Origin of the sequence: Amycolatopsis sp. NPDC026612, assembly GCF_040638285.1 — a bacterium.
Taxonomy (GTDB): domain Bacteria; phylum Actinomycetota; class Actinomycetes; order Mycobacteriales; family Pseudonocardiaceae; genus Amycolatopsis.
In genome coordinates this window covers 57,672-166,722 of the sequence record NZ_JBEZYB010000011.1, presented here as the reverse complement: position 1 = coordinate 166,722, position 109,051 = coordinate 57,672, and the positions used below count along the sequence as shown (strand labels likewise).

Here is a 109,051-nt window from a genome sequence, read left to right as displayed (position 1 = left end):
ACGCAAAGCCGAACACTTCCTCGCCTTCCTCATCCTCGGAGCCAGCCTTACCTGCTACAAGAAACTCCGCAAACTCACCACATGAGACATGCTCTAACCACTCGGTTATCGCCTCGTGAAACGCGTCGTGACCGGCCCCCACCCAGAGAGATGCCAGATCGGCGACGATTTTTCCCAGTTCGTCGAGGCTCTGGTCCGTGCTGTCGATGTGGGCACCGAGATCACCCACCAACGTCCGCAAAACGGAAAATCGACCGTCAGCTGAGCCATACACCCCTCCGTAAGCATTCGCCTACAGCCCGGATGCGAGAGTAGCCGAAGACGACGTGAGCTGCAGCTAGGCCCCCGTCGGCTTGGGGATGTCGAAGTAGCTCGAGAACCGCACCGCCGGCGCGTACTCGCCCTTCACCTTCACCCGGCCCGTCACGAACATCGCCGCTACCGCCGCATTGCCCGTGGCTATCCTGATGAAGTCGTCCACCGACAGCGTGATCGTGGTGTCCGGGGTCCTGGACAGGTCGGTCGAAGAAACGCACACGCCGTCCTCGATCACCGTCTGGAAACGGTCGTAGCCGTCCTCTCCCGATCCCTCCGAAAAGCGCCATGACACCACGAAATCCACGTGGCGGGCGCGGGTCGGCGAGAAATGCTCCGACATCCGGCGGAATATCTCGTCCAAGAACACCGAACGCAGCTCCGGGTGGTCCGCGATCGCCTTCAGCTGGTCGCGGGATGCTCGGCGGACCACGCCCACCAGGACGTCCGTCGACAACGAGCTCAGCTCGATGCCCGCGCCGGCTTCGCCCAGCATGTGCAAGGTTTCCAGCACCTGGGTGAACTGGGACGGCGTCAGGTTGCCGAGGACCAGATTCTCCGCGAACGCGTTCACCACGTGGCCACCGCGAGGGGTGCGGGGGCGGCGCCATTTTGCGTTTCGGGGCACGGGCGGACTATACGGGGTGGGGTAAGTCGAAGAAACCGATCAACCCCGCCGCGAAGGCCAGGTCACCGTTGACCTTTATCCTCCCCGTGACGAACAACACCGCCGGTGTCGCCTGGTGGGTGATGAGCCGGAAGAAGTCGGCTGGGGCGATGGTGATGGTCACTCGCGCAGGCGAGTGCCTCTCGCGGCTCACCGTGCACGCTCCATGCGCGATCGCCGTCTCGTAGTGGTCGAAGCCGCCTTCGCCCGTTCCACCCGACAAGCGCCAGTGGACCACCGCCTCCAGGTCGCGGGCACGATCAGGCCTGATGTGCGCGCCCATGCGGGCGAAGATCTCGTCCAGCACGCGCTCGCGCAGCGGCCGATCCGCGACGACGCACTCCAGCTGCGCGCGCGATGCCGAAGCCACCAGGGACGCGAAGCGGGCCGGCTCGACCTTGCTCAGGTCGAACGCCGGGGCGCGCTCGGCCAGCCTCAGCAGTGCGTTGAGGAGCCGCCGGAAGTCGTCCTTGCGGAGGTCGCCGGGGTCGAGAGTGAGCTCGTTGACGTCGAGGGCGTGCGCCTCGGGGCTCAGCGGGTCGAGCTGCTCCAGCGCGTCGAGCAGCGCCGTCCCGCGGAGCTCCGCGATCCGATCAGCGCTGGTCATCCCGGCGTTTTCGGTCACGATGCCCCCTCTCCGGCTACTCACGCGTAAGGCTACCCGCCAGTAGGTAGGCGGGCAAGCGTGCCGAAATCACCCGGGCGTGGCCACGACCGGTACCGTCTCCGGGCAGCAACGAGGAGGTCGAGCGTGTCAGAGGAAGATCAGCGTCCGCCCGAACGGGCCAGACGGCTGCCGCGAGCGGTGCGCGAGCGGCAGATCCTGGACGCGGCCGTCCAGGTCTTCTCGCGCCACGGCTACCACGCCGCGTCGATGGACGAGATCTCCGACGTCGCCGGCGTCTCGAAGCCGATGATCTACACCTACCTCGGCTCGAAGGAAGACCTCTTCGGCGCGTGCATCCGCCGGGAGGCGACGCGCCTGCTCGAGGCCATCCAGGCCGGCGTGCAGCCCGACCTGTCGCCGGACATGCAGCTCTGGCACGGCCTGCGGTCCTTCTACCGCTTCGTCGCCGAGTACCGCGAGTCGTGGACGGTCCTGCATCGCCAGGCCCTGACCGTCGGCGGTGCGTTCGCCGCGGAGGTCACCGACATGCGAGTGCGCGCGATCCAGCTGGTCGCCGCGCTCGTGGTGTCCGCCGGCACGCGCAAGGGCGTCGGCGAGCAGGCGGAGTTCTCCGGCGAAGGTCTCTCCGCGGCGTTGGTCGGGGCGGCCGAGTCGCTGGCCGACTGGGCCCTCGACCACCCCGACATCTCCGACGGCGTCCTGGCTTCCTGGCTGATGAACCTCGTCTGGCTGGGCTTCAACGACCTCATCGAGGGCGCGGTCTGGAAGCCGTCAGAGTGAGCTGATCGTCCCCTCCAGGTGCGGCTTCGACTTGCTCCACAGCTCGAAGGCCCAGCCGTCCTCCACGGACCAGGACGTGAAGCCCGCCTTGGCCGGCAGCAGCACCGGCTGTTTGAAGCGGACGTCGACCGTGAACGCCTCCGGCAGGCGCCCTTCGAACGCGGCCAGCGCGTGGGCCTTCGTCCACATCCCGTGCGCGATGGCGCGAGGGAAGCCGAACAGGCGGGCCGTCAGCGGGTGCAGGTGGATCGGGTTGCGGTCGCCCGAGACCTCGGCGTAGCGCCGTCCGATGTCGCCCGGAACGCGCCAGATCGCGTCCGGCGTCGGCGGCACCAGCTGGTCCCGCCGCGAAGAGCCCGAGCCCGAGCCGCGACGCAGGTAGGTGCTGACGTCGGCCCAAGCGAGGTGATCGCCGGCCCAGGCTTCGCTGATGACGTCGAACTGACGCCCCTTCTCGTGCGGGCGCAGGTTCTCCGCCCGCACGCGTACGGTCAGCGGCTCGCCCACCCGGAGCGCGCGGTGCTGGGTGATCCGGTTCGCCACGTGCACCATGCCGAGCAGGGGGAACGGGAACCCCGGCTCGGTCATCAGCGCCATCTGCAGCGGGAACGCCAGCATGTGCGGGTACGTCGCCGGCAGCTCGTCGCTCAGCCGGAAGCCGCACACCGTGGTGTACGCGGCGAGGTGCGCCGGGTCGACGACGACACCCGTGCGCACCAGCTCCGTGTCCGGCAGCTCGCCACCGGACGGCTTGCGCAGCACGCCACCGAGCAGCGCCTTCGGGTACAGCGTGGCCAGGCTCGGTGTGCTGTCGAGTTCGCGGATCGCCATCTCACGCCCCCAGCAGGGCCTGGCCGCAGACGCGGACCACGTTGCCGTTCACCGCGGCCGACGCCGGGTTCGCGTACCAGGCGATTGTCTCGGCGACGTCGACCGGCAGGCCGCCCTGGCCGAGGCTGGACAGCCGCCGCCCGGCTTCGCGGATGAACAGCGGGACCGCGGCCGTCATCTTGGTCTCGATGAACCCGGGCGCGACGGCGTTGATCGTGCCGCCGTACGCCGCCAGCTGCGGCGCGCCGACGTTGACCATGCCGATCACGCCCGCCTTCGACGTCGCGTAGTTCGTCTGGCCGACGTTGCCGGCGATGCCCGCGATCGACGAGACGCCGATGACGCGGCCGTTTTCGTTCAGCACGCGCTCGGCGAGCAGCTTGTCGTTCACCGCGAGCTGCGACGCCAGGTTCACCGCGATCACCGAGTCCCACGCGCTTTCGCTCATGTTGCCCAGCGTCTTGTCGCGCGTGATGCCCGCGTTGTGCACGACGATGTCCACGCCGCCGTGACGCTCCTTCAGGTACTCCGCGAGCTTCGCGGGCGCGCTCGGCGAAGTGATGTCGAGCTGCAGCGACGACCCGCCGACCTTGTTGGCGACCTTCGACAGGTCGCCACCTTGGGCGGGGATGTCGAGCGCGACGACGTGCGCGCCGTCGCGGGCCAGCACCTCGGCGATCGCCGCACCGATGCCGCGGGACGCGCCGGTGACCAGCGCGACCTTGCCGTCGAGGGGCTTTTCCCAGTTCGCGGGCGGAGAAGCCGTCTTGCCCTCGGTGCCGATCCGGATCACCTGCGCGTCGACGAACGCCGACTTCGCGGAGAGCAGGAAGCGCAACGTCGAGTCCGTCGCCTCTTCGGCGCCGTCGGCGACGTACACGAGCTGGGCGGTCGCGCCGCGCTTCAGCTCCTTGCCCACCGAACGGATGAAGCCTTCGAGGGCGCGCTGCGCGATCCGCTCGCGGCCCTCGACCTGTTCCGGCGGGGTGCCGAGGACGACGACCCGGCCGGACGGGCCGACACTGCGGATCACCGGGTGGAAGAAGTCGTAGACCTCGCGCAGGCGGCCGGGGTCGGTGATGCCGGTGGCGTCGAAGACCAGCGCCGCGTGCCGATCGGCCGCCGTGGTGAGCACTTCGATGCCCGCGTCGGCCAGCTGATCCCGGACCGCCTTCTGCAGCCGTCCGCCGGGCGCGGCGCCGAGAAGTGCGGGACCCTCCAGCGCGGGTTGCCCGGGACGGTACCGGCGCAGTGTTGCGGGATTGGGCAGGCCGAGCTTCGGCACCACGAACTTCCCCACCGGGGTTTTCGTGAACTGCTGGTACCTGTCAGCCATCGGATGCCTCCCGTGCAGTCTGCGTCACGTCGCAGTCTAACCTACTCACTAGTAGGTTAAAGTGTGAAGTGACACGACCAGAGAGGTGCAGTCATGCCGCCGAAGCCGAGGTCCTCCAAGCAAGCGCCAGCGGTCCGCAAAGTCGCGATCATCGGCGGCAACCGGATCCCGTTCGCGCGGTCCAACGGTCCGTACGCGAAGGCGTCGAACCAGGACATGTTCACCGCCGCGCTCGACGGTCTGGTCAGCCGCTTTTCGCTCCAGGGCGAGGTGATCGGCGAGGTCGCGGCCGGCGCGGTGCTCAAGCACTCGAAGGACTTCAACCTGGCCCGGGAGAGCGTGCTGGGCAGCAAGCTTTCGCCCGCGACACCCGCGTCCGACGTCCAGATGGCGTGCGGCACCGGCCTGCAGGCGATCATCAACGTCGCCAACAAGATCGCGCTCGGCCAGCTCGACTCGGCGATCGCCGGCGGCGTCGACACCACCAGCGACGCCCCGCTCGCCGTCAACGAGGACCTGCGCCAGATCCTCATCCGGTTCAACGCCGCCAAGACGCTCGGCGACCGGCTCAAGCTCGTCGCGAAGATCCGCCCCGGGCACATCGTCCCGGCGATCCCGCGCAACGAGGAGCCGCGCACCGGCCTTTCGATGGGCGAGCACGCGGCGCTGACCGCGAAGATCTGGGAGATCACCCGCGAGGCGCAGGACGAGCTGGCCGCGAGCAGCCACCAGAAGCTCGCCGCCGCCTACGACCGCGGGTTTTTCGACGACCTCGTGACGCCGTTCCTCAAGCTCGCGCGCGACCAGAACCTGCGGCCGGACTCGACCGCGGAGAAGCTCGCCAAGCTCAAGCCGGCCTTCGGCGGCCCCGGCGGCACCATGACCGCGGGCAACTCGACGCCGCTGACCGACGGCGCGTCGACGGTCCTGCTGGCCACCGACGAGTGGGCGCAGGCGCACAAGCTGCCGGTGCTGGCCTACCTGACGTTCTCGCAGACCGCGGCCGTCGACTACGTGCACGGCGACGAGGGCCTGCTGATGGCGCCCGCCTACGCCGTGCCGCGGATGCTCGCGCGCGCCGGGCTTTCGCTGCAGGACTTCGACTTCTACGAAATCCACGAGGCCTTCGCGTCGCAGGTGCTGGCCACGCTGAAGGCGTGGGAGGACCCGGCGTTCGCCAAGGAGAAGCTGGACCTGGACGCGCCGCTCGGCGCGATCGACCGGGCGAAGCTGAACGTCAACGGCTCGTCGCTGGCGGCCGGGCACCCGTTCGCCGCGACCGGCGGCCGGATCGTCGCGACGCTGGCGAAGCTGCTGCACGAGAAGGGGTCCGGCCGCGGCCTGATCTCGATCTGCGCGGCCGGCGGCCAGGGCGTCACCGCGATCCTGGAGAAGTAACCGCACGCAAAAGGGCCGCCCTCAGCTGAGGGCGGTCCTTTTCGCGACTTCAGTTCGGGAGCGCCTTCTGCGCCCGCTTCGCGAGCTTGTTCGCGCGCTTCTCGGCCTTGCGGCTGAGCTTCCCGGCCGCGGCGCCGACGTCCTTCGCGGCGTGCCGCGCCCGCCAGGCCGCCGACGGCTTCCCGTGCGTGTCGCTGACCGCGAGCAGCAGCCCGCCGGCCAGGCTCGCGTTCTTGAAGAACTGGATCTGCTGCTGCTGGCGCTCGCCCGGGTCCTTGATGGTCCAGAAGCTGTGGGTCGAGAGCGTCGTGGGCACCAGGCTGCCGAGCAGCAGCCCCGCCGCGAGCCGCGGTGCCTTGCCGGACGCGAGCGCGAGACCGGCGCCGATCTTCACCGCGGCGTCGATCCGGACGAGCGTCACCGGATCCCGCGGGACCTGCGCCGGCACGACGTCGCCGAACTTGTCGAACGCGTTGTTGAGGAACGGTTCCGCCACCTTGGCGTGCCCCTCGGCCTGCCTCAGCGCATTGATCCCGCCCGTCACGAAGATCGTGGCGAGCAGGGGACGTGCCACTCGACGGAGTATCACGGTCATAGCCTTCCTCGTACGGGCCGCTGCCTGGTCGAACCTACTCCGTGGATGCCCGCTCGGCCCGCGCTCGAATCCTCATCGGGGTTTCTGCGGGAATATCGTCTTGCGGCTAGAGACAGCTATAAAGACTTAGCGGTTGACCTTGACGCTGCGTCAACTTCTATCGTCGACGCCATGGAGTGGTCGATCCAGGACATCGCCCGCTCGGCGGGGACCACGAGCCGGACGCTGCGCCACTACGGCGAGGTCGGCCTGCTCGAGCCCAGCCGGATCGGCGGCAACGGCTACCGCTACTACGACGAGCAGGCGCTCGTCCGGCTGCAGCGGATCCTGCTGCTGCGCGAGCTCGGCCTCGGGCTGCCGGCCATCGCCGAGGTGCTCGACGGGCAGCGCGACCGCGTCGCGGCGCTCGAAACCCACCTGGAGCTGCTCGAACGGGAGCAGCGGCGGATCGGCAGGCAGATCGAGTCGGTCCGCACGACCCTCCGGAAACTGAAGGGAGGTGAACAACTGATGGCAGCAGAAGTCTTCGACGGCTTCGACCACACGAAGTACGAGAAGGAGGTCACCCAGCGCTGGGGCGCCGAGGCCCACCGGCACGGTGCCCGGTGGTGGACGTCCCTGACGGCGGACGAGAAGAAGGCCCACCAGCAGGAGCAGGCCGACATCGCGGCCGCGTTCGGCGCGGCGCGCGCTTCGGGTTCGACGCCGGAATCCGACGAGGTCCAGGCGATCACGCGGCGGCTGCACGAGTGGCTGCGGGGCCCGGTCTCGACCGTGTCGAAGGGCTACTTCGCGGGCCTCGGACAGCTGTACGTCGACGACTCGCGCTACGGGTTCGAAGGCACGACGGCGGAATTCGTCCGGGACGCGATGAAGATCTACGCGGAACGGAACCTCGGTGACTAGTGGCGCGTCGTAAGGGGCGCACTGGGGGTAGGGACGAGCAGGGCTGCAGACCTGTTCGTCTCTATGTACCCGGCCGCAGCAGCGTGCGCCGAGTCGTGTCGAGGTGGCGGACCACCTCGTAGGCGGCACGAGTGCCCACTTCAGGTGGCTCGCCGTCACCTTCGAGCGCCGCCCAGCCTCCCTCGTACCGGACGAAGTACGAGCCGTCCGAGACGAAGGCACGGGTCACCTCCGCCGTGAGGGCCGTGCCCACCGGGTAGCGCGCCTTGCGCGCTCGCCACTCGGCCTCCGACACCCCGTTTTCGAACGGCCCATCCCGGAACGCCGGGTCGAGCGGCCACAAGCGGACCTGCCCAGGCCGGCGGGTGAGCACCTCGAGCCTCGTGGTCGTGCCGACCGGCGGCCACGCCGCCACGTCCCGAGGCAGGCTCAGCACGTCGACGAAGCCCTCACCCGGCACGCCGCCCAAGTCCAGGAAGATCCCGATGGCGCCGGGGCGGGGGATCAGCGAGACCGTGCCCGTCACCACCTCGCCGATCCCGAAGCGGCGCCAGGCGTTTTCCGTCACCTCGCCACCCTGGCACGGCCTGGGCCGACCGGCCGAACCTCGGCGACACGCCCTAGCTGTCTATGGCGGAATATCGGGCTGGCGCTAGATACGGCGATAGCTTGGCAGAGTGGACCCCATCCGCAACCCCTTCGCGCCGGGCGCCGGGCAACGGCCGCCCGAGCTGGCCGGGCGGGAGCGTGAGCTCCACGCCTTCGAGGTGGTGCTGGAACGGGTGGCGCGGGGGAGACCCGAACGCAGTCTCGTGCTCACCGGGCTGCGTGGTGTCGGCAAGACCGTGCTGCTCGGGGAGCTGCGGGCGATGGCCGTGCGGCACAAGTGGGGGGCAGGCAAGATCGAGGCGCGGCCGGACGCCGAACTGCGGCGGCCACTGTCGGCCGCGCTGCACCGGGCCATCCGGGACCTCGCCGTGCGGCACCGCGCGCCGGACCGGGTCGAAGAGGTGCTCGGCGTCCTGAAGGCGTTTGCCCTGCGGGCCAACAAGCCCGACGCCAAGCTGCGCGACCGCTGGCAGCCGGGCATCGACGTGCCCGCCGCGCAGGGGCGGGCCGACTCCGGGGACATCGAGATCGACCTCGTCGAGCTGTTCACCGACGTCGCCGAGCTGGCCGCGGACGTCGGGACCGGCGTCGCGCTGCTCATCGACGAGATCCAGGACCTGCAGCCGGACGACGTCTCGGCGTTGTGCGCGGCCTGCCACGAGCTGTCCCAGTCCGGCGCGCCGCTCGTGGTCGTCGGCGCCGGGCTGCCGCACGTGCCCGCGGTGCTCTCGGCGTCGAAGTCCTACTCCGAGCGGCTCTTCCGGTACGCGCGCATCGACCGCCTCAACCGCGAGGACGCCGACTTCGCCGTGCTGGCGCCGATCGAGCGGGAGGACGCCGGCATCGAGCCGGAAGCCCTCGACGCGCTCTTCGACGCGTCCGGCGGCTACCCCTACTTCATCCAGGCCTACGGCAAGGCGGCCTGGGACGCGGCGCCGTCCGACCCGATCACGGTCAAGGACGTCCAGGTCGCGGCGCCCGAGGCGGAGTCGGAGCTGGCGGTCGGCTTCTTCGGTTCGCGCTACGAACGCGCGACGCCGGCCGAGCGGGAGTACCTGCAGGCGATGGCCGAGCTGACCCAGGGCCGTGACGAGCCCGCCGGCACCGCCGACGTCGCCGTGTTCCTCGGGCGGAAGCCCTCGTCGCTCTCGCCGGCGCGCGACAGCCTGATGAAGAAGGGCCTCGTGTACTCCGCCGAGCGGGGGCAGATCGCCTTCACCGTCCCGCACTTCGGCCACTACCTGCTCGGCCGCGACTGACCTGGGCTTTTGCCGCTGTCTCGCGGTCTATCCCAGCAACTACGTCTTTATTGCAGTACAGCTAGATAGCCATAGACAGCTCTAGCGGGTTGCTCCGTCGTGACCGCCGCCACCCCACATCTCTCCGGGCCATACCCAGTTTTGCCGATGATTCATCGGCCAGTGCGCCAGATCACCGGATATTCGTTGGCTTCCTTGTGAAAAAAGGTGCATACTAGAGCTACAAGACACCGAGACCCTCGAAGGGGATGCAGAAACCGATGAACAACATCGCCGCCAAGCTCCGTGCCCGCCGCGCTGAGGTCCGCACTCGCCGGGCACTGAACCGGGCGATCGACACCGCCGCCACCGCGACGGTCCGTCAGGAACTCATCGCGATCGCGCAGGCTCGCTCCGGCTACATGCGCTGATATCTCACCCCGTGGTGGTCGCCCATTCGAGTGACCTAGGCCACATCGTGCTCATGGTGTAACGCCGTTCAATGCGGCGTCGATACCCCATACGACCCCGTGATGCTGGCGGACCCCCGACCTGGCAGCATCGCGGGGTTTCCCATTTCCCCTTGTCGCCGCCGGCTTCTCGAGTAATCTTTGACTTCGTCAACGAACTTGTTGAGGTGGTCAATGAATGACACCCAGCTGGCCCACCGGGTCGCCGCGGTCCGCGCCTTCAACCGGCTCTACACCGGAGTCATCGGTGTGCTCGACGAAGGCCCCGCGGACGCCGAGTACTCGCTGCCGGAAGCCCGCGTGCTCTTCGAAGTCGCCCACCAGGACCCGCTGCCGGTCACGGACCTGCGGAAACGCCTCGACCTCGACGCCGGCTACGCCAGCAGGCTGCTCGCGCGCCTCGAGTCCCGCGGGCTGATCGTGCGCGAACGGTCCGACGAAGACGCCCGCCGCCAGCTCGTGCGGCCGACCGCGGCGGGCCGGGAGGCCTTCGCGGTCCTGAACCGCCGGTCGACGGACCAGATCGGCGGGCTGCTGCACCGCTTCGCCGACGAGGACCAGCAGCGCCTGCTGGCCGCGATGCGCACGATCGGCGACCTGGTCGGCGGCCGCCGTCGCGACCCCGCCCTTGTGCTCCGTCCGCCACGACCGGGTGACCTCGGTTGGGTGATGGAACGGCACGGCGCGCTCTACGCCCGCGAGTACGGCTTCGACGCCCGATTCGAGGCGCTCGTCGCCCGCGTGGCCGCGGACTTCATGGACAACCGCGACGATCCGCGGCAGGCGTTCTGGATCGCCGAACTCGACGGCGAGCGGGTGGGCAGCATCGGCTGCAGCCGCGGACCGGACGCGCACACCGCGAAGCTCCGGTTGCTGCTGCTCGAGCCGTCGGCGCGGGGCCACGGCGTGGGCAAGCGGCTGGTGGCCGAGTGCGTTTCGTTCGCCAGGGCCCACGGCTACGGCGCGATGGAGCTGTCGACGGTCTCCATCCTCGAAGCCGCGCGTTCGATCTACCGCGCGGCCGGGTTCGAGCTCGTCGCCGAGGCGGACTTCGACGACTGGGGCCCGAAGCTGACCGACGAGACCTGGCGCCTGGAGTTCTAGCGGGGCACCCGGCCGAGCAGGAAGAACTCCGGGTTCGGGCGGAGGGCGGTGAGGTGGGCGAGCCGGTTCGACATCGCGAACAACGCCGTGATCGCGCCGATGTCCCAGATCTCGTCTTCGGTCAGACCGGCGTTGCGCGCGGCTTCGAGGTCGCCTTCCCCGAACAGGTGCGAGTCCTGGGCGAGCGCCAGGGCCAGGTCGACGATCGCGCGGCCGCGCTCGTCCAGTTCGACCTGCCACGGATTGCTCGAGACACGGTCGGCCAGCTCCGGGTCCTTGGCGCGGATGCGCAGGATCGCGCCGTGGGCGACGACGCAGTACGTGCAGTGGTTGGCGCCGGACGTCGCGACGACGACCAGCTCTCGCTCCGCCTTGCTGAGTCCGTCGGCGCGTTCCATCAGCGCGTCGTGGTAGTCGAGGAACGCGCGCAGCTCGGCGGGGCGGTGGCCGAGCGCGCGGAAGATGTTCGGCACGAAGCCGGACTTCTGCGCGATCGCGCCGACGCGCTCGCGCAGGTCGTCGGGCAGGTCTTCGAGTTCCGTGAGGGGGAACCGGCTCACCGCGTCGCTCATTCTCCTCACGCTAGCCGTGGTTGGCTGGTCGCGTGACGGACTACGTCGACGGGTACTGCGAACGCGTCGGGCCCGGGCTCTGGGGCGAGCCGCTCAACAGTCTCAGCAACCTCGCCTTCCTCGTCGCCGCCGTGCTCGTGTGGCGGCTGGCCAACGGGGACCGGACCGGGCGGGTGCTCGCCGGGCTGATCGGGCTCGTCTTCGTCGCGAGCACCGTCTTCCACCTCCTCGCGACGAGGTGGGCGGCCGTCGCGGACTCCGTGGCCATCCTCGTGTTCATGCTGGTGTGCGCCGTGGCGTTCGCGCGCCGGTACGGGAGCCCGCGGTGGGCGTGGGCAGGCGCGCCGGTGTTCCTCGCGCTGACTGTGGGCACGGCGTTGCTGGGCGGCGGGCTCTACCTGGGCGCCTTGATCGGCCTGGCCGCCTTCGCCGCCGTACTCGCCTTCTCACGCGACACCCGCTGGACGCACTTCGCCGTGGCGGGCGCGATCTTCGCGCTCTCGTTGAGCCTGCGCGCGCTCGACCGGGACGTGTGCGACTACGTCCCGGTCGGCACGCACTTCCTCTGGCACCTGCTCAACGGCGTGGTGCTCTACCTCGTTTCACGGACGCTCGTCCTGCACGACCGTCCTTAGTGGACACCGATCGGGCGCAGGTTCTTGTCGTGCTCGTCGGTGTGGTAGTCCTCGGGCTCGGTGTCGTCGGTGCCGTTGAACACCTTCAGCTGCCGCGCGATCACCGTGCCGATCGCCGCGACCACCAGGTTGCCGATCAGGGCCACGAAACCGACGTAGATCTGGACCGCCGAACCCGCGAACGGATGCCAGCCGAGCAGCGAGAGGTTGCCCAGCGACAGCGCCGAACCGCCGAAGTGCTGCTTGCCGTTGGCCGGGTTGGGGATGCCGTACAGCATGATCAGGCCCCAGCCGATGCCGACGACCCAGCCCGCGATCAGGCCCCAGCGGTGGAACCAGCGCGTGTACAGCGCGAGCGCGACGGCCGGCAGCGTCTGCAGGATCAGCACGCCGCCGATGAGCTGCAGGTCGATGGAGAACTGCGGGTCGATCAGGATGATCACGGCGACCGCGCCGAGCTTCACGACCAGCGAAGCGAGCTTCGCCTGCTTCGCTTCTTCCTGCGGCGTCGCGTTCTTGCGGATGTACTCCTTGTAGATGTTGCGCGTCCACAGGTTCGCCGCGGCGATCGACATGATCGCCGCCGGCACCAGCGCGCCGATACCGATCGCGGCGAACGCGATGCCCGCGAACCACGACGAGAACTGGGTGTCGAACAGCACCGGGACGATCGTGTTGCCGTCGGCCTTGCCGGTCGCCGCGTTCGTCAGCGGCTTGACGCCCGCCGTGATCGCCACGTACCCCAGCAGGGCCAGCAGGCCGAGCACCAGCGAGTACGCCGGCAGCGCGACCATGTTGCGCTTGATGACGCTGCGGCCGCGCGAGGCCAGCACGCTGGTCAGCGAGTGCGGGTAGAGGAACAGCGCGAGCGCCGAGCCCAGTGCCAGCGTCGCGTACTGCAGCTGGTTGTTGGCCGTGAGCAGGATCGACCCGGCCGGCTTGCCGGTGGCCGGGTTCGGCGTGCCGAGCTTCTTCGCCGCGGCGTCGAAGATGTGCGACCAGCCGCCGAGCTTCGAGGGCAGGTAGATGATCGCCACGAGGATGACGATGTAGATCAGGATGTCCTTGACGAACGCGATCAGCGCGGGCGCCCGCAGGCCGGACTGGTAGGTGTAGAAGGCCAGGATGACGAAGGCGACCAGCAGCGGCAGGTGGCCGACGATGCCGGAGCCGTTGATCCCCATCGTCCGCAGCACGGCTTCGAGGCCGACGAGCTGCAGCGCGATGTACGGCATGGTCGCGACGATGCCGGTGATCGCGACCAGCAGCGCCAGGATCGGCGAGCCGAAGCGGCCGCGCACGAAGTCGGCCGGGGTGACGTAGCCGCGCACCCGCGAGACCGACCACATCCGCAGCGCCGGGAGCAGCACGATCGGGTAGACGACGATCGTGTACGGCAGCGCGTAGAGGCCGAGCGCGCCGGCGCTGAACACCAGCGCGGGCACCGCGACGAACGTGTACGCCGTGTAGAGGTCACCGCCGAGCAGGAACCAGGTGACCCACGAGCCGAACTTGCGGCCGCCGAGCCCCCACTCGTCCAAGTGGTCGAGCGTGCTGCCCCGCTGCCACCGCGACGCCATGAAGCCGAGCACGGTGACCAGCGCGAACAAGATCGTGAAGATGATCAGTTCGGGCCACTGCAGGTTGCTCATCGAGCGTCCCCCTCGTCGAGGTCGTCGACGCTCAGCTTGTCCGCGGCGTCAACGGTCGGCTTTTTCCGCGTCATCAGGTAGACGATCCAGGTGCTGAGCACCCCGATCCCGACGAACAGGAACTGGAACCAGTAGAAGAACGGCATCCCGAACAACCGCGGACCGTCCATGTTGAACAGCGGCGTCACCAGGACGAGCAGCGGGACGATCAGGAGCAGGTTCCACGGGCTGAACTGCATCCCGCGGACCTTTCCGTCGTGCTTCACAGTCGACATCGGACCTCACCTAACACTCCCGTAACCGACCGCCTGACCTTAGAACCTCGGTGACGACGCGTCACGTCTGTCCGATATCGATTTGATCGCCCCGCGGAAAGCTGTCCGACGAACGTGGGTTGCCCCGCCGGTACGCGGCCTATATCAATAACCCGACTCCGCACGCGATTACCCGATAGGGGCAACCGAATGACTCGACTCCGCTACGCGGTGGTGATCCCGGCGATCGCCGGCACCCTGCTGGCCGGGTTCACGCCTGCGTTCGCAGGTCAGGAGGTCGCGGCCGGTAAGCAGCCGCTGAACTCCACGAACATCCCGCCGCAGTACGCGAACCAGAAGCTCGACTGGCACAAGTGCGCAGTCCCCGCCGAACTGCCGACGGCCCCGCCCGCGGGCGCCGAGGACATGGAGTGCGCGACGTACAAGACGCCGCGCAACTGGTACCAGGCGAACGCCCAGATCGACCTGACCATCGCGGTCAGCCGCCTGAAGGCGACCAAGGACGCGACCGCCAGCGTCGTCACCAACCCCGGCGGCCCGGGCGCGCCCGGCCGCAACTTCCCGGCCCGGCTGCGCAACCAGCCGAAGCTGCGCGAGCACCAGGAGATCGTCGGGTTCGACCCGCGCGGTACCGGCAAGAGCACCAACATCACCTGCGGTGGCGCCATCGGCACCGGCTCGGACCTCGACCCGCGTGACCGCAGCAAGCAGAACCTGAACCTGATCCTGCAGGCGACGAAGTACGCGGCCCTGTCCTGCCAGGCGAAGTCCGGCGAGCTGGGCCCGCTGATCAACACCGACCAGACGGTCAAGGACATCGACCTGCTGCGCGTGCTGCTCGGCCGCGACAAGATCAACTGGGTCGGCTACTCGGCGGGCACCTGGATGGGCGCGCACTACGCGCAGGCCTACCCCACGCACACCGGCCGGTTCGTGCTCGACTCGTCGACGGAGTTCACCACGACCTGGCAGAAGTCGTTCGACTGGCAGCCGCTCGGCTTCGAGCGCCGCTTCCGCCAGGACTTCCTCCCGTGGGTGGCGAAGTACGACAAGCTCTACCACTTCGGCACCACCGGCGAGGCGGCCCGCCAGACCTACGAGCAGGTCCGTTACGTCCTGACCCAGGGCGCGGTCACCCTGCCCGACGGCTCGACCGTGTCGGCCAACGGCCTGGACTCCTTCATCGCGTCGAACATCTACTCGAAGCGTGCCTTCCCCGGCCTGGCCGACTACCTGGTCAGCGTCCGCACGCTGACCCAGGGCACCGCCTCGGCACAGGCCAAGTCCTCGGCCGCGCAGAAGGTCAAGGCCGCCGACAAGAGCACCGAGACCTCCGGCGCGCAGCCGCTGATGGTCCCGACCGACGGCGACTCCTACGACGCCAGCTTCTGGACCATCCCGTGCAACGAGGGTCCGTGGACCGGCTCGACCAGCAGCGCCATCAAGCAGTCGCAGAAGCTGATCGACCAGCAGCTGCCCCTGCTCGGCGCGGGCTGGTTCATCCAGCCGTGCCTGTTCTGGAAGAAGACGCCGTCGCCGCTGCCCGTGCTGGACGGCAAGGGTGTCCCGCCGGTGCTGATCGTCGAGTCGGAGCACGACCCGGCGACGCCGATCGAGGGTGCGCGGCGCGCGCACAAGGCGTTCGCGGGTTCGCGGATGCTGACGATCACCGGCGAGGGTGACCACGGCATCTACGCCGGCGGCAACGCGGGTGTGGACAAGGTTGTGGAGTCCTACCTGGTCGACGGTGTGGTGCCGAACGACCAGAGCCTGCCCGGAATGCCACTTCCGGTGCCCGCGGGCGCCTGACACCACAAGGGCTGGTGGGGCCCCGCCGGACTGCGGTCCGGCGGGGCCTTTTCCACACCTGTGCACAGAGTTGTCCACAGGCAGTGGACAACTCCGGCGGGCTAGAATCGGCGCCATGGTGCGGGTACCGCTGACGGATGAAGAGCGCGAACGGGGCGAACGCCTCGGCCAGGCGCTGCGGGCGGCGCGAGCCGGCCGGAGCATGGTGGACGTCGCCGCCGAGGCGGGGATCTCGGTCGAGACGCTCCGGAAGATCGAGACCGGCCGCATCCCGACGCCGGCGTTCTTCACGGTCGCGGCCATCGCCGACGCCGTCGGCCTGCCGCTGGAGGACCTGCGCGCGGCCGTCACGCCCGCCGCGTCACCCCCGCTTTCCCAGGCCAGTTAGAGCGGGCGCAGCTGCTTGAGGATGTGCTCGCGGTCGTTGAGGAACGCGCAGCCCGGCACCGGCAGGTCGTAGCTGTTGAGCAGCTTCTCGAAGTCGGAGAACTCGTCGGCGGAAAAGCCGAAGCCGACCCGGACCGCGTGCGCGGCCAGCACGTCGGCCAGCTCCTCCCACTCACCGGCCCACAGCAGTGTGCGGTAGTGCGTGTAGTCCTCCGGGGAAAGCCGGTTGCCGAGCGTGGTCAGCACGCTGTCGGCGAAGAAGCTGATCCGGTTCCCCTTGAGGTCGGCGACCGTCGGGTTCGCCGGGTCCCGCGCCGTGTCGGCGTTGCGGATCACGCCCGGCCCGGCCACCGGGTAGGCCGTGTGCACGTGCCCGTTGTCCTCGACCAGCACGATCAGGTGCACGTTGAACCGCTCGCCGGCGCAACGCCACCGGCCGTTCCGCTGCTGTCGCCGGGCCTCGCTGGGATCGTTCGCGACGTCCTTGACCACCGAGATGATCTGCTCGTCGCTCCAGCCGGCCGGGAACTCGCTGGTCGCCCTGCGCCCGACGCCCGGTGCGTGCCCGCCGCCCACTGACTGCTCCCTTCGTCGCACCGAGGGTAGGTCAAACGGCGACGGCGAGCACCACGATGCCGACGAGCTGAAGATCGAGACCGCGGAAGAGCTGGCGCACGAGGTTGGCGGGCATCGGGCCGACGGGGGTGTCGACGAACGCGGGATTCGCGTAGTCAACGGCGGTCCGGGTGACCGTGCGCAGGATCGAGAGCACCGACAGCGGCACGGCGAGCCAGGCGGCCGGAGCGAACGACGTCCCACCCGCGAGGGTGACCACGACGAGCACCGCCGCCCAGAGCAGCCCCACGCCGGCCAGGACCACGCCGTGGGTCAGCACCAGCTCGCGGTTCGCCGTCCCCAGCCACCGCCGCCGTCCCGGATTGCGCCAGAGCTCCCCGAGCCCGCCGGCGAACGGCGTCAGCGCGACGTACGCGCCGATGCCGATCAAGACCGGCGCCGGCACCGTCGGGAGCGCGATGTGCGCGACGACGACCGCGAGGCCGACCAGCAGCGCCGCGCCCGCGTACCGCGACCGGCCGAGCGTGCCCGCCCAGGCCAGCCGCAGCGGTGCCGGGCGGCCCAGCGAAAGCCCGCCGATCGGGGAGGACGGCGGCAGCAGCATCATCGGGTCGAGGAAGGTGACGGCGACCGAGCGCAGCACGCGGCCGTCCCACCCGGCGAGCAGCGCGGCCCGGCCCGCGCGCGAGACCGGTTCGCCGCCGAACGCCAGGGGCAGCGCCGCGACCAGCAGCCCGGCCGCCACGAACTGGACGGTCACCGGGCCGAGGCCGAGCGCGGCGATCCCCAGGCCGAGGACCGCGAGCACCAGCGGGCCGAGCGCGTCAAGGCGCAGCGACGTCCGCCTCGCGGTCGCGAAGGCGGCCACCCCGGTCGCGACGACGACGGCCGCCGCCGCGCGCCACTGGTCGAGCCCCGCCCCGCCGACGGCGAGCAGCAGCGCGGCCAGGTAGCCGGTCACCGCGACCACGCCGGTCCACGCGCCGAGCAGGCGCAGCGTGACGACGCGGCCGCGGTCCACCGGCGCGAAGTCGAGCCAGGTCAGCTCCGCCGGTTCGACCCAGGCGAAGCCGCGGCGCAGCAGGCCGCGCCAGCCCACCGCGCAGCAGAGGGTCAGCAGCCCGAGCACGGCCGGAAAATCCACAGTGGACGATCCGTAGAGCGCGGGCCGCCAGCCGTCGACGTGGAAGAACGCGGTGAACAGGAACCCGAAGCCGAACAGGAAGACGAAGCTCGCCGTGTCACCGCTGAAGATCCCGCCGAACCGCTTCCGGCCGGGAATCCGCATCCGGCGCGGGGCGAACTCCACCCTTGCCCCCACCACCGCCCTCAACCGAGGCGCCTTGCGCCGCTGTCTCATCAAAACAGCTCGAGAACGCTGTCCGCGGCTTCGAGCAGCGGCGGGTGGTGGGTGGCCACCACGACCGCCGCGCCGGCCGCCGTCGACCGGGCGATCAGCTCGACCAGCCACTCCTTGCCCGCCGTGTCCAGCGCGCGTTCCGGCTCGTCGAGCAGCAGCACCCGGTGCGGCCGGGCGGTGACGCCGAGCAGCAGCAGCCGGCGGCGCTGGCCCGCGGAGAAGTGCCCGGAAGTCACGCGCATGCGCTCCCCGAGGCCCGCGTCGCGCAGCAGCTCTTTGTGGTCGCCGAGGTCGGCGCCGAACGAGCCGGACAAGAGCTGGAGGTGCTGCACCGGCGTCAACTCGGCGAAGAAGTCGGAGTCGTCGAACAGCACCGACACCTTGCGCCGGAACTCGACGTCCCGTTCGTCCGGCGTCTTGCCGTCGACCAGCACGCGGCCCCGCTGCGGCTGCTGCATGCCGTAGAAGCAGCGCATCAGGGTCGACTTGCCGACCCCGTTCGGCCCGACGATCGCGGCGCACTCGCCGGGGTCGACGGTGAAGTCCAGGTCGTCGAACAGCCAGTGCTCGCCGGCCCGGACGCCGATGCCCTTCGCGTCGATCATCGGAGTTCTTCGAGCACCGGGGCGAACTCGTCCAGGGACATCTCGAACACCGTGAAGTAGGTGAACCCGAACCGCTCCCGGTGGCCCCGGATCTGATCGGCGATCTGCGCGGGCGTGCCGACGAAGACCGTCGGGACCTCGCCGAGCTGCTCGGGCGTCAGCCGGGCGCCCATGAGCCGGTGGAGCTCGGCCAGCCCGGCCGCGCGGTCGTTCGTCAGCTTCACGACCTGGCAGGCCAGGTTGAACTCCACGGCGGACGCCCGCGCGCCGAGCTTCGCGCGGACGAACGCCACGCGCTCGTCGATCTCCTCGACGGCCGCCACGGCCAGTGGCGCGCCGTCCGGGGTCTTCGCCGTGCCGGTGAAGCCGATGATGTCGGCGTGCTCGGCGGCGAGGGTCAGCACGCGGTCGCCGCGACCGGCCAGCAGCAGCGGAGGCCCGCCGGGGCGCACCGGCGCCGGCCGGTGGTCCGGATCGGCGTAGCGCCGCTTCAACGCGAGGACCGTCCGCTCGAGGTGGTCGACGCGCTCGCGCGCCGACGGGAACGGCATCCCGGCGGCCTCGAACTCTTCCTTGACGTATCCCGCGCCGAGCCCCAGCTCCAGGCGGCCGTCGGTGAACTGGTCGGTGCCCGTGACGTCCCGGGCCAGCAGCACCGGGTTGTAGAAGGGCGTGTTCAGCACGAAGGTGTTCAGCTTGACGCGTGAAGTGACCTCGCCGGCGAGCACGAGCGCCGGGAACGGCGGCGCCAGGCCGAGGTGGTCGGCGGCCGAGAGCACGTCGTAGCCGAGGTCCTCGACCTTGCGGCACTTCTCGACCCAGGCGGCGCGGCTGCCCGGCACGACCATGTTGACGCCGAAGCGGAAATCCCCAGTCATGCCGACCAAGGTACTCAGCGAAGCCTGGCGATCACGGGAGCGAGCCGCTCGAGGTCGTCTTCGAGGACGGTGAAGTAGCTCGCGCCGAGGGTCTCGCGGGTGCGCAGCAGTTGCGCGGCCACTGCTTCCGCCGAGCCGACCAGGACCGTGGCCAACGCGCCGAGTTCCTCGAGGTCGAGGTGCGGCACGAGCTGGTGTGCCGTTCCCAGGGCCGCCCGCCGGTCGTCGGTGATCCGGACGAAGTGGACCATCAGGTTCAGCTCGGCGTCCCGGCTGCCGAGCACCCGCTTCACGAAGCCGGCGCGCTCGGCCAGTGCGGCGGAACCGGCCAGGGCCAGCCGCCCCTCGGCCGCGCCGGGTGCCGTGCCGGTGAGGGCGATGGTGTCGGCGTGCGCGGCGGCGAAGGTCAGCATCCGGTCGCCGCGGCCGCCGAGCAGCAGCGGTGGTCGCGGGCGGTCGGTGAACGCGCGCTCGACCTCGGTGACCACGTCGACGAGCCGGCTGAACCGGTGACCGGGCGTGCCCCAGTCGACCCCGGCGGCTTCGAACTCCGCGCGGACGTACCCGGCGCCGATCCCGATCTCCACCCGGCCGCCGGTGAACTCGTCGAGCGCGGCGAGGTCGCGGGTCAGGACCACCGGGTTGTGGAAGCTCGCATTGAGGACGTAGGTGTTGAGCCGGATCCGCTCGGTGGCCTCGGCGGCGAGGAGCAGCGCCGGCACCGGCGCGACCCGGCCGAGGTGGTCGACCACTCCGACGACGTCGTAGCCGAGGTCCTCGGCCTTGCGGCACTTCGCCACCCACTCGGCCCGTGAGCCGGGCACGTACAACGCCACCCCGAAGCGGAACGGTCTCATGGCCGCGAAACTACCTTGACACGGAAGAAGGGGACGTCCCGCGGGACGTCCCCTTCTTCGGATCAGGAAGCTCAGCCGAGGCGCTGGGCCAGCGCGTCGAGCTCGTCACGCAGCGAGGTCGGGACCTCGCCGATCTTCGCGAACCACTCCTCGATCAGCGGCAGCTCTTCGCGCCACTCCTCGGGCTTGACGTCCAGGGCGGCCTGGATGTCCTCGAGCGGCTCGGTGAGGCCCTCGGTGTCGAGGTCCTCGGCGCGCGGCACGAACCCGACCGGCGTCTCGACGGCGTTGCCACGGCCCTCGACGCGCTCGACGACCCACTTGAGGATCCGCGAGTTCTCGCCGAAGCCCGGCCACAGGAACCGGCCGTCGTCGCCGCGGCGGAACCAGTTGACGTAGAAGATCTTCGGCAGCTTGTTCGCGTCGGCGTTCTTGCCGAGGTTCAGCCAGTGCTTGAAGTAGTCACCGGCGTGGTAGCCGAGGAACGGCAGCATCGCCATCGGGTCGCGGCGAACGTTGCCGACCGCGCCGGCCGCCGCCGCCGTGGTCTCGGACGACATGGTGGCGCCCATGAACACGCCGTGCTGCCAGTCACGGGCCTCGTTCACCAGCGGCACGGTGGTCTTGCGGCGGCCGCCGAACAGGATCGCCGAGATCGGCACGCCCTTCGGGTCGTCCCACTCCGGCGCCAGGATCGGGCACTGCGACATCGGCGTGCAGTAGCGCGAGTTGGGGTGTGCGGCCTTCTCGTCGGAGTCCGGCGTCCAGTCCTGGTGCTTCCACGAGGTGGCGTGGGCGGGCTTGTTCTCCATGCCCTCCCACCAGATGTCACCGTCGTCGGTCAGGGCGACGTTCGTGAAGACCGTGTTGCCCTTCTCGATCGTGCGCATCGCGTTCGGGTTGGTGTGCCAGTCGGTGCCCGGCGCGACGCCGAAGAAGCCGAACTCGGGGTTGACCGCGTACAGACGGCCGTCTTCCCCGAAGCGCATCCAGGCGATGTCGTCGCCCAGGGTCTCGGCGCGCCAGCCCGGGATGGTCGGCTGCAGCATGGCGAGGTTGGTCTTCCCGCAGGCGCTCGGGAACGCCGCCGCGACGTAGTGGACCTTGTCCTCGGGCGAGATCAGCTTGAGGATCAGCATGTGCTCGGCGAGCCAGCCCTCGTCACGCGCCATCACCGACGCGATGCGCAACGAGTAGCACTTCTTGCCCAGCAGGGAGTTGCCGCCGTACCCCGAGCCGTAGCTCCAGATCGCGCGTTCCTCGGGGAAGTGCGAAATGTACTTCGTTTCGTTGCAGGGCCAGGAAACGTCCTTCTCACCCTGCTCGAGCGGCTTGCCGACCGAGTGCAGCGCGGGCACGAATTCGCGCTCCGAACCGTCCGGGGCGACGAACTTCTCGAGTGCGGCCTTGCCGGCGCGGGTCATCACGCGCATCGAGGCGACGACGTACGCGAAATCCGTGATTTCGATACCCAGCTTGGGATTGTCGTCGCCGAGCGGGCCCATGCAGAACGGGATGACGTACATGGTGCGGCCACGCATCGAGCCGCGGAACAGCTCGGTCATGGTGGCCTTCATCTCGGCCGGGTCCATCCAGTTGTTGGTGGGACCGGCGTCCTCGGGACGCTCCGAACAGATGAAGGTGCGGTCTTCGACGCGGGCGACGTCGTTGGGGTCGGAAGTAGCCCAGAAGGAGTTCGGCTTCGACTTGAGCTGCACGAACGTGCCCGCTTCGACCAGCTCCTGGTTGATTCGGGCGGCTTCCTCGTCAGACCCGTCGACCCACACCACGCGGTCCGGGTTGGTCAGTTCGGCGACCTCCCGGACGAAGGACAGCACGCCGGTGTGCGTCGTCGGCGCGGTGTCCAGTCCGGGGATGGCGACTGCGGTCATCTCTGCTCCTGACTTCCGACGACAAATGCGCCCGCACCGGAACGACGTTGTCCCGGTGCGGGCGTCATTGCCGGCGACCGAATGGCTTCGCACACCGGCTGCAAAACCGGTGTGCGGATTTTGGGATTCTTCGAGAGTAACCGCATGACCGGCAGGTGACAGAGAGCTGACGTGTACGTTCTCTCACAGGACCGATAAGGGAATCGATTCAGAAGGCAGCTTGCTTTCATTGACGACATGAAGAAAGCCCGGAGCCGAAGCTCCGGGCTTTCAAACTATGACCTGGGTCACTTTCAGTTCGGCGAAATCCACTGCCCTGTGCCGGAGTCGATGCGCGCGACGCCCGCCAGCGTCTGCGTGCCGGCCTCGCCCCAAGCGGCGTCGGCGGCCGGGTCGCTTTCGGTCCCGGCGTTCATCAGTCCACTGGAGACTTCGGTCCACTGGCCGGGGCCGGCGTGCTCGAACGTCGTGGTCGTGCCGTCGGCTCCGGTCTGCACCGCGATGTCCGCTTCGCCGTCGCCGTCCTTGTCGGTGAAGGCGATGGTGCCGCCGCTCTTCGTCTCGACGATGGCGGTGTCGTTGTGCCCGTCGTGGTCGGTGTCGATGGTCGCGACCCCCGCGTCCACCTCGCCGTCCGGCAGGTCGGCGTGGATGTGGCCGCCGGAGCTGTCGTCCCGGCCGCCGGTGTCCGAGTCGTCGTGGCCGCCCGAGCCGTCCTGGACCCACTGACCGCTGGCCTCGTCGTAGACGGCCTGCTCGACGACGTGCCCGGTCTCGTCCAGCACGGCGTAGTGGTCGGCCTCGCCGTCGTGGTTCGCGTCGATGAAGGCCTGGGCCGTGCCGTCGTCGTGCTCGATGATCGCGGTGTCGTCGACCCCGTCTTCGTTCACGTCGTAGTTGACCTCGGCCTGGTACTCCTGGCCGTCGACGTGGACGGTCATCGCGTCCGGGCTGCTCGCGTCGGTGTCGCTGCCGCCACTCTCGTCGACCCACATGGCACTTCCCCCTTGAACCGGGTAACCGTCTCGACCTGCTGTCTGAGGGTATGACTCACCGTAGGCCCGTTCGGTTCCGCTCCACAACCGGACGGATGGTCAGGCGGTTTTGTCCCGGAGTGCCCGGATGCGGGTCAGGAAGGCTTCGGCGCGCTCGCGGCCGTCGCTGACCTCTTTGAGCCGCTTCGACACGACGGCGATCTTCTTGGCGCGCTCCTGCGCACCCATCTTGATCGTCTTGTCGACTTCCTTCAGCTCGGCCTCGATCGCGTCGATCCGGCGGCTCAGCGCTTCGTCGAGCGCCATCGACAGCTGCTGCTCGGCCTCGATGAGCTGCTCGGCGACGAGCTGGTCGAGCGTCGAGCGGGCGTCCGCGATGGCCTCGACCAGCCACTGCTTCATGTGCTGCTTGTCGGCCGCGTGCTTGCGGGTGCGCGCCATCCACCAGCCGGCGCCGAGGCCGATGATGATCGTCGCGGGCAGGACGACCGGGTTGAGGATCGCGACGCCGGCCAGCGGCAGCGCGGCGATCTTGCCGGCCCCGACGCCGCCGGAGATCCCCATGAAGACGAGCAGCTTGTCCTCGGCCGTCGGCGGCTTCTTGTCCGGCGGGCGCAGCACCACCGGCGGGCCGCCCGCCCGGGCGAACTGCGCGCGGATGACGTCGAGCTCTTCGGGGGAGAACAGCTCCGACAGCGAGACGTTGGTGACCTGGTTCAGCCGCTGCGAAAGCAGCATCGAGATCCGCTGCGACGTCGTCTGCAGCGCGATGTCGACCTGCTGCGGCAGCGCGGCCAGCTCGTCGCGCTTGGCCGCGTCGATCAGCTGGCGGAAGTGGGTCTGCGCGTCCCGCATCTGCCTGCTGCTCTCGTGCCCGATCTCGACGCGGGTGCGCTGCACCTCGCCGCGCAGCTTCAGCTGCCAGCCGCGGGTCGAGCTCCGGCGTTCGGCCTGCAGCTGGTCACGGCGTTCGCGCAGCTGCTCGGCCTCGGCCTCGCCCGCGGACAGCGCCCGGCTCTCGGCCTGCAGCTTCGCCTTGAGCTCGCCCAGCGCGGTGGACAGCGCGCGCAGGGTGTTCGCCTCGCCGAGCATCGCCGAGCGGCCGACGAGCAGCTCCTGCAGCGCCGTCTGGATGGCCGCGACCCCGGACTTATCCCGCAGCATCGCCGCCAGCTGCTCGTTGGGGGCCTTCGCCGCGGTCTCGAACATCCGCGCCGACACGGGGTGGAACACGGCGTCGGCGAACCGGGGCGCGTACTGGCGCAGCAGCTGCCGGTCGGCCTCCATGACCTCGCGCCAGCCGCGGAACATGTCCACCTTGGTCAGCGCGAACACGACGGTTTCGACGCGCTCGCCGACGTCTCGCAGGAACTGCAGCTCGGTCGAGGTGAACGGCGCCGAGGCGTCGACGACGAACAGCAGTGCGGTCGCGCTCGCGGCGGCTTCCTTGGCGAGCTCGCCGTGCATCGAATCGAGCCCGCCGACCCCGGGGGTGTCGACCAGCGAAAGGCGTTCCAGCAGCGGCACCGGCCCGGTGACCTCGACGTACCGCGGCGGGATCTGCCCCGGCGGCAGCTCGTGGGCCGCGGACACCCAGTGGATCAGCTGGCCGAGGTCGATCGGCACCGGCGCGAGCTGGCCGGGGTAGCAGGCCTGCGCGCCCCAGTCGTCCGCGTGGTCGAACACCAGGTAGGTCGCGGTGGCGACGTCGGCGTCCACAGGGGACAGCCCTGGCCGCGCGAGCAGCGCGTTGACCAGCGAGCTCTTCCCGCGGTTCGTCTCGCCGACGACCACGACGGCCGGCTTCTTCGGACGAGCCTTCCGGATGTCGTCGACCCACGCGGCGGCGGCCGGATCGGCGTCGCGGACGACGGTCAGCAGCTGGTCCCGGGTCGCGGCGACCTGTGCGGGCAGGCTCGGCGCGGTCGGCGCGCTCACGGGTTCCTCTTCGCGTAGACGGTGACGATCGGGGCCCGCAGCAACCGGTCGTGGTCGGCGAAGCCGGTGACTTCGGTTTCCGCCACGATGCCGTCGAGTGCCGGGTCGTCGGTGGGGATCGCGCCGCCGGCCTCGTGCCGGGCCGGGTCGAACCGCTCGCCGTCGGGCCGCAGGGCCTGGACGCCGATCGCGGCGAGCCCCCCTTCGAGGCGCTCGACGACGCCGCCGCTGCGGGCGCGATCCAGCGCGTAGAGGCACATCTGGATCAACGCCTGGCGGTCGGCGAGGGCGCGTTCGAGATCGTTCCGGGACTCGGTGACCGGCTGCAGGGGGTGCACATCGGTGTCCGACGTGGCCGCGCCGCCGCCGGTTCCGTCCTTGCGAAACCACGCCACCCGCACCACCCCGTCCCGGTCCGGCCTGATCTCACCAGTTTGGCGGACCCCACCGCCATCCGGGGGCGAAACGGAACCGAGGAACCCGGGTCAGACCAGCTCGCCGATCACGTCGCGCAGGACCGCCTCCAGGCCGGGGCCGTCCTCGGCGAGGCGGGACGAAACGAGCAGCTGGTCCTCGGCCGTGCGCAGCCAGATCGAGCCGGCGACCGAGATCTCGATGACGTTCAGCCGGAAGGGGTACGCGCGCCGGCCCTGCCGGACCTCCGCCTCCCGCACCAGCTGGCCGAGCCGCTCGCCTGCCACGATCTGGCGGCGGTAGAACCCGGGCGCCCACGGGGTGCCGCCCGCCGGCTCGCCGGCGCCACGCAGGGCGGGGCCGCGGGCGTTGGCGAAGTGGCGGGCCGCGGCCGGGGCGAAGAAGTCGACCGCCTGGCGCATCGCCGAGCCCGGGGCGAGCGCCGTCCTGCCGTAGCGGGTGCGGGTGCTGCGCGGGTCCGGGTCCTCGCGGTTGCGCAGGAAGGCCAGCAGGTCGACCCACCAGTCGGCCCACTGCTCCTGGATGGCCGCACGGTCGACGGCGGCCGGGACGTGCACCGGCACCTGCGGCTCCACCGGCGGCAGCACCTGTCCTTCGGAAACGGACAGGGCCAGGGCGTCACGGATGTACAACGCGACGTCGATCTCCGTCTCGCTGCTCCAGCTGGCTCGCCAGGATGTCGTGTTTTCTAGGCGCACGTTCTCACAGTACGCGGGAAAGCCGGATGACCAGGGAAAGTGGGCAATCGGAAACAACTCAACCCGGTGGTTCGCGGACCTGTTGCCAGATCAGGAAGTACGCCCGGTGGACGACGTGCGCGACGCGGCTCTGCGCCGGTGTCGCACCGAAGGACGCGAAGGACCGCCACCAGCCCGCGCGTTCGAGCGCGTGTGCGGCCAGCTCCGGGCGCGGGGCGCCGGGCTTGCCGAGCTGGGCGCCGATGTCGGCGTTGCTGCCGACCCGCAGCACCTCTTCGGACAGGTCCTCCGGCATGTCGACCGCGCCGGAAGCGACCAGCGTCAGCGCTTCGAGCAGCCGCAGCTGGTGGGCCTCGGGCTTGGCGAGCAGCACCTCGATGGCGTCGTGGACGCGCTGCCGCTCGGCCGGATCGGCGGAGGCGTGCGCGAGCGCGGTGACCGAGGCCAGCGCCGCGGCCGCCTTGATGCCGTCGGCACGGGCCGCGAAGACCACCGCCAGCCGGTGCCGCACCGCGTCCAGGCCGGACGCGTCGAGCAGGGCCCGCCGCAACGCGCCCGCCGTGATCTCCGGTTCCTTGCGGATGGCCTCGACCGCGTGCGCAATGCCGAACAGGTCGAGCTTCTCCAGCAGCCGCACCCGGGTGCCCGCCGGGACGTCGCACTCCCAGCTGGTGAAGATGTCGGCCGAGATCAGCATGGTCTGCAGGACGTCGTCGTCGAGCTCGGCGAGCTGCCGCAGGGACTCGGCGTCGGCGGAGGTGAAGCCGCCGGATTCGGCGGATTCGGCGATCAGCCCGATCACCGGCAGCACGTCGGCGACGCGCGGCTTCAGCGTCGACGCCTGCTTCTCGGCGAGCAGCGTCGCGGCCTTCCAGACGTCACCGCCGGAGCCTTCGACGGACTCGGGCGCGATGGTGTCGGCCTTGTTGAGGACGGCGATCGCGTTGACCGGGCCCGCTTCGCGGCTCGCCGTGGCCGCGGTGAAGGCGGCGAGGGCCTGCTGGTCATCCGCGCGGACGCCCTGCGTGACGACGTACAGCACGGCTTCCGCGCCGGCGACGGCGTTGCGCGAGGTGTCGTCGAGCTCGTCCGAGCCTTCGTCGTCCTCTTCTTTGCGGTGCTTCGCCGCGCCAAGGAGCTGCTCGGTGCGCGACACCGAAGCGGCGTCGAGCGAGCCGAGGCCCGGGGTGTCGATCACCGTCATGCCCTGGAGCACGGCGTTGGTCAGGTACGCCTCGATGTGCGACACCTGCTCGATGTCGACGCCCAGCTCGGCCGGGATCATGCCGTCGGACGCGAAGGGGAGCACCTGCTTGCGGCCGTCGGCGAAGACGATCTCGACGCGGTCCACCGTGCCGTACTGGAACCGGGTCACCAGCCGCGTGCACTCCCCGATGTCGGTCGGCGCGACCCGGCGCCCGATCAGCGCGTTGACCAGCGTGGACTTGCCCGACTTGATCCGCCCGGCAACGGCCACCTGGAGGGGCGCGCCGAGCCGGCGCAGCACCTCGGCGAACCCGGCGGCGGTGCGCGCGGAGACCTGCGACTGCAGGCGGTGACACAGGTTGGCCACCGACATCGACAGCGGACCCGCGAGCCGGCCCTGCTCCGGTGACGTCACGGCCCCCAGTCCTCCCCGGTCGTACGGACAACCCTGGTGAATCGTGCCATGCACCTCATCCCGAGGTCGCACCGAAGGTGCTACCGGCGACCGACGCGTGATCGCCGCCGCGCGACCTAGTGTTGTGTGGTGCGACGGCTGAGTCTCTGGATGCGTGCCCACCCCATGGCGGGCGACACGGTGCTCGCTGTCCTGCTCGGCCTGTTCGACATGCTGCTGTTCGCCGCCGACGGCTTCGACGAGATCGCCGAGCTGCCGCCCTGGTACATCACCGTGCCCCTGAACATCGCCATGGTGACGCCGCTGGTGTTCCGGCGGAAGTCGCCACTGTGGTCGGCGTACGTCGTGCTGGTGATCGGCGTCGTGCACGGGACACTCCAGCTCGGCATCTCCAGCGTCGCCGCACTGGCGATGAGCATCTACTCGGTCGTCGTCTACGCGGGGCGGCGGCAGGGACTGGTGTACGTCGGCGCCGTCGTCGCCGGGTCGGCCCTGCAGCTGGCGCTGGGTCCGGCGGACGAGCTCGTCATCTCGGCGCTGTTCCTCGCGTTCGGGATCGCCCTGTGCTGGACCCTCGGCGAGTTCGTCGGGGCCCGGCGCGCCTACGACGTCGAAGTGGAGGCCAGGTTGCACCTGCTCGAGACCGAACGGGACCAGGCCACCCGGATCGCGGTGGCCGAGGAGCGCGGCCGGATCGCGCGCGAGCTGCACGACGTCGTCGCGCACGCGGTGAGCGTGATGGTCGTGCAGGCCGACGGCGCGTCGTACGCGATCGAGAGCAACCCCCAGCTCGCGCACCGGGCTCTGCAAACGATTTCCGAGACCGGCCGCGGCGCGCTGGGCGAACTGCGGCGGCTGCTCGACGTGCTTCGCAGCGACGACGCCGACGGCGAACCCCGCGTGCCGCAGCCGGACGCGCACGCCCTCGCCGAGCTGGCCGACCGGATGCGGGCCGCCGGGGTACCGGTGGACCTGGAGCTCGGCGAGCTCGGCGACCTGCCGGCCGGCGTCTCGCTGGGCGTCTACCGGATCGTGCAGGAGTCGCTGACCAACACGCTGAAGCACGCCGGGCGCGGCGCGACCGCGTCGGTGCGGGTGCAGCGCACCGGCGACCTGGTGGACGTGCTGGTGTCCGACGACGGCGCCGGCCGCCTCCCGCAGCTGGTCCCGGCCGGGCGCCGCGACCCCCGGCTGCCGGGCGGGAACGGCTTGATCGGCATGCGCGAACGCGCGCACCTGTACGGCGGGACATTGGACGTGGGCCCGGCTCCGGGCGGAGGGTGGCAGGTCCGCGCGGCCCTGCCGGTTAGGTTGGACAAGTGATCCGGGTGGTGGTCGTCGACGACCAGGAACTGATGCGCGTCGGGTTCCGGATGGTGCTGGGTGCGCAGGCCGACATCGACGTCGTCGGCGAGGCGGGCGACGGCGCGCAGGCGATCGAGCTGGCCGAGCAGCTGCGGCCCGACGTCGTGCTGATGGACGTCCGGATGCCGGTGCTCGACGGCGTCGAGGCGACGAAGCAGATCGTCGCCGCCGGCACCGCGCGCGTGCTCGTGATGACGACGTTCGACCTCGACGAGTACGTCTACGCGGCGCTGCAGGGCGGGGCGAGCGGGTTCCTGCTCAAGGACACCCAGCCCGATCACCTGGTGTCGGCGCTGCGCGCGGTCGCTTCGGGTGACGCGGTGGTGTCGCCTTCGGTGACCCGCCGGCTCCTGGACCGCTTCGTCGGCACCGGTGGCTCGCCGATGCGGGACACCGCCGAGCTGGACGTGCTCACCGACCGCGAGCGCGAAGTGCTCGTGCTGATCGCCAAGGGCATGTCGAACCTGGAAATCGCCGAAGCGCTGTTCCTGTCCGAAGCGACGGTGAAGACGCACGTCGGGCGGATCCTGGCCAAGCTGGACCTGCGGGACCGGGTGCAGGCGGTGGTGCTCGCCTACGAAACCGGCCTCGCGCGCCCCGGCATCTCCTAAGCGGCACTTTCACGTGAAAGTGCCGCCCGGATCGAGGCGACAACGGCCTTCGGTGCTCCGTAGAGATCAGTCTTGGTGACGATCACGAAGCTCCAGCCCAACGCGCGGATGGCACGCCGGCGTGCCTCGTCGCGCTGCGGCTGGTCACCCTCCCGATGCCAGTCACCGTCGTATTCCACCGCGAGCTTCCGCTCGGGAAAGGCCAGGTCCAGTCGGCCCACGAACGCACCCTGCTCGTCGACGACCGGAACCTGGAGTTCTGGTTCGAGGCCGGCAACCGTCAGCCAAACCCGCAGCTCGGACTCGGGGATGCTCTCCGAGCGGGGATCAGCGAGCCGGAGTGCTCTTTTCGCGCGGACAATCCCGTTGTCGCGGCGGCCCTTCAGGTAGTCCGCCAGTACCGGGACGTCCACCTCCCCAGCCCTGAGCAAAGCGTCGAGGTAGCCGACGACCCTCGGGAGAGAGCGATGCAGCTTCGTGTTGGTGAGGATGTCGAGGGCGAGACGCGGTGCAGAGGCCAGCTGGATCCCTTGCCACGGCTCGCTGTCGGCACATCCCCGGCTGGTCCGCCGGATGTGCACGCCGTTCTGCAGGGCGAACAGCACGCTTTCGGGCAGGACCAGCTCGACCGGATCGTAGGCACCGACCAGGTCCACGCCACGGACGGCCGCAGCCGAGCACCCGGTGAGGACGGCACGCGGCGGCGCGAGCAGCGCGGCCGCCCGGCACCGGAGCACGTGCGTGACCAGGACCGCCGAGGCCACGTAGACGTTGCGAAACAGCCTGGTGAAGAGCGGCGACCGCAGGGCGCGTTCGGTGACCGCGCCTTCGGCGATGGCGTGGCTGCCCAGGAACGGTTCGGCGAACGCGAAGTCCGCAGAGGTGAACGACACGGCTCGAGCCTGCCGCACACCCGGCCGCCGCCCACCCTCCCAAGCCCACTTGTCCACACCTCCCCGAAGTTGTGGACAACCGCCGCTTTCACGTGAAAGCGGCGACCAGGGGGCGTAGCTTTCACGTGAAAGTGACGGGTTAGCGGTAGTCGTCCGGTGGGGTGGCCGCCGGGTCCTTGCCCGCGTGGCGGACTTCGGTGAGCCAGCGGCCGAAGTCCGGGCGGTCGCCGTCGACGTCGGTGTAGCCGTACTCCTTCATCAGCGTCCACGACGCCAGCGTCTGCCCGGCGAAGCGCGCGACGTCGGGGTCCTGCGCCAGGGCCGCGACGCCGCGGGCCAGCAGGTACGGCGTCTCGGAGATCTTGAAGTCGACCGGCGCGAGCTTGCCGACCGCATGGCGCCAGTTCTCCTCGGTCACTTCGAAGTGGTCGAGCATCGACTCCGAGCGCAGGAACCCCGGGGTCACCGCGAGGCCGACGCAGTCGTTCTTCTTCAGCTCCACGCCCAGCGCCCGGCCGAGCGCGCGGATACCGCACTTGGCCAGGTAGTAGGGAAGACCCGCGCCGACGTAGTCGTCGTTGTCGCCGTCGGTCACCTCCAAGACGAGCCCGCGGCGGGCGACCACCAGCGGCAGGAGCTTGTGCAGCGCGATGAGGTGGGTGTCCAGGGCGTTGTGCGTCAGGGCGAGCGCGTCCGCCAGGGGCGTCTCCCAGAACGGCGCGTCGAAGTGGAAGTACATGTCGCCACCCCAGACGTCGTCGACCAGGACGTCGATACCGCCTGCTTCAGACTCGACACGGGCCTTCAACGCGTCCACATCGGACACGGAGGTGAAGTCGCAGCGGACGACGACGGCCCGGCCGCCCGCCGCCTCCACCAGCTCGCCCGTCTCTTCGATCGTTTCCGGGCGCTTCATCGGCGACACCGTTTCGCGGGTCGTCCGGCCGGTGACGTACACCGTCGCGCCCGCGCGGCCCAGCTCCACCGCGATCGCCCGGCCACAGCCCCGCGTCGCCCCGGTCACGACCGCGACCTTGCCCGCCAAACTCATCCGCGCTCCCGTCCCCGCCACGCGGCCAGCACCGCGTCGACGTCCTCCGCCAGCCGGTCGGCCAGCCGCCCGTGCGGCCGGATCGACCAGTCGATCGACACCCCGTTGATGACGCCGAGCAGCGCACGGGCCGCCCGCGGCACGCTCGGGGCGTGCGGCAGCGAACCCGCCGCCGCGCGCACGAGCCGCCGCAGTTCTTCCTCGACCGCCGTGAAGTGCTCACCCAGCAGCGACCGCAGCACCGGGTCGCCGATGTCCACGCCGAGCTGCCCCAGGTGGTTCGCCGCCTCTTCGGCGTCCCCGAGCACCGCGTAGACCGACACCGCCGCGGCGCGCAGGCCGTCGACCGGGTCGCCGGCCCGCTCGGCGCTTTCCCGCATCAGCTCGACCGCCCGCTGCGTGGCCCGCCGGCTCATCGCCTGCAGCAGACCGCTTTTCGAGCCGAACCGCTGCGCGACCGTGCCGACCGAGACGCCCGCTTCCGCGGCCACCTGCGCGAGCGTGAAACCGGGGCCGCAGCGGCCGATCACCGTCTCCGCCGCGCCCAGCAGCCGTTCGTCGGTGATGCTCCTCGGCCGGGCCACGCAATTATTGAACCACAGTTCATTAACGGGGGCGAATCAGGGTTGACTCAGGGTCATCACCCATCGCGCATCGGCCGAAGAGCCAGCAAGGTACTACTCAGGTAGGGGGAGGGGTTCGACCTCCAGGGTGACGCGCGAACCATCCCCGACCCGCGACGATGAACGCGTCGTAAGCGAGGGGCGGAAGAGGAGCAGTCATGATCGAGGCAACGGGCCTCACCAAACGGTACGGAAAGACGCTGGCGGTGAACAACCTGTCGTTCTCCGTGGCCGCGGGTCAGGTCACCGGCTTCCTCGGTCCGAACGGGGCGGGCAAGTCCACCACCATGCGGATGATCCTGGGCCTGGACAACCCGACCGGGGGCCAGGTCACCATCGGGGGCAAGAAGTACCACGACCTCAAGGAGCCGCTGCGCACCGTCGGCGCGCTGCTCGACGCGAAGTGGGTGCACCCCAACCGCTCGGCGCGCGCCCACCTGCAGTGGATGGCGAAGTCCAACCGCATCCCCGGCGCCCGCGTCGACGAAGTCCTCGAGATGGTCGGTCTCACCAGCGTCGCGACCAAGCGCGCCGGCGGGTTCTCGCTCGGCATGTCGCAGCGGCTCGGCATCGCGGCCGCCCTGCTCGGCGACCCCGAGGTGCTGCTGTTCGACGAGCCGGTGAACGGCCTCGACCCCGAGGGCATCCTCTGGATCCGGAAGTTCATGCACCGGCTGGCCGACGAAGGCCGCACCGTGTTCGTCTCCAGCCACCTGCTTTCGGAGATGGCGCTGACCGCGAGCAACCTCGTGGTGATCGGCCGGGGGCAGCTGATCTCGCAGTCGACCACCGAGGAGTTCGTATCCCGCGCGGCGGAGAACACGGTCAAGGTCCGCTCGCCGCAGCTGGCCGAACTGCGGGACGCCCTGCAGCGCGCCAGCGCCGGCGTCACCGGGGACGACAAGGCGCTCGTGGTGTCCGGAATGGACAGCGAAAAGATCGGTGAACTCGCCGCCGCCAACCGGATCGTGCTGCACGAGCTGAGCCCGCAGACCGGCTCGCTCGAGCAGGCCTTCATGCAGATCACCGGCGACTCCGTCGAGTACCACACCGGGCTCGACGCCGAGGCCCAGCACGTGCTCGAGTCCGCCAAGTAACCGGGGAACCCAGATCATGAACCTGCTCGCGGTCGAACGCATCAAACTGTTCAGCACCCGCTCGCCGTGGTGGTGCGCGCTCATCACCCTGGCCCTGACCATCGGCTTCGCCGCCATCATCGCCAGCGCGACGTCAGCCGACTCCCCGATCACGATCTCCGCCACGCTCTACGGCGGCACCCAGTTCGGCATCGCCGTCGTCATGGTGCTCGCCGCGCTGGCGGTGACCACCGAATACCGCTTCAACACCATCCGCACCACGTTCCAGGCGGTACCGCACCGCTCGCCGGCGCTGATCGCCAAGGCGCTCCTCGTCGCGCTCGTGGCGCTGGTCATCGGCGAGCTCGCCGCCTTCGGCGCACTGGGCCTCGGCATGCTCATGCGGCCGAACGACGGCCTGGGCCTGCACACCGCGCAGGACTGGATGAACGTCGCCGGGCTCGGGCCGGTCTTCGCGATCAGCGCCGTGCTGGCGGTCGCGCTCGGCATCCTGATCCGGCACAGCGCCGGGGCCATCGCCCTGCTGCTCATCTACTACTTGGCCGTGGAAGAGCTGGTGCAGATCATCCCGAAGGTCGGGCACCACATCCACGAGTGGCTGCCGTTCAACGTGGCGAACAAGTTCCTGCGCGGCTCGGCGATGGTCGACGGCCCGCCGCCGTCGGACTCGCCGCTGAGCCCCGGCTGGGCGCTGGCGTACTTCGCCGGCATCGCCATCGTGTTCCTGCTCGTCGCGCTCGGGGTCGCGAAGAAGCGGGACGCCTGAGGGGAAACAGGGGAAATAGGGGAAACACCGAATCCGGGTCGCACTGTCGGGGGGCGACCCGGATTCGGTGTATCGCAGTAGGCTCCCGTGGACGGACGGACGGGGGAGCCCATGATCGAAGCGACCGCACTGACCAAGCGGTACGGCGCCACGACCGCGGTGAACGAACTGACGTTCACCGCGCGCTCGGGGCGCGTCACCGGGTTCCTCGGCCCGAACGGCGCCGGCAAGTCCACGACGATGCGGCTGATCCTCGGCCTCGACCGCCCCGACGCGGGCCGGGTGCTCGTCGACGGCGTCCCGTACCGGCAGCTGAAAGATCCACTGAGGACGGTCGGCGCGATGCTGGACGCCACCTGGCGCCACCCCGGCCGCAGCGGGCGCGACCACCTGCGCTGGCTGGCCGCGACCAACGGCATCCCGGACAAGCGCGTCGAAGAGGTGCTGACACTGGTCGGGCTGACGAGCGTCGGCAAGACCCGCGTCCTGCAGTACTCGCTCGGCATGCAGCAGCGCCTCGGGATCGCCGCCGCGCTGCTCGGCAACCCGCGCGTGCTGGTGTTCGACGAGCCGGTGAACGGCCTCGACCCCGAGGGCATGGCCTGGATCCGGCAGCTGCTGCACTCGCTGGCGGCCGAGGGCCGGACCGTGTTCGTGTCCAGCCACCTGCTGCCCGAGATGGCGCAGACCGCGCAGGACCTCGTCGTGATCGGCCGCGGCAGGCTGATCTACCAGGGCACCATGGACAGCTTCATCGCGCAGACGAAGGACCACGGCGTCCGCGTGCGCACCCCGCACGCCGACGAGCTGCGGGCGGCGCTGACCGGGCAGGCCGAGTTCACCGAAGCCGACGGCGCCTTCGTGGTATCCGGACTGGACAGTGACCGGATCGGGCAGCTCGCCTTCGACGCCGGCGCGACGCTGCACGAGCTGAACCCGCTCACCGGTTCGCTCGAGCAGGCCTACCTCGACCTCACCCGCGACGCCGTCGAGTTCGCGGTGCCGTCTTCGGAGGCTTCCCGATGATCGTCAACCTCCTGCGCGCCGAGCGCATCAAGCTCTTCAGCACCCGGGCGCCGTGGTGGTGCCTGGCCATCGCGCTCGTCGCGCCGCTCGGCTTCACCGCGCTGTTCTTCGCGCTGGCCGGGCCGGAGATCCCGCCGACCGTCGGCAACACCCAGCTCGCGAGCGGCAACGGCCGGACCGTGCTGCTCGTCCTCGCGGTGCTCGCGACCGCGTCGGAGTTCAACTGGGGCACCATGCGGCTGACCTTCCAGGCGGTGCCCGGCCGGGTGCCCGCGCTGCTGGCCAAGGTGGTGATCGTCGGGGCGCTCGGCGCCGTGCTCGGGCTGGTCGTCGGCTTCGGTTCCTGGGGGCTGGCGTCGCTGGTGCAGCCGGACGCCGACCTCGCGCTGCATTCGGCAACGGCGTGGCGTTCGGTGCTCGGCCAGAGCCTGGTCTTCCTGTTCACCGCGGTCGCCGGCGTCGGCGTCGCGCTCCTGCTGCGCAGCGTCGCCTTCGCACTGACGGTGGTGCTCGTCTGGACGCAGGTGCTGGAAGGCGTGCTCGTCTTCATCCCGGGCGTCGGCAAGCACATCTACCAGTGGATGCCGTTCCACGCCGCCGACGAGTTCGTGGGGGCGGCCGGCTTGACCACGGGCCCGCTCCAGCTGCCGTCCGCGCCGCTCGGCCCGTGGGGCTACCTCGGTTACTTCGCGGCGATCACCGTTGCCCTGTTCGTGGCCGGCGTACTCGTCACGGCACGGCGCGATGCCTGAGCGTGACGGCGGTCTCAATACCGCAGAAAACCTTGTTAACAAAAGGTGAAACAGCTGTGGCTTCTCTCACACGCACCGGACATACTGCTACGACCAGGCAAGATTCATAAGGGAACGCGCCGGACCCGTCTGAACTCCCCCTGGAGGTGATCCTTGACGGTGGACACCGGTCAAGAATTGGGCAGCACGATTCCGCGAGCCCGCGTCGAAGGCGACGCTACCCGGCTCGAACCGATGTTGGACCTCGAATGGTCGCGGGCCATCGAACTCCCGCAGGCCGCCATGACGGCGGCGACACCCGCCGAACTCCGCCGGGCGTGGGTGCACCGCGCACCCCAGGACAGCGTCCTCGCGCTGTTCCGCGCCTCGGCCGGGATGTCGGGACAGATCCCCGCGCCGTGGTGGCTGCGCGCGATGGCGGACGGCAAGCTCGATTCGCGGGAACAGGGTTTCCGCGTCGAGGACCGGATCGCGCAACTGCTCGGCAGGCGCCCGGGATGGGAATTCGTCCCGTGGGCCGCGGACGGCGAATCCGGCTACTGGGAGTTCATGCCGTCCGAGCGCGGGAAATCGGGGCACGGGATTCCCACGACGGTGATGAACACCGACCGGCACCCGGGCTGGATCGACGTCCTGCCCGCGCACAGCGGCCGGACGCCGGACCCGATCCCGGTCGCCGGGCTGGCCGGCCTGCGGTCTCGGCTCGGCGAGTTCGAAGCCGTTCGTTAGCCCCGGCCGCCGCCCCACCACCCTCAACGGAGGTGCTTCACCCCCAGCTACATTCCCTGGGTGGAGAACGAAGACCAGCCCCGCCTGCGCAGTGTCGTCAGCTACGTCAAGCGCGGCGGCCGGATGACCGTCGGGCAGCAGCGGGCGTGGGAGCAGCACTGGCCGCAGCTGGGCCGCACGGTGGGTGAGCTGCCCGAGGGGCCGCTGGACTTCACCGCGTGGTTCGGCCGCGAGGCGCCGGTCATGGTCGAGATCGGCTCCGGCATGGGTGAAACGACTTCGCAGCTGGCCGCCGCGGCGCCGGAGCTGAACTACGTCGCGGTCGAGGTCTACGACCCGGGCCTCGGCCAGCTGATGCTGCGCGCCGAAAAGCTCGGCGTCGAGAACCTGCGGCTCCTGCACGGCGACGCCGTCGTGCTGCTGACCGAGCACGTCGAGCCGGCGTCGCTGCACGGCGTGCGGCTGTTCTTCCCGGACCCGTGGCCGAAGAAGAAGCACCACAAGCGGCGGATCGTGTCGCCGTCGTTCGCCGCGCTCGTGGCGTCGCGGCTCGCGCCGGGCGGCACCTTCCACCTGGCGACCGACTGGGAGAACTACGCGGAGCAGATGCTCGAGGTCTGCTCCGGCGAACCCGCGCTGCGCAACCGGTACGCCGACGAGCCGGGTGGCTGGGCACCGCGACCGGAGTGGCGGCCCGTGACCAAGTTCGAGCAGCGCGCGGACGTCGAAGGCCGCGTCTCGCACGACCTCATCTTCGAACGCCGATAGCGGCACTTTCACGTGAAAGCTACGCCCCCTGGTCGTCGCTTTCACGTGAAAGTGCCGGTGTTCGCCCCTCCCCCGACAGAGGGGCGAACGCCTCATTCCTCGGCCAGCGGTTCGACCTGGACCCGCTTGAGGGCGGGTGTGCAGACCGACGCGCCGAGCAGGGCCACCCCGACCCCGAGCACGACCGGCGCCAGCAGCCACGGGCTGAGCACGATGCCCCGCGCGTCGACCATGCTGTACAGCCCAACACCGACCAGTACCCCGACGATTCCCGCGCCGATGGTGGCGACCAGTGCCGGCAGCGCGGCTTCCATCCGCAACGCCCTCGACAGCACCCGCACCGGGGTGCCCGCGGCCATCAGCGCCCCGAAGGTGCGACGGCGGTCCATCACCGAGCCCGCGGTCGCGACGGCGGCACTGCAGCCGGCCAGGATCCCGGCGGCGAGCAGCCCGATCACCGTGACGCGGCGCAGATCGCCCAGCTGGGTCTGCTGGTTGAACAGGTACTGGTCGCGGCTGCCGACCTCCTCGCCCGCGGCCGGCGCGGCCAGCGCCGTGCGGACGATCTCGCGGTTCGCGTCGGTGGCCGGCGCGACCACGGTGACGTCCTTCGGCGTGGTGCCCTCCGGCAGCGCGGCCGGGTCGATGACGAACGAGCCGTGCAGGTCGGCGTCCGGGTACTTGACGGTTTCCACCCGGGTTCCCGACTTCGCGGCCACCGCCGTCCCGTCCCAGGCCGGGGCGATCTTGTACTGCGCCAGGTCGACCGCCGAGTCGCCGAAGACACCCGGACCCCCCGTGCAGTTCTCCGGGGTGAGCCCGAAGCGGGTCAGCTTCACGGCGTCGGCGCACGTCATCACCAGCGCGCGGTGGCCGTACCGGTTGGGAGCGGTGCCCCGCACCAGGTAGACCTCGCCGACGGCGACCGCCTTCTCGGACTGGCCGTACTTCTGCAGCGAGGCGTTGGCCTGCTCGACGATCTTGCCCGCGTGCTGCGCGTCGGTGTCGACGTAGAGGACGGAGTCCTGAAAGGACCGACCACCGCCTGCCATCGATTCGAACGTCGGCAGCAGCGTCAGCGCCATCGACCCGGCGAACACCGCCAGCACGATTCCGGCGGACGCGCGGTAAGCGCCCTTCGGGTCGTCACGCAGGCGGCGGCCGGCGAGCAGCGCCGACGGGCGCCGCCAGATCCGGACGAACGTGCCGCCGACTGCCGACGTCACCCACGGCCCCACGATCGCGGCCGAGCCGACCAGCAGGAACAGACCGGCCATGACCATCCCGATGCCGCCCGACTCCTTCGACGTCGTCACCGCGACGAGGAAGAACGTGCCGGCGGCGGGCAACGCCAGCAGACGCCACCAGTGCAGCGGCTTCTTCGTGTGGCCGCCGGTGGCGAACAGCGGGGTCTTGAGCACGCGGCGCAGGCCGAGGACGCCGGCGAGCACCACGAGCACCGGGATGGCCACGACGATGAACACCGTGAGGCCGGTCGGCAGCGCGAAGTCGGCCGCCAGCCAGGTGCCACCCGCCCACGGCACGAACGACGCGAGGCCGTGCAGCGCCGGGCTGATCAGGAGGCCGAGCAGCGCACCGATGCCCGCCGACAACGTCGTCTCGGCGGCCACCATGTTGGTGACCTGTCCCGGCGTCGCTCCGGCCAGCCGGATGGCGGCGAGCCGCCGTTCCCGCCGGGCCGCGGTCAGCCGCGCCGACGACGCGACCAGCACCAGGCTCGGCACCAGCAGCACGATGATCCCGACCCAGGACAGCAGCATGAGCAGCGGGTCCGGGCTCGCCTTCCCGCCGGGGAACGCCGCCACCTGGGAGGAGTTCTCCGGCATCGCGTCCGCGGTGTGCCCGGTGAGCGCGACGAGCTGCTCCGGGAAGCGGAGGCCGTCTTCGCCGAGCGCGCCGACGGGCTTGCCGAACCGATCGCCGAGCTGCGCGGCCGGGTGGGCCTGGAGGAGCCGGCCGAGCGCGGGCGAAACGACGGTCTCACCCGGTCCCGGCAGCTGCGGCACCCCCGGCGGCAAGGCGACGCTCGCCGCGGTCGCACCGGGCGCCAGTGCGATGTCGACGCGGATGATCTGCTGCCCGTCGAAGTAGTCCTTCGAGGCCGAGTACAGCAGCTTCGCCGGGCCGTCGGAGCCGCGGCTGTAGAAGTTGTCGCCCTGCCAGAGGGCGCGCTGCTCGCGGTTCTGCGTGGCGAACGGCAGCGTCGCCAGCAGCAGCACCAGCCCGGTCGCGACGGCCACCCCGATCGCGGTGAGGATCGCCGACGTCCGGGTCCGCCGGTCGACCCGCAGCACCCGCAGGGCGATCTGGAGCGAGTTCACGCCGCCAACCTCGTCGCGATCAGGCCGTCGCGGATGGCGACGGTCTTCGGCATCGACTCGGCGAGCTCGCGGTCGTGGGTCACCACGATCACCGCGGCGCCGGTTTCGTGGGCGGCGCCGAGGAGGGCGTCCATCGTTTCGCGGCCGGTGCGCGTGTCGAGCGCGCCGGTCGGCTCGTCGGCGAAGATCACCTTCGGGCGGTGGGTCAGCGCCCGCGCGATCGCGACGCGCTGGGCCTCACCGCCGGACAGCTCACCGGGGCGACGCCGTTCCTTGCCGGCCAGGCCGAGCCGCGCGAGCCACTGGCGGCCGGCGTCGATGGCCTCCTTGCGGCCGAGCCCGGCCAGCAGCGACGGCAGCGCGACGTTCTCTTCGGCCGACAGCTCGGCCACCAGCATCCCCGACTGGAAGACGAACCCGAACTCGGTGCGGCGCAGCTCGCTGCGCTTCTTCTCGCCGAGGTGGTCGATCCGCTGGCCGGCCAGGAAGATCTGCCCGTCGTCGGCCCGGAGGATGCCGGCCAGGACGTGCAGCAGCGACGTCTTGCCCGAGCCGGAGGGCCCGACGATGGCGACGGCGTCCCGGGGCTGGATGTCGATGTCGATGCCGGCCAGGGCGTACTGCGTGCCGTAGCGCTTCACCAGCCCGCGGCCGGACAGCACGGCGCCGTTCGTCGCATGTGGAGTGTTCGGGTCCACGAGGTTCTCCCTGTCGGTTCGGATCTTGGTGCCGATGAGCTTCGCCGAGATCCGGGGATGTCCACTTCGGGCAGACGGCCAGTCACGCCCCGGCCGGTATCGGCCGATCGGCCGAGGGGGCGCGGGCCACTCGGCCAAGGTGCGGGCACCGGGGAATCACGTAACTTCACGGTGTGCCCGCCGCGTCTCCACCGAAAACGCTCTCCACCCGCGCCACCGCACTGGTGCGGCGCATCGGCGTGCCCTCGGCCGTCCTCTTCGCCGCGCTCCTGTTCGACCTCCTCTACACGACGCAGGCGGCGCTGGACGACCAAGGTCCGCACTTCGTCGACTTCGGCCTGCTGCCCGGCATCTTCGCGATGGCGGCCTGCGGGGTCTGGGCCCAGAAGCGGGCCGCCGTCGCCGCGGTGGCCGGCGGCGGGGTGCTGGTGCTCTCCACCCTTTTCATCCACGTGCTGCGCATCCCGCCGTACTCCAGCGTGCTGCCGAAGGTGACCATCACCGAGGTCGTGGCCGGGGTGCTGATGGTCTACTACCTGGCCCGCCGGGCGCGGGCGGGCGTGGCGTTCTGCGTGATCGGCTTCCTGGTCGTCGCCGGCCTCGTCGCCGTCTTCGGCCGGTACGCGGGCGTCGGCGAGATCGACGGCGGCACGGGCACCCAGGCGCTGCTGTTCGGTCTGCTGCTGCTCGTCGGGCCGCTGGTGCCCGCCATCACGGCCCGCGACCGCGGCCCCCGCGCCACTCCGCGGACCCGGCTGCTGCGCCGGGTGAACGAGCTGGCGATGGGGCAGTGGCCGCTGATGGGGCTGCTCGCCTTCGCGCTGCTGTTCGAGTTCGGTTACACGTACTCGAACACCGCCCGCGGGTTCCCGATCCTGTTCTGTTCGATCGTCGCGGCCGTGATCGCGGTGCTGTCCCCGCGGCGGCCCGCGGACGCGCTCCTCGGCCTCGCCGGGATCATGCTGCTGTCCGCGGTCATCACGCCGTTCCTGCAGCTGCGCTCCTACGACTACCCGGTACCGGGCGGCGTGCCGGCCACGCAGATCATCGCCGGCATGGGCGTCGTGGTGAACCTGACCAGGGCCCGCGGGCTGAGCCAGTCCTGGGCGCGGGTCGCCGTGCTGTCGAGCGTCGTCGCGCTCGGGGCGATCCTCAACTCCGACTCGCGCCGGGGCCTGCAGACCGATCCCCAGACCCTGTCCGTCCTGGCTTTCGCCGCCACGCTGATGCTGGGCATCTCGATCGCCGTCGGCCTGATGCTGCGGTCGCGGGACTCCGAGCGCACCCAGATCGTGCAGTCCGCGGTGAGCGACGCGCAGACCGCCGAGCGGATGGCGCTGGCCCGTGAGCTCCACGACATCGTCGCCCACCACGTCACCGGGATCGTGGTGCAGGCGCAGGCCGCGCGGCTGATGGCCGAGAAGAACCCGCAGATCGCGGTGGACGCGATGGGCCGGATCGAGAACGCCGGCGTCGAAGCGCTCGCGGCGATGCGGCGGCTGGTCCGGTCGATGCGCGGCGACGCGCCGGCGGGCTCGAGCGAGTTCAGCGAACAGGCGACCACCGACCTCGGCGCCGACCTGCGGAAACTGGTCGACGGCGCCAACCACGGCGTGCCGACGTCGATGCACCTCGACCTGCCGCCGGACCTGCCGCACGAGGTCGGCCGCTCGGCGCTGCGGCTGGTGCAGGAGTCGCTGACGAACGTCGGCAAGCACGCCGCCGACGCGACCGAGGCGTTCGTCGTGGCGGAAGTGATCGTGTCCGATGCCGCCTCCGCGGGAGGGAGTGCGTCGGGGGGCGCCGAACTGCACCTGCGGGTGACCGACAACGGGCGCGCGACGGCACACCGGCCGGCCGGCGGATCGGGCGGCTACGGTCTGGTCGGCATGCGCGAACGCGTGGCGCTGCTCAAGGGCCGGTTGTCGGCCGGGCGGGGCCCGGACGGCGGCTGGCGCGTCGAAGCTTGGCTGCCGCTGGCGGCCGGAGAAGACACGGAAGGGGACGAGTGATCCGGGTACTGATCGCCGACGACCAGGAGATGGTGCGGATGGGCTTCCGCATGATCCTGGAGACGCAGGACGACATCGAGGTCGTCGCCGACGTCGCCGACGGCATCTCGGCGGTCTCGAAGGCCCGCGAACTGCGCCCGGACGTCTGCCTGCTCGACATCCGCATGCCGGGCCTCGACGGCCTGGAGGTGGCCCGGCAGCTGGCCGGGCCGGACGTGACCGACCCGCTGAAGGTGGTCGTCGTCACCACGTTCGACCTCGACGAATACGTCCACACGGCGCTGCGCAACGGCGCGTCCGGGTTCCTGCTGAAGGACGCGGGGCCGGCCCTGCTGATCGAGGCGGTCCGCGCGGCCGACCGCGGCGACGCGCTGGTTTCGCCGCAGATCACCGTGCGGCTGCTCAAGCACTTCGACGGGTCCGGCTCGGCGAAGTCGCGGGCCACCCCGCCGTCCGAGCCGCTGACCGCCCGGGAACTGGACGTCGTCAAGGCGGCCGCGCGGGGGCTGACGAACACCGAAATCGGCGCGGAGCTGTTCATGTCGCTGTCGACGGTGAAGACGCACCTGGCGTCGGTGCAGAGCAAGATCGGCGCGCGGAACCGCGTGGAAACCGCGGCCTGGGCGTGGCGGAGCGGAGTGGTTTCGTAATTCCGGGTGCGTAGTATCCAGAGATGCAACGCCGTTTCCACGCCCCTGTCGTTCTCCCGGCCGACCCGTCCTGTTCGCTTCTCCGTGACGCGGTCGTCGATGTCGACGCCGATGGGCGCATTTCGTACTGCGGACCGGCGGCCACCGCCCCCGAATCCGCCGCACCGGTCACCACCCTGACCGGCATCCTGCTCCCCGGCCTGGTCAACACGCACGCGCACAGCCCGATGACGCTGCTGCGCGGCATGGGCGGCGACCTGCCGCTGCTGCCCTGGCTGAACGAGATCATCTGGCCCGCCGAGTCGAAACTGCGCCCGGAGGACGTCCGCACCGGCATGCTGCTCGGCTCGGTCGAGATGCTCCGCCACGGCGTGACGACCAGCGCCGAGATGTACTTCGAAGGCGAGCAGCTGGTTGACGCGGTGCTCACGACGGGTGGCCGCGTGCTGGTCGCGCCGCCGGTGATGGAGCTGCCCGGGCTGGACTGGCGAGCGCAGCTGGCGGCGATCGACCGCTGGATCGACACGGACGGCCTGCGCTTCGGCCACGGCGACCGCATCGAGCTGGGTTACGGCCCGCACTCGGCGTACATGCTGTCCGCGGAAGGGCTGCGGGCGACGGCGGAGTCGGCGCTGGCTCGAGGCGCGCTGGTGCAGATCCACGTCGCCGAGGCGGCCGCGGAGGACACCGCGGTTCGCGCTTCGCACGGTTCGGTGCCGGCGCTGCTTCGTGAGCTGGGCATGCTGGACGGCCGGGTGCTGGCGGCGCACGCGATCCACCTCTCGGACGAGGACATCGCCCTGTTCGCCGCGCACGGCGTCGGCATGGCGCACTGCCCGGGCTCGAACGCGAAGCTGGCTTCGGGCATCGCGCGGATCGCGGACCTGCGGGCGGCCGGGGTTTCGGTGGGCCTCGGCACCGACGGCCCGGCGTCGAACGACGACCTCGACCTGTGGGAGGAACTGCAGCTCGCGGCCATGTTCGCCCGGCTGGCCACGGGCGACTCGACGGTACTGACGGCGGCGGACGTGCTCCTGCTGGCCACCCGCGGCGGGGCGGCGGCGCTGGGCCGCGACGACATCGGGGCCTTGGAGCCGGGCCGGTGGGCCGACCTGGTGCACATCGACCTGGACGACCCGGCGTTCGCGTGCGGCTTGGACGTGCCGGACGTGCAGCTGCTGTCGAACCTCGTCTGGGCCGCCGGCTCGCGCCGGGTCCGCGACGTGTGGGTCGCGGGTGAGCAGGTCGTGGCCGAGGGCGAGTCGGCGAAGGTGGACCGGGCGAAGGTCCAGGCCGGCGTGGCCGAGACGGCCGCACGACTGCGGGCTTGAAGCTCCGGAAGCGGCACTTTCACGTGAAAGTGCCGCTTTAGGGGTCTAGCGCGGGCGGAGGATGATCTCCGTCGGGTGGGCGTCCGGGGTGGCTGACACCGCCGTCACCACCGCGGTGGCCACCGAGTCCGCCTTCAGCAAGTGCGCCGTGTCGTACTGCCGGCCTTCGCCCGCGAAGATCTGCTGCTGCATCTCCGTGTCCGTACGGCCGGGGTAGACCGACGTCACGCGGATCGCCGGTTCCTCCTCGCGCAAGGCGTCGGCGAAGGCGCGGACGGCGAACTTGCTCGCCGCGTACGGGGACCAGCCGGGGCGGGCGTTCAGGCCCGCGCCCGAGTTGATCACCACTACGTGGCCGTGGGCCGCGCGCAAGGCCGGGAGCAGCAGGCGGGTCAGCTCGACCACCGCCAGGGTGTTGAGCTCGAAGTTGTCGCGCCACGCCGACGCGGGAACGTCCTCGATGCGGCCCAGTCGCGCGACGCCCGCCGAGTGCACCAGCACGTCCAGCGAGTCGATGTCCGCGACGGCCTCGGCGAGCGAAGCGGGGTTCGTCAGCTCCACCGGCCACGGCGTCGCGCCCGGAAGCTCCTTTGCCAGTGCGTCCAGCGCGTCGGTGTCGCGGCCGCCGAGCAGCAGCCGGTGCGTCGGGGCGAGCTGGTGGGCGACCGCCGCGCCGATTCCGCGGGAAGCGCCGGTCACCAGGGCGAGGGGGAGATCCGTCATACCTCCACCGTAGCTAGGCGAAGCCGACGTCCACCGTGCGGTCATCGCGCTTGCCCGCCCCGAGGGTTCGCGGGTCCGCGCAGCCGGACGCCGGGTCCGCGTCGGAATCGCGGGCGTCGTCGCCGCCGTCTTCGGCCGTCGGGTGGCGGCCGTCCGCGGTGAAGCACACCTGGTACGTGCCGTCCTCCAGGCCGTCGAAGCCGTAGGACCCGTCGGGGCCCGTGACCACGCTCGCCACTTCCTTGCCGTCGGCGTCCTTCAGCACGGCCTTGACGTCGGCGAGGCCCGGTTCGCCCGCGTCCTGCAGGCCGTTCCCGTCCGTGTCGGCCCAGGCGAAGTCGCCGATCCGGTTCGCCGGGGAGACCAGCCCGAGGTCCACCGCGAAGTCCTCGTGGGACGGACGGCCCACGGTGCGCGGCGCGGTGCAGCCGTCCGGGCCGGCGTCGGAGTCCTTGTCGTCGCTGCCGAGGTCCCTGCCGGTCACGGTGAAGTCCGCCGGGACGGCGAAGCAGACCTGGTAGATGCCGTCCTTCAGCTTCTCGAAGCCGTACTTGCCCTTGTCGTCGGTCGTCGCGGTGCCGACCGTGCCGCCCGCGCCGTCCTTAAGGGTCACCTTGACGCCCGCGATGCCGGGTTCGTCCGGATCCTGCAGGCCGTCGCGGTTGCGGTCCGCCCAGACGAAGTCACCGATCTTCGCGATCGACGGCGGCGGGAGGACGGTGATCGTCGCCGACGCCGTCTTGTCGCCGAGCGCGCCGCCCGGGTGGTGCACGCCGGTGACCTTCGCCGTGTTGACGTGCCCGGTGTCGGCCACCGTGAGGTCCGGGTGGTCGCAGGTCAGCTGCCGGTTCGCCCCCGCGGCCAGCGCGAACGGGGCGAACGGCTCGGCGCACCACGGGTCCTGCACCGTGATCCCGGTGAGGTCCTGCGTGCCCTCGTTGGTCACGGTGACGCGGTAGTGCGCGGTTTCGCCCGCGGTCACCGTCGCGAACGAGCCCCAGGCGCCGGTCGCCGGGTTCTGCACTTCCTTCTTCACCGAGTACGCCGCGAGCTGGAGGTCGACGCAGTCCCAGTACAGCCGGTCGAGGGTGGTCGTGGCGAAGAACTTCACCGCGGCCGCCTTGGCCGGCGCCGCGGCCGCCGGGAAGTCCTGCCGGACGAGGGCGCCGTCGCCGACGTAGTGGCCGGCGACCTGTTTGTTCTCCTGCACCTGGGTGCCGGTGGCGTCGAAGAACCGCAGGCCGGTGCCCGGTTCGTACCTCGGCGCGCGCGAGCCGGTCCAGACGCTGAGCGTGTAGACGCCGCCGGGCACGAACCGCTCGGTCTGGTAGGCGGTGCTGGTCTTGCCGTCCGGGGTCTGGATGACCGCCGACCGCTGCCCGTCCACGGCGTACTCCTGCTCGGTCAGCAGCTTCGGCGCCTTCGCGGCCGGTGTTCCGGGCGGGACCGGGGCGGCCGGGGCGAACACGTAGCCATCCGGGGCGCCGTTGCGCGCCGCGAGCTCGACGCTCGGGTTCGCCGCGAGCCCGCCGCAGGCCGGCGGCGCGTCCGCAGCCGTGGACGTGGACGCGGGCACCACCGCCGCGGCGATCGCCACCACCGCCACCGCCACCGCGCGTCCCGAGAAGATCACCTCTCGACTATGGCGCGCGGTGCGGGCCCGCACCGGCCGAGATCCGTCCACTTAAGAGTGAACCTCGGCCGGGGCGGGCTGTTCGCGCCGGCCACGGCCCCCTCGCGTCAGCGTTCGCCGATGCGGCCGGGGCGCCCGAAGCGGCCCTTCTTCCACACCGAAACGATGGCCGGGCGCGGCTGCGCGGTGCCGCCGTCCGGCCAGTGTGACGACGGGTTCGCCGAGCTCGCCGCGTTCTCACCCGGGTGCTGGACCGCGACGAGCACCAGGTTGTCGGTCACGACCGGGCCGCACGTCTCGGCGCCGACCGGCACCGAGAGGAACTGCTTCACGTGCCCGCGCTCCGGACCGGTGACCGGCACCGAGAACAGGCCGTCGTTCGCGCCGAGGGTGTTGCCGTCGGTGGAGATCCACAGGTTTCCGTGCCGGTCGAACGCGACGTTGTCCGGGCAGGAAATCGGGCTCACCTGGTCCTTCGGGAAGCCGCCGAAGTAGGTGTCCGCCGCCTGGGGGTCGCCGCAGACCAGCAGCAGCCGCCAGGAGAACCGGGTCGACGCCGCGTCGCCGCAGTCCTCCTCCCACTCCAGGATGTGGCCGTTCTTGTTGCCCACCCGCGGGTTGGCCTCGTCGACGCCGGCCTTGCCCGCCGCGCCGCGGTCGCTGTTGTTGGTCAGCGCCGCGTAGACCCGGCCGTTGACCGGGTTCGGCTCGATGTCCTCCGGCCGGTCCATCTTGGTGGCGGCGACCTTGTCCGCGGCCTGGCGCGTGAAGACGTAGACCTCTTCGGCGGTGAAGCCGTCCACAAAGGACTTTTCGCCACTGGCGAGCGGGAGCCACTCGCCGGTGCCGTCGAACTCGCCGTCGGCGGGCAGCGTGCCCTTGCCGTCGATCTCCGCGGCCGGGCTGTCGCCGGTGAAGCGGCCGACGTAGAGCGTGCCCTCGTCGAGCAACGCCGAGTTGTGCCGCCGCGCGTGCGCGCTGTTGCCCGGCTTGTACTTGCCCTTCGAGACGAACTTGTAGATGTACTCGAACCGGCTGTCGTCCCCGGAGTAGACGGCGACCCGGCCGTCGGCGGTGATCTTGATGTTCGCGGCCTCGTGCTTGAACCGGCCGAGCGCGGTGTGCTTGACCGGCGTCGAGGTGGGGTCGTTCGGGTCGATCTCGACGACCCAGCCGAACCGGTTCGGCTCGTTGGGCTCCTGCGCGACGTCCCAGCGCTTGTCGAACCGCTCCCACTTGCGGGTGCTCGGGCCGGCGCCGACGGAGTAGCGCTTGAGCCGCGCAGCCGCGACCGGGTCGGTGACCTTCTCGGAGTTGGCGAAGTACTGGTCGAAGTTCTCCTCGCCGGAGAGCACCGTGCCCCACGGCGTCACGCCGCCGGAGCAGTTGTTCTGCGTGCCGCGGACCCGGCGCCCACTCGGGTCGGCCGAGGTCTGGAGGTGCTTCGAGCCGGCGGCCGGGCCGCGGACCTCGAAGATCGTGTCGAGGGTGATCCGGCGGCCGTACCGGCTCGGGACGACCTCGAGCCCGCCGTGGACCGGGTCGCGGCGGGCCTGCAGCACCGAGAGGCCGTGCGCCGCCCAGGCGATCTTCGCCTGCTCCTCGGTCGGGTTGGCCGGGTCGTACTGGTCGGCCGGGAACATGTGGACCTCGGTGGTGTACTCGTGGTTGACCACGAGCAGGTTGGCCAGCCCCAGCGGGTCCTGCGGGATCAGGCCGACGAAGTCGTTGTTGTAGCCGAACTGCTTGGCCTGCGCGGCCGCGGTCTGCTTGGCGAAGTCGAACTCCGGCGCACCCGCGACGACCGGGTCACCCCAGCGGACGACGACGCGCTGGGCGTAGCCGTCCGGGATGCTGACCGCGTCGAGCTTGTTCGGCGGCACCGGCGTGAAGTCGGTGCCGGGCACCGGGCGTGGCTTCCGCGACGGCTCGGCGGCCGCGGTGCCGGACAACGCGGCGAACCCACCCGCGGCGGCCGCCATCACGGCTCCCGCCTGGAAGACCCGGCGGCGGGAGATGTCCTTGACGACGTCACCGAAGTACGTGTTGCCGGACTCGTTGGCCTCGGGGTGGGCACACGCGTTGCCGCAGCGGTATTCGCAGGTCACCGGCGAGCGGCCGCCCGGGTGGGCGGGGAACAGCGGGAGCAGACGGTCGGGCACGAGGCCTCCATGGTGGGAGTTCGGGAACGACCCGACCGTAAGCTCCCAAAACCAGCCTTTCCGGACATCCAGGTGAACGTCCGGTGTACTGGCCCGTTCAGAACTCTTCGCCGACGAGCACCGCTTCCTTCGGCAGCTCGTGCGGATCGGCCTGCCGCTCCCGCAGCGAGAGCAACACGCCCGCGACGACGCACAGCACGGCCGAGGCGACGAACGGCGCCTGCGGCGAGCCGAACCACTCGGCGACGTGCCCGACGAGCGTCGCGGCGACCGCGCCACCGAGCCAGCGGCAGAAGTTGTAGCCCGCGCTGGCGACCGGGCGCGGTGCGTCGCTGATCGACATCGCGGTCCCGGTGAACAGCGTGTTCAGCAGCCCGGACACCAGGCCCGAGACGACGATGCCCACCACCAGCACCGGCTTGCTCGGCACGGCGAGGACCAGCATCAGCACGGCGTACCCGAAGACGGCGGCCGCGGCCGCGTGCCGCTCGCCGAGCCGGGCGGCCAGCCGCGGGGCCAGCGCCACGCCCGCCACCGCAACGCACAGGCCCCAGCCGCAGAAGACCAGGCCGACGGCGATCGCGCTCCAGCCGAGGACGAACGGCGACCAGGCGAGCACCGCGAAGAACGCGGCGGTGTACAGCGCCGAAGCGACGGAGGTGCGCAGCAGGCCGGGGTGCTTCAGCGCGCGCAGGGGGTCGAGCAGCTTGATCGGGGCCCGCTGCTCGTGCTTGTCGCTCTTGAGGAACACCGCGCACAGCACGAGCGCGCCCGCCATCAGGATCGCGGTGCCGAGGAACGGGCCCCGCCACGAGACGCTTCCGAGCAGCGCACCCAGCAGCGGACCGACCGACAGGCCGACGCCGAGGGCGGCCTCGTACAGCAGGATCGCGCCGGACTGGCCGCCGGTCGCGGCACCGACGATCACCGAAAGCGCCGTCGCGATGAAGAAGGCGTTGCCGAGGCCCCAGACCGCGCGCAGCCCGACGAGCTGTTCGATCGACCCGGCGGCCGCGCAGAGGGCGGTGGCCGCGACGATCAACGTCAGCCCCACCAGCACGGTGCGCTTCGCGCCGAAGCGGGCGCTCGCCGCACCGGTGACCAGCATCGCGACGACCTGGACGCCGAGGTAGGACGAGAAGAGCAGGGTGACCTGCGACGGCGTCGCGTCCAGGCCCTTGGCGATGGACAGCAGGATCGGGTCGACCAGGCCGATCCCCATGAAGGCGATGACCGCGGCGAACGCGGTGATCCACACCTGCTTGGGCTGGCCCTTGACGGCGTCCAGCAGGCTCGAGTGGTGTTCAGCGCTCATCGCTGATCAGTTCCTCCTTCTTGGAATCAACGAGCAATACCTTCTGGGGCCGAGCCCCAGACCCCAGCCGGGGAGCAAGCCCCCCTGGACCCCCCTCAAGCAATTTGGCGAGAGCGGGCAGGGCGGCTTCGATCGCGGCGCGGTCGATTTCGTCCATGGCGATGAGCCGCTCGCGGAGGAACTCCTCGCGAGCAGTCACCAGATCGGCGTAAAAACGCAGGCCCTCGTCGGTGACTTCGACCAGCACCGCACGGCCGTCGGCCGGATCCGGCCGGCGTGTCGCGAGGCCGAGGCGTTCGAGGCGGCCGACGACATCGGTCATCGACGGCAGCTTGACCCGCTCGAACTCGGCCAGCGCGCTCATCCGCCGCGGACCGCCGTTGACCAGCTCGCTCAGCACCGAGCCCTGCGTGAGGGTCAGCGTCAGCTGCGGGGTCTGGCGGCGCACCTGCTGGTACAGCCGGAAGACCAGCGGCCGCAGCCGGTGGGCGAGATCGGTGATCGGGGAAGTCACTTAGCCAGGCTAACAAAAACTAGTAAGGGTGGCTAAGTAAGTCGGCTCACAGGCTAGGCTCGGGCCATGGAAGCGGTGATCTTCGACCTCGACGGCGTACTGGTGGACTCCGAGCGGATCTGGGACGAAGTGCGACGCGCGGTCGTCGCCGAACACGGCGGCACCTGGCGCGAGGAGGCGACCCGGGCGCAGCAGGGGATGAGCACGCCGGAGTGGGCCCGCTACCTGGTGGAGGAGCTCGGGGCGCAGCTCTCGCCACCGGAGATCGCGACGCTCGTCGTCAAGCGCATGGCCGCGCGGTACGCCGAAGAGCCGCCGCTGATCCCGGGTGCGGTGGACGTCGTGCGGCAGGTGTCGAAGCGGTGGCCGGTGGCGATCGCCAGCTCGTCGCCGGTGATCCTGATCAAGGGCTTCCTGGACGTCACGGGTCTGCCGGTGGGGGCGGCGGTGTCGTCCGAGCAGGTCGGAGCGGGGAAACCGGCGCCGGATGTGTACCTGCGGGCGGCCGAGCTGCTGGGGGTGGCGCCGGCGGAGTGTGCGGCGGTGGAGGACACGACGAACGGGCTGCGGTCCGCGCTGGCGGCGGGGATGGCGGTCTATGCGGTGCCGAACCCGCACTTCCCGCCGGATCCCGAGGTACTGAAGCAGGCCACGGCGGTGGTGACGGAGATCACCGGCTTACCGGGGGCGCTAGGTCTCAGCTGACCTCGGCGCGCACCGGGGGCGAACCGGGCACGACGTCGGCCAGGAACACCTGGTACGAGGAAGCCACCCGGTCGACCAGCTTGCCTTGGCTCAGGTCACCCTGCGCGTTGTAGAGCCGCAGCTGCTCCGGCGTCGAGGAGACCAGGTAGACCGCCTTGCCGGGCGGCAACGGCCCCCCGATCTCGCCGACGTATCCGGCCAGGACGGTCTTCCCGGTATCCGGCCGGAGCTCGGTGCACTGCGGGGATTTCGTCCCGTACTGCGGCGTGCCCTCGGTGAGGTCCGCGCCGACGGGGATGGCCGCGAGACAGAACAGCTTCCGGTCGGGGGCAGTCACCTGCGAGCCGGTGTAGGCCCACACTCGCCACCGATCGGTCTGCCCCGCGAACTCCGTGATGATCGCCATGTCACCGTCGGTGAGCATGCGGTGGTCGAACGGCTGGTACTCCGGCTTGGCGAGCTGCAACTCCTGGCCGCGGTTCGCCGGTGGAGCCGATGCCGTGTTCACCTGCGTGGCCAGCAGCACGCTCGTCAGCACCACCAGCACCGCGGCCATCGGCGCGGCCCACACCGCGCCCCGGCGGCGGCGTGACCGCCGGTGCCTGCGCTGCTGTTCCGCCCACGCCGCGTCGAGGTTGAGCGTGACCTCCCCGGCCTGTCCGCGCAGTGCTTCGGCCAGCTTGCGTTCGAGGTCGGTCATCGCTCACCTCCAAGGTCGTCCCCCAGGTGTTTGCGCAGATTCTCCATCGCGTGGTGCGTCGTCGCCTTGACCGTGCCCTGGGAAATGCCCAGTGTCTCCGCGATGGCCGCCGTGCTGAGGTCCAGCCAGTAGCGGAGCACGAGCACCTCGCGCTGTCGCCGGGACAACCGCCCCAGCACCGCGCGCAGCTGCTGGTGCTCCCAGTTGGCCACCGCCCTGACCTCGGCCGACAGCTCGTCCGGGGGCCGCTCCTGGGGTGTCCGCCGGACGACGCGCAGGTGCCGGGTCCGCGACCGCGACATGTTCACCACGGTCGTGCGGAGGTAGCCGGCCACGCGCGTGTGGTCGGTCAGGGTGTCCCAGCGCTGGTGGAGCTTGACGAAGGCCTCCTGCGCGACGTTCTCCGCGTCGTCCGCGCCGAGCAGGTGCGCCAGCCGGGTCATCTGGGCGAAGTACTCCCGGAACAGGGCGTGGAAGGTCGGCGCGCCCAGGTTCCCCGGCGCGCTCTCGCCCACGCTCGCACTCACACCACGCCAACGCCCACCCCGCCCCACCGGTTTAGTGCATCACGCGAAGAAGGCCGCCACCAGCGGTGACGGCCTTCGACGGAGGGAGCTTTACCGCTCGATCTCGCCGCGGATGAACTTCTCGACGGCGTCACGCGCGGTCGAGTCGTCGTACTGCTCCGGCGGCGACTTCATGAAGTAGGAGGACGCCGACAGGATCGGGCCGCCGATGCCGCGGTCGAGCGCGATCTTCGCCGCACGCACCGCGTCGATGATGATGCCCGCCGAGTTGGGGGAGTCCCACACCTCGAGCTTGTACTCCAGGTTCAGCGGCACGTCGCCGAACGCGCGGCCCTCGAGCCGGACGTAGGCCCACTTGCGGTCGTCGAGCCACTGCACGTAGTCCGACGGTCCGATGTGGACGTTGCCCTTGCCGAGGTCGCGGTCGACCTGGGAGGTGACGGACTGCGTCTTCGAGATCTTCTTCGACTCGAGCCGCTCCAGCTCCTTCATGTTCAGGAAGTCCATGTTCCCGCCCACGTTGAGCTGCATCGTCCGGTCGAGCTGGACGCCGCGGTCTTCGAACAGCTTCGCCAGCACGCGGTGCGTGATGGTGGCACCGACCTGGGACTTGATGTCGTCGCCGACGATCGGCACACCGGCGTCGGTGAACTTCTGAGCCCACTCCGGGTCGGAGGCGATGAACACCGGGAGCGCGTTGACGAACGCCACCCCCGCGTCGATCGCCGCCTGGGCGTAGAACTTGTCGGCCACCTCGGAACCCACCGGCAGGTACGAGACCAGCACGTCGGCTTCGGCCTCGCGCAGCGCGGCGACGATGTCGACCGGGGTCTCGTCGGACTCCTCGATCGTCTCGCGGTAGAAGCGGCCGAGCCCGTCGTGGGTGTGGCCGCGCTGGACGGTGACGCCGAGCGGCGGCACGTCGGCGATCTTGATGGTGTTGTTCTCCGAGGCGAAGATCGCCTCGGACAGGTCGCGGCTGACCTTCTTGGCGTCCACGTCGAACGCGGCGACGAACTCGATGTCGCGGACGTGGTACCCGCCGAAGTCGACGTGCATCAGACCGGGGACGCGAGTGGCCGGGTCCGCGTCGCGGTAGTACTGGACTCCCTGGACCAGCGACGCCGCGCAGTTGCCGACGCCCACGATGGCCACCCGTACGCGGCGGTTCTCGCCCATGGGGGTTTCTCCTTCATCCGTGTCTGTTCAGTAGGTCTGGTGCCGCGACGCTGCGGCCCGGGGCCGGGCGGCTCAGGTTTCCGGACCCTGCCGTTCGGCTTGTTCGTGCGCGATCAGCTCGTTGAGCCAGCGCACCTCCCGCTCGCTGGTCTCCAGCCCCAGCCGGTGCAGCTCGCGGGTGTAGCGATCGATCTTCTCCTCGGCCCTGGCCAGCGCCGCCCGCAAACCCTCACGGCGCTCTTCGACGCAGCGGCGGCGGCCCTCGAGGATCCGCATCCGCACGTCGGCCGGGGTCCGCGAGAAGAAGGCCAGGTGGACGCCGAATCCCTCGTCGTCCCAGGTCTGCGGCCCGGCGTCGCCGAGCAGCTCCCCGAAGCGCTCCTTGCCCTCCGCGGTGAGCTTGTAGACCCGCCGCCCGCGCCGCGACCACGCCCGGTCGTCGGCCTCGTCCAGCTCTTCGACCAGGTACCCGGCCCGCAGCAGCTTCCGCAGGGTCGGGTACAGCGAGCCGTACGAAAACGTCCGGAACGTGCCGAGCGTCTCGTGCAGCCGCTTGCGCAGCACGTACCCGTGCATGGGCGCTTCGTGCAGAAGACCGAGGATCGCGAACTCCAGCACACCGCACCCCCATCCGGGAACACTGAAACACCCTTCGAGCCGGACCGGCGCACCTCGTGCCGATCGCCTCGATCCAACCTACTCAGCCACTATATCGCGCCGATACATCGGAGTGGCGAAGCTAACCTCCTCCAACTACCCGTCAGGGGCGAAATTCACCGGAGAGTTATCGAACGTCCGGCGTGTCCGCCCTGGTCCCCGGACTGGTCGCGCTAGGGGGCGTGGACGCCACAGGAAGAGCCCGTACTCTGTCCTCGTGATTAACCAGCGGCAGGTCGTGGACTACGCGCTGCAGCGCCGTGCGCTGCTGGCCGAAGTCCGCTCCGGGCGCGTCGGCAGCCACGAAGCCTGCGACGCGAGCCCGTACCTGCTGCGGGCGGCGAAGTTCCACGGCCGGGACGGTGACGTGCCGTGTCCGATCTGCCGCCAGGAGCCGCTGACCCTGGTGTCCTGGGTCTACGGCGACGAACTCAAGCACGTCGCGGGCTCGGCGAGGACCCCGGAAGAGCTGGCCAGGATGGCGGGCTCGTTCGCCGAGTTCACCGTGTACGACGTCGAAGTGTGCCGGGCGTGTCACTGGAACCACTTGGTCCGGTCATACGTCCTGGGCACAGGGGAATCGGCCGGTCCACGAAGGAACGCCGGCCGATGAGCCACCGTACGACCATCGCAACGCGCAGGTCAGTGCCCTTGCGGGTACTGATCCGGGAGGCCCTTCCGTGACCGACGACCACAACCGCTCCTGGCCGAACCAGGAGCCAGACGCACCTCGCCGCGCCCAATGGCCCGGTGAAGAAGCGGGACCGGCGTGGCCCGGCGAGTCCGCTCGGCGCGCCACACCGGCTCGCGGTGACGCCCGGCCGTCCGGCCCCGCCTGGCCCGCCGGCGACGAAGGTGGCCAGCAGGGGCCCGGTGAGCAGCCACGGCGACCGCAAGCTCCCCGCGGCCAGGATGGCGCGGCCGGCCGGCGCCAGCCGCCCCCGCCCGGCCGCCGTCCCGGCACCCCGCCCGGTTCGCCGCCGCAGGGGTTCCGGCAGCCACCGCCCACCAGGCGCCGGCCAGAGCCGCAGGCCGAACCGGATCTCATCACCCACCACGCGCACAACGGGACCGAAGACGGGTTCGACTCGTACGACGACGACCGCTTCGACGACTACGCCGACGACGTCGAGCCCCAGCAGGAGCTCGACGAGAAGGGCCGCAAGGTCCTCACGCCGGCGCAGCGGAAGAAGCGCCGCTGGAAGATTGTCCGGCGGGTCGCCTACGCCTTCGTCGGTCTCTTCTTCGTCGTCCCGGCGATCGCCTTCGTGATCACGTACTTCATGGTCGACGTCCCGACGCCGGAGAGCGTGGCCGCGCTGCAGAGCCAGCCGGTCACGTACTACTACGCCGACGGCAAAACGGTGATGGGGAAGTCGCTGCCCAAGGGCGGCGACCGCCAGCTGCTGAAGCCGGGCGACATCCCCGACGTCGTCAAGCACGCCGTGTACTCGGCCGAGGACGCGACGTTCGAGACCAACTCCGGCTTCGACGTCACCGGCATCCTCCGCGCGGTGTACAACCAGGCCACCGGTGGCCAGGGCGGTGGGTCGACCATCTCCCAGCAGTACATCAAGAAGGCCACGGAGAACGACGCCCCCAGCCTCAGCCGGAAGTGGACCGAGCTGGCCAAGTCGTTCAAGATGAACAACCAGGAGTCCAAAGAAGAGATCATCACCGGGTACCTGAACATCATCTACTTCGGACGCAGCGCGAGCGGCATCCAGGCGGCCGCGAAGGCCTACTTCAACAAGGACGTCAAGGACCTCAACGCATCCGAAGCCGCGCTGCTGGCCGGCCTGATCCAGGGGCCGAGCCGCTCGGAGAACCAGGGCTACGCCCAATGGCGGTGGTCGTACGTGATGGACCAGATGGTGGCCAACAAGTGGCTACGGGCCGACGAACGCGCGACCGCACAGTTCCCGACGCCGATCCCGAAGACGAACCGGGACACCGGCCAGTCGATGCCGTACCACATCCAGCAGCGGATCGACGAAGAGCTGGCCGCCGACGGCTACGACAGCGCCAAGCTGCACGCAGCAGGCGCCAAGGTCTACACCACGATCGACCCCAAGGCCCAGAAGGCGGCCGAGGACGCGGTCACGAACAAGATGAAGGGCCAGAGCGACCCCGAACTCCTGGGCGCACTGGTCGCGGTGAGCCCGAAGACCGGCGGCGTCCTGGCGTACTACGGCGGCCCGGACGTCGTGAAGGGCGACGACGGCAAGGACCAGGTCGGCAAGGACTGGGCCAGCGTGCCGCAGAACCCGGGTTCGTCGTTCAAGGCGTTCGACCTCACCGCGTACCTCAAGATGGGCAAGGGCCTCGGCGACACCTTCGACGGGTCCAACAACCGGATGTTCCCCGGCCGCAAGACCCCCCTGCGCAACGCGGGCGACAGCGCCAGCTGTACTTCGGAGTGCACCGTGGCCCACGCGATGGAGATCTCCGCGAACACCGTGTTCTACGACATGGTGCTCAACGTGACGAAGCCGGGGCGGGTGGCCCAGGCCGCCAACGAGGCGGGCGTGCCGACGTCACCGGAGATGAGCCAGGACATCAACATCGCGCTCGGCGGTGGCGCCACCGTGGCCTCCCCGGAGGCCATGGCCGCGGGGTACGCCACGTTCGCCGCCGGCGGCATGCGCCAGGACGCCCACTTCGTCGCCAAGCTGACCAACGCCCAGGACGAAGTCGAGTTCGACGAGAGCAAGTACCAGGCCAAGCCGGCGTTCGACAACGACGCGCAGAAGACCGCGCAGATCGCGGGCAACGTGACCACGGCCCTCGGCCCGGTCATCACCCACTCGCACCTGAACTGCCCAGCCGGTCACCAGTGCGCGGGCAAGACCGGTACGCAGCAGTACGACATGCAGCCCAAGGATCCGGCGAGCTACGCGAACCGCAACGCGCAGACGTGGATGGTCGGCTACACCCCGTCGGTCGCGGCGGCGGCCTGGGTCGGTGGCAACGGCAACGTGGCGCTGCACGACAACCAGAACAAGCCGATCTTCGGTAGCACCTACCCGGGTCCCATCTGGGAACAGTTCATGAAGGAGTACCTGGACGGGACCCAGCCAGAGAAGTTCGACAAGGTCGACCCGATCGGCAAGGACGTCAACGAAGTGACGACGACGCCGACGAAGCCGTCCGACACGCCGACACCGAGCGAGCCGACGAACACGACGCCGAGCCAGCCGAGCACGGAGACGGAAACCGAGACGGAGCCGACACCGACCAAGCCGACCAAGACGTCGCGGCCGGGCCCGCCGGGCACGGGCGGCCCCACTCCGCCGCTGCCCGGCGGTGACGGGTTCGCCCGGCCGCCGGGTTCGGAAACCGGCTGACGCAAAGCCCCGCGCTCTTCACGAGTGCGGGGCTTTTGCATTACCGGGATCGCCGAAGTTTTCCAATAGGCCATCCCGGTCGGAGATCGACATCAGGAGGGCCGGAAACCGCGGCCGACCACGCCCAGAAAAAGCGGCAAAAGCCCTAAAGCAGGCAAGAAAGTCTTCCACCAAGTGGACTAATCCTCGGTTAGTTCCACCCGGATGGCGGCTTGGCGCCCCCCATCCGGGACAAGTTTGATGTTGTCTGCCGCGAGTTCGCGCTGATGATCGCGGCCGAGCAAGGGGAGGCATCGGCGCCACCAGGCTGTGGGGTTTCCTCATGACGTCGTTCTTCGGCTGCCGACCTTCCCGACCGGACACCACGGGTCTTCGTTTCCGCACATTCTAGTGCGTTTGGCGTAGTACGCCTTTTCCGCACGTCGGCAAACCACGATTTCGCGCGCCGGAAATACCCGTGTCCGAATTCTTTCGGCCCATCCTGCGCGCAGGAAAGGGAAAAGATGAGATCCAGTTGGCGGAAGGCTGCGCTCGGCGCGCTGGCCTTCCTCACCTTGGTACCGGCGGTGGCCGCCACACCGGCCTCCGCCGAGCAGACAACCCAGGAAAGACCAGCAGTTCCCGCCGACGATCCCCCCGTCCTCGCGGCCGCGAAGCGAGACGAACTGCTCGGCCAGGGCTGGCAGGCCTCCGGCGACCGACTCTGGACCACCACCGGCGACGCGGAAGGCCTGCACGTCCTGACGGCCGAAGCGAAGACGGGCTACAGCTGGCGCACGATCGCCGACCTGACGGTGACCGGCATCGAGACCGACCAGTGGATCGGCCACGGCTGCGTCACCGGGTCGGGACAGCGCGCCGTGATCGTCTACGCGCCCCGCACCTTCACCAACAAGGAAGACCTCACCTCCCGCGGCGGCCTGACCGCGGTCGTCGACCTCGTCACCGGCGCGGTGACGAAGCTGCCGATCCGCACGACGCTTTCGTACTACAACCCCGGTTGCGGTGCGGACGAAACCGCCGCGCTGACGCAGGAAGGCGGCGACCGGATCCCGAAGACCGGTGTCGTCACCGTGGACACCACGACCGGCAAGCTCAGCGCCCGCACGGAACTCGCCGGGCAGACGACCTCGGCCACCCCGGTCGACGGCGGGTTCGTCGTCGCCGACACCGCGGGCCTGCTCAAGGTCGGCACCGACGGGACCAAGCAGCGGCTCGTCGCCGGCACCGGCGGCGTCCCGTTCAACGTCCGCGCCGACGCCCAGGGCGGCGTCGTTTTCATGGACCTCGCGGGCAACGACAGCCGGGTGCGGCGCGCGACGTCGTCCCGGCAGCTCCGCCAGGACGCACCCACGCTGGCCAGCGGCCCGCTCGGGTCGATCGGCGTCGCTTCGGGCGTCGGCGGCAAGGTGTTCGTGACGGGTGCGCCGGCCAAGCTGGCCGCCCTGCCGGGCACGGTCGCCAAGCTCGACGTGCCGGCGGACGCCGAGGTTTCGTCGCTGGGCCAGACGGCGATCACGGACGTGGTCCTCGCGCCGGTCAAGCCGGGCACGAAAGCGGCGAGCGACCCGCACCGGCCGCGTCCGGTGCACATCGCCACCCGAAGCCTGCGCACCGGCAGGACGTTCGGCTTCGGCGTCGACCCCGGCGACAGCATCAAGCCGCGCTGGAACGACACCGTCGACGCCGACCGCGTCTGCTCGGTGCCGCGCAACGACCCGGGAACGCAGGTCTATCAGCCCACCCCGCGTGAGGTGGAGTGGGCCGCGGACAATGCGGTGACAAGTGCGCGCAGTGTGGGCGACAAGGTGCCCGCGCAGATCCTGCTGGGCATCCTCGGCCAGGAATCGAACCTGTGGCAGGCGGCCCGGAACATCTGGGCGGGCGAATACGGGAATCCCCTGGTCGGCAACTACTACGGCCTGGACATCTACGACGGCAACACGAGCAACGACTGGGACATCCGGTGGGACAAGGCCGACTGCGGATACGGCGTCACCCAGACGACCGACGGCATGCGGCTCGCCGGGCACCCCAAGCCGGGCACTCCGGACGTCACGCGGCTGCCGAGCGAGCAGCGCGCGATCGGCATGCAGTACATCACGAACATCAACTCCGGTCTGGACATCCTGCTGGACAAGTGGCAGCAGCTCCAGATCCAGGGCATGACCCTGAACAACAACGACCCGATGCGCATCGAGAACTGGTTCTACGCGACCTGGGCGTACAACTCGGGGTTGCACGACGGAACCCAGCCGGACGACGCCGGTGTCATCGGCCTCGGCTGGCTCAACAACCCGGCGAACCCGCGCTATTCGGCGGACCGGGCGAACTTCGGCACCAAGCCGTCGGACTTCGCCCACCCCGAGAAGTGGCCGTACCCGGAGAAGGTGCTCGGCTTCGCCACCAGCCCGCCGTCGGGCTACGAAGCACCCAACCAGCCGGAACCGTTCTTCCGGGCAGCGACCTGGAACGGCGCGAGCGGACCGGACACCACGCCCGGGACGGCGAACTACAACCGCCGCACCGCGCGACCGGCACCGCAGACCTTCTGCACCGCGGCCAACAGCTGTTCCTGGGGCACCGCGGTCCAGCCCGACGTGCCGGGTGAGCTGCCCGGGCCCTGCTTGCACAGGGACGCGGCCGGCAAGCTCGACCTGCGGTGCTGGGTCAAGACCGCGGCGACCTGGAAGACGGACTGCAGTAGCACGTGCGGCTTCGAGTTCGTCCGGTACGACCCGGGCGTCGGCAAGCCCGCCGACGGCGCCAGCTACCCGCCGCGGTGCGACAACAACGACAGCAATCCCAGCCACACCGGGATCGTGGCCACGGCCGGAGTCGTCGACGACGTCACCACCCAGACTCCCGCGGTCCGGCCGTGCCGGGGGATCCACGCCAACATGGTGGGGAGCGACTTCTCCTTCAGTTACCCGAGCGCGTCGTCCAAGATCGACCTGCACCAGGTCGGCGGCGGCTACGGTGCGCACTACTGGTACGGCCACACCCGGTCCGACACCGATGAGGGGCACAAGACGCAACTGATCGGCAACTGGACTTTCCCGTCGGTCGACGGGCTGGCCAGGCTGATGGTCTACATCCCGTCCCACCTCGCGGACGCGGACGTGGTGTACGTCGTCGACACGGCCAACGGCCCGGTGAACGTGCCGGTGCGCCAGCGCGACCACCACGACGAATGGGTCCCCCTCGGGGCGTTCCCGTTCTACGGCCAGCCGAAGGTCCACCTGAACACGATCACGACTGGGGCGAACGGCCTGGACGCGGTCGCGTTCGACGCCCTGGCCATCGATTCGGTGCCCGACGGGCCGGGGTACACCCCGATGATCGTCAACGAGTCCACCGGTCCCGACGCCAACTACGCGTGCCTGCAGCTCAAGGGCAACGTGACCAAGCCGGGTACGACGACGGAGTTCCGGTCCTGCAGCAAGTCGTGGGGCTACGGGTACTGGAACCAGGTCGACGCCAAGGTCGTGATCAACCTGCCCGACTCGACCCAGGCGCGGGGCTACATCCTCCAGGACCGCACGGCCGGGTTGTGCCTGCAGGTGGCCGACGGGCGCACGGACGACGGCGCACCCGTCGTGGTGGGGTCCTGCGTGGCCGGTGACAACAACCAGATCTGGACGTTGCCGCCGCAACCCACGCCGGGCAAGGGGAACCCCCGGCAGTTCGTGGTCAACCTGAAGACCGGGAAGTGCCTCTCGCTCGGGGACGCGAACCCCAACGGGACCTCTCAGGTGGTCCAGTCCACTTGTGACTACGGCGGCAACATCACCACGCAGTACTGGAAGGGGTACACGCAGGACGTTCCGCTGCACTGACGCTCGACCGGCACGAAGAACGGGCCCTCCGCGCGAGTGCGCGGAGGGCCCGTTTTCCCTTACGGCGTCAGCAGTTCCGGATGCTCCACACCGGACCCCAGTAGTACGCCTGCTCGAAGCTGTCGGGCACCGGCGTCGTGTAGAGCAGATTCCCGGACTGGCCGTAGAAGCGGGCGCGCGTGCCCGACGTCTGCTGGTTGATCCAGGAACCGGTGCCGGTCCAGTTCGGCAGCGAGTAGCGGGCGCAGTTGTACGCCTCGATCACGTCGCCCATGAAGAAAGTTTCGCTGTAGGCGCAGAAGTACCCGTCCTTGGCGTGCTGCTCGCCGTAGAAGCACGGGTCCAAGTCGGCCGCGGTGTTCGTCGTCTTCAGGTTTCGCACCTTCGTCTCGCCGGGCACGGTGAGGACGACCGTGGCGTTGCCGTCCAGGTCGATCTTGTTCGGCGCGACCTGCTTGCCGCCGGTCGTGGCGAGGTAGCTGTCCGCCTTCGCCTGCAGTGCCGCGGCCTGGTCGGCGGTCAACCCCGCCGCCACGGCGTCCGCGCGGAAGTCCGGGTGCGTCTGGGCCGCCCCCGCCGACACCGCGCCGCCGAGCATGGACAGCACCGTGGCGGCGAGCACGGCAGCAAGACGTCTTCCAGCCATTGTGACCCCTTCGGAAATGAATTTCGGAGAAATCCCTTCGGTTCGCAGCGTGCCCGACCAACACCGGTGTGATCAAGGCAGAAAAGGGAATTGCTCCCAATGGAGCAGAGGACTCGGCGCTGGGTACCCGACACTCGCAATAGGCAGGTGAAGCCGCTACACCCAGTGGGCGTTTGTCCGATATTGCACCCGAATGGCGGCTGGTGCGCGCCGAACCCGGAGAGCTTTGATGATCGAGTGTGCTGGGTATTTGCCCTGGCCACGACCACCGGAGCACGGGGAGGTGCCGGTGTCGCAGCAGTACCCCGGGGAGAATCGTGTTCACTGTCCTGCCTTCGCCACTCTCGTGTGCCGATCCGCGTCGAGCTGTCACCCGCTCCGCCGGATAGTGCTTTTCCCTTTCGGCGGCCGCATATTCCACAGAATTTCGTATGCCGATTTCCCCGGCAACCGGTGAATTCGGTGCGCCCGGCGTCCGAGAGGGGGAAGAAATGAGACGAAGCCGGCCGAAAGCCGCGGTGGCGGCACTGGCCTTCCGCACGCCGGCCCCGGGTGATGACCGCGGCCGCCGACGTCGACGGTGACCACGTGCCCGACGACACGCAGTGGTGGGGCACGTACCCGAGCTTGGCGCTCTGACCGGCAGCCGGACTGCCGGGCCGGTTTGCGTGAACCACATCCGTCCGCGGTCCGTGTGCAGTGTCGAGGGGTCTGCGCCAGCAGCCCACTTGCGTACCCGAGGACGGCCCGTGTACAACGACCGAAATCGCTCGAGGTCCGGCCGGCGGCCGGTTCCGCGTGGTCGCTATCAGCCACGCCTGCCTCTCCCGCGGCCGGACGAGCCGGACGAGCCCACCGCCGACGTCGCCCTGCAGACCGCGCTGGACCTGCGCAAACGCCGCTGGAAGACGGTCCGCCGGGTGCTGTACGTGCTCTCCGGCCTGTTCTTGACGGTGCCCGCGATCGCGTTCGTGGTCACCTACTTCGCCGTCGACGTGCCTTCGCCGGACAAGGTCGCGCAGTCGCAGGGCCAGGCGGTCACCTACCTCTACGCCGACGGCACCGAGATGGGCAAGGACGTGCCCACCGGCGGGAACCGGCAGATCCTCAGCCCGGAGCAGATCCCGGACGTCGTCAAGAAGGCCGTGATCGCCACCGAGGACGCGTCCTTCGAGACCAACTCCGGCTTCGACGTCACCGGCATCCTGCGCGCCGCCTACAACCAGGTCACCGGCGGGTCCGGTGGTGGGTCGACGATCTCGCAGCAGTACATCAAGGTCTCCTCCGGCGACGACGCGCCGACGCTGACCCGCAAGTGGGTCGAGCTCGCGAAGTCGTTCAAGATGAACCAGACCTACGAGAAGGCGGACATCATCACCGCCTACCTCAACACCATCTACTTCGGCCGCGGCAGGTACGGCGTCCAGGCGGCCGCGCAAGCGTACTTCGGCAAGGACGCCGCCCAGCTGAACTACTCCGAGGCCGCGTTGCTCGCCGGGCTGATCCAGCAGCCGGGCCGTTCGGAGAACGCGACGGTGGCCCGCGACCGGTGGAACACCGCCCTGGACCGCATGCAGCGCAACGGTTACCTCACCGCCGCGGACCGGACGGCGGCGAGGTTCCCGACGCCGATCCCGCTGGTCGAATCGCGGCAGGCGAACGCGATCGACCCGTTCATCAGGAAGCAGGCGAAGGCCGAACTGGCCGCGGCGGGCATCCCCGAGGAAAAGTACTACTCGGGCGGGTTCCAGGTGTTCACCACGATCGACTCGAAAGCCCAGGACGCCGCCGAGAAGGCCGTGGCCCAGGGCATGGCCGGGCAGACCGACGACCGCATCCTCGACGCGCTCGTCGCCGTCGACCCGAAGTCCGGTGGTGTGCTCGCCTACTACGGCGGGGCGCCGATCGTGAAGGGCCCCAACGGCGAGGACCAGGCCGGGCGCGACTGGGCGGACGAGCCGCACAACCCCGGGTCGTCGATGAAACCGTTCGACCTCACCGCTTTCCTCAAGGGCGGCCGCGGGCTGAACGCGGTCTTCGACGGCCGCTCGCCGCGGACGTTCCCGGACGTCCCCCTGCCGGTGCGCAACGCCGGGACCAGCAGCAGCTGCTCCGAGCAGTGCACGGTGGCCGAGGCGATGCAGCGGTCCACCAACACCGTCTTCTACGACATGGTGCTCAACGTGACCAAGCCGTCGGGGGTCGCCGAAGCCGCGCAGGAAGCGGGCATCCGCACGAAGGACAACGGCGGTCGCAGCGCGCTGTTCACCGGCGACAACAACATCGCCATCGGCGGCGGTCAGACCGCCGTGACGCCGTCGGACATGGCCGCGGCGTACGCGACGTTCGCTTCCGGCGGTGTCCAGTACGGCCGTCACTTCGTGCAGAAGGTGACGAACGCGGTGGGCGAGACCGCCTACGAAGCCGACACGCGCGCGACGGACGCGTTCGCGGACAACGACCGCGGCAAGAGCCGGCAGATCGCCGGGAACGTGACCGCCGCGCTCGCGCCGGTGATCCCGTTCTCCCGGCTGTCCTGCCCGGCCGGCCACGAGTGCGCGGGCAAGACGGGCACCCAGCAGCACACCCCCGGCGACGACGAACCCGCGTCCGCGGCGAACACCAACTCCCAGACCTGGATGGTGGGCTACACGCCCTCGGTGTCCGCCGCGGTGTGGGTGGGCAGCGACGGCGACAAGGCGCTGCGCGGCCCGACCGGCGCGCCGCTGACGCCGTCCGTCGTGGCCGGTCCGGTGTGGCAGCGGTTCATGCAGCTCTACCTCGCCGGGAAGCCGGCCGAGCGCTTCGACCGCGTCCAGGCGATCACCGCTCCGCAGGACGACCAGCTGCAGCTTCAACTCCAGCAGCAGCAGCAACAGCAGCAGTTCCAGCAACAGCAGCAGCAACAGGCGCAGCAGCAACAGGAACAGGGCTTCACCGCCGGCCGTGGTGGCAACCAGGACCAGCAGCAACAGCAACAGCAGCGCGTTCGCGGCGACAACCGGCGTGACGGCCGGGGTCCCGGACGCGGCAACGGGAACGACACCGGCCAAGCGAACTTCGGCCCGTGACACGCCGGTCTGACAGGATGGTCGCGGGACGCCCGTCCCGCGATCATCCGTCGGGAAGGTCATGCGGAAACTCGCTCCCCTCACGCTCGCCGTCCTGCTGACCTTGCCGACGACCGCGGACGCCGCGGGCCCGTACTGGGCCGAGCAGCTGGGGCTGCCCCGGGCGTGGACGCTTTCCGAGGGCGCCGGGGTGCGGATCGGGTTGATCGACACCGGGATCGCCGCGGAACCCGATCTCGACGGGGCCGTGCTGCCCGGCGCGGACTTCCCCGACCTCGGCGCTCCCGCGGGGGATGCCATCGGGCACGGGACGACCATGGCCCTGCTCATCGCCGGACGCGGAACCGCGGGCACCCGCGGTGTCGCCCCGAAGGCGGAACTCCTGCCGGCCCGGCTGACCGGTGGCCCGTCGGACGCGATCGCCGCCGTCCACTGGGCCGTGGACCACGGCGCGAAGGTCGTCAACCTGTCCCTCGGCAGCGGCGGGAAGTCCACCGAGTACGACGAAGCCGTGGACTACGCGCGTGACCACGACGTGGTCGTCGTCGCGGCGGCGGGCAACGCGGGCGAGGACCGCGAGGTGACGAGCCCGGCGGACCGGCCGGGTGTGCTGGCCGTGTCGGCGGTCGACCGGACGGGCAAGTTCCGCGCCGACGTCAGCGTTTCCGGCCCAGAGGTCGGTTTCGCGGCGCCCGGTGTCGACATCTCGACGTCTCGCCACGGCGAGAAAGCCCCGACTTCGGGGACCAGCCAGGCCGCCGCGATCGTGTCCGGCGTGGTCGCGCTCGTGCGGTCGCGGTACCCGGACCTGACCGCGGCGCAGGTCACCGAGCAGCTGATCCGGACGGCGAAGGACCTCGGCCCGCCCGGGCGGGACGCCGAATACGGCTACGGGCTGATCGACCCGGTGGCCGCGTTGGCCACCGAGCCGGCCGTCGACACCGGAACTCCGTGGTGGGTCTTCGCGCTGTGGGCGGCCGGCGGCGTGCTCGTGCTCGGCGCGGCCTTCGTGGTGCTGAGACGAAGGAGGCCGTGACCTCGGAGCTGGGGGTCACCGAGGTCACGGCCGGTCAGGGGGTCAGAGTTCGACCACGGTGCCTTCGACGCCGGAGCGGTGGGCGGCCTCGATCACGCGCAGGGCCTCGACCGACGACTCCGGGTCGACCGGGAACTCGCCTTCGCCGCGCAGCGCGTCGCGCACCTGGGCGTAGAACTGCTCGTAGCGGCCTGCCTCGGTGGGCACGGTCTTGACGTCGCTGCCGACACCGATCCGGCCCGCGTCCGACGCCGGCTCCACCCCCCAGCCCGCGTCGCCGGGGCGCATGCCCGCCTTGATCTGCGGTTCCTGCACGTCGAGGCCGTACTTGGTGAAGGTCGCGCGGTCGCCGAGCACCCGGAACCGCGGGTTCTGGGTGCCCGCGAGCGCGGTCGCCCACAGGTGCGAGCGGACGCCGTTGGCGTGCGTCAGCGCGACGAAGACGTCGTCGTCGACCTGGACGCCGGCCCGGCGGCGGTCGGTCTCCGCGTAGACCCGCGTCACCGGGCCGAACAGCTGCAGCGCCTGGTCGACGATGTGCGCGCCGAGGTCGTAGAGCAGGCCGCCGGCCTCGGCCGGGTCGCCGAATTCGCGCCAGTTGTCCTTGGGCTTCGGCACCCAGCGGTCGTAGCGGGACTCGAAGCGGAACACCTCGCCGAGCCGTCCGGAGCCGAGGACCTTCCGCAGGGTGAGGAAGTCGGAGTCGAGCCGCCGGTTCTGGAAGACCGTCAGGCCGACGCCCGCCGCCTTCGCCGCGGCGACGACCCGCTCGGCTTCGGCCGCGGTCGGCGCGAAGGGCTTGTCGACGACCACCGGCAGGCCGGCTTCGATCGCCCGCAGCGCGAGGGGGACGTGCGTGCGGTTGGGCGTGCTGACCACGACGAGGTCGAGATCGGCCGCCCGCTCGAACAGCGCGTCGGGGTCGGGCACGATCTCCGCGCCAGGGTGGTCGATGCGTGCCTGGGCGGCGCTGCTCGACGTGGTGATCACCGCCGGGGTGAGCCCCGGCGTCGCGGCGACCAGCGGCGCGTGGAAGACGCGTCCGCCGATGCCGTACCCGAGGATGCCCACCCGCAAGTCGTCCACCATGCCGCCATTAAACAACAGCGTTGCCTAATTGACCAGACGTGCGAAGATCCTGGGCATGGCGGACACCGGGGTGAACCTGCGCGACGTGCGCGAGCATAACCGTGCCCTCCTGCTGACGCACATCCTGCGCGCCGGCGGCCTCAGCCGGGTGGAACTCGCCGACCGGACCGGGCTGACCCAGCAGGCCGTCTCCAAGATCGTGCCCGAGCTCCTCGACGCCGGCCTGCTGGACGAACAGCGCCAGCCGTCGGCGGGCGTCGGCAAACCCCGCACGCTGCTGCGCATCCGGGCCGGCGCCCGGCACGCACTCGGCGCGCGCCTCGACCGCGACGAGTTCCGCGTCCTGCGCACCAACCTCGTCGGCGAGGTCGAAGAGACGGCGGGCGGGCCGCTCCCGCCGGGCTTCACGCCTGAGCAGGCCGTCGACGCCATCGGTGCCACCGCGCTCGAGCTCGCCGACGGCTTCGACGTCCTCGGCCTCGGCCTCGGCGCGGTGGGCCCGCTGGACCACCGCGCCGGCCTGGTCCGCGACGCGACGAACATGCCCGGCTGGCACGACGTGCCCTTGCGCGACCTCCTGGAGAAGCGGACCGGGCTGCCGGTGACACTCGACAAGAACACCAACGCCGCCGCGTTCGCCCAGCTCTGGCCGCACGGCGAGCCCACCGCGACCGCGGTGGTGCTCGTCGGCACCGGCATCGGCGTCGGCCTGCTGATCGACGGGCGGCTCTACCGCGGCCCGCGGACCAACGCTGGTGAATTCGGGCACACCACGATCGCCTACGACGGACCGCGTTGCGCCTGCGGGCGGCGCGGCTGCGTCGAGATCATGGCGAAGCGGGCGCCGGACACCCGGACCGCCGCCGGCTTCCTCGGCATCGGGCTGGCCGACCTCGTGCAGGTGCTCGACCTGGAGCGGATCGTGCTGGCCGGGCGCGCGGTCCGGGACGAGCCGGACGTGCACCGCGAAGCCGTCTCGGCCCGGCTCGGGGAACTGCTGCCGCTGCCGCACTGGCAGCGCATCGACGTGGTCGAAGACGCCTTCGGCGAGGAGATCGTCACCCGCGGCGCAGCGGCCGAGGTGCTGGCCGCGTACTACGCGAATCCGGCATGATCACCGCCTTCACCGCCGTGCACGCCGAACACCGATACGATCCGCCTCGTGCCAGAGGAGACCACGCGGGAGCCGGAACCCGGCCCCGTGACGCTGACCCGGGCGGAACGGGTCGTCCCGAGCTGGAACGAGCCGCTCGCGGCGGCGGTCACCAGGCCCCTCGGCGGCCCGCTGGGTGAGCACGCGGCGGTCGGCAGGCACTGGTTCTGGTCGCCCCAGCGCGTCGGGCTGCTGCTGGCCACGCTCGCGCTGATGCTGTGCTGGTTCGGCAAGGGCTCCTGCATCCAGCAGTACCAGGACTCCAGCGGCGCCACCCAGCTCGACTGGCGCGCGGGCCGCCCGTTCGTCGCCATGTGCTACTCCGACATCGTGCCGCTCTACGGCTCCGAGCGGCTCGACCGGCCGGGCACCTTCCCGTACGCCACGTCGTGGAAGGAGAGCTCGCAGACCGCCGAGAACAACACCCGGTACATGGAGTACCCGGTGCTCACCGGTCTCTTCCAGTGGGTGAACGCGAAACTCGCGGCGGGCTGGCTGAACGTCGCCGAGTCCGGCTGGCTCCCCGGCGCCCTGCCCGTGGCGGTCTACTTCGACATCACGGCGTTCTTCCTGGCGGCCGCGTGGCTGGTCACCGTGTGGGCGACCGGCCGGACGGTGAAACGCCGTCCGTGGGACATGGTCCTGGTGGCGGTTTCGCCGCTGGTGCTGGTGCACGCGTTCACGAACTTCGACGCCCTCGCGACCGCGTTCACCGCGACCGGCCTGCTCGCCTGGGCGCGCAAGCGTCCCCTGCTCGCCGGGCTCCTGCTCGGCCTCGGCGCGACGGCGAAGCTCTACCCGCTCTTCCTGCTCGGCGTGCTGTTCGCGCTGTGCCTGCGCGCGGGGAAGCTCACCCCGTTCTGGAAGACCGCGGGCGCCGCCGTCGTGACGTGGCTGGCCGTGAACGCGCCGTTCATCCTGTACACCACCCGTGGCTGGTGGGAGTTCTTCCGGATGAGCGCCCTGCGGCCGATGGACCCGGACTCGCTGTACAACGTCTTCTCGTACACCACCGGCTGGGCCGGGTTCGACGGCGTGCTGCAGAAGAACCAGACGCCGACGTACCTGAACGTCACGGTGGCGGTGCTGTTCCTCGCCTGCTGCGCCGGGATCGCCTACCTCGCGCTCGCGGCGCCGCGACGGCCGCGCGTCGGCCAGCTCGCGTTCCTCGTCGTGGCCGCGTTCCTGCTGACCAACAAGGTCTGGAGCCCGCAGTACTCGCTGTGGCTGGTCCCGCTGGCGGTGCTGGCCATCCCGCGCTGGCGGCTGCTGCTCGGCTGGATGCTGATCGACGCCGTGGTCTGGGTGCCGCGGATGTTCTACTACCTCGGCATCGACCACAAGGGCCTGCCCGCTGGCTGGTTCCTCGGCACGGTGTCCCTGCGTGATCTGGCCGTCGTCGGGCTGTGCGTGCTGGTGGTCCGGGAGATCTACCGCCCGGCCACCGACCTGGTCCGGATGGACGGCGAGGACGACCCGGCCGGCGGCTTCCTCGACGGCGCCCGCGACGTGATCATCCCGAACGCGACGCGGGGCCGCCGGAAGGCCGTGGCCGTTTAACTCAGCTGTTCGCGCAGGTAGGCGATGTCGGCCGCCTGACCGTCCGCCGGGGTCTCGACGACGACGGGAGCGCCCGCCTCACGGGCGACGGCGACCAGCACGTCGGGGTCGATCGTCCCGTCGCCCTGCACGACGTTGGCGTGCCGGTCGCGGGTCGAGCCGAACTCGTCGCGGGAGTTGTTGAGGTGCACCAGGTCGATCCGGCCGGTGATGGCCTTGACCTTCTCGACGGCGGTCGCCAGGTCCCAGCCCGCGGCGAACGCGTGGCAGGTGTCCAGGCAGAACCCGGCACCGAACTCGCCGACCTTGTCCCACAGCCGGGCGATCACGTCGAGGTCGCGCGTCATCGCGTTTTCGCCGCCGGCGGTGTTCTCGATCAGGATCGGGACCTTGAAGCCGCCCTTCTCCTGCTCGCGCTCGAAGAGCTTGCGCCAGTTGTCCAGGCCGGCCTCGGCGTCGTCGTTCGCACCGACGTGCCCGCCGTGCACGATCAGGCCCTTCGCGCCGATGGCGGCGGCACCGTCCGCGTGCTGCGTGACGTTCTTCCGGGAGGGGATCCGGATCCGGTTGTTCAGCGAAGCCACGTTGATGAGGTACGGCGAGTGGATGAACACCTCGACCGGGTCGGCCTGGATGGCTTCGCCGTGGGGATGCGGCTTCGGGGCCTTCCAGCCCTGCGGGTCCGAGAGGAAGAACTGGACGACGTCGGCTTTGCGCTCGGCGACCGCGGTCAACGGGTCGTCGTCACGGACATGGGCGCCAATCAGCATGCCGAGCACGCTACTCCGGGCGGATTTTCGCCCAGTGGGGCCGGTTGGTGACGCTCGTGGAGTACCGTGAGCGCGTTCCGTGATCCAGATTGGTCCGATTGCCGGAGGGGCACGATGGGGAAGCACTTCGCCCGGATCACCGCACTGGGCTTCGCACTCGCGGCTTCGGCCGCGCTCGCGGCGCCGGGCCTGGCGAGCGCGGAAACCAACCCCACTCTCGGCGGAAACTGCGAGGCCACGCTACAGAACGGCGGTTCGCCCGGCCTGGTGCTGGACGCCGGCGCCCCGCTGAACGCCCCGAACCAGCTGTCCATCGGCCTCGATTCGAGCTCACGGAACACGAACGGCACGGCCCCGCTGCTCACGCTGCCGCTGGGCGACACCGTCAAGGCGCTAGGCATCGGCCAGGTCCCGCTGGTCGGCGACCTGGCGGCGAAGGGCGTCTGCCCGGCCGCGCAGAGCACGGCCAACGCGGTCGGCAACCTGACGCAGGGCGTGGCCGCCGACCTGCCGGCGCCGGCGCCACTGCCCCTCCCGCCGGGCCCGAACCCGCCCCAGCCCGCCCCGCCCGGGCCGAACCCGCCGAGCCCGGGTCCCGTCCCGAACCCGCCGCCGGGCACCAGCACCGGCCCGGTGATCACGGGTCCGGGGAACGCGGGCCTGCCGGGCGACGCGATCTCGGGCATCGTCACCAACGCCGCACTGCTGCCCGGCAGCCTGGTGCAGGCGCCGGTGATCGCGCAGATCATCCCCGGCCAGCAGCTCCCGCCGACCGTCGACGCCCAGAAGTCCGGCACCGCCGAGGCGCTGCCGGCCGTCGCCCCGCCGGCGAAGCTGCCGATGCTGCTCGCGGTCTTGGCGCTGGCGGTCGTCGCGGCGGCGCTCGTCCGGGCCTGGATCCGCCGCAGCCCCGCCTGACGCACGGTGACGTCGGCTTCCACCCGAATGCCGGACATTTCTGAACGAGCGGGCGTTACTCACCTGGCTTAACGTCGTTGTCCTGGGCAGAGGCGACGAAACCAGGGGCGGCGAGCATGCAGGATCGAACACGGAGGGCTACAGCGGTCGGTGCGACGGCGGTCGTGCTCGCCGGTTCGGCGGTGCTCGGCCTGCCCGGCACCGCCTCGGCGGACACGAAGACCGTGCCCTGCGGGAGCACCGTGACGGCCAAGCCGGGTGACCACGTCCAAGGCTCGCTGCTCGGCCTGCCCCTCATCGACCTGGGCATCGTCACCCAGGCGACCACCGTGCTGACCACCACCGTGAGCGGACTGCTCAACACCGTCTGCAAGGTCACCGTGAACGTGGTGAACACCGTCGTCTCGCCGGTCCCCGTCGTCGGCGGACCCGCGGCGAGCGCGATCAACCAGGGCGTCCAGGGGGTGACCAGCGGCGCTCAGCAGGGTCTGAGCGCGGTCGGGGGTGGCGGTCAGCCCGCCCCGCAGCAGCCCGGTCCGGGCGCGGGTGGCAACCCGCAGCAACCGCCGTCGCCGGGTGGGACCGGGGGCGCGCCGCAGGGCGGCACCCCGGCGGGCACCATGCCGATCCCGGAGGCGAACAGCCCGCTCCTGCCCGGCTTCTCGAGCACCCCGGTGTTCGGCGGCTTCCCCTTCACCCTCGGCACGGGCTACGCGCCGATGCGCGACTACGGCGGCATCCCGTTCGCGACGGCCGGGCTGTTCACGCCGTCGCCGGCCATCCGGTACGGCAGCCAGATCCCGGGTTACGCGCCGCAGTACGGGCTCACCGGTCCGGACGGCACCCCGGACGGCAACCCCGGCGTCCAGACCGCGGGCCAGGCCGAAGCGCTCCCTTCCGCATCGGACGGCTTCACGAACGGGTCGAACTTGCCGCTGCTGATCGCGGTCCTGGCACTGTCCGGCGTCAGCGCCGGGCTCGTCCGCACCTGGGTGCTCCGCCGAATGGCCGCTGCGAATTGATCTGACTGCCGAGTATCTTTCGCGTATCTCCCTCGTTCATCCTGTTGTTCAGGACGACGTCCCGATACCCACGGAGGAAGTGCTCGTGCGGAAGATCCCCACCTGGCAGACGACCCGCCGCGCACTGACCCTCACCGCCGTCGCCGCTTTCGTGACCGGCGGCGCGTTCCTCACGGCGGGCACGGCCTCCGCGGCGACGACGCTCGTGAGCACCAGCTGCACGGGCTCGGTCACCGGGCAGATGGGCGACCAGGTGGCGATCGACGGGGCCTCGGTCAAGACCCTGGTCACCAACGGGGCGAACAACGCCGGGACCCTCGCGATCGGCAGCTGGGCCGGCGATTCCATCGCCAAGAACCACTCGATCGTGGTGGGCCAGGTGCCGAACTCCGCGGGCGGCGAGGTGAGCGGAGCCGCGATCGGCAAGGCGGTGCGCGCCGCACTGGCCGCCTCCGGCACGTGGGGTCTCGGGCTCGACTGGAACAAGACGCTGAACAGCGTCGAGAGCACGGTCGCCAAGGGCTGCGGCCTCACGCTGCTCGCCGGCAACTACGTGGCGCCGAGCACCGCGACCCAGCCGGGCAACGGCCCGGGCGCCCAGCAGGGCGGCACCGCGACCACCCCCGGCGGCGCGTCGGGCAACCTCTCGAACCTGAACCCCGGCACCGCCGGCGGCACGGGCGGCAGCGCGCCGATGCGCGACTACAGCGGCATCCCGACGGCGACCGCCGGCACGGCCGTCGCCCCGGGCGTGCGGTACCCGGCGAACGGCACCCTCCCCGGTGACGTGTCGGCCCCGCAGGCGGGCGCGGGCGACCAGAGCGGCCAGGGCGTGGACATCCGCGACGCCGGCAACGCGCAGTCGCTGGCCTCGACCAGCGCGCCGAACGACGTGCAGCTGCCCATGCTGATCGCGGTGATCGTGCTCGCCGGGGTGACCGCCGGGCTCGTCCGCACCTGGGTCCTGCGCCGGGCCGCCTGACCCCGGGAAGAGACCCCGCTGTCCGGTCTCTTCGATCCCTCCAGGTAGCCTTACCTGGACAAACCCTCCTGTCACGGACAGTCCGTGACCGCGAGCCCATAGGAGGTGAGTGGTTGTGTCACGCCATTACGAGGTAATGGTCATCCTGGACCCCACGCTCGACGAGCGCACCGTCGCTCCGACGCTGGACACCTTCCTCAACGTGATCCGCACTTCGGGCGGAAGCGTCGAGAAGGTCGACGTCTGGGGCCGGCGCCGGCTTTCGTACGAGATCAAGAAGCACGCTGAGGGCATCTACGCCCTGCTCGACCTGAACTCGTCCTCGGACGCGGTGAAGGAGCTGGACCGCCAGCTGTCGCTGCAGGAGACCGTGCTCCGCACCAAGGTCATGCGTCGCGAGATCAAGCGCGCCGCGGCCAAGCCTCCCGTCGCCGCCAAGGCCTGAGCCGAAGGGGAATCCCGATGGCTGGAGACACCGTCATCACGGTGATCGGCAACCTGACGTCCGATCCGGAACTGCGCTTCACCCCCTCCGGTGCGGCGGTCGCGAACTTCACCGTCGCGTCGACCCCGCGCACGCTCGACAAGCAGTCGGGCGAGTGGAAGGACGGCGAGGCGCTGTTCCTGCGCTGCAACATCTGGCGGCAGGCGGCGGAGAACGTCGCCGAGTCCCTGACCCGCGGCGCCCGCGTCGTCGTGCAGGGCCGCCTGAAGCAGCGCTCGTTCGAGACGAAGGAAGGCGAGAAGCGGACCGTCGTCGAGCTCGAGGTCGACGAGATCGGCCCCTCGCTGCGCTACGCCACGGCCAAGGTCAACAAGGTCAGCCGCGGCGGCGGTGGCGGCGGTGACTTCGGCGGCGGCGGTGGCGGCGGGAACCGCGGTGGCGGCGGCGGCGGAATGCCGGCCGACGACCCGTGGGGTTCCGCCCCGGCCGCGAGCAGCGGTGGTGGCGGCGGCTTCTCCGACGAGCCCCCCTTCTGATCTCGTACACACCCACAAAGATTTGAACTTCCAGGAGTAACCAGTGGCCAAGCCACCCATTCGCAAGCCCAAGAAGAAGGTCTGCGTGTTCTGCAAGGCCGAGAAAAAGGGCCGTCCGGAACTGATCGACTACAAGGACACCAACCTGCTGCGGAAGTACATCTCCGACCGCGGGAAGATCCGTGCGCGTCGCGTCACCGGCAACTGCAGCCAGCACCAGCGTGACATCGCCATCGCGGTCAAGAACTCCCGCGAAATGGCGCTGCTGCCCTACACCTCGACCGCGCGCTAAGGGAGGGCACTGACATGGCGAAGATCATCCTCACCACGGACGTGGCCAACCTGGGCGGCCCCGGCGACATCGTCGAGGTCAAGGACGGCTACGCGCGCAACTACCTGCTCCCGCGCGGGTACGCGATCCCGGCTTCCAAGGGCGCGGAGAAGAACGTCCGCACGATCCAGCGCGCGCAGGAGAGCCGTCGCATCCGCGACCTCGACCACGCCAAGGAGATCAAGGCGACGCTGGAGGGCCTCGGCGCCATCCAGCTCACCGGCAAGGCGGCCGAGGGCTCGAAGAAGCTCTTCGGTTCGATCAGCGCCGGCGAGATCGTCGACGCGATCAAGGCGGCCGGTGGGCCGCTGCTCGACAAGCGCGTCATCGAGCTGCGCGACCACATCAAGACCGTGGGCAAGCACTCGGTCGGCGCCCGGCTGCACCCGGACGTCAAGGTCGACGTGCGGCTCGAGGTCAAGGCCGTCGCTCAGTAACAAGGCTGTACTTCGTGTGAAGGCGGGTCGCCCCTGGTGGGCGGCCCGCCTTCACGCTTTTCGGGGAACCTCGGACACCTCGGCGGCGTCGGAGGAGAATGGGCGCCGGACGCGAAGGGGATGGATCGGGATGGGTAACGAGGTCAACATGTCCGCGCCGGCCGGCGGTGGGGGCGGCTTCACGTTCGACGCCGACAAGATCGACGGCGTCATCAAGAAGTGGCAGGACCTGCAGGCCGACCTGAAGCGCGACTACGACGACGCCAACCTGATGGCGAACGTCAAGGCGCCCGGCAAGGAGTTCGCGAGCGGCGACTGGGAGAAGCTCGCGAACCCGTCCGGCAAGGCGTTCCTCGAGCAGAACCAGAAGATGCAGGACTACGTCAAGAACTACATCGACGCGCTCACCGCCGCGAAGCAGAAGATCACCACCAAGGAGTCGGACACCCAGGCCGACCTTTCGAAGACGGGGAACCAGGCCACGTGAACCGACGATTCACCGCCGTGCCGGCGCTGGCCTTCGCCGTGCTCGCGCTCGCCGGCTGCAGCGGCCAGACCCACGGCACCGCCAACCCGGCGCCGTCGACGGCCGGCTCGAGCAGCGAGATGTCCGGTGGCGGCGCCGCGCCGAAGGTGCCGAGCCCGCTGAACGCCGCGTCGATCACCTCGGACGCCTGCGCGACGCTGTCGTCGTCCGCGCGCTCCTCCCTCGGCCTCGGCGAAGGCGCCTCGCGCACCACGGGCAACGGCCCGAGCTGCACGTTCCAGGAAGCGGCCGACCCGGGCAACCAGATCGACGTGACGACGGTGACGGCGAACAAGAACGGCCTCAGCGACGTCTACGACACGAAGGCCAACGACGCTTACTGGGAAGAGACGCAGATCGGCGGTTACCCGGCGGTCTACGCCGCCGCGGTGGACGGCCGGAAGAACGGCAAGTGCGGCCTGTTCGTCGGCGTCACCGACGAGCTGGCGGTCAACATCCTGGTGCAGTACGACCACGGCGCCGGCGCGGCGGACCCGTGCCCGGTGGCGCAGAAGTTCGGCGAGGCGATGGTTCAGACCCTGGTGGGAGGCTGACATGCTCGAACTGGTGCTCCTCGGTGGCTTCGCCGCGTACAACATGGCCACCACGCATTCGGACGACCACACGTCGGTGCAGGGCGACCGGAAGATCGACTGCTACGACATCTGGGAGAAGATCACCACCGGTCCCGGCGCGGGCTCGATCGCGAACGGGCAGTCGGCGGCGAGCCGGCTCAAGGGTGCCTATTCCGACCGGCTCAGCACCATCGACGGCCTGGCCAGGGAGATGGACGCGGCCTGGACCGGCGGCGGCGCGGAAGCGGCGCAGAACGCCGGCGCCCACCCGCTGCGGGTGTGGATGGAGGACTCCGGCACCAAGCTCACCGACTCCGACAAGTACCTCGGCGAACAGCACAACGCCTTCACCGCGGTGCACGCGCAGGTGCAGCCGGTGCCCAAGGACCCGCCGAAGAACAACCTGCTCAACGCGGTGACGCCGTGGACGACCGACACCGACCGGGCGATCCGCGACTACAACGCCAAGGGCCAGGCCAACGTCGACGCCTTCAACACGTACTACAAGGCGAGCAACGACAACGGCCAGAAGATGCCGACGTACTCCGCGCTCCAGGGCCAGCAGGAGAACGTCACCGTCGACGGCGGCAAGGACGGCCAGAAGAAGCCGGGCGGCCAGGACCGCAACGGCACGGGTGACGGCAACGGGACCGGGCCCGGCTCGGTGCCCGGCGCGAACATGCCCGGGCCGGGCGGGGTGCCGACGTTCGGCGGCCAGCCCAACACCCCGGGTGGCAGCTTCGACCCGGGTAAGGTGCCGGGCTTCGACCCCGCCAAGCCGCCGAACTTCGACCCCTCGAAGGTCCCCGGCGGAAACTACGACCCTTCGAAGGTCCCCGGGCCAGGGAGCTACTCCCCGCCGAACTTCGGCGACGGCACGCACTCGTCGGGGTTCACCCCGCCGAAGATCCCCGGGGCCGGCGGCTTCGGCTCGAGCGGCTCAGGCGGCGCGGGTGACTTCTCCATCCCCGGCGGTGGCTTCGGCCCCGGCGGCAGCGGCTTCGGGCCCGGTGGCTCGGGCGGGATCGGCGACCCGGCCGGTGGCTTCGGTCCGGGTGGCGTGGGCTTCGGGCCCGGCGGCTCGACCGGCGCGGCCGTGCCCGGCGGCGCGGACGCGGCCGGTACCGGCCGGGGCGGTGCGGGCGCCGGCGGGGCGACGGGCGGCGCGGCGGCGGGCCGCGGCAGCGGCGGCACGGGCATGGGTGGCATGGGCGGGATGGGTCACGGCGCCAAGGGCCAAGGCGGCGGTGACGAGGAACGCACGTCGAAGTACCTGCTCGGCGAAGACCCGAACGAGATCTTCGGGTCGGACGAGCTGACCGCGCCGCCGGTCATCGGCGAGTAGCGCACGCCGGACCGGCGGGCGCGTGCCAAGATGGGCGCCCGGCTTGCGGGTTCACCGAGCCGGGCTTGACTGATTCGATCTTTACCGGGTTCGAGCTTCATGGGGGAAGAGCGGTGCTGGACAGGCAGGTCACCATCACGACCGGCACCCTGATCAACCTGATCCGGCGCCGGGGCGGCGAGCCGCACACCGTGCTGTCCGAAAAGCCGACCTGGTACAGCGACGAGGCCCAGCGCGCCGAGGACGAGCAGACCAACGCCGAGCTCGCCAAGACCGGGCTGTTCGGCCCGCGCGGCATGCACCCCGGGTTCGTCGCGACGATCGAAGCGGTCGCCCGGCCGCAGCTGGAGTACTACGGCTGGATCGACGGCGGGTTCCAGGGCAAGCCGGTGAGCTACCGGCTGCTCGCCGGCAGCGCCCGCGGCGAGGCGTTCGTGCTGGCCAAGCACGAGGAGCTGGACGTCGTCGTCCTCGAGTCCTCGCGCCCCGGCGAGCTGCTCGACGACTTCCTCGGCCAGATCCCGAAGCTGGCGCCGGGCCGCGGGACGCCGCTCGCGGTGCCGAAGAGCCAGCTCGAAGGCACCCCCCGCGGCGACGAGGGCGCGTTCGCGGTCCTCCGCAACGACCGTCCGGCGCAGGGTTCGCAGGAGGTCGACGAACTCCGCCGGATCCTCGCGTTGCGCCGGATGGGAAGCGGCAGCCTCTACGTCGCGGCCCGCAGCCGCACCGGCGCGCGGCACCGGATCGAACGCCCGGTGAACTACATCGATACGGCTGAAGGCCGGTGGCTGACCGAGGAGGTTCCGGGCCGGGGCGAAAACCGGATCGCCTTCACCCCGGCCGACCAGCGCGTTCTCGCCGACCGGTTACGCAGCGCACAGGGCCGGCTCACCGCGGCCTGACCGGGCGGCCGTTCAGCCCACCGGGTAACGCGTCTACCCTCCGTGATATTCATCCACAGGCCGCACGGCCCAATGGATCCGAGCTGGTCCACGACACGCCGAAGAACGGACTTCACGCGACACGCCGGACGAGTTTTCCGCAAGTTCTCCACACCTTGTTCACAGGGCCTGACCTGCAGGTTCAGCAAAGCCGATCACGCTTGTCCCCAAGTTGTCCACAGCTCTCGCGGCACCTGTGATTGGTTACCCCCGTTCATCCACAGGTTGTCCACAGAAGGGTCCCCACCCTGAATTGCCATCGGCCTTCCGGGGGATCTAGCGTCCCCGCTCGGGCCTGTACTCACGGTGGCGTTCCGCGTGTCTGCGGCAGCGGATCACCGTTGTCGCCGATCATCAGGAGACGAGGTCCGTTGGACGAAAGCACCGGCCGGAGCCACGTGCTTCGAGAGCGAAGATCCGGCATACTCGAACGAGTGTTCGACACGATGAGGAGGTGTCCGGGGCGGTGGCGCTGACCGACGACCGCAGTCCGATGTACGCGGAGTCCGACCCGGGTCCGGGCGGCTCCGGCTCCGGCGGCTTCGACCGCCAGCCGCCGCAGGACATCGCGGCCGAGCAGTCCGTGCTCGGCGGCATGCTGCTGTCCAAGGACGCGGTCGCCGACGTCATCGAGGCGCTCGGCCCCGACGACTTCTACAAGCCGGCGCACCAGGCCATCTACGACTGCGTCCTCGACCTCTACGGCCGCGGTGAGCCCGCCGACCCGATCACGGTGTCGGCGGAGCTGGAGCGGCGCGGGGAACTGGGCCGCATCGGCGGCGCGCCCTACCTCCACACGCTCATCGCGACGGTGCCGACCGCGGCGAACGCGGGCTACTACGCGGAGATCGTCGCGGAGAAGGCGGTGCTGCGCCGGCTCGTCGAGGCGGGCACCCGGATCGTGCAGTACGGCTACGGCGCGGCGGCCGCGGACGGCGCGAACATCGACGAGGTCGTCGACCGCGCGCAGGCCGCGATCTACGACGTCACCGAGCGGCGCACCAGCGAGGACTACGTCGCGCTGGAAGAGCTCCTGCAGCCGACGATGGACGAGATCGACGCGATCGCGTCGCGCGGTGGCCAGTCCCAGGGCATCCCGACCGGGTTCACCGACTTCGACGAGCTGACCAACGGCCTGCACCCCGGGCAGATGATCATCGTCGCGGCCCGTCCCGGTGTCGGCAAGTCGACCCTCGGGCTGGACTTCGCGCGCTCGGCGTCGATCCGGCACGGCCTGACCAGCGTCATCTTCTCGCTGGAAATGAGCCGCACCGAGATCGTCATGCGCATGCTCTCGGCCGAGGCGAAGATCCGCCTCGCCGACATGCGCGGCGGCAAGATGTCCGACGACGACTGGACGCGCCTGGCCCGGCGGATGAGCGAGGTCTCCGAGGCGCCGCTGTTCGTCGACGACTCGCCGAACATGACGATGATGGAGATCCGCGCGAAGGCGCGCCGCTTGAAGCAGCGGCACGACCTCAAGCTCGTCGTCCTCGACTACCTCCAGCTGATGACGTCCGGCAAGCGCGTCGAGTCGCGGCAGCAGGAAGTCTCGGAGTTCTCCCGGCAGATGAAGCTGCTGGCGAAGGAGATCGAGGTCCCGGTGATCGCGATCAGCCAGCTGAACCGTGGTCCCGAGCAGCGCACGGACAAGCGCCCCATGCTGTCCGACCTGCGTGAGTCCGGCTCGCTGGAGCAGGACGCCGACCTCGTCATCCTGGTCAACCGCCCCGACGCCTGGGAGCGGGACGACCCGCGCGCGGGCGAGGCGGACCTGATCATCGCGAAGCACCGTGCCGGCCCGACGGCGACGATCACCGTCGCGCACCAGCTGCACTACAGCCGGTTCGTGGACCTCTCGCACGACTAACCGAGGGCGCCGTACCCGCGGACGAACGCCGTGAGGAGCCTGCCGAACGTGGCGCGGTCCTCGTCCGGCCACTCCGCCATGACCTCCGCGAACACCCCGCGGCGGAAGGCGTGCAGCTCGTCGAGGTGCGCCTGGCCGCTCTCGGTCGGCACGAGCACCGCACGCCGCCCGTCGCGCTGATCGGCTTCGCGGCGGAGCAGGCCTTGCTCGACCGCGCGCGCCACGAGCCGGCTGGCCCGCGGCTGGTCGACGCCCATCGCCGCGCTCAACGCCGTCACCGTGCTGGGCTCCCCGCGTTCGGCGAGCTCTTCGACGACGTCGAGCAGCTCGAACACGGGGTCGTGCGCGCCACGGCCCCTGGCCTTGCCGATCCGGCTGAGCGCTCGCCGCTGCTGACTGCGGCGGATCGCGATCATGGCGCGCTCGACGTCGGCCACCGCGTCCGTCATGGTTGCTCCACCTCCCAACTACATGTACTTTTACATGTAGTTGCTCATCGACATCTCGGAGTCCTCATGAAACCCCTCGGCTGGTGGCTTCGCCACCTCCACGAGCTTCTCGAATCCTCCATGGCCCAGGTCCTCGACGCGGAAACGCTGACCCGCCGACACTGGCAGGTACTCAACACGATCACCCTCGGCGCCCGCACGCCGGAGCAGGTTGACGCGGCCATGGCGCCGTTCGTCACCGGCGAGGGCTCGATGGCACCGAAGATGGCCGAGCTGCGCGCCCGCGGCTGGGCCACCGAGGAAGGCACCTTGACCGACGACGGCCGCGCAGCTCACGCCCGCGTCGAAGAGCACATCAAGGCCTTCCGCACGAAAGCCGTCGAGGGCATCAGCGAGGACGACTACCGCACCACGCTGCGAACCCTCGAGCGGTGCGCCGCGAACCTCGAAGCAGGCTGAGGAATATCCCGGGGCGCGCCGGCGTCGACTACTCTAGTAGTTGAAGTTTCAATAACTGGAGGGCTCGATGACCCGCACCCCGGTTCTCTACCTCAGCCACGGTGCCCCGCCGCTCGCCGACGACGCCACGTGGACCCGCCAGCTCGCCGGCTGGTCCGCGGATCTGCCGAAGCCCCGCGCGATCCTGGTCGTGTCGGCGCACTGGGAGGAGGCGCCGCTGACCATCGGGGCGACGACGACCGTGCCGCTGGTGTACGACTTCTGGGGCTTCCCCGACCGCTACTACCAGGTGAAGTACGCGGCCCCGGGCGCGCCGGAGCTGGCGGGCAAGGTCCGAAAGCTGCTTCGCTCGACGGAGACACCGGTGCACGACGCGCCCGAGCGCGGCCTCGACCACGGCGCCTACGTGCCGTTGGTCGAGATGTACCCGGACGCCGACATCCCGGTGCTGCAGGTCTCGATGCCTTCGCTCGACCCGCAGGAGCTGTTCGACGTCGGCCGCAAGCTCGCGCCGTTGCGCGACGAAGGTGTGCTGATCATCGGCAGCGGCTTCTTCACCCACAACCTGAGCGGCATGGCCCGCGCCACCGACGGGACGCCGCCGGCGTGGTCGGCCGAGTTCGACCACTGGGGTGACGAAGTCCTGCGCAGTGGTGACGTCGACACGTTGCTCGACTTCCGGCACAAGGCTCCGGCGGCGACGCTCGCGCACCCGCGGATCGAACACTTCGCGCCACTGTTCGTCTCCCTCGGCGCGACCTCGGACGAGGGATCCGGCCGCACGGTGATCGACGGCTTCTGGCACGGCCTGGCGAAGCGTTCCCTGCAGTTCGCCTGAGCTCCCGGAAACGCGAGTGAGCCCCAGGAGCCGAGGCGGCTCCTGGGGCTCTTCGTCTCCAGGGAAGGAGAGCTATTCGGTGTTCGCGGGTGGCCCCGCGTCCGCAGTCGCGTCGCCGGAGCGCTCCGTGCGAGGTCGCCCTCGCGGCGCGGTGGAGCGCCTGCCGCCGTGACAGCGGGGTTCGTGGGCCGGCGGGTTCCCCGGTTCCGGAGAACCCGCCGGCTTCACTGCACTACTACTTGCGCTTGACCAGACCCAGCAGCTTCGCGAGGAAACCGGTCGAGTCGAGGCCCGACATCGCCGGCACCTGCGGGGTGCTGTCCAGCACCGGCAGCTTGGCGTTCACCGGCAGGGCCGGGGCAGCCGTCGGCAGGGCCGGGGCGGCCGTCGGCAGCGCAACCGGCAGGGCCGGAGCCGCGACGGGCAGGCCACCGGTCGGCAGGTCCGCACGCTCGGTGCCGTGACCCGCCAGCGAGCCCAGCGAACCCAGCGCCGACAGACCGTTCACCGCGGGCAGTGCCGGAACGCCACCCAGGGCCGGCAGCGCCGGGACCGCGACGGGCAGACCGGCGGTCGGCAGGTCCGCACGCTCGGTGCCGTGACCCCCCAGCGAACCCAGCGAACCCAGCGCCGACAGACCGTTCACCGCGGGCAGCGCCGGCTTCGGCAGTGCCGGCTTCGGCAGCGCCGGAACGCCACCCAGAGCCGGGAGCGCCGGAGCCGCGACGGGCAGGCCACCGGTCGGCAGGTCCGCACGCTCAGTGCCGTGACCCCCCAGCGAACCCAGCGCCGACAGACCGTTCACCGCGGGCAGCGCGGGGGCCGGCAGGTGCGAAAGCTGCGACACACCCGACAGCGGGCTGGTCACCGACGGCACGTCGGCGCGCTCGGTGGCGAGCGGAGCCGCGACCGGCAGTGCGGGCAGGCCCTGCGTGGGCAGCCCGCCGATCGGCAGCGCACCGGTCAGCCCGTTCAGGGACGGCAGCCCGCCGACCAGTCCGGCGACCGGCAGGCCGCCCATCAGCCCGTCCACCGACGGCATGCTGCGCTGGGTGGGCAGGCCGCTGCGGAGCGCGGCCAGCGACGGCACCTCGTCGGCCGCCAGCTCCGAACCCTCGACCGGGAACGCGATGGGGTCCGCGGCCTCGTCGTCGATGCTCGTCGCGTCGGTCGCCTGCGCGGTGGCCACCCCGAGCAGCTCGAGGGGCACCCCGAAGATCTGCACCGGGAGCGCGAACGCGTGGTAGCCGTTGATGCCCGAGAGGCTGGACTCGTCGCCCGCGGTGACGGACTTGCCGCCGTTCTCCGTGGTCAGCATGTTGTCGCCGACGGCGTGCGCCACGCCACCCACGGTCACCGCGTCGCCGAACAGCTGCGCGATCGCGGTCACCGGCAGGTCGAGGATGTTGCCGGAGATCGCGCCTTCGACACCGGAGGTGGTGTCGTCGCCCGAGTTCCCGACCTCGGTCATGTTGACGCCGGCGCCCTTGGCGACACCTGCCACGCTGACGGCGTCGCCGAAGACCTGCGCCACCGCCAGCGGGTCCACACCGACGATGTTGCCGGCCACGCTGCCGCGGTCGCCACTGGTGGTGGCGTCGCCGCCCGCCACCGACTGGACGTCGTTGCTGCCCTTGCCGGTGCCCAGCGCGGCCGCGGCGATCCCGTCGCCGAAGACCGAGCCGGCGCCCGCGATCGGGGCCTTCACGATGTTGCCGGCCACCGCACCGTCGCGGCCGTCGGTCACGGCGTCGCCGCCCGCCGTCGCGTCGGTGATGTTGTCGTTCTCACCGGTGCCGATGCCGCCGAGGGCGCCACCGACGCCCATCGCCTGCAGGGGCAGCGCGACCGGGGCTTCGATGATGTTGCCCGCGCCGGCGCCGCCCGGGCCGTGGGCCTTGACGTCGCCGCCCGCGTTGGACGTCGTGTCGGTCGAGCCCTTGCCGTGGCCCTGGCCGATGAAGGCGCCACCGATGTTGGCGACCTGCACCGGCAGCGACGCCGGCACCGTGCCCAGGTTGGAGCTCAGGAAGCCACCGTCGTCGACGGTGCTGCCACCGCCGCCGCCCGAGACGACCTTGGTCTCGTCGGCCGCGCCGGAGCCCTGGCCGATGAACGAGCCACCGATGCCGAAGACCTCGGCGGGCAGGCCGACCGGCACCTGCACGATGTTGCCCGAGCCGGACGAGTTCGCACCCTGCGTGCCGTCGTACGCCCCGGCGGTGACCGTCTTGTCCTCGGTCGCCGAGCCGGTGGCGTTGCCGATGTGGCTGCCGCCGACACCGAAGACCTCGGGCGCGCCCGCGGCCTGGGTGTTGACGATGTTGCCGCCGAGGACGGCACCGTTGCCCTTGGTGTAGCTGCCGTTGCCGGCGTTGGCGTCGGTCGTGTTGTCGTGCGCGGCGTTCGCCTGGCCGATGTAGGTGCCACCGATGCCGAAGGCCTCGACCGGCAGGGCAACCGACGGGTTCAGGACGTTGCCCGACGCGCTCGAGTTGTCACCGGTGGTCTTGACGAAGCCACCCGAGTCGACAGTGCTGGAGGAACTGCCGGCGCGGGGGAGGCCCGCCGAGGCGTTGCCGATCCACGAGCCCGCGACACCCGCGACGTTCGCGATCGGGGACAGCGAGGCCGCCCCGCCGTTGCCGGACAGGAACGAGTCGTCGCCGCTGGTCTCGAGGTAGGTCGGGATGCCGAGGCTGCCCTTGCGGGTGGCCCCGGCCGTGGCGTCGGCGGAGGTGTTGCAGCCGTCGGAGTTCGACAGCGAGCCCCACACCGCACCGGAGTTGCAGTTGAACTTGACCGGCAGGGCGATCGGCGCGCCGACCACGTTGCCCGACCCGGAGGCCTGGTCGCCGGAGCTCAGCAGCGAACCACCGGAGGTGGCGACGGTGTCGGCGGAGTAGCCGTGGCTCTGCCCGTTGCCGAGCAGGTACGAAGCGGCGTTGCCGGTCACCTGCACCGGGGTGGCGAACTGGCCCGCGACCACGTTGCCGGAGAGCGCGGAGCCGTCGCCGTTGGTGTCGACGTCCCCGGTCTCGGTGGTGCTCTGGCTCGCCGACCCACCGGTCACGCGGCCGGTGCCGCCCGCGACGCCGGCGCCGTTGCCGGCGATCTGGACCGGGAGCGCCCAGTCGAGGACAACGGCGTTGCCCGCGAGGCTGGAGTCTTCGCCCGTCGTCTTGACGTCCTGGTCGTGGCTCCAGGTCTGCGAGTGGTCGGTGCCCGTGACGTGAGCGTCGCCGAGCACGCCGATCGCGTTGTCGACGATCTGGATCGGGACGACGACGTCGCCCGTGACCTTGTTGCCCTTGAGGGTGTTGTGGCTCGGGGTGAACTTCGCGCCGAGGGCGCTGTCACTGACCGGGCTCGCTTCGTCAAGCTGCTTGGCGGCTTCGTTCGCAGCGTTGGTGGCCGGCTTGGTGCTCAGCTCCGTCTGCCCGGCGGGCAGGTCCAGCTGGCCGAACGGGGTGCCGACCGCGTTGTTGGCTTCCTGGATCGGAGCCGTCACGTTGAGGTCGAGCGGGGAGGCCGGGACGTCGGGATCGACGTTCTCATCGGCCGAGGCGATGCCGGTGCCCAGCATCAGCAACCCACTCGTGACAAGTGCGGTCTGGAGTCCGCGCTTTGCCCACGTCTGCATGGGGGATTTCTCCTTTATTTCGGGTTCCCTTACGGGCTTATGAGGGCGCGCTCGTCGAAAGAGGAATGGCGTCCGAGCGCGCCAGAGGGGGAAGGACTTCTTGCGGGCGCAACAAAGCGCACCGCCGTGTCACGGGAAAAGATGCGGACGCGAAGCCGTCAGAAGAAGACGGACGTGGGCGCGTCAGCGACCCGTGAAGGGAGGTGTTCAGTCAGGAGTGACGCCGGGCTGTTCGCCCGGGGTGCGCAGCGCGTGGCGCAGGCCGGCGCGGCTCATTGCCGCGACGGCGGTGTCGACGGCTTCGGTCGTCCAGAACGGGACGCCGAAGTTGAGGCCGTCGAGGTGTCCACCGGGGGTCGTGGTGCCGCCCGGGGCAGTGGGGACCGACGGCGCAACCGGAAGCTGCGCCGGGATCAGCGGCGACGGCAGGTCACGGTGCCCGTCGCGGGACTGGCCCGCGGCACCGGTGACGTCGTCGTACTGCGAGCCCGTCGGCATCGCGAGCGCGGCTCGCAACACGGCGGGAAGTTCGACGGTCGAGACGGCGGGCGTGCCTGCCGTCCGGCCGGCGGCGGAGGTCACCGGCTCCTGCTCGACCGGGGCGAGCCCCGGGAGCACGGGAAGCGGGATCAGGTCGCTGTGCCCGGCCGGGTCGAGCAGCTGCCACACGTGGCGGCCGAAGTCCTCGGCCGGCGCGGGGGCGATGGTCTCTTCGATGACCTGGCGGGTGTCCTCCGGCTTGCGCGCGATGTGCTCGAACGCGCCGAGGGTGCGCTGGGCCGGGCTCAGCACCGCGTCGTCCGCGAGGTCCGACGCCGCGTCGCTGACGCTGCCGGAGACCTCGTGCTGGAGGGTGCGGGCGTCGGTGCGGCCGCACGGACGCGAGGTCGACGGCAGCTGGGGCTCGCTCCACGCGGTCGCGTCCTGGTGGCAGGCCGCGTCGGCCACACCGCCGGCGACATCGCCCGCGACGTGCCCGGCGCCGTGGTTCACGTCGCCGATCCCGCCGACGGTGGCGTCGGTGACCGGCGTGACGGAGGCGGTGCCGACCTCGACGGTGTCCGCGGAAGCGGTGGCACCGGAGACGAGCCACGCGGCGGCAGTGCCCGCCATCGCGCCACCGAGGACGAGCAGCGCACGCGACACGAGACGGCCGACGCGCTTGGCGCCCTGCCCCTCGTTCGTCGCCGTGTTCGCCACTCGTCGTCTCCTCGTGCCTGGTTCGTGATCCGGCCGTTGCGGAAGCGACCTAACCAAATCGGCGCCACCCCGCGCACCTCTGGCGCGACTTGATGCCCCCATCGTGTGAAAGACACACGGTGTGGGCCGATTTGACGGTCGGTGATCATGCCTGGCCGTCCCGCGTGTCGACGCGGCGGAGGGAAAGCGGCCGAATCGGGCGGTCCAGCCGCTACGGTGAGCCAGTGACCCACGCGCGACGCGAAGACCCGTTCCTGCCGAAGCACGAGGACGTCACCGGGCTGATTCCCCGGGGCCTGCGCATCAGCGCGGCCCTGGCGTGGCGGTTCATCGTGGTCGCCGCCGCGCTGTACGCGGTGGTGTGGGTGATCGGCTACCTGTCCGTCGTCATCATCCCGCTGTCGGTCGCCCTGCTGCTCTCGGCGCTGCTCGCGCCGGCTGTGCAGAAGCTGGTGGCGGTGCGGTTCCCGCGCGGGCTGGCAACGGCGATCGTGCTGATCGCCGGGCTGGCGGTGCTGGGCGGGTTGCTCACGTTCGTCATCACCCAGTTCTCCTCCGGCCTGCCGCAGCTGCAGAAACAGCTGAACGACAGCCTCAACCAGATCAAGGACTGGCTCATCAACGGCGCACCGCACCTGCGCCAGGAGCAGATCCAGGACTTCATCAACCAGGCGATCGGCTTCATCCAGAACAACCAGGCGTCGATCACGACCACGGCGCTCACCACGGCGAGCACCGTCGGCGAGATCCTCACCGGGTTCCTGCTGACGCTGTTCATCACGATCTTCTTCCTCAGTGGCGGCGAGGGCATCTGGACGTTCCTGGTCCGTGCCGTCCCCGGCCGGGTGCGCAACCGGGTCGACGTCGCCGGGCGCCGCGGGTTCGCGTCGCTGGTCAGTTACGTGCGGGCGACCGCCGCGGTGGCCGTGGTGGACGCCGTCGGCATCGGCGTCGGCCTGTGGATCATGGGCGTCCCGCTGGTGATCCCGCTGGCCACGCTGGTGTTCCTCGGCGCGTTCATCCCGATCATCGGTGCCGTCCTCACCGGTGGCGTCGCCGTCCTGGTCGCCCTGGTGACGAACGGCTTCATCGGCGCGGTGATCGTGCTGGCCATCGTGATCGGCGTGATGCAGCTGGAAGGCCACGTGCTGCAGCCGCTGCTGCTGGGCCGCGCGGTGAAGCTGCACCCGCTCGCGGTGGTCCTCGCCATCACCGCCGGTCTGGTGGCCGCCGGGATCGCCGGCGCGCTGCTGGCGGTGCCACTGCTGGCGGTGCTGAACGCCGGCGTCCGGTCGCTGCTGCACGAGACCGACCCCGACCCGGCCGAGGTGAACGTCCTCAAGGACCAGGCCGCACAGCCGAACGACGCCGATCCCGGGTCCTCGCGGGCCACGGTGGCGACCCGCGGACAGGACGACGACGAGAAGTGACCGTCCGGCGGACGCCCGACCCGGTCACGCCGATGTGGCGGGGCGTGCTCGCCTTCCGGCTGCTGACCTGGGCGTTCGCCTGCGGCACGGTGATCGTCCAGAGCGGTCAGTACCGGCGCGAGTGGCTGGCGTGGACGATCCTGGGCGTGATGGCCGTGTGGTCGGTCGTGAGCAGCTTCCTCTACCTGCGCGAGCGGACGCGGCCGCCGGTGCTGGTGGTCTTCGACCTCGTGCTGTCCACCGGGCTGCTGCTGACCTCGCCGTGGGTGCTCAGCGACGCCCAGTTCGCGCTGAACGTCCCGCTCATCACCACGGTGTGGGCGGCCGTGCCCCCGGTCGCCGCGGGCGCCCGGTTCGGCGCGGCAGGCGGGGTGCTCGCCGGGCTGGTCGTCGGGGTGGCGACCGCGCTGGCGCGGGAGAAGTTCGACCTCGACGTCGCCCGCGACGGCGTCCTGCTCGCCGCCGCCGGGCTCCTGGTCGGCATGGCCTCGACGATGGCCCGCCGGTCGGCGTTGCGGCTGGAGCAGGCCCTGCGCAAGGAAGCGGCGACGGCCGAGCGGGAGCGGCTGGCCCGGTCGATCCACGACAGCGTGCTGCAGGTGCTCGCCCGGGTCCGCAAGCGCGGCAACGAGGTCGGCGGCGAAGCGGCCGAGCTGGCGAAGCTGGCCGGCGAGCAGGAGATCGCCCTGCGAGCGTTGGTGACCACCGAGCCGGTGAAGCCGAACGACAGCGGCAAGACGAGCCTGCGCGCCGCGTTGCAGCTGCTCGCGACGCCGTCGGTGCAGGTCTCGGCCCCGGCGGACGACGTCGAACTGCCGGCGCACGTCACCGGTGAACTGGTCGCCGTGACCCGCGAAGCGCTGGCGAACGTCGAAAAGCACGCGGGCCCCGGCGCGCAGGCGTGGGTGCTGCTGGAGGACCTCGGCGACGAGGTGGTGGTGAGCATCCGCGACGACGGACCGGGCATACCGGACGGTGTTCTCGAGCAAGCGGCCGCGAACGGGCACCTCGGCGTGGTGGAATCCATCCGGGGGAGGGTCCGCGACCTCGGCGGGAGCGCGGCCCTCGACACCGGGCCCGGCCGGGGCACGGAGTGGGAGGTCAGGGTGCCGAGCACGAGGGGTGCGAAATGAGCGAGGAGCCGCGGATTTCCGTGATGGTGGTCGACGACCACCCGATGTGGCGCGACGGGGTGGCCCGCGACCTGACCGAACACGGCTTCGACGTGCGGGCGACCGCTCCGGACGCCGACGCGGCGCTGCGGATCGCGCGCACCGTGCAGCCGGACGTCGTCCTCATGGACCTCAACCTCGGCGGCACGTCCGGCGTGGACGCCACCCGCGAGATCACCGCGGCGCTGCCGTCCACGAAGGTGCTGGTGCTGTCGGCGAGCGGCGAGCACAAGGACGTCCTGGAGGCAGTGAAGGCCGGCGCGTCCGGCTACCTGGTCAAGTCGGCGTCCGCGGTGGAGCTGGTCGACGCCGTCCACCGCACCGCCGCCGGCGACCCGGTGTTCACCGCGGGCCTGGCCGGACTGGTGCTCGGGGAATACCGGCGGATGGCCGACGCGTCCGCCGAGGACACCGCGGGTGCCGAGCCGCCGCGGCTGACCGAGCGCGAGACCGACGTCCTCCGCCTGGTCGCGAAGGGGCTGACCGCCCGGCAGATCGCCGAACGGCTGGTGCTGTCGCACCGCACGGTGGAAAACCACGTGCAGTCGACGCTGCGGAAGCTGCAGCTGCACAACCGCGTCGAGCTCGCCCGGTACGCGATCGAGCACGGTCTCGACGAGGAGTGATCCCTCAGGGGAGGACGGCGAAGCCGTTCCACTCGCCCTCCGGTAGCGCCGCCGGGCCCAGCCGCCACTGCGGTTCACCGGGGTGCCAGGCGGCGAGGACGCCGTCGGCGAGCACGAGGTCACCGGCGTCCGACCAGTCGAAGCCGCCGCCGCGTTTGAGGTGCTCGGTGATGAACGGCATGGCCGGGGCGTGTTCCCAGGTCGGCCCGTCCGGGCGGAGCAGCCAGATGTCCCGGGTCTGCGTGCTGGTGTTCCGGTAGGCGGGGTCGGCGAAGTCGGCGGCCCACACGGCACCGTCGCGCGAAGGCACCACGGTGGGCGCTCTGCCGATCGCCGGCCTGCTCAGCTGCTTGCTGGTGTTGGTGCGCAGATCGACGAGGGTCAGGTCGGCCAGGCCGTCGAGCAGCATCCAGTCGCCGGCGACGCCGAGGATGCGCGGGGCCTGCCGGACCGTGCGGCCGGTCGCCGGGTCGATCAGCGCGTCGGTCGACTCGGCGGCACCGGCGTTGATGGTGATCAGCAGGCCGTGCGCGGTCTCGGCGCGGACCTGGGTGCGGCAGCTGGCGGTCTGGCCGTGGCCGAGTTCGCCCGCCGAGAGCGAGACGTGCTGGAGGCGGCAGTCGTCCGGCGCGTCCTGCCGGATCAGCCACACGCCGTCGCCGACGGCGTCCGAGGCGGCCGACCAGGCGCGGCCGAGGGAACGCGGCGGGCTCGACGGCCCGGTGTAGTCGAGGATTTCGGCCGGCTCGGGGCTGGGCGTGTACGCCGGGTAGACCGTGAGGACGGCGTGTTTCCCGACCCGGACGACGCTCAGCCCGACGTCGCCGCCGGGGTAGCCGGGCGGCTTGGCCGCGGCCCCGTGGTCGGCGTCGAACAGGGTGGGGCCGGCGGTCGGCAGCAGCGCGGTGACCCCGATCCCGCCGGTCGCCCGCACGCCGGTGAGTCCCTCCCGCGGAGGTTGCGCGGTGGACGGCGGTGTCGTCGGGGCGGTCGGCGGCGCCGGTGCTTCGCCGGTGCACGCGGACAGCAGGACAACGGCCGCGACGGCGGCGGCGGCGCGGACTACGGGTCCGTTCAGGGTTTTCCCCCGATCTCCCTGGTCGAATCCGGTTCTACCATCGTTGACATGGGCGAGGAAGAGACCGCAGCGGCGGAACCGGTGACCGAAACCAAGCCGTTGAGCGAGCGCGATCTCCGGGTGTCCGACGACGAGCGCGAGCACGTCGTCGGTGTCCTGCAGAAGGCGATCGGCCGCGGCATGCTCGACCTCGACGAGTTCACCGAGCGCACCGACCGGGCGCTCGCGTCGAGGACCCGCGGTGAGCTGAACGCCGTGCTGGCCGACCTCGCCGGCCTGTACCACCCGGCCGCGGCCGTCGCCGCCGCTCCGGCGTACGCGCCTCCGGTGGGCTACGGCGGCTTCTCGCCGGGGCGGCGCTTCGAGCTCAACGCGAAGTACTCGTCGCTGCACCGCGGCGGGCCGTGGGTGGTGCCGTCCGAGATGGTCGTGCGCAACAAGTACGGCTCGACGAAGCTGGACTTCACCGAGGCCCAGGTGCAGTCGCCGGTGGTGCACATCGAGCTGGACGCCAGGTGGGGCTCGGTCGAGATCATCATTCCGGAACACGCCGCGGTGGACCTCAACGCGATCGGCGACGTCAAGTTCGGCGCCATGGAGGACAAGACGCGCAGCAACGGGCGGATGGGCAACCCGCGGTACGTGCTGAGCGGCCGGGTCCACGGCGGTTCGCTGGTCGTCCGGCACCCGCGGCGCGGGCTCTTCGGCTAGCCGGGGCCCCTCTGCCCCCGGCGTCAAGAAGGCCTCCCCACCCAGGCATCGGGTGGGGAGGCCTTCGCCGCGTCAGGCGGCCAGCGGCCGGACCGCACGCAGGTGCCGGGCGACGAACCAGACCAGGACGGCGAACGCGACGGCGGCCAGCCCGGCGACCACGTGCAGCCCGTCGGGCAGACCGTGGGAGCGGACGACGGCGTTGCCCAGCGTGCCGACCGTCGCGAGGCCGAAGGAGTAGCCGAACTCGTTGACGGTCTGGGCCAGCGAAGCGGCGGCGCCCGCCTTGCGCGGCGGGACCGAGCCGACGACGAGGTCCGTGCCCAGCGCGACCATCGGGCCGACACCCAGTGACGTCACGGCGAACCCGAGTGACGGCCACACCGGGCCGCCCGACGGGTCGACGAGGGCGAGGATCGCCATGCCGGACGCGGCGAGGGCGACCCCGCTCGCGATCAGCGCGCCCGGCCGGATGCGGCGGGCGAGCACCGGCGCGGCGAGGAAGCTGACGGTCGAGGCGGCCATCCCCGGCAGCAGGCCCAGCGCGGCCCCGACCGGCGACAGGTGCTGCGCGAGCTGGAAGAACTGCGCGACGAACAGCATGGTCGTGCCGCCGAGCATGCTGAACAGCAGCATCCCGCCGAGCGTGGTCCGGAACGCCTTCGCGGCGAACAGGCTGAAGTCGACGAGCGGATCGGCGAGCGTGCGCTGCCGCTTGACGAAGACGTACCCGAAGAGGCCGCCGACGACGATGGCGAGCGCCGGCCCGGCGTGGAGGCCGTCGCGGGCGAGCTCCTTGACGCCGTAGACGGCGGGCAGGATCGCGGCGAGGGAGAGGGCGACGCTCGGCAGGTCGAGGCGCCCGGCGGTCTCGTCGCGGTACTCCGGCAGCAGCTTCGGGCCGATGACCAGCAGCAGAACCATGGCGGGGACGCCGAGCAGGAAGACCGAACCCCACCAGAAGTGCTCGAGCAGGAAGCCGCCGACCATCGGGCCGACGATCGCGCCGACGGTGAAGCAGCCGGCCCAGATCCCGATCGCTTCGGCGCGCTGCCGCGGGTTCGTGAACATCGTGCCGATCAGCGAGAGCGTGGACGGAGCGAGCGTGGCCCCGGCGATCCCGAGCGCGGCCCGCGCGGCGATGAGCATGGCGGCACTGGTCGAGAAGGCGGCGACCACGGAGGCGGCCCCGAAGGCGGTGGCCCCGATGAGCAGCAGCTTCCGCCGCCCGATCCGGTCACCGAGGGTCCCCATGGTGACCATGAAGCCGGCGACCATGAAGCCGTAGGTGTCCATGATCCACAGCTGCTGGGTGCTGTCGGCGTGCAGGCTGACGGCGAGCTTCGGCAGCGCGAGGATGAGGACGAAGACGTCCAGCGAGACGAGCAGGGTGGGCAGGGCCAGCACGGCCAGCCCGATCCACTCCCGGCGCCCGGCCCTGGCGCCCTCGGCCGGTCCGGCCTGGGCCGGGGCGGAGATGGTGGCGGTCATGGTGAGGTCCTCTCGACTCGGTGCTTCGCTTCTCACCTGTTCGTCGAGCGGGCCGAGACGGGATCGACAACGGCCGGGATATTTCTTCGGGACGGCGTTGGGGCGGGTTGTCCACACCCCTCGATCAATGTGGACAACCACGCTGCTTCAGGTTCGCACAGGTCAGCACGGTCGGTGATGCCCGATAGACTGAAAGTGGGGGGGGTGCCCCTGCGAGCGGGGTTGATTCGCTGCTCGTCGAATCGACTGCCCGGGTCAGCGGCGCGCAGACGTCGACCGGCCGCCTGAGCGAGCGGCCGACGTCGGCGCGCCACGAGTTCAGGGGCGGGCCGCCGCGCGGGCTGAGGCCGGGTCCGAGGTGGCCACGGCCGCTTCGGCCAGGGCTTGGCACTCCGCGAGGGTGGTGGCCGCCAAGCTCGCGCCGACCGTGCGGATCGCCGGGGCGTTCATCGACAGGCTCGTCAGCCCCAGGCCGGTCAGGACCAGGGCCAGCCGCGGGTCCGCCGCCGCTTCGCCGCAGACGCCTGCCGGTTTGCCCGCTGCCTTGGCCGCGTCGCCGATCAGCTTCAGCAGGCGCAGGAGGCCGGGTTGCCACGGGTCGTTGAGCTTCGCGACCGCGCCCAGCTGGCGGTCCGCCGCGAACGTGTACTGCGCCAGGTCGTTCGTGCCGACCGAGACGAAGTCGACGACGTCCAGGATCTCCCGGGCGCTCAGCGCCGCCGCCGGGATCTCGATCATCACGCCCGCCCGGGCGATGCCCGCCGCGCGGACGCGGTCGGCGAACCAGGCGGCCTCCTCGACCGTCGCGACCATCGGGGCCATCACCGAGACCTCGGCGCCCGAATCCCCGGCCGCACCCGCGATGGCCTCGAGCTGGCGGTCCAGCACCTCGGGACGGTCGAACGCCACGCGCAGCCCGCGGACCCCGAGCGCGGGGTTCGGCTCGGCTTCGGGGGAGAGGAAGGCCAGCGGCTTGTCGGCACCCGCGTCGAGGGTCCGGACGATCACCGGCTTGCCGCGGAACGGCGCGAGCACGGCCGTGTAGGCGGCGCGCTGGTCGGCCACCGACGGCTCGTCCGAGGCGTCGAGGTAGCAGAACTCGGTGCGGAACAGGCCGACACCTTCGGCGCCCGCGTCGGCGGCGGCCTGCGCGTCGGCCGGGGAGCCGACGTTGCCGTAGACCTTCACGCGGTGGCCGTCGGACGTGGCGCCCGTGCCGTTCCACTCGGCGAGCTGGGCCACCGTCGCCGTGACGACCGGCGCCGAGGGGTCCGCGACTTCGACCGTGCCCGTGTCACCGTCGACCGCAAGCGCTTGCGCGTCCAGGGCCAGCAGCCCACGCACCGCGACGACGGCCGGGATGCCCAGCGCCCGCGCCAGGATCGCGGTGTGACTGGTGGGGCCGCCCTCCTCGGTGACCAGGGCGAGGACCTTCGCCGGGTCGAGGCCCGCGGTGTCGGCCGGAGCGAGGTCGCGAGCGACCAGCACGCTCGGCGACGCCAGCTCGGGCACCCCCGGCGGCGCGATGCCGAGCAGCTCGGCGACCAGCCGGTCACGCACGTCGCGGACGTCACGGACGCGCTCCGCCAGGTACCCACCGGCGGCGGCCAGCGCTTCGGCGAACCCTTCGGCGGCCTGGTGGACGGCTCGCGCGGCGGGCAGTCCCTGCGTCTTGACCAGCGTTTCGGCCTGGGACACGAGCGCCGGGTCGGCCGCCATCGCCGCGGTGGTGATGAGGATCGTCGCGGCTTCACCGGTGGCGGTCTCGGCCTGCTTCTCCAACCGCCCGGCGACGATCGTGGCCGCGGGCGCGATCCGGGCGGCCTCGGCGGCCGGATCCGCCGGGGCGGGCGTGGCGGCGGGCTCGCCGAGCGGCTCCGCGACTCGGACGACGGGACCGCTCGCGCGGCCGGGGCTGACGGCGACCCCGGACAGGGGCACCGCCGGCGTGCGCTTCCCGGCGGAGGCGGCATCGAACTCAGACATGGTCTAGACCATAGCTCAGATGAGCCTCGATATCTCGTGGTGGCGGGCACAAACCGCGTCGCCGGTCGCGGCTGGGCACCGGCCTCCCGGCCAGCATACGGCGGCCGGTCCGCCGCAGGTGCTCCCCGCGGCCGCGCAGCACCCGGTCGAACGGCATGATCGCGAGCCGGCCGGGCCGGCGCGCGTCCGCGATCGCACGCAGCTGAGCGGCGTAGCTGGGAGTGACCGCCGGATGGTCATTCCCCCAGGTCGGCGGCGGTGGGGTAGGACGGCTGCGCCCCGTGCCGCGTCACGCTCAGCGCCGCGACGCGCACCGCCCGCTTCGCCGCGGAAACCAGGTCGTCGCCGTCGGCGAGCGACGCGGCGAGCGCGCCCGCGAAGGCGTCACCGGCCCCGGTGGTGTCCACGGCCTCGACCTTCGGTGACTGCACCCGGCTCACCGAACCGGCTTCGACGACAACAGCGCCGGCCGCCCCGAGCGTGACGACGGCCGTCCGGGGTCCGAGGTCGAGCAGCTTCCGGAAGTCCGCGCCGGGCCCGGTCAGCCAGGCGGCCTCGTGCTCGTTGACCAGCAGGACGTCCAGCTTGGCCAGCGTCTCCGGGGAGAGCTTCGCCGCCGGAGAGAGGTTCAGCAGCACCTTCACGCCCGCTTCGGCGGCCCGCGCGACGGCGTGCTCGACGGTCGGCAGCGGCACCTCCAGCGAGACGACCATCACCTCGACCCCGTCGAAGACGGCGTCGACGTCGGCGGGTTCGAGGCTGGAGTTGGCACCGGGGGAGACGAGGATCGAGTTCTCGCCGTCCGGGGTGACCGTGATGTAGGCGATGCCGGTCGGCCGGTCACTGGTCCGCACGAGCCCGGTGTCGACGCCGGCGGCGCGGAGCGAGTGGAGCAGCAGCCTGCCGTAGGGGTCGTCGCCGACGGCGCCGAGCAGTGCGACGTCCGCCCCGAGCCGGCCCGCCGCGACGGCCGTGTTGGCTCCCTTGCCGCCCGGCGAGAGCACGGTGTCGCCGCCCAGCACCGTCTCCCCACCGGCCGGCCGCCGATCCACCGCGACGACGAGGTCGGCGTTGGCGGATCCCACAACGAGGACGTCGGAGTTCATACCCGCACTGTGCCAGAAACCGGTCCGGACCAGGTCAGCACCGGCAGGCGAGAGGAAAGTGAAGGTTTTTGTAACTTATCCGGGGCCGAGTGCGACAATCATGCGAGCAGCGGAAGGCCGTCACTCGATCGGGGGATGTCCGTCCCTCGGCCGTCACTTGGTGGCCCCGGTCCCGCTCTCCTGGTGCGTCATCGCGGAGACGTGATGACGTTGCCCCAACCGGCGCAAGCCGGGCAGGGCATCGGGTCGCCGGCGCCGATCACGTAGCCCCCCGAGTGATCGGCGTCGGCGGCGCCCTTTCACCCCTGGCCGAGCGCCAGGGGCACCCCGGCCGGCAAGACGCTCCGGATGTGCGTTTCGAACTGCCTCACCGCCGTCGCGCTCAGGGTGCGTGGCAGCCGGTACCAGCCATCGCCCAGCCGCAGGGGGTAGAGGTCCGGACGGTCGAGCGGGAAGTCGACGGCCGCGGCCCGGAACTCGAGGAGACCGGAACGCAGCCTCAGCTCCGCGATCTCCGGCCAGGAAACCGTGAACTTCCGGTAGTACGTCGTCCACCGGAGGCCGGCGGCCGAAAGCTCCAGGAGGACCCGCGCCTTCCGGGAACGGCTCTGTTGTTCGAAGACCGCCGGCCAGGTCGTGCCGACGAAGACGACGATGACCACGACGATGCACGCGGTGCGGAACCCGTTCCGCGGACCGAACTCGATCACGACGCCGAGCCCCACCTCGATCATGAGGGCGAAGAACTGCACCCAGCGGAACAGCACGCGGTTCCAGCCGTTGACGTGGATCGTGACGGAACCGGACGAATCGACCGGCGGCGGCACCCATTCCGGCTCCGCCGCCCGGACCGGCGGCGGTGGCGGTGGCGCTTGCGTGCTGGGGACGCGTTCGGCCGTGACGCTGACGTGCTTCGCCAGCAGCTCCCGCACGCCCGGGACTTCTGTCTCGTCGAGCTCGAGCCCCGCCACCAGGAAGCCGCCGTCGCCGATGCGGACGAGGCTCCGGCTGCGGCTTTCGAACCGGTCGTCCGCCGGGCGGAGAACGACCTGGTGACGGGCGCCTTTCTGGGTGCCTTTGACGACCGAAGCCGACCGGAGCTCGTCCCATCGCAGCGCCCACGCGAGTCCGCCGATCACCCGGGAGATCCCGGCGGGCTCGATGATGAGCTCGTTGCGGACCGGCTTCTTCAGCGACCGGAAGACCAGGTTCAGCCCCAGCAGTCCGAAGCCTCCACCGAAGACCCACCCGACCACGCCAGGATTCCGGTGCGTGGCCGCCAAAGCCATCCAGAGGAATCCGCCGGCCACGCACAGGAGCACGCCGGCGAGGATCCAGTGCGGCCCGTCGGTCCGCGAAACGACGAGTCGATCGCCCTGTGGCCCGGTCATTCGATCGACCCCGAGATCCGCTGCGTACCCGGCTGTTCGAAGACCGGGGGCTGCACGGTGGTTTCCTTCTCCGGGGCATCGTCGCCGCCGTCCGCCCAGTCGTCGACCCCTTCGGCCTGCTTCTTCCGGGACTCCTTGCGCCATTCCTTCTTGGCGTCATCCCGGACTTCCTTGCCGAAGTTCTCCCCGAACTTCTCGCCGAACTCCTTCCGGACGTCGCCGCGGAACTCCTTGCCGACGTTCTCCAGGTTCTCGCCGAGCGGCTTGTCCGCCGAGACGATCTTCTTCCACCGCTTCCGATCAGGCCGTTCGTCCTTGACCTTTTCGAGGAACGTCCGGGTGTCGCGCGGTTCGTTCTTGATCAGGCCGCCGACCTTCTTGAGCGGGCCGGGCAGGCGCTCGGCGCCGCGTTTCAGGGCACCCTTGACCCGCCGGAAGATGTCGCCGATGCGGTGGAACAGCTCCTGCGCCTTCTTGAAGGCCTTCAGCAGCTTCTTGATCCACTCCATGCACTTGCTGCCGGTCTTGACGGCTTCCGCGGTGCCCCCGGTGGCCATGGCCACCGGCAGGGCCGGGCCCGGGCACCGGCAGGCGATGCTGATGAGCTTGCCGACGCAGTCGGAGATCAGGTCGCGCACGATCGAGCGCACGACGCTCAGGATCGTTTTGCAGATGTCGACCAGCTTCGCGATCGCGTTGGCCCCGGTCGCCACCCCGGCATACGTCGCCGCACGATCTTCGGCGAAAGCTCGGTAGGCGTCCGCCGAGGCGCCTTCCCAGGCGGCGCTGTCCTTCTTGACGGTGTCCTGGAGGTCGGTGCTGATCTTCTCCAGTTCCTTGCCGACGTTCTCCCAGGTCCCGACCATGTTCTCCAGGGCCGTCTGGTCACCCGTGAGCCAGTCGAGCGGCTCCCGCAACCAGGGGAAGAACTCCATCGCCCAGCCGACGGCGACCGAAGCGAGGGTGCCGATCGGGTCCGCGACGAGTTCCACGAAATCGCCGGCACCGAACGCGGCGTTCAGCAGGCCTTCGGTCCAATTGCCGTCGGCAACGGCGGCACCCGCGTCCAGGAAGTCCTGGACGAGGCCGGCACCTTCCCAAAACTTGCGGTCGTCCGCCGCGTCCGTCTTGATCAACGGGTTGTCGGCCACGCCTCAGTCCTCCACCTTGAACAGGTCCTTGAACTCCGCCTCGTCGGCTTCCTTCAGCTGCTGCCACAGCTGGATGCGGGTTGAGTGGTCGTACGACGACGTCGACGCCGATTCGATCGCGATCTCCGCCACCTGCTGGGCGATCGCGCAGATCGCCGCGAGCGGGATGCCGAGCAGGCCGAACGCCTCGGGGTGCTCGGTCGCGCGGGCGGCTTCCTTGCACTTGTCGATCCGGTCGGTGATCGCCTCGATGTGGTCGCGGTGTTCCCGCAGCTCCTGCGGGTCGACCGCGAAGCCCGGGCCGCCTGGTCCAGCCATGGTTCCCTCTCCTCGCCCGCGCTTCAGCGCAGGTAGTCGCCGTCGCTGAAGTAGTCGTCGTCGCGGCCGCCCTCGGACGATGGGCGCGGCGGCTCCGGCGGTTTTGGCGGTTTCGGCTGCTGCCGCTCTTCTTCCGGCACGAACCGGTCACCTTCTTCGCGAGGTGCGGCCGGCGGGGCGAACCCTTCAGGTGCGGGTGCCGGGAACGCCTGCTCGAGCCGGCTGACCAGCTGGTTCATCACTTCGGGCCCGACCGGATCGGTGATCCCGGCCTGCATCGCCCCGGCGAGCTTGCTCTGGGCGGACTTGACGGTGCGGAGGATCTCCTCGGCGAGGTCCGGTTTGTCCCGCACGCCCAGCCCGATCTCCAGGCCGACGAGGTTGCCGGCGTGGTCGACCTTCACCCCGATCTGGCCGTCTTTGCTGCGCTCGCAAACCGAGACCGCTTCGATCTCGCTGACCATCCGATCGGCTTTGCGCTGCGACTCCGCCATCCGGGCCTCGAAGTCCGCGATCAGCTGCTCAGGATTCGACACGCGAACCTCCCCGTTCACGTCAGTAACCGTACGGCGACCGAGTGTGGCACACCGGTCCGACAGTTTCGGCGGAGTTCCGGTTATCCCCACCCCGATCGGGGCGCAAGCCCGGCGTTCGTGCTGGTCAGCGGCTCGCATTGGCGGCCGGGCGCCGATCGGCTCGTACAGTGGGTAACCGGTGAGGTATTGTCCGTGACGCAGGAGGGGAGATCGAACGCGAGGGGAGCGCGCGGTTCGATGGGGTTGTTCGGCGACATGCTCGACGCTGCCCAGCACGTCGGGTCGGAGATCGCGCACGCCGTCCAGTCGGGTGGCGAGCGGCTCGGCAACGTCTTGACCGGTGCGGGCGTCGGCCTGCTCGCGGGTGGGCTGCCCGGCGCGGTCGCGGGGGCGTACGTCGGCTCGCAGACCGGCACCGGGGCGGCGAACCCGCAGGCTTCCGGGCTGTCACCCGGCCAGCTGGTCCAGGCCGTGCGGAACGGTCCCGGCACCGAATCGCTGCAGCAGGTGCACCAGGCGGGCGTCGACCAGTCGACTTACCAGCGCCGGCTCGAGCAGGGCACGCGTGAGCTGACCGCTGATCTCGAATCAGCGTGGACCGGCGGCGCGTCGGACGCGGCCCGGGAGCGGCTCCGGCCGTTGACGGCGTCCGCGACCTCGGCGTCCACGACCCTGGACCGCAACTCGACGCTGGCCCAGGCGCAGATCGACCAGTTCCACCAGCTGAAGAACTCGCTGCACCCGGACGTCACCGACCAGCCGCCGACGCGCAGCGCCTGGGACACCGCGACGCCGTGGGACACCGACACCGAAGACAAGATCAACCAGTACAACCAGAAGGCCCAGGAGAACGTCGAGCGGTACAACGCGTATTCGCAGCAGTCCAGCTCGAACACCGCGGCCCGCACGATCGACTACGGCCAGCTTGGCGCGTACACCGGCGGCGACTTCAAGGTGCAGGACCCGAAGAAGCCGGTCGAGCCGCCACCACGCAAGCACACCCGGACCGGCGACGACGACCGGTCGATCGGGTCCCAGGTGCAGCCGCCGGCCGTTCACCCGCCGGTCGTCCAGCCACCACCGCCGGGGCACGTCACGCCGCCAGGGCAGGTCACGCCGCCGGGCGTGCACCCGACCGGCGTGGACGACAGCGTCCGGGCTCAGAGCTACGTACCGCCGTCGACGCAGTACCCGCCGGGCTACCAGCCACCGGGGACGGGACCAGGGAGTGGGTTCGGCCTCGGCTCGGGTCCCGGTGGCGGCTTCGGAGCCGGTTTCGGGCCGGGCTTCGGCCCTGGCGGCGGCTTCGGGCCGGGCTCGTCGTCCGGCACGGGCAGCGGCAGCGGCAGCGGCGTGGGCAGCGGGAGCGGCGCCGGATCCGGTGCCCGCGGCCCGGGATCGGCGTCCGGAGCCGGCGTCCCCGGCGAAGGCCGCCCCGGCGCGGCCGGCGGGATCCGCGGCGGTGCGGCGGGCAAGCCGGGCACGCCGGGGATGGGCGGCATGGGCCAGGGCGCGAAGGGCGGTAAGGGTGAGGAGGACACGGAGCACCAACGCGCGTCGTACCTGGTGGAGGCGGATCCGGAGAGCATCTTCGGTGGCTCCGACGAGCGGACGGTGCCCCCGGTGATCGGCCTGTGATCTTCCTGCCCAAGGCCGCCCTGCTCACCGCGTGGGAGTGGGAACGGCACGGCACACCGCCCGCGGTCCTCGGCGCCGACAACCTCTGGCTCGGCGACGAGACCCGCAAGCGGCTCGACGAGAACGTCCTCGACGTCCTGGCGTCACTCCGGCTGGCCGCGGGCGGCACGTTGACGCGCGAATTCCGCGACGTCCTGCGCGTCCTGGCGAAGGGCGTCCACCAGTTCACGGCGTGGCTGGGCGACATCGAAGCGGACGAGTCGGGTGCGGTGCTGGTCTCGGCAGCGGGCCCCGACGCGCTCCGGCTGATCCGGAAGGACGACACGGTCCGGATCGACACCGTGGAACCGTCGCGGCTCGCGGAGTCGCTGGTGGACGTGCTGCCGCCGGTGCCACCCGCCCGGATTTCGGCTGTGTCGATCCCGGAAGCGCGGTTCACAGGCCGGGCGGTCGAAGCGTCGTACGACCTCGACGACCCGACCATCGACCGGGTGCAGGACCCGTTGCCGTGGGTGCGCCGGCTGATGGCGGCGCGGCGGACGGGACTGCACCAGTGCTACGCCGTGAACCGGGGCATGCGCAGCGCGCCGATCACGGCGGTGGACGTCGCCGGGACCGGGCGGGTGCTGACGTACGCCTATCCGGGGCGCGAGCGGATGGTCAGCTTCCAGCCGGGCACCCGGGGTGCGCTGACCGATGTCCTGTACGCGACCCTGAACGGGTTAGGGGGAGGACGATGACGGGTTCGATGTTCAGCGGGCTCGGCTTCTGGGCGACGGACATGCCGAGCGGAGGAGCGCAGCCCGCTGGTGGGCAGGGCTTCGCGATGAGCTCCGACGAGATGCGGGCGATGCTCAAGAAGGCCGAAGACCAGCTCAACACCGTCAGCGAGCAGATCCGTCAGGCCGACATCCTGAGCCGGGCGAAGCCACCGGCGGAAGAGCCGGTCAGCCAAGCGGCGGTAAACGGCCGGAACGGCATCAACGAGGCCGGTCGCTACTACCAAGGCCATCTGCAGTACCAACTCGATTACTACACGGAGCTGACTCGCCGGATGAGGCAAGCACTCGGCATCACAGAAGCGGCAGACCAGCAGGCCGCGGATTCGACGAAGAAGATCAAGGGGTCGCTCGAATGATCCGACGGATTCTCGCCACTACGGCCGCCGCGATCACCGGAGTGGCAGTGCTGGCCTCCTGCACAGGCGACCGCCAGACACCCGGGACGGCCACCCCAGCTCCGTCGAGCAGTGCTGAACTGCCGAACAGCGGAGCACCGAAAGTGGACAACCCGTTGCCGGCGAAGGTTCTGGAGGGCAGCCCGTGCGATTCGGCCCTCACCCACCAGCAGTTGACGGACTACCTCGGACAACCCGGCGCCGCGAAACCCAAGGACTCGGAGCTGGGGCCGATGTGCGACTGGGCCAGCACCTCGGGAAGCGGCGCCGGGATCCTGGTCGCCTTCGAGACGAAAACCGGCCAAGGACTCAGCCTCACCTACAAGGTCGAAAAGCCGAAGGCCAGCCGCTGGGTTGACGACCTGACGCCGGTCCAGGGTTATCCGGCCGTCGGTTACGTCGACGTGGGCGCCAGCGGTCAACGCAGCTGCGTGATCGTCGTCGGTGTCGCGGACGACTTGGCCTATTCGGTCTCTTTGGTCCTGGGCAGTGACTCGGGCAAGGACGCCTGCCAGCTCGGGCGCGGAGTCGCCGACACGGTGCTGACCAACCTCAAGGCGCGGGCCTGAGCTGCACCTTTTCGTTACGGCAGACCTCGCGTTGATGCAAAATCTGTCGTACCAACCACCTAGACTGTTCGGATGAGCCACCCCACCCGGAGGGGTCGCGCGCGTGCGGCTACCGAACAGGACATCCGGCGCACCGCCCGGAAGCTGCTCGTCGAGCAGGGGCCGGAGGCGGTGACCTTGCGCGCCATCGCGCGGGAGCTGGGGATCACCGCGCCCGCGCTCTACCGGTACTACGAGTCTCGGGACGACCTCGTCGAGAACCTGCGGCTGGACGTCTGCGCCGACCTGGCCGACGACCTCGCCGAAGAGATCGCCGAACTCCCGGACGACGGGATGCTGCAGCTGTTCGCCATCTGCAAGGGCTTCCGGCGGTGGGCGCTCACCCACACGAAGGAATTCACGCTGGTTTTCGCGTCGCCGACCGGCGGGGTGGGCTCGACGTCGGGAAGTGCGCTGAGCCGGGTCGACGAGCCGTTCGGACGGATCTTCCTCGCCGCCGCCGGGCGCGTTCTCGCGCGGCACGACATCGTGCTGCCGTCGGCCAGCGGCGTGCCCGACGAGCTGCGGGACGACCTGAAGACCTTCCAGGAGTCGCTGGTCGCCGTGCTCGTCGAGTCCGATCAGGGCGTGCCGGTGGAGAAGATCGACCTCGGCGTGACGTACCTGATGATCCAGTTCTGGGCCCGGCTCTACGGGCACGTCACGCTCGAGGTATTCGGCAACTACCCGATCCCGATGTCCAAACCGGACGTCCTGTTCGAGGCGATGCTCGCCGACCTCGCGCGGGAGATCGGGCTCTACTCCGGTTAGGCCGCGTGGCCGCCGTCCACGGACAACACCGCCGCCGTCACGTACTCGGCGCCGGGTGAAGCGAGGTAAGCGACCGCCGCGGCCACCTCGGACGGCCTTCCGTAGCGGTCGAACGCCGTAAGAGCGCGCTGATCCGCCGCGTACGGGCCGTCGGCCGGGTTCATGTCCGTGTCCGTCGGGCCCGGGTGGACCAGGTTCACCGTGATGCCGCGCGGCCCCAGCTCGCGTGCGAGCGCCTTGGTCAGGCCGACCATCGCCGCCTTGCTGGTCGCGTACAGCGCCATGCCCGGGCCGGGCACGCGATCGGTGACGCAGCTGCCGATCGTGATCACGCGGCCGCCGTCGGCCAGGACACCGGCCGCGGCCTGCGTCGCCGCGAACACGCCGCGGACGTTCACCGCCAGCACGTGGTCGACGTCCTCGATCGCAGTCTCGGTGAAAGCGCCGACGAACCCAACACCCGCATTGTTGACCAGGACGTCGAGCCGGCCGAACTCCGCGACGGTCGCCGAAACCGCCGCCGACACCGCGGCCGCGTCGGCCGAATCCGCCTGGATCGCCAGCGCGCGGCGGCCGAGGTTCTTGATCCGGTCGACCACCTCGGCCGCCCGCGCGGCGTTGTTCTGGTACGTCAGCGCGACGTCCGCGCCGTCCTCGGCGAGCCGCAGTGCCGTGGCCGCTCCGATGCCGCGGCTGCCGCCCGTCACGAGCGCCACCTTGCCGTCGAGGGTCATCCCGGTTCTCCTTCGATTGAGCCATTTCGTTGACTGCTCAATCAAATCGGGAACACGCGGAAAGTACCGGCGGCTTTCCGACAGCGCGCTACAGGACGATGTTGACCAGCCGTCCCGGCACCACGATGACCTTGCGCGGCGCGCCGTCGCCGATCATCGCCGCGACCTTCTCGTCCGCCAGCGCCGCCGCCTGGACCTCATCCTGAGACGCGGAAGCTGCGACCGTGACCCGGGAGCGGACCTTGCCGTTGACCTGGATCGGGTATTCGACCGAGTCCTCGACCAGGTACTTCTCGTCCACCACCGGGAACGGGCCCTGCACCAGCGAGTCCACGTGGCCCAGCCGGCGCCACAGCTCCTCCGCCAGGTGCGGCGCCAGCGGCGCCAGCATCAGCACCAGCGGCTCGGCCAGCTCACGCGGCGTCGACGCGGCCGCGCCGTACACCTTGGTGACGTGGTTGTTCAGCTCGATCAGCTTCGCGCCCGCGGTGTTGAACCGCATCTCGGCATAGTCCTCGCGGACGCCGGCGATGGTCCGGTTCAGCACCTTCCGGTCGACCTCGGTGGCGTCCTCAGTGGACACTCGCAGCTCGCCGGTCGTCTCGTCGACGACCAGGCGCCACAGCCGCTGCAGGAACCGGTGCGCACCCACGACGTCCTTGGTCGCCCAGGGACGCGACATCGCCAGCGGGCCCATCGCCATCTCGTAGAACCGGAACGTGTCGGCGCCGTAGTTCTCGGCCATCTCGTCCGGCGTGACGACGTTCTTCAGGCTCTTGCCCATCTTGCCGTACTCCTGGGTGACCTCTTCGTCGTTGAAGAAGTACTTCCCCTCGCGCTCCTCGACCTGCTCGGCCGGGACGTAGACGCCGCGCGCGTCCGTGTACGCGTACGCCTCGATGTAGCCCTGGTTGAACAGCTTCCGGTACGGCTCCTTGGACGTCACGTGGCCCAGGTCGAACAGGACCTTGTGCCAGAACCGCGAGTACAGCAGGTGCAGCACCGCGTGCTCGACGCCACCGACGTACAGGTCGACGCCGCCGGTGTCGTCCGCGCCGTGCTCGCCCGGGCGCGGGCCCATCCAGTACTGCTCGTTTTCCGGCGCGCAGAACGTCTCGCTGTTCGTCGGGTCCACGTAGCGCAGCTGGTACCAGCACGAACCCGCCCAGTTCGGCATCGTGTTGATGTCGCGGCGGTAGGTCTTCGGGCCGTCGCCCAGGTCCAGCTCGACCTCGACCCAGTCGGTGGCGCGGGCCAGCGGGGACGACGGCATCGAGTCGCGGTCCTCCGGGTCGAACGTCACCGGCGAGTAGTCGGCGACCTCGGGCAGCTCGATCGGCAGCATCGACTCGGGGACGGCGTGCACTTCACCATCGGAGTCGTAGACCACCGGGAACGGCTCGCCCCAGTAGCGCTGACGCGAGAACAGCCAGTCGCGCAGCTTGTACTGGACGGTCCCGGTGCCGGCGCCCTTTTCGGCCAGCCAGTCGATGATCGTCTTCTTGGCCTCGGCGACGTCCATGCCGTCCAAGAAGCCGGAGTTGATCGCCGGACCGTCACCGGTGAACGCCTTGCCGTCGAAGCCTTCGGACGGCTGCACGGTCCGGATGATCTCCAGGCCGAACTTCTCGGCGAACTCCCAGTCGCGGACGTCCTGGCCGGGGACGGCCATGATCGCGCCGGTGCCGTAGCCCATCAGCACGTAGTCGGCGACGAAGATCGGGATCTGCTTGTCGTTGACCGGGTTCGTCGCGTACGCGCCGGTGAAGACGCCGGTCTTCTCCTTGTTCTCCTGCCGGTCCAGCTCGGACTTCCGCGACGCGGCGACGCGGTACTCCTTGATGGCCTCGGCGGGCGTCGCCGCGCCACCGGTCCAGCGCTCGTCGACGCCCTCGGGCCACGCCTCGGTCACCAGCTTGTCGACCAGCGGGTGCTCCGGCGCCAGCACCATGTAGGTGGCGCCGAACAGGGTGTCAGGCCGGGTCGTGAAGACCTCGATCGCGTCGTCGCCGGACTTGAAGGTGACGCGGGCGCCGTGTGAGCGGCCGATCCAGTTCCGCTGCATGGACTTGACCTTCTCCGGCCAGTCCAGCAGGTCCAGGTCGTCGACCAGGCGATCGGCGTATGCGGTGATCCGCATCATCCACTGCCGCAGGTTGCGGCGGAAGACGGGGAAGTTGCCGCGCTCGCTGCGGCCGTCCGCGGTGACCTCTTCGTTCGACAGCACCGTGCCCAGGCCCGGGCACCAGTTGACCGGCGCTTCGGAGATGTACACCAGGCGGTGGTCGTCGATGATCGTCTTCCGCTCGGACGCGCTCAGCGCGCCCCAGTCACGACCGTCCGGCGTGGGACGGGAGCCGTCCGCGAACGCGGCCTCCAGCTCGGCGATGGGGCGTGCCTTGTCCGCAACCTGGTCGTACCAAGAGTTGAAGATCCGCAGGAAGATCCACTGCGTCCAGCGGTAGTACTCGGGGTCGATGGTGGAGATGCGACGGCGTTCGTCGTGGCCCAGGCCCAGGCGCCGGATCTGGCGCAGGTAGGTCCGGATGTTCTCTTCGGTCGTCTTGCGCGGGTGCTGCCCGGTCTGGACCGCGTACTGCTCGGCCGGCAGGCCGAACGCGTCGAAGCCCATCGTGTGCAGCACGTTGCGCCCGATCATCCGGTGGTACCGGGCGAAGACGTCGGTGCTGATGAAGCCCAGCGGGTGCCCGACGTGCAGACCGGAGCCCGACGGGTACGGGAACATGTCCTGGACGAACAGCTTGTCGCTGGGCACCGGCTGCCCCTCGACGGCGAGCGGCCCGACGGGGTTGGGCGCGTGGAAGGTGCCCTGGTCGGCCCAGTGGTCCTGCCAGCGCTGCTCGATCTGACCCGCCAGCGCGGCCGTGTAGCGGTGCGCGGGGACGTCGGCGGGCGTCCCTGTCGTCTCGGTCATGACGTTTTCCTTTGTTCGAGCCGCTCCAGAAACAACTCGACCCCTCAGCCACCAGGGCATGAGGGGTCGCCGCGCCGGCCGGGCCGGACCCGGTCAGCGCGGCAGGCTAAGGAGCAGCCGAGCCGTGTTCACACTGTCATCGTAACTTGCTGGTCAAAGCCGTTCGGAGGGGACTGCCAGTGCGGCGAACTGGGTGACCTGGGTCGCCGAGAAGTTGTTGTCGCTGACGATGATCAAGCTGCGCTCGCCGTTCGGCAGCGCCGGACCCCACGT

Annotated in this window: 103 protein-coding genes (1 of these 103 running past the window's edge); 51 read left to right on the top strand and 52 right to left on the bottom strand. The window is 70.6% G+C overall.

From position 1 onward, the window contains the following. The 3 genes from AB0F15_RS14530 to AB0F15_RS14520 form a co-directional block, all read right to left on the bottom strand. Positions 1-229: hypothetical protein (locus tag AB0F15_RS14530; protein WP_360269999.1), on the bottom strand; the 229-nt coding region annotated here is incomplete at its 3' end. Between the two features lie 108 nt (positions 230-337). Next, positions 338-889 carry an SCP2 sterol-binding domain-containing protein gene (locus AB0F15_RS14525; RefSeq protein WP_360269997.1) on the bottom strand — a complete coding sequence of 184 codons (552 nt, stop codon included), beginning with the start codon at positions 887-889 and terminating at the stop codon, positions 338-340. Between the two features lie 61 nt (positions 890-950). Continuing rightward, a complete protein-coding gene (locus tag AB0F15_RS14520) occupies positions 951-1,589 on the bottom strand; it encodes an SCP2 sterol-binding domain-containing protein (protein WP_360270019.1) in 639 nt (212 codons plus the stop codon). A 144-nt stretch (positions 1,590-1,733) separates the two neighbouring features. Here AB0F15_RS14520 and AB0F15_RS14515 point away from each other — a divergent pair, with 144 nt between their 5' ends. Next, positions 1,734-2,390, top strand: a complete 657-nt coding sequence (locus AB0F15_RS14515) for a TetR/AcrR family transcriptional regulator (RefSeq protein WP_360269995.1) — start codon at positions 1,734-1,736, stop codon at positions 2,388-2,390. Here the strand turns inward: AB0F15_RS14515 and AB0F15_RS14510 are convergent. Both AB0F15_RS14510 and AB0F15_RS14505 read right to left on the bottom strand, forming a co-directional pair. Then, positions 2,382-3,221, bottom strand: coding sequence for a MaoC/PaaZ C-terminal domain-containing protein (locus tag AB0F15_RS14510; RefSeq protein ID WP_360269993.1), 840 nt, complete (start codon positions 3,219-3,221; stop codon positions 2,382-2,384). The two genes, AB0F15_RS14515 and AB0F15_RS14510, sit on opposite strands and share 9 nt — an antisense overlap. Before the next feature lies 1 nt (position 3,222). Further along, complete coding sequence (locus AB0F15_RS14505) at positions 3,223-4,557, bottom strand: 3-oxoacyl-ACP reductase (RefSeq protein ID WP_360269991.1); 1,335 nt, start codon at positions 4,555-4,557, stop codon at positions 3,223-3,225. A gap of 93 nt (positions 4,558-4,650) precedes the next feature. Between AB0F15_RS14505 and AB0F15_RS14500 the strand changes: the two genes are divergently transcribed. Next, entirely contained in the window at positions 4,651-5,955 is a 1,305-nt protein-coding gene (locus AB0F15_RS14500; protein ID WP_360269989.1) for an acetyl-CoA C-acetyltransferase, read from the top strand. Between the two features lie 49 nt (positions 5,956-6,004). On the opposite strand, the gene AB0F15_RS14495 is transcribed toward AB0F15_RS14500, so the two are convergent. Then, the gene (locus AB0F15_RS14495) at positions 6,005-6,550 is read right to left on the bottom strand and encodes a DoxX family protein (protein WP_360269988.1); all 546 of its coding nucleotides are present in this window, start codon (positions 6,548-6,550) and stop codon (positions 6,005-6,007) included. A 171-nt stretch (positions 6,551-6,721) separates the two neighbouring features. On the opposite strand from AB0F15_RS14495, the gene AB0F15_RS14490 reads away from it, so the two are divergent. Then, on the top strand, positions 6,722-7,456 hold the full coding sequence (locus AB0F15_RS14490) for a MerR family transcriptional regulator (RefSeq protein ID WP_360269986.1): 735 nt from the start codon (positions 6,722-6,724) through the stop codon (positions 7,454-7,456). Between the two features lie 61 nt (positions 7,457-7,517). Here AB0F15_RS14490 and AB0F15_RS14485 read toward each other — a convergent pair whose 3' ends face one another. Further along, positions 7,518-8,024 (bottom strand): hypothetical protein, encoded by a 507-nt coding sequence (locus AB0F15_RS14485; RefSeq protein ID WP_360269984.1) that lies wholly within the window; start codon positions 8,022-8,024, stop codon positions 7,518-7,520. 109 nt (positions 8,025-8,133) lie between these two features. Between AB0F15_RS14485 and AB0F15_RS14480 the strand changes: the two genes are divergently transcribed. The 3 genes from AB0F15_RS14480 (at position 8,134) to AB0F15_RS14470 (ending at position 10,877) form a co-directional block, all read left to right on the top strand. Next, complete coding sequence (locus tag AB0F15_RS14480) at positions 8,134-9,324, top strand: ATP-binding protein (RefSeq protein WP_360269982.1); 1,191 nt, start codon at positions 8,134-8,136, stop codon at positions 9,322-9,324. 248 nt (positions 9,325-9,572) lie between these two features. Further along, positions 9,573-9,734, top strand: a complete 162-nt coding sequence (locus AB0F15_RS14475) for a hypothetical protein (protein ID WP_014467883.1) — start codon at positions 9,573-9,575, stop codon at positions 9,732-9,734. 213 nt (positions 9,735-9,947) lie between these two features. Beyond that, positions 9,948-10,877: a bifunctional helix-turn-helix transcriptional regulator/GNAT family N-acetyltransferase gene (locus AB0F15_RS14470; protein ID WP_360269980.1), complete on the top strand. Its 930-nt coding sequence runs from the start codon at positions 9,948-9,950 to the stop codon at positions 10,875-10,877. Here the strand turns inward: AB0F15_RS14470 and AB0F15_RS14465 are convergent. Next, positions 10,874-11,449 carry a peroxidase-related enzyme gene (locus AB0F15_RS14465; protein WP_360269979.1) on the bottom strand — a complete coding sequence of 192 codons (576 nt, stop codon included), beginning with the start codon at positions 11,447-11,449 and terminating at the stop codon, positions 10,874-10,876. The two genes, AB0F15_RS14470 and AB0F15_RS14465, sit on opposite strands and share 4 nt — an antisense overlap. Before the next feature lie 32 nt (positions 11,450-11,481). Here AB0F15_RS14465 and AB0F15_RS14460 point away from each other — a divergent pair, with 32 nt between their 5' ends. Continuing rightward, a complete protein-coding gene (locus tag AB0F15_RS14460; protein WP_360269977.1) occupies positions 11,482-12,084 on the top strand; it encodes a hypothetical protein in 603 nt (200 codons plus the stop codon). Here the strand turns inward: AB0F15_RS14460 and mctP are convergent. Both mctP and AB0F15_RS14450 read right to left on the bottom strand, forming a co-directional pair. Continuing rightward, positions 12,081-13,736, bottom strand: a complete 1,656-nt coding sequence (mctP, locus tag AB0F15_RS14455; RefSeq protein WP_360269975.1) for a monocarboxylate uptake permease MctP — start codon at positions 13,734-13,736, stop codon at positions 12,081-12,083. The two genes, AB0F15_RS14460 and mctP, sit on opposite strands and share 4 nt — an antisense overlap. Continuing rightward, entirely contained in the window at positions 13,733-14,011 is a 279-nt protein-coding gene (locus AB0F15_RS14450) for a DUF3311 domain-containing protein (protein WP_360269973.1), read from the bottom strand. The genes mctP and AB0F15_RS14450 overlap by 4 nt, the downstream gene beginning before the upstream one ends. Positions 14,012-14,200: 189 nt before the next feature. Here AB0F15_RS14450 and AB0F15_RS14445 point away from each other — a divergent pair, with 189 nt between their 5' ends. Together AB0F15_RS14445 and AB0F15_RS14440 are read left to right on the top strand one after the other, a co-directional pair. Beyond that, positions 14,201-15,820: an alpha/beta hydrolase gene (locus tag AB0F15_RS14445; protein WP_360269971.1), complete on the top strand. Its 1,620-nt coding sequence runs from the start codon at positions 14,201-14,203 to the stop codon at positions 15,818-15,820. Between the two features lie 115 nt (positions 15,821-15,935). After that, positions 15,936-16,208 carry a helix-turn-helix transcriptional regulator gene (locus AB0F15_RS14440; RefSeq protein WP_360269969.1) on the top strand — a complete coding sequence of 91 codons (273 nt, stop codon included), beginning with the start codon at positions 15,936-15,938 and terminating at the stop codon, positions 16,206-16,208. Here the strand turns inward: AB0F15_RS14440 and AB0F15_RS14435 are convergent. From AB0F15_RS14435 to AB0F15_RS14385, 11 genes are all read right to left on the bottom strand, one after another. Continuing rightward, a complete protein-coding gene (locus tag AB0F15_RS14435) occupies positions 16,205-16,783 on the bottom strand; it encodes an EndoU domain-containing protein (protein WP_360269967.1) in 579 nt (192 codons plus the stop codon). The two genes, AB0F15_RS14440 and AB0F15_RS14435, sit on opposite strands and share 4 nt — an antisense overlap. A 31-nt stretch (positions 16,784-16,814) precedes the next feature. Next, on the bottom strand, positions 16,815-18,071 hold the full coding sequence (locus tag AB0F15_RS14430; RefSeq protein WP_360270017.1) for a hypothetical protein: 1,257 nt from the start codon (positions 18,069-18,071) through the stop codon (positions 16,815-16,817). A 71-nt stretch (positions 18,072-18,142) separates the two neighbouring features. Beyond that, positions 18,143-18,748: an ABC transporter ATP-binding protein gene (locus AB0F15_RS14425; protein WP_360269966.1), complete on the bottom strand. Its 606-nt coding sequence runs from the start codon at positions 18,746-18,748 to the stop codon at positions 18,143-18,145. Then, positions 18,745-19,626, bottom strand: coding sequence for an LLM class F420-dependent oxidoreductase (locus tag AB0F15_RS14420; RefSeq protein WP_360269965.1), 882 nt, complete (start codon positions 19,624-19,626; stop codon positions 18,745-18,747). The genes AB0F15_RS14425 and AB0F15_RS14420 overlap by 4 nt, the downstream gene beginning before the upstream one ends. A 14-nt stretch (positions 19,627-19,640) precedes the next feature. Next, complete coding sequence (locus AB0F15_RS14415) at positions 19,641-20,483, bottom strand: TIGR03621 family F420-dependent LLM class oxidoreductase (RefSeq protein WP_360269963.1); 843 nt, start codon at positions 20,481-20,483, stop codon at positions 19,641-19,643. 71 nt (positions 20,484-20,554) lie between these two features. Continuing rightward, complete coding sequence (locus AB0F15_RS14410) at positions 20,555-22,375, bottom strand: phosphoenolpyruvate carboxykinase (GTP) (RefSeq protein ID WP_360269962.1); 1,821 nt, start codon at positions 22,373-22,375, stop codon at positions 20,555-20,557. 293 nt (positions 22,376-22,668) lie between these two features. Continuing rightward, on the bottom strand, positions 22,669-23,370 hold the full coding sequence (locus AB0F15_RS14405) for a hypothetical protein (RefSeq protein ID WP_360269961.1): 702 nt from the start codon (positions 23,368-23,370) through the stop codon (positions 22,669-22,671). Between the two features lie 99 nt (positions 23,371-23,469). Next, complete coding sequence (locus tag AB0F15_RS14400; protein WP_360269960.1) at positions 23,470-25,308, bottom strand: dynamin family protein; 1,839 nt, start codon at positions 25,306-25,308, stop codon at positions 23,470-23,472. After that, positions 25,305-25,703 (bottom strand): nucleotide exchange factor GrpE, encoded by a 399-nt coding sequence (gene grpE / locus AB0F15_RS14395; RefSeq protein WP_360269959.1) that lies wholly within the window; start codon positions 25,701-25,703, stop codon positions 25,305-25,307. The genes AB0F15_RS14400 and grpE overlap by 4 nt, the downstream gene beginning before the upstream one ends. Before the next feature lie 90 nt (positions 25,704-25,793). Next, positions 25,794-26,441 (bottom strand): hypothetical protein, encoded by a 648-nt coding sequence (locus AB0F15_RS14390; protein WP_360269957.1) that lies wholly within the window; start codon positions 26,439-26,441, stop codon positions 25,794-25,796. Between the two features lie 58 nt (positions 26,442-26,499). Next, a complete protein-coding gene (locus AB0F15_RS14385) occupies positions 26,500-28,020 on the bottom strand; it encodes a dynamin family protein (RefSeq protein ID WP_360270015.1) in 1,521 nt (506 codons plus the stop codon). 207 nt (positions 28,021-28,227) lie between these two features. Here AB0F15_RS14385 and AB0F15_RS14380 point away from each other — a divergent pair, with 207 nt between their 5' ends. Then, positions 28,228-29,385: a sensor histidine kinase gene (locus AB0F15_RS14380; protein WP_360270013.1), complete on the top strand. Its 1,158-nt coding sequence runs from the start codon at positions 28,228-28,230 to the stop codon at positions 29,383-29,385. Then, positions 29,382-30,038 carry a response regulator transcription factor gene (locus AB0F15_RS14375; RefSeq protein WP_360269956.1) on the top strand — a complete coding sequence of 219 codons (657 nt, stop codon included), beginning with the start codon at positions 29,382-29,384 and terminating at the stop codon, positions 30,036-30,038. The genes AB0F15_RS14380 and AB0F15_RS14375 overlap by 4 nt, the downstream gene beginning before the upstream one ends. On the opposite strand, the gene AB0F15_RS14370 is transcribed toward AB0F15_RS14375, so the two are convergent. The 3 genes from AB0F15_RS14370 to AB0F15_RS14360 all read right to left on the bottom strand — a co-directional run bounded on the left by AB0F15_RS14370 (position 30,035) and on the right by AB0F15_RS14360 (position 32,566). Then, complete coding sequence (locus AB0F15_RS14370; RefSeq protein WP_360269954.1) at positions 30,035-30,931, bottom strand: hypothetical protein; 897 nt, start codon at positions 30,929-30,931, stop codon at positions 30,035-30,037. The genes AB0F15_RS14375 and AB0F15_RS14370 overlap by 4 nt on opposite strands. A gap of 139 nt (positions 30,932-31,070) precedes the next feature. Beyond that, positions 31,071-31,982, bottom strand: a complete 912-nt coding sequence (locus AB0F15_RS14365) for an SDR family NAD(P)-dependent oxidoreductase (RefSeq protein WP_360269953.1) — start codon at positions 31,980-31,982, stop codon at positions 31,071-31,073. Then, positions 31,979-32,566: a TetR/AcrR family transcriptional regulator gene (locus AB0F15_RS14360; RefSeq protein ID WP_360269951.1), complete on the bottom strand. Its 588-nt coding sequence runs from the start codon at positions 32,564-32,566 to the stop codon at positions 31,979-31,981. The genes AB0F15_RS14365 and AB0F15_RS14360 overlap by 4 nt, the downstream gene beginning before the upstream one ends. A gap of 197 nt (positions 32,567-32,763) precedes the next feature. Between AB0F15_RS14360 and AB0F15_RS14355 the strand changes: the two genes are divergently transcribed. From AB0F15_RS14355 to trmB, 6 genes are all read left to right on the top strand, one after another. Next, positions 32,764-33,702 carry an ABC transporter ATP-binding protein gene (locus AB0F15_RS14355; protein ID WP_360269949.1) on the top strand — a complete coding sequence of 313 codons (939 nt, stop codon included), beginning with the start codon at positions 32,764-32,766 and terminating at the stop codon, positions 33,700-33,702. A 16-nt stretch (positions 33,703-33,718) separates the two neighbouring features. Continuing rightward, positions 33,719-34,468, top strand: coding sequence for a hypothetical protein (locus AB0F15_RS14350; protein ID WP_360269947.1), 750 nt, complete (start codon positions 33,719-33,721; stop codon positions 34,466-34,468). Positions 34,469-34,579: 111 nt separating this feature from the next. Beyond that, positions 34,580-35,494 (top strand): ATP-binding cassette domain-containing protein, encoded by a 915-nt coding sequence (locus tag AB0F15_RS14345; RefSeq protein ID WP_360269945.1) that lies wholly within the window; start codon positions 34,580-34,582, stop codon positions 35,492-35,494. Further along, the gene (locus tag AB0F15_RS14340; RefSeq protein WP_360269943.1) at positions 35,491-36,246 is read left to right on the top strand and encodes a hypothetical protein; all 756 of its coding nucleotides are present in this window, start codon (positions 35,491-35,493) and stop codon (positions 36,244-36,246) included. The genes AB0F15_RS14345 and AB0F15_RS14340 overlap by 4 nt, the downstream gene beginning before the upstream one ends. 177 nt (positions 36,247-36,423) lie before the next feature. Continuing rightward, entirely contained in the window at positions 36,424-36,975 is a 552-nt protein-coding gene (locus AB0F15_RS14335) for a hypothetical protein (protein WP_360270011.1), read from the top strand. Positions 36,976-37,035: 60 nt separating this feature from the next. Further along, on the top strand, positions 37,036-37,743 hold the full coding sequence (gene trmB / locus AB0F15_RS14330) for a tRNA (guanosine(46)-N7)-methyltransferase TrmB (protein WP_360269941.1): 708 nt from the start codon (positions 37,036-37,038) through the stop codon (positions 37,741-37,743). Positions 37,744-37,835: 92 nt separating this feature from the next. Here trmB and AB0F15_RS14325 read toward each other — a convergent pair whose 3' ends face one another. Together AB0F15_RS14325 and AB0F15_RS14320 are read right to left on the bottom strand one after the other, a co-directional pair. After that, entirely contained in the window at positions 37,836-40,085 is a 2,250-nt protein-coding gene (locus AB0F15_RS14325) for an ABC transporter permease (RefSeq protein ID WP_360269940.1), read from the bottom strand. Beyond that, positions 40,082-40,783 carry an ABC transporter ATP-binding protein gene (locus tag AB0F15_RS14320; protein WP_360269938.1) on the bottom strand — a complete coding sequence of 234 codons (702 nt, stop codon included), beginning with the start codon at positions 40,781-40,783 and terminating at the stop codon, positions 40,082-40,084. The genes AB0F15_RS14325 and AB0F15_RS14320 overlap by 4 nt, the downstream gene beginning before the upstream one ends. 173 nt (positions 40,784-40,956) lie before the next feature. Here AB0F15_RS14320 and AB0F15_RS14315 point away from each other — a divergent pair, with 173 nt between their 5' ends. The 3 genes from AB0F15_RS14315 to AB0F15_RS14305 are packed head-to-tail and all read left to right on the top strand — an operon-like array spanning position 40,957 to position 44,776. Then, a complete protein-coding gene (locus AB0F15_RS14315) occupies positions 40,957-42,795 on the top strand; it encodes a histidine kinase (RefSeq protein ID WP_360269936.1) in 1,839 nt (612 codons plus the stop codon). Continuing rightward, positions 42,792-43,445 (top strand): response regulator transcription factor, encoded by a 654-nt coding sequence (locus AB0F15_RS14310; protein ID WP_360269934.1) that lies wholly within the window; start codon positions 42,792-42,794, stop codon positions 43,443-43,445. Before AB0F15_RS14315 ends, AB0F15_RS14310 begins: the two co-directional genes overlap by 4 nt. Before the next feature lie 23 nt (positions 43,446-43,468). Beyond that, positions 43,469-44,776 carry an amidohydrolase gene (locus AB0F15_RS14305; RefSeq protein ID WP_360269932.1) on the top strand — a complete coding sequence of 436 codons (1,308 nt, stop codon included), beginning with the start codon at positions 43,469-43,471 and terminating at the stop codon, positions 44,774-44,776. 45 nt (positions 44,777-44,821) lie between these two features. Here AB0F15_RS14305 and AB0F15_RS14300 read toward each other — a convergent pair whose 3' ends face one another. The 5 genes from AB0F15_RS14300 to AB0F15_RS14280 form a co-directional block, all read right to left on the bottom strand. Next, positions 44,822-45,499 carry an SDR family oxidoreductase gene (locus AB0F15_RS14300; RefSeq protein ID WP_360269931.1) on the bottom strand — a complete coding sequence of 226 codons (678 nt, stop codon included), beginning with the start codon at positions 45,497-45,499 and terminating at the stop codon, positions 44,822-44,824. A gap of 13 nt (positions 45,500-45,512) precedes the next feature. Beyond that, positions 45,513-47,132: an SdrD B-like domain-containing protein gene (locus AB0F15_RS14295; protein ID WP_360269929.1), complete on the bottom strand. Its 1,620-nt coding sequence runs from the start codon at positions 47,130-47,132 to the stop codon at positions 45,513-45,515. Positions 47,133-47,239: 107 nt separating this feature from the next. Further along, positions 47,240-49,294 carry a PhoX family phosphatase gene (locus AB0F15_RS14290; protein WP_360269927.1) on the bottom strand — a complete coding sequence of 685 codons (2,055 nt, stop codon included), beginning with the start codon at positions 49,292-49,294 and terminating at the stop codon, positions 47,240-47,242. A gap of 97 nt (positions 49,295-49,391) precedes the next feature. Beyond that, on the bottom strand, positions 49,392-50,609 hold the full coding sequence (locus tag AB0F15_RS14285) for an MFS transporter (protein WP_360269925.1): 1,218 nt from the start codon (positions 50,607-50,609) through the stop codon (positions 49,392-49,394). Further along, positions 50,599-51,123, bottom strand: coding sequence for a MarR family transcriptional regulator (locus AB0F15_RS14280; RefSeq protein WP_360269923.1), 525 nt, complete (start codon positions 51,121-51,123; stop codon positions 50,599-50,601). Before AB0F15_RS14280 ends, AB0F15_RS14285 begins: the two co-directional genes overlap by 11 nt. A gap of 66 nt (positions 51,124-51,189) precedes the next feature. Here AB0F15_RS14280 and AB0F15_RS14275 point away from each other — a divergent pair, with 66 nt between their 5' ends. Beyond that, a complete protein-coding gene (locus AB0F15_RS14275; RefSeq protein ID WP_360269921.1) occupies positions 51,190-51,828 on the top strand; it encodes an HAD family phosphatase in 639 nt (212 codons plus the stop codon). Here the strand turns inward: AB0F15_RS14275 and AB0F15_RS14270 are convergent. From AB0F15_RS14270 to AB0F15_RS14255, 4 genes are all read right to left on the bottom strand, one after another. Continuing rightward, positions 51,821-52,528: a hypothetical protein gene (locus AB0F15_RS14270; RefSeq protein ID WP_360269919.1), complete on the bottom strand. Its 708-nt coding sequence runs from the start codon at positions 52,526-52,528 to the stop codon at positions 51,821-51,823. The genes AB0F15_RS14275 and AB0F15_RS14270 overlap by 8 nt on opposite strands. Further along, on the bottom strand, positions 52,525-53,055 hold the full coding sequence (locus tag AB0F15_RS14265; RefSeq protein WP_360269918.1) for a SigE family RNA polymerase sigma factor: 531 nt from the start codon (positions 53,053-53,055) through the stop codon (positions 52,525-52,527). The genes AB0F15_RS14270 and AB0F15_RS14265 overlap by 4 nt, the downstream gene beginning before the upstream one ends. A 90-nt stretch (positions 53,056-53,145) precedes the next feature. Then, positions 53,146-54,234: an inositol-3-phosphate synthase gene (locus tag AB0F15_RS14260; RefSeq protein WP_360269916.1), complete on the bottom strand. Its 1,089-nt coding sequence runs from the start codon at positions 54,232-54,234 to the stop codon at positions 53,146-53,148. Positions 54,235-54,306: 72 nt separating this feature from the next. Then, on the bottom strand, positions 54,307-54,852 hold the full coding sequence (locus AB0F15_RS14255) for a PadR family transcriptional regulator (RefSeq protein ID WP_360269914.1): 546 nt from the start codon (positions 54,850-54,852) through the stop codon (positions 54,307-54,309). Positions 54,853-55,108: 256 nt separating this feature from the next. Here AB0F15_RS14255 and AB0F15_RS14250 point away from each other — a divergent pair, with 256 nt between their 5' ends. From AB0F15_RS14250 to AB0F15_RS14240, 3 genes are all read left to right on the top strand, one after another. Then, on the top strand, positions 55,109-55,504 hold the full coding sequence (locus tag AB0F15_RS14250; RefSeq protein ID WP_360269912.1) for a DUF5318 domain-containing protein: 396 nt from the start codon (positions 55,109-55,111) through the stop codon (positions 55,502-55,504). Positions 55,505-55,571: 67 nt separating this feature from the next. Then, entirely contained in the window at positions 55,572-58,238 is a 2,667-nt protein-coding gene (locus tag AB0F15_RS14245; protein ID WP_360269910.1) for a transglycosylase domain-containing protein, read from the top strand. 503 nt (positions 58,239-58,741) lie between these two features. Continuing rightward, complete coding sequence (locus AB0F15_RS14240; protein WP_360269908.1) at positions 58,742-62,077, top strand: ricin-type beta-trefoil lectin domain protein; 3,336 nt, start codon at positions 58,742-58,744, stop codon at positions 62,075-62,077. 67 nt (positions 62,078-62,144) lie between these two features. Here AB0F15_RS14240 and AB0F15_RS14235 read toward each other — a convergent pair whose 3' ends face one another. Then, positions 62,145-62,723, bottom strand: coding sequence for a hypothetical protein (locus AB0F15_RS14235; protein ID WP_360269906.1), 579 nt, complete (start codon positions 62,721-62,723; stop codon positions 62,145-62,147). A gap of 749 nt (positions 62,724-63,472) precedes the next feature. Between AB0F15_RS14235 and AB0F15_RS14230 the strand changes: the two genes are divergently transcribed. After that, complete coding sequence (locus AB0F15_RS14230; protein ID WP_360269904.1) at positions 63,473-65,794, top strand: transglycosylase domain-containing protein; 2,322 nt, start codon at positions 63,473-63,475, stop codon at positions 65,792-65,794. 61 nt (positions 65,795-65,855) lie between these two features. Then, positions 65,856-66,830: a S8 family serine peptidase gene (locus tag AB0F15_RS14225; protein WP_360269902.1), complete on the top strand. Its 975-nt coding sequence runs from the start codon at positions 65,856-65,858 to the stop codon at positions 66,828-66,830. 42 nt (positions 66,831-66,872) lie between these two features. Here the strand turns inward: AB0F15_RS14225 and AB0F15_RS14220 are convergent, their stop codons facing one another. After that, positions 66,873-67,919, bottom strand: a complete 1,047-nt coding sequence (locus tag AB0F15_RS14220; RefSeq protein WP_360269900.1) for a Gfo/Idh/MocA family oxidoreductase — start codon at positions 67,917-67,919, stop codon at positions 66,873-66,875. A 55-nt stretch (positions 67,920-67,974) separates the two neighbouring features. Here AB0F15_RS14220 and AB0F15_RS14215 point away from each other — a divergent pair, with 55 nt between their 5' ends. Further along, entirely contained in the window at positions 67,975-69,033 is a 1,059-nt protein-coding gene (locus tag AB0F15_RS14215) for an ROK family transcriptional regulator (protein ID WP_360270009.1), read from the top strand. 48 nt (positions 69,034-69,081) lie between these two features. Then, positions 69,082-70,632 carry a glycosyltransferase 87 family protein gene (locus tag AB0F15_RS14210; protein ID WP_360269899.1) on the top strand — a complete coding sequence of 517 codons (1,551 nt, stop codon included), beginning with the start codon at positions 69,082-69,084 and terminating at the stop codon, positions 70,630-70,632. On the opposite strand, the gene AB0F15_RS14205 is transcribed toward AB0F15_RS14210, so the two are convergent. Continuing rightward, positions 70,629-71,402: a deoxyribonuclease IV gene (locus AB0F15_RS14205; protein WP_360269897.1), complete on the bottom strand. Its 774-nt coding sequence runs from the start codon at positions 71,400-71,402 to the stop codon at positions 70,629-70,631. The genes AB0F15_RS14210 and AB0F15_RS14205 overlap by 4 nt on opposite strands. Positions 71,403-71,516: 114 nt before the next feature. Here AB0F15_RS14205 and AB0F15_RS14200 point away from each other — a divergent pair, with 114 nt between their 5' ends. From AB0F15_RS14200 to dnaB, 12 genes are all read left to right on the top strand, one after another. After that, on the top strand, positions 71,517-72,320 hold the full coding sequence (locus tag AB0F15_RS14200) for a hypothetical protein (RefSeq protein ID WP_360269895.1): 804 nt from the start codon (positions 71,517-71,519) through the stop codon (positions 72,318-72,320). Positions 72,321-72,436: 116 nt separating this feature from the next. Beyond that, positions 72,437-73,342, top strand: a complete 906-nt coding sequence (locus AB0F15_RS14195; RefSeq protein ID WP_360269893.1) for a hypothetical protein — start codon at positions 72,437-72,439, stop codon at positions 73,340-73,342. 79 nt (positions 73,343-73,421) lie between these two features. After that, positions 73,422-74,324: a hypothetical protein gene (locus AB0F15_RS14190; protein ID WP_360269892.1), complete on the top strand. Its 903-nt coding sequence runs from the start codon at positions 73,422-73,424 to the stop codon at positions 74,322-74,324. Positions 74,325-74,439: 115 nt separating this feature from the next. After that, entirely contained in the window at positions 74,440-74,769 is a 330-nt protein-coding gene (rpsF, locus tag AB0F15_RS14185; protein WP_323325134.1) for a 30S ribosomal protein S6, read from the top strand. A 17-nt stretch (positions 74,770-74,786) separates the two neighbouring features. Further along, positions 74,787-75,305, top strand: coding sequence for a single-stranded DNA-binding protein (locus AB0F15_RS14180; RefSeq protein ID WP_286000828.1), 519 nt, complete (start codon positions 74,787-74,789; stop codon positions 75,303-75,305). Between the two features lie 43 nt (positions 75,306-75,348). Beyond that, the gene (rpsR, locus tag AB0F15_RS14175; protein WP_003098744.1) at positions 75,349-75,597 is read left to right on the top strand and encodes a 30S ribosomal protein S18; all 249 of its coding nucleotides are present in this window, start codon (positions 75,349-75,351) and stop codon (positions 75,595-75,597) included. A gap of 14 nt (positions 75,598-75,611) precedes the next feature. Further along, positions 75,612-76,073: a 50S ribosomal protein L9 gene (gene rplI / locus AB0F15_RS14170; protein WP_360269889.1), complete on the top strand. Its 462-nt coding sequence runs from the start codon at positions 75,612-75,614 to the stop codon at positions 76,071-76,073. 130 nt (positions 76,074-76,203) lie between these two features. Beyond that, entirely contained in the window at positions 76,204-76,560 is a 357-nt protein-coding gene (locus AB0F15_RS14165) for a hypothetical protein (RefSeq protein ID WP_360269888.1), read from the top strand. Continuing rightward, positions 76,557-77,153: a DUF3558 domain-containing protein gene (locus tag AB0F15_RS14160; RefSeq protein WP_360269886.1), complete on the top strand. Its 597-nt coding sequence runs from the start codon at positions 76,557-76,559 to the stop codon at positions 77,151-77,153. The genes AB0F15_RS14165 and AB0F15_RS14160 overlap by 4 nt, the downstream gene beginning before the upstream one ends. A gap of 1 nt (position 77,154) precedes the next feature. Continuing rightward, a complete protein-coding gene (locus tag AB0F15_RS14155; protein WP_360269884.1) occupies positions 77,155-78,519 on the top strand; it encodes a hypothetical protein in 1,365 nt (454 codons plus the stop codon). A gap of 113 nt (positions 78,520-78,632) precedes the next feature. Further along, on the top strand, positions 78,633-79,421 hold the full coding sequence (locus AB0F15_RS14150) for an ESX secretion-associated protein EspG (protein WP_360269882.1): 789 nt from the start codon (positions 78,633-78,635) through the stop codon (positions 79,419-79,421). 505 nt (positions 79,422-79,926) lie between these two features. After that, the gene (gene dnaB / locus AB0F15_RS14145) at positions 79,927-81,330 is read left to right on the top strand and encodes a replicative DNA helicase (RefSeq protein ID WP_360270007.1); all 1,404 of its coding nucleotides are present in this window, start codon (positions 79,927-79,929) and stop codon (positions 81,328-81,330) included. On the opposite strand, the gene AB0F15_RS14140 is transcribed toward dnaB, so the two are convergent. Continuing rightward, on the bottom strand, positions 81,327-81,779 hold the full coding sequence (locus AB0F15_RS14140; protein WP_360269881.1) for a MarR family winged helix-turn-helix transcriptional regulator: 453 nt from the start codon (positions 81,777-81,779) through the stop codon (positions 81,327-81,329). The genes dnaB and AB0F15_RS14140 overlap by 4 nt on opposite strands. A gap of 66 nt (positions 81,780-81,845) precedes the next feature. On the opposite strand from AB0F15_RS14140, the gene AB0F15_RS14135 reads away from it, so the two are divergent. Together AB0F15_RS14135 and AB0F15_RS14130 are read left to right on the top strand one after the other, a co-directional pair. Next, entirely contained in the window at positions 81,846-82,238 is a 393-nt protein-coding gene (locus tag AB0F15_RS14135) for a MarR family transcriptional regulator (protein ID WP_360269880.1), read from the top strand. A 67-nt stretch (positions 82,239-82,305) separates the two neighbouring features. Further along, a complete protein-coding gene (locus AB0F15_RS14130; protein WP_360269879.1) occupies positions 82,306-83,076 on the top strand; it encodes a class III extradiol ring-cleavage dioxygenase in 771 nt (256 codons plus the stop codon). A 235-nt stretch (positions 83,077-83,311) separates the two neighbouring features. Here AB0F15_RS14130 and AB0F15_RS14125 read toward each other — a convergent pair whose 3' ends face one another. Both AB0F15_RS14125 and AB0F15_RS14120 read right to left on the bottom strand, forming a co-directional pair. Beyond that, on the bottom strand, positions 83,312-86,719 hold the full coding sequence (locus AB0F15_RS14125; RefSeq protein ID WP_360269877.1) for a PE-PGRS family protein: 3,408 nt from the start codon (positions 86,717-86,719) through the stop codon (positions 83,312-83,314). A 207-nt stretch (positions 86,720-86,926) separates the two neighbouring features. Next, entirely contained in the window at positions 86,927-87,919 is a 993-nt protein-coding gene (locus AB0F15_RS14120; RefSeq protein WP_360269875.1) for a hypothetical protein, read from the bottom strand. 224 nt (positions 87,920-88,143) lie between these two features. Here AB0F15_RS14120 and AB0F15_RS14115 point away from each other — a divergent pair, with 224 nt between their 5' ends. From AB0F15_RS14115 to AB0F15_RS14105, 3 genes are read left to right on the top strand one after another with little or no spacing between them, the layout of a single operon-like run. Further along, positions 88,144-89,349: an AI-2E family transporter gene (locus AB0F15_RS14115; RefSeq protein WP_360269873.1), complete on the top strand. Its 1,206-nt coding sequence runs from the start codon at positions 88,144-88,146 to the stop codon at positions 89,347-89,349. Further along, positions 89,346-90,482 (top strand): DUF5931 domain-containing protein, encoded by a 1,137-nt coding sequence (locus AB0F15_RS14110; RefSeq protein WP_360269871.1) that lies wholly within the window; start codon positions 89,346-89,348, stop codon positions 90,480-90,482. Before AB0F15_RS14115 ends, AB0F15_RS14110 begins: the two co-directional genes overlap by 4 nt. Further along, complete coding sequence (locus AB0F15_RS14105; RefSeq protein WP_360269870.1) at positions 90,479-91,147, top strand: response regulator transcription factor; 669 nt, start codon at positions 90,479-90,481, stop codon at positions 91,145-91,147. Before AB0F15_RS14110 ends, AB0F15_RS14105 begins: the two co-directional genes overlap by 4 nt. A gap of 4 nt (positions 91,148-91,151) precedes the next feature. Here AB0F15_RS14105 and AB0F15_RS14100 read toward each other — a convergent pair whose 3' ends face one another. Then, on the bottom strand, positions 91,152-92,081 hold the full coding sequence (locus AB0F15_RS14100) for a hypothetical protein (protein WP_360269868.1): 930 nt from the start codon (positions 92,079-92,081) through the stop codon (positions 91,152-91,154). Positions 92,082-92,273: 192 nt separating this feature from the next. Here AB0F15_RS14100 and AB0F15_RS14095 point away from each other — a divergent pair, with 192 nt between their 5' ends. After that, positions 92,274-92,936, top strand: coding sequence for a DUF1707 domain-containing protein (locus tag AB0F15_RS14095; protein ID WP_360269866.1), 663 nt, complete (start codon positions 92,274-92,276; stop codon positions 92,934-92,936). A 72-nt stretch (positions 92,937-93,008) separates the two neighbouring features. Here the strand turns inward: AB0F15_RS14095 and AB0F15_RS14090 are convergent, their stop codons facing one another. The 7 genes from AB0F15_RS14090 to AB0F15_RS14060 form a co-directional block, all read right to left on the bottom strand. Continuing rightward, positions 93,009-94,427: an MFS transporter gene (locus tag AB0F15_RS14090; RefSeq protein ID WP_360269864.1), complete on the bottom strand. Its 1,419-nt coding sequence runs from the start codon at positions 94,425-94,427 to the stop codon at positions 93,009-93,011. A gap of 318 nt (positions 94,428-94,745) precedes the next feature. Next, positions 94,746-96,413: a phosphoenolpyruvate--protein phosphotransferase gene (ptsP, locus tag AB0F15_RS14085; protein ID WP_360269862.1), complete on the bottom strand. Its 1,668-nt coding sequence runs from the start codon at positions 96,411-96,413 to the stop codon at positions 94,746-94,748. 236 nt (positions 96,414-96,649) lie between these two features. Next, entirely contained in the window at positions 96,650-97,519 is an 870-nt protein-coding gene (locus AB0F15_RS14080; RefSeq protein WP_360269860.1) for a ribokinase, read from the bottom strand. 299 nt (positions 97,520-97,818) lie between these two features. Then, positions 97,819-98,910, bottom strand: coding sequence for a hypothetical protein (locus tag AB0F15_RS14075; protein WP_360269858.1), 1,092 nt, complete (start codon positions 98,908-98,910; stop codon positions 97,819-97,821). Continuing rightward, positions 98,907-100,061, bottom strand: coding sequence for a hypothetical protein (locus AB0F15_RS14070; RefSeq protein ID WP_360269856.1), 1,155 nt, complete (start codon positions 100,059-100,061; stop codon positions 98,907-98,909). The genes AB0F15_RS14075 and AB0F15_RS14070 overlap by 4 nt, the downstream gene beginning before the upstream one ends. Positions 100,062-100,064: 3 nt before the next feature. Next, positions 100,065-100,379, bottom strand: a complete 315-nt coding sequence (locus AB0F15_RS14065; RefSeq protein WP_360269854.1) for a hypothetical protein — start codon at positions 100,377-100,379, stop codon at positions 100,065-100,067. Positions 100,380-100,402: 23 nt separating this feature from the next. After that, complete coding sequence (locus AB0F15_RS14060) at positions 100,403-100,915, bottom strand: YbaB/EbfC family nucleoid-associated protein (protein WP_360269852.1); 513 nt, start codon at positions 100,913-100,915, stop codon at positions 100,403-100,405. 237 nt (positions 100,916-101,152) lie between these two features. Here AB0F15_RS14060 and AB0F15_RS14055 point away from each other — a divergent pair, with 237 nt between their 5' ends. The 5 genes from AB0F15_RS14055 to AB0F15_RS14035 all read left to right on the top strand — a co-directional run bounded on the left by AB0F15_RS14055 (position 101,153) and on the right by AB0F15_RS14035 (position 105,109). Then, the gene (locus tag AB0F15_RS14055) at positions 101,153-102,553 is read left to right on the top strand and encodes a hypothetical protein (protein ID WP_360269851.1); all 1,401 of its coding nucleotides are present in this window, start codon (positions 101,153-101,155) and stop codon (positions 102,551-102,553) included. After that, positions 102,550-103,293 (top strand): ESX secretion-associated protein EspG, encoded by a 744-nt coding sequence (locus tag AB0F15_RS14050; protein WP_360269849.1) that lies wholly within the window; start codon positions 102,550-102,552, stop codon positions 103,291-103,293. The genes AB0F15_RS14055 and AB0F15_RS14050 overlap by 4 nt, the downstream gene beginning before the upstream one ends. Next, a complete protein-coding gene (locus AB0F15_RS14045; RefSeq protein ID WP_360269847.1) occupies positions 103,290-103,691 on the top strand; it encodes a hypothetical protein in 402 nt (133 codons plus the stop codon). The genes AB0F15_RS14050 and AB0F15_RS14045 overlap by 4 nt, the downstream gene beginning before the upstream one ends. Before the next feature lie 41 nt (positions 103,692-103,732). Further along, positions 103,733-104,299 (top strand): DUF3558 domain-containing protein, encoded by a 567-nt coding sequence (locus tag AB0F15_RS14040; RefSeq protein ID WP_360269845.1) that lies wholly within the window; start codon positions 103,733-103,735, stop codon positions 104,297-104,299. Between the two features lie 72 nt (positions 104,300-104,371). Continuing rightward, complete coding sequence (locus AB0F15_RS14035) at positions 104,372-105,109, top strand: TetR/AcrR family transcriptional regulator (protein WP_360269843.1); 738 nt, start codon at positions 104,372-104,374, stop codon at positions 105,107-105,109. Here the strand turns inward: AB0F15_RS14035 and AB0F15_RS14030 are convergent. The 3 genes from AB0F15_RS14030 to AB0F15_RS14020 form a co-directional block, all read right to left on the bottom strand. Then, a complete protein-coding gene (locus tag AB0F15_RS14030; RefSeq protein WP_360269841.1) occupies positions 105,106-105,843 on the bottom strand; it encodes an SDR family oxidoreductase in 738 nt (245 codons plus the stop codon). The genes AB0F15_RS14035 and AB0F15_RS14030 overlap by 4 nt on opposite strands. 88 nt (positions 105,844-105,931) lie before the next feature. Then, the gene (gene leuS, locus AB0F15_RS14025) at positions 105,932-108,778 is read right to left on the bottom strand and encodes a leucine--tRNA ligase (RefSeq protein ID WP_360269839.1); all 2,847 of its coding nucleotides are present in this window, start codon (positions 108,776-108,778) and stop codon (positions 105,932-105,934) included. A gap of 153 nt (positions 108,779-108,931) precedes the next feature. Further along, positions 108,932-109,051: the end of an esterase-like activity of phytase family protein gene (locus AB0F15_RS14020; protein ID WP_360269837.1), read on the bottom strand. Its footprint extends 1,041 nt past the window's final position; the window shows 120 of its 1,161 coding nt (coding positions 1,042-1,161); its start codon lies beyond the right edge, outside the window; the stop codon is at positions 108,932-108,934.

Bases quoted from the DNA above. Each gene is read 5' to 3' on its own strand.
- AB0F15_RS14520 (WP_360270019.1), bottom strand. From the start codon at position 1,589: ATGACCAGCGCTGATCGGATCGCGGAGCTCCGCGGGACGGCGCTGCTC.
- AB0F15_RS14510 (WP_360269993.1), bottom strand. From the start codon at position 3,221: ATGGCGATCCGCGAACTCGACAGCACACCGAGCCTGGCCACGCTGTAC.
- AB0F15_RS14505 (WP_360269991.1), bottom strand. From the start codon at position 4,557: ATGGCTGACAGGTACCAGCAGTTCACGAAAACCCCGGTGGGGAAGTTC.
- AB0F15_RS14500 (WP_360269989.1), top strand. From the start codon at position 4,651: ATGCCGCCGAAGCCGAGGTCCTCCAAGCAAGCGCCAGCGGTCCGCAAA.
- AB0F15_RS14495 (WP_360269988.1), bottom strand. From the start codon at position 6,550: ATGACCGTGATACTCCGTCGAGTGGCACGTCCCCTGCTCGCCACGATC.
- AB0F15_RS14490 (WP_360269986.1), top strand. From the start codon at position 6,722: ATGGAGTGGTCGATCCAGGACATCGCCCGCTCGGCGGGGACCACGAGC.
- AB0F15_RS14475 (WP_014467883.1), top strand. From the start codon at position 9,573: ATGCAGAAACCGATGAACAACATCGCCGCCAAGCTCCGTGCCCGCCGC.
- AB0F15_RS14470 (WP_360269980.1), top strand. From the start codon at position 9,948: ATGAATGACACCCAGCTGGCCCACCGGGTCGCCGCGGTCCGCGCCTTC.
- AB0F15_RS14465 (WP_360269979.1), bottom strand. From the start codon at position 11,449: ATGAGCGACGCGGTGAGCCGGTTCCCCCTCACGGAACTCGAAGACCTG.
- mctP (WP_360269975.1), bottom strand. From the start codon at position 13,736: ATGAGCAACCTGCAGTGGCCCGAACTGATCATCTTCACGATCTTGTTC.
- AB0F15_RS14450 (WP_360269973.1), bottom strand. From the start codon at position 14,011: ATGTCGACTGTGAAGCACGACGGAAAGGTCCGCGGGATGCAGTTCAGC.
- AB0F15_RS14445 (WP_360269971.1), top strand. From the start codon at position 14,201: ATGACTCGACTCCGCTACGCGGTGGTGATCCCGGCGATCGCCGGCACC.
- AB0F15_RS14440 (WP_360269969.1), top strand. From the start codon at position 15,936: ATGGTGCGGGTACCGCTGACGGATGAAGAGCGCGAACGGGGCGAACGC.
- AB0F15_RS14430 (WP_360270017.1), bottom strand. From the start codon at position 18,071: ATGCGGATTCCCGGCCGGAAGCGGTTCGGCGGGATCTTCAGCGGTGAC.
- AB0F15_RS14425 (WP_360269966.1), bottom strand. From the start codon at position 18,748: ATGATCGACGCGAAGGGCATCGGCGTCCGGGCCGGCGAGCACTGGCTG.
- AB0F15_RS14420 (WP_360269965.1), bottom strand. From the start codon at position 19,626: ATGACTGGGGATTTCCGCTTCGGCGTCAACATGGTCGTGCCGGGCAGC.
- AB0F15_RS14415 (WP_360269963.1), bottom strand. From the start codon at position 20,483: ATGAGACCGTTCCGCTTCGGGGTGGCGTTGTACGTGCCCGGCTCACGG.
- AB0F15_RS14410 (WP_360269962.1), bottom strand. From the start codon at position 22,375: ATGACCGCAGTCGCCATCCCCGGACTGGACACCGCGCCGACGACGCAC.
- AB0F15_RS14405 (WP_360269961.1), bottom strand. From the start codon at position 23,370: ATGTGGGTCGACGAGAGTGGCGGCAGCGACACCGACGCGAGCAGCCCG.
- AB0F15_RS14385 (WP_360270015.1), bottom strand. From the start codon at position 28,020: ATGTCGGTGGCCAACCTGTGTCACCGCCTGCAGTCGCAGGTCTCCGCG.
- AB0F15_RS14380 (WP_360270013.1), top strand. From the start codon at position 28,228: ATGGCGGGCGACACGGTGCTCGCTGTCCTGCTCGGCCTGTTCGACATG.
- AB0F15_RS14365 (WP_360269953.1), bottom strand. From the start codon at position 31,982: ATGAGTTTGGCGGGCAAGGTCGCGGTCGTGACCGGGGCGACGCGGGGC.
- AB0F15_RS14355 (WP_360269949.1), top strand. From the start codon at position 32,764: ATGATCGAGGCAACGGGCCTCACCAAACGGTACGGAAAGACGCTGGCG.
- AB0F15_RS14350 (WP_360269947.1), top strand. From the start codon at position 33,719: ATGAACCTGCTCGCGGTCGAACGCATCAAACTGTTCAGCACCCGCTCG.
- AB0F15_RS14345 (WP_360269945.1), top strand. From the start codon at position 34,580: ATGATCGAAGCGACCGCACTGACCAAGCGGTACGGCGCCACGACCGCG.
- AB0F15_RS14340 (WP_360269943.1), top strand. From the start codon at position 35,491: ATGATCGTCAACCTCCTGCGCGCCGAGCGCATCAAGCTCTTCAGCACC.
- AB0F15_RS14305 (WP_360269932.1), top strand. From the start codon at position 43,469: ATGCAACGCCGTTTCCACGCCCCTGTCGTTCTCCCGGCCGACCCGTCC.
- AB0F15_RS14300 (WP_360269931.1), bottom strand. From the start codon at position 45,499: ATGACGGATCTCCCCCTCGCCCTGGTGACCGGCGCTTCCCGCGGAATC.
- AB0F15_RS14285 (WP_360269925.1), bottom strand. From the start codon at position 50,609: ATGAGCGCTGAACACCACTCGAGCCTGCTGGACGCCGTCAAGGGCCAG.
- AB0F15_RS14275 (WP_360269921.1), top strand. From the start codon at position 51,190: ATGGAAGCGGTGATCTTCGACCTCGACGGCGTACTGGTGGACTCCGAG.
- AB0F15_RS14270 (WP_360269919.1), bottom strand. From the start codon at position 52,528: ATGACCGACCTCGAACGCAAGCTGGCCGAAGCACTGCGCGGACAGGCC.
- AB0F15_RS14260 (WP_360269916.1), bottom strand. From the start codon at position 54,234: ATGGGCGAGAACCGCCGCGTACGGGTGGCCATCGTGGGCGTCGGCAAC.
- AB0F15_RS14240 (WP_360269908.1), top strand. From the start codon at position 58,742: ATGAGATCCAGTTGGCGGAAGGCTGCGCTCGGCGCGCTGGCCTTCCTC.
- AB0F15_RS14235 (WP_360269906.1), bottom strand. From the start codon at position 62,723: ATGGCTGGAAGACGTCTTGCTGCCGTGCTCGCCGCCACGGTGCTGTCC.
- AB0F15_RS14225 (WP_360269902.1), top strand. From the start codon at position 65,856: ATGCGGAAACTCGCTCCCCTCACGCTCGCCGTCCTGCTGACCTTGCCG.
- AB0F15_RS14220 (WP_360269900.1), bottom strand. From the start codon at position 67,919: ATGGTGGACGACTTGCGGGTGGGCATCCTCGGGTACGGCATCGGCGGA.
- AB0F15_RS14215 (WP_360270009.1), top strand. From the start codon at position 67,975: ATGGCGGACACCGGGGTGAACCTGCGCGACGTGCGCGAGCATAACCGT.
- AB0F15_RS14205 (WP_360269897.1), bottom strand. From the start codon at position 71,402: ATGCTGATTGGCGCCCATGTCCGTGACGACGACCCGTTGACCGCGGTC.
- AB0F15_RS14200 (WP_360269895.1), top strand. From the start codon at position 71,517: ATGGGGAAGCACTTCGCCCGGATCACCGCACTGGGCTTCGCACTCGCG.
- AB0F15_RS14195 (WP_360269893.1), top strand. From the start codon at position 72,437: ATGCAGGATCGAACACGGAGGGCTACAGCGGTCGGTGCGACGGCGGTC.
- AB0F15_RS14180 (WP_286000828.1), top strand. From the start codon at position 74,787: ATGGCTGGAGACACCGTCATCACGGTGATCGGCAACCTGACGTCCGAT.
- rplI (WP_360269889.1), top strand. From the start codon at position 75,612: ATGGCGAAGATCATCCTCACCACGGACGTGGCCAACCTGGGCGGCCCC.
- AB0F15_RS14165 (WP_360269888.1), top strand. From the start codon at position 76,204: ATGGGTAACGAGGTCAACATGTCCGCGCCGGCCGGCGGTGGGGGCGGC.
- AB0F15_RS14155 (WP_360269884.1), top strand. From the start codon at position 77,155: ATGCTCGAACTGGTGCTCCTCGGTGGCTTCGCCGCGTACAACATGGCC.
- AB0F15_RS14140 (WP_360269881.1), bottom strand. From the start codon at position 81,779: ATGACGGACGCGGTGGCCGACGTCGAGCGCGCCATGATCGCGATCCGC.
- AB0F15_RS14135 (WP_360269880.1), top strand. From the start codon at position 81,846: ATGAAACCCCTCGGCTGGTGGCTTCGCCACCTCCACGAGCTTCTCGAA.
- AB0F15_RS14130 (WP_360269879.1), top strand. From the start codon at position 82,306: ATGACCCGCACCCCGGTTCTCTACCTCAGCCACGGTGCCCCGCCGCTC.
- AB0F15_RS14125 (WP_360269877.1), bottom strand. From the start codon at position 86,719: ATGCAGACGTGGGCAAAGCGCGGACTCCAGACCGCACTTGTCACGAGT.
- AB0F15_RS14105 (WP_360269870.1), top strand. From the start codon at position 90,479: ATGAGCGAGGAGCCGCGGATTTCCGTGATGGTGGTCGACGACCACCCG.
- AB0F15_RS14095 (WP_360269866.1), top strand. From the start codon at position 92,274: ATGGGCGAGGAAGAGACCGCAGCGGCGGAACCGGTGACCGAAACCAAG.
- AB0F15_RS14090 (WP_360269864.1), bottom strand. From the start codon at position 94,427: ATGACCGCCACCATCTCCGCCCCGGCCCAGGCCGGACCGGCCGAGGGC.
- ptsP (WP_360269862.1), bottom strand. From the start codon at position 96,413: ATGTCTGAGTTCGATGCCGCCTCCGCCGGGAAGCGCACGCCGGCGGTG.
- AB0F15_RS14080 (WP_360269860.1), bottom strand. From the start codon at position 97,519: ATGAACTCCGACGTCCTCGTTGTGGGATCCGCCAACGCCGACCTCGTC.
- AB0F15_RS14075 (WP_360269858.1), bottom strand. From the start codon at position 98,910: ATGACCGGGCCACAGGGCGATCGACTCGTCGTTTCGCGGACCGACGGG.
- AB0F15_RS14065 (WP_360269854.1), bottom strand. From the start codon at position 100,379: ATGGCTGGACCAGGCGGCCCGGGCTTCGCGGTCGACCCGCAGGAGCTG.
- AB0F15_RS14055 (WP_360269851.1), top strand. From the start codon at position 101,153: ATGGGGTTGTTCGGCGACATGCTCGACGCTGCCCAGCACGTCGGGTCG.
- AB0F15_RS14045 (WP_360269847.1), top strand. From the start codon at position 103,290: ATGACGGGTTCGATGTTCAGCGGGCTCGGCTTCTGGGCGACGGACATG.
- AB0F15_RS14035 (WP_360269843.1), top strand. From the start codon at position 104,372: ATGAGCCACCCCACCCGGAGGGGTCGCGCGCGTGCGGCTACCGAACAG.
- AB0F15_RS14030 (WP_360269841.1), bottom strand. From the start codon at position 105,843: ATGACCCTCGACGGCAAGGTGGCGCTCGTGACGGGCGGCAGCCGCGGC.
- leuS (WP_360269839.1), bottom strand. From the start codon at position 108,778: ATGACCGAGACGACAGGGACGCCCGCCGACGTCCCCGCGCACCGCTAC.